A 113,240-nucleotide genomic window follows, 5' to 3' on the forward strand; every position below is an offset into this window, starting at 1 on the left:
GCAGCTGGTCGAGACGATCCGCCTGCATTCGGATCTCGACCGCCGCGGCGCCCGCGCCCGCGCCATAGCGCTTCTCAAGCAGGTCGGCATTCCCGGCGCCGAAGAGCGGGTCGACCACTACCCGCACCAGTTCTCGGGCGGGATGCGCCAGCGGGTGGTGATCGCGCTCGCGCTCGCGGGCAACCCCTCGCTGATCATCGCCGACGAGCCGACGACGGCGCTCGACGTCTCGATCCAGGCGCAGATCACCGCGCTGCTGCGGCGGCTGTGCAAGGAGCAGGGGGCGGGCGTGATGCTGGTCACCCATGACATGGGCGTCATCGCCGAAACGGCGGACCGCGTCGCGGTCATGTACGCCGGTCGCGTGGTCGAGATCGGCGCGGTGGACGAGGTGCTGCGCGCGCCGCGCCATCCCTACACGCAGGGCCTGATGGGCTCGATCCCCGCGCTGGGGGCCCGGGTCGAACGGCTGGCGCAGATCGACGGCGCGATGCCGCGGCTGCACGCGATCCCCGAGGGCTGCGCCTTCAACCCGCGCTGCCCCGCCGCCGGCCCGCGCTGCCGCCGCGAGCGGCCCGACCTCGGCCCGGAGGGGGCGGCCTGCTTCCTCGCCCAAGCAGGAGACGTCGCATGAGAAACACCGCCAACGCGCTCGAGGTCGATGCCCTGTCGCGCGAGTTCGACGTCTCGGACCCCTGGCTGAACCGGGTGATCGAGCGCAAGCCAAGGCGCATCCTGCGCGCGGTGCAGGATGTCAGCTTCATCGTCCCACGCGGGCGCACGCTGGCACTGGTGGGGGAGTCGGGCTGCGGCAAGTCGACCGTGGCGCGGCTGGTCACCGGGCTTCACGCGCCCACCGGCGGCGCCGTGGTCTTCGGCCCCGGCCGCGACGGCAAGCCCCTGGCCGCGCAGATGATCTTCCAGGACCCGCATGCCAGCCTCAACCCGCGCTGGCGCGTGGGCGAGATCATCGCCGAGCCGATCCGCGCGTTCCGCCTGCGAGGCTCCGAGCCCGCGATCCAGGCCCGGGTGGCCGAGCTTCTGGTGACGGTCGGCCTGTCGCCCGAGGATGGTGCGCGCTTTCCGCATGAATTCTCGGGCGGGCAGCGGCAGCGGATCTCGATCGCGCGGGCGCTGGCGTCGGAACCCGAGTTCCTCGTCTGCGACGAGCCGACCTCGGCGCTCGACGTCTCGGTGCAGGCGCAGATCCTGAACCTGATGCGGTGGCTGCAGGACGAGCTGGGGCTGACCTACCTGTTCATCAGCCACGACCTGTCGGTGGTGCGCCACATGGCCGACCGGATCGCGGTCATGTATCTTGGCCGCATCGTCGAGGAGGCCGAGACCGAGGCGCTGTTCGCCGATCCGCAGCATCCCTACACCCGCCTGCTGCTGGGCACGATCCCGGATCTTGCCAATCCGCAGCGCGATCGGGTCCCGGCGGCGGGCGAGCCGCCGAGCCCGCTGTCCCCGCCGCCCGGCTGCGCCTTCCACACCCGCTGCCCGCGCGCTTCGGCGCTGTGCGAGGGCGCGCGGCCCGAGGTGCGGGCCCGCGACGGCGGCGGCAGCATCGCCTGCCACCACGCCTGAGCGACGACGCTCAGGCCGCGAAACGGCCGGGCCGGAACGGCTCGAACAGGGGATGGCGCAGGCCAAGCGCCATCTCCTCGGCCAGAAGTTCGCCCGCGATCAGCCCCAGCGTCGCGCCGCTGTGCGAGAAGGCGACAAAGCAGCCGGGCAGCGCGGCCAGCGCGCCGAAGACCGGCTCGCCGCCGCCCGGGATCGGCTTCGGCCCCATGTGCACGGCCCTGACCGCCAGCGCGGGCGCCCCCGTCATCACCCGGCGCGCCTCGTCGATCAGGCCGGCGACGGTCGAGGGCAGCGCCTCGTACCGACCGTCGGGATGCACGACGACCTCTTCCTCGGACCAGCCGGAATCGAGGTAGTAGGCCCCGCCCGGCGTGGGGCGGATCGCGACGCGCGGCGTGTTCAGCACCGTGGCCAGCGGGTGCGCCAGCGGCTCGGTCTCGACCAGAAGCGCGATCGGGCTGTCGTCGCCGATCGGGATGCCCTGCGCCGCGGCCATCGCCGGCACCGCGGGACCGGTCGCGACCAGCACCGCATCGGCGCCGAGGCGCCGGCCATCGGCACAGCGCGCGCCGGTGCAGCGCCCGGCCTCGACCAGCGGCTCGGCCGCACCGGCATCGGTGACGATCGTGCCGCCGGCGGCGGTGATCTCGGCCGCGAGCAGCCCGATCAGCGCGGGCAGGTCGACCCAGCCCTCGTTCGGGTTCAGGATCGCGCCGGCGCCGGTCACGGTGCCCGCCTCGACGCCCGCGATCCGCGTGCCGACCTCGGGCGCCGACAGCAGCTCGGCCGGATAGCCGATCTCGCGTTCGTGGCGGAACACCGCGGCGATCTCGTTGGTGTCGTCCTCGGCATCCCAAGTCAGGCCGCCACAGAACCGCAGCCAGTCCGCGCCGGGATGGCGGTCGGCCAGCACGCGGTAGCGCTCGATCCCGGCCTGGCGCAGCCGGTGGTAGGGCATCGACCGGCGGCGGGACGAATTCAGCCAGGCCAGCGAGCGGCCCGAGGCGCCATTCGCGAGCGGCCCGTCGTTGACCAGGGTCACCGCGACGCCCATGCGGGCGAGATGCGCGGCGGTCGAGACCCCGAAGATGCCGCCACCGATCACGAGAGCGGTGGAGATGAGGGGGGAGGGGGACTGCATGCCTTGGGTCCTGTCGTGCAAGGGAAGGGGACGGCTGCGTCAGAGGACTTCGGCGAAGAACCTGCGCAGGCGGTCGGTCTTGGGGGTGTCGAACAGTTCGGACGGGGGCCCGGCCTCGACGATGCGGCCCTCGTCCATGAAGACGATCTGGTCGGCGACCTGGCGGGCAAAGCCCATCTCGTGCGTGACGACGACCATGGTCATCCCGCGCCGGCCAAGATCGGCCATCAGCGTCAGCACGCCCTTCACCAGCTCGGGGTCCAGCGCCGAGGTGACCTCGTCGAACAGCACCACCTCGGGGTCCATCGCCAGCGCCCGCGCGATCGCGACCCGCTGCTGCTGGCCGCCCGAGAGGTTCGAGGGCCGGTGGTCGCCGCGGCCGCCAAGCCCGACATCGGCCAGCCGCGCCTCGGCGATGGCGCGGGCCTCGGCGCGCGGCAGGCCCTTGATGCGGGTCAGCGACAGCATGACGTTGTCGCGCGCGCTGTGGTCCGGGAACAGGTTGAAGTGCTGGAACACCATGCCGACCCGCGCCCGCAGCCGCTCGGGCTTCATCGCGCGGATGTCGGTGCCGTCGATCAGCACCTCGCCCGCATTCATCTCGACCAGGCGGTTGAGGCTGCGCAGCAGCGTCGACTTGCCCGAACCCGAGGGCCCGATGATGCAGGTGACGGTGCCCTTCGGCACCTCGAGGTCGATGCCGCGCAGCACCTCGAGGTTGCCGTAGCTCAGGCGCAGGCCGCGGATCGACAGGCTGCCGCCAGCGAACCGCTCGGCGCCGCGGGGGGCCGGCGCCGCGCCAAGCGCCTCGACCTCGTCAAGCCCGCTGACCGGCGTGATCGTCGCCAGCCGGCGCCCGGTGCGCAGGCGGTGGTCGATGAAGTTCACGAGATGCGTCAGCGGCACGGTTATCACGAGGTAGAAGATCCCCGCCAGCAGCAGCGGCGAGAGGTTGCCGGTGACCACGGCGGCATCCTGGCCCACGCGGAAGATCTCGCGCTCCGAGGCCAGGAGGCCGAGGAAGTATATCAGGCTCGAGTCCTTCACGTTCGAGATGAACTGGTTGACCAGCGCCGGCAGCACCCGCCGGATGCCCTGCGGCACCACGATCAGCCGCATGCCCTGGCCATAGCTCATCGACAGCGCGCGGCAGGCCTCCATCTGGCCCGCGGGCACCGCCTGGATCCCGGCCCGGAAGATCTCGCCAATGTAGGCCCCCGCGATCAGGCTGAGCGCGAGGATGCCCAGCGGATAGGGCGAGGGCCCGAAGATCTGCCGCCCGATGCCGGCAAAGCCCTGCCCGATCAGCAGGATGGTGACGATCGCGGGCAGGCCGCGGAAGATGTCGGTGTAGACCCGCGCCGGGACCCGGATCCAGGCCGTGCGCGAGATGCCCATCACCGCCAGCGCGATGCCGATCACGGTTCCGAGCAGCGTCGAGGCCGCCGCGAGGATCAGGGTGTTCTTCAGCCCTGTCGACAGCATGATCGGCAGGATCTCGGCCATGGCGTCCCAGTCGAGGAACGTCCGCTGTAGGTTTTCCAACCACATGAAAAGGCACTCCCGGGGGGCGCGCTCGCGTGCCCTGGTCTTGTGGGGCGGGTCGCCGCGCGGGCCGGTGCCGGCGGCGGGCGACCCGGGATCGGGGATCAGCCGTTGGTCGGCAGGTACTGCTTGGGCATCGGCGAGCCGGGAAACCACTTCTGGTAGAGATCACGCCAGGTGCCGTCCTCCATCGCCTCGTGCAGCGCCTTGTTCAGCGCCTCGCGCAGGGCGACGTTGCCCGGCTTGACCGCGAAGCCCGCCGGCGCGTCGAACGAGGGGATGTTGACCTTGATCGACAGCCCGTAGCGCTCGCCATAGGTCTTGGCCGCCTCGTAATCGAGGAAATGCGCGTCGATGGTGCCGTTGTTCAGCGCCGCGACCCCGGTGTTGTTGTCGGGGAACTGCACGATGTCGGTGTCGGTGAAGGTCTTCTTGGCATACATCTCCTGCAGCGTGCCCTGCACGACGCCCAGCCGCTTGCCCGCGAGGGTCGCGGTGTCGTCGGTGATCGCGTCCTCCTTCGACAGCACCGAAAGATAGCCCGCGAGATAGCCGTCCGAGAAGTCGACGACCTCTTCGCGCTGGGCGGTGATGCCGATGGCGGCGGCGGCGATGTCGAAACGGCCGTTCGCCACCGAGGGCAGCAGCGCCGCGAATTCCTGGCCGGTGAACAGGATCTTGTCCTCGGGGATGCCGATCCGGCCCAGCACGTTGCGCAGGAATTCGACGTCGAAGCCCGAAAACTCGCCCGCGGCGGTGGTGAAGGCATAGGGCTTGGCATCGCCGAGCGAGCCGACGCTGACGGTGCCGGGGTCGATGAGGTTGTAGGGGTTGTCCTGCGCCGGCGCCGGGCCGGCGAGGGTCAGGGCAGCCAGCGCGCCGGCGAGGGGCGCGGCCAGTCGGGCGATCAGGCCTTGGGGCATGGGTCTCTCCACTGTTGGGTGCGGTCCGACGGGGCTGGCCCCGGCGCAGCCGATCTCATTCTTGTTGTTGATACCGGTGTCATATCTAATGAGACCGGTATCAGTAGCGGCATCGTGCATGTATGTTTTGAGTCGCGTCAAGCATGTCGCTATGCAGGTCGGATCGGGGACGGGGACGAAGCCACGAAAATGGGCAGCAGGAAAAGCTCGGTCACGGTCGCGGATGTCGCCCGGGCCGCGAAGGTGTCGAAGGCGACGGCGGCCCGGGTGCTGGGCGGCTATGGCATCGCGGGCGAGGCCAGCCGCGCGGCGGTGCTCGCGGCGGCCGAGGCGTTGGGATACCGGCCGAACGAGCTTGCGCGCTCGATGAGCACCGGGCGCAGCGGGCTGGTCGGCGTGGTGGTGGGTGACATCGAGAACGCCTTCTTCGCGCAGGCGGTGCGCGGGATCAGCGACCGGCTGCGGTCGGCGGATCTGAACCTGATCATCAGCAATTCCAGCGAGGACCTGCGCGAGGAGGTCGAGATGGTCTCGGTTCTGCTGCGCCAGCGGGTCGCGGGGATGATCGTGGCGCCGACCGACATGGACCAGGTCGATCACCTGCGCGCGGCGATGGCGGCGGGCACGGCGCTGGTCACGCTCGACCGCTGGGTGCCGGGCCTGGGGGCCGACGCCGTCTGCGGCACGGATCGCGCCAGCGCGGCGGCGGTGCTGGCGCGGCTGCAGGCGGCGGGGCATCGGCGCGTGGCCTATGTCACCGCCGTGCCGCTGCGGCCGGGTCAGGCCTTCGCGCCCGCGCAGGTGGGCATCGCGGCGGTGCGCGAGCGGATCGAGGGGTTCCTGTCGGCCACGGCCGCGGCGGGGGTCGAGGGGGCGGCGGACCTGGTCTTTCCCGGCGCGACCGGCGAGCCCGAGGTCGAGCGCATCGTCGCCCGCCTTCTCGCCAGCCGGCCGCGGATCACGGCGGTCATGGCCTCGGACAGCCTCGTGGGCGCGCGGATCTTCCGGGCGCTGACCCAGCGGGGGCTGGCACTGCCGCGCGACATGTCGCTGGTGTCCTGGTTCGATGCCGACTGGACCAGCGTCACGCGCCCGCAGATCTCGGTGGTCGACCAGCCGACCTACCGCTTCGGCGCGCGCGCGGCCGAGCGGCTGATCGCGCGCATCGGCGGCGACGGCGCGCCACCCCGGCGCCACGAGATCGCGACGCCGCTGATCGAGCGCGGCACGATCGGGCCGCCGCCCGCGGACTGATTGTCCGCGACGACCGGCCTAGAGACAGGCCGGCGCAAGATGCCGGCGCACCGCGTCCTCGAGGCTTAGCGCGGCAAGGTGCGAGGTGCGCGGGTTGTCGGGCAGGGGGCGGTTCTCGACCGAAAAGCGCATCTCGCCGAAGGCGCCCGAGGCCACGATCTCGTGCCGGTTCAGGCTGGCGGCCGGGTCGGCGACCAGCTCGACCTCGGTCGCGTCGAACCCGGTGCCCGCCAGCGCGATCGCCGCGGCGACATTGGCATTCTTCGGAAACCGCGCCGCCGCCTCGCGCGCGGTGCCGCGGAAGAAGACCTGCGCCGCGTCCAGCGCGCCGAGGTCGCACAGCGTTTCCGCCGGCGATCCCCGCCAGGCGCCGGGCGGCTTGATGCCGCGGTAGGTCACCCGGTCGAGGCCGGCGAGCGCCGCCGCGCGCAGAAGGTCGAGCGCGCCGACGGCCCCGGCGACGACCGACAGCGACGCACCCCCGGCAGAGGCGGCGGCGGCCAGATCGCGGCGCAGCGCGTCATCGGTCAGCGCCCCGGCGGAGACCAGCACCACCGCCAGCCCCGCCCGCAGCAGCGCCGGCACGTGGTCGCGCACCGCCCCGTGGCCGGCGCATTCCACGACCAGCGCCGGGGCGCTTGCCGCCAGCGCCGCGGCGTCGGTGACCACCGCGATACCGGCAGGCGGCCGGTTCGGGCTGCCGGGGCGCAGCAGGCAGGCCGTGATCCGCGGCCCTGCGGGGGCGCGCGCCGTCCCGCCCTCCAGCGCGGCGTGCAGCGACCGGGCCATCGCGCCCCAGCCGATCACCGCGATGCCCGCCGTCATGACGTCACCGGCTGCAGCGCGGCCAGCACGGGCAGCATGTCGTCGAGCGAGGCGCAGGGGATCGCGCCGGTCGCGCGGATCTCGGCGGTCACATCGACGGGCAGGCCGCTGTTGGAGTCGCGCGGGATCTCGTTCAGCAGCCCCCCGATCATCACCGGGGTCGCCAGGCCCCGCCGCGACAGCTCGGCGCGGACCGCGCGGGCATAGCCCAGCCCGACGCCGTTGTAGGTGCTGACCGCGATCGCGTCGGCGCCGGTCTCGACGGCGCGCGCGACCAGCGTCTCGGCGTCGATGGCGACGCCGGCCTCGGTCACCTCGGCGCCGATGCCCTGAAGCGCGCGGCGCACGAGGTAGGCGCCATGCTCGTGCACGTCGGTCGTGCCGATCGCGACCCGCAGCCCCGGCGCGCGGCAGGGTTGGCGCGCGGCCCAGTCGCGGGCCATGTGGTCCAGCTCCTCGGCCCAGTCGGCGGGCTGCAGCGGGCGGCGCGTCTCGCCCTGCAGCGGCCCGAGCCCCCAGAGCCGCTCCATCCGCCGTGCGCCGAGCCGCCGGATCGCCAGCATCAGCGCCGCGGGGTCGGCGGTATCGACGCCAAGCCCGGCAAGGCCCGACAGGGCCGCCGCGGCGAAGCGGCGCGCGCCGGCGATCAGCCGGTCGGCCACGGCGTCGATCGCCGCGGTATCGACCAGCGCCGCCTGCGCCGGCGCATGGGCGGCCAGCCGCGCGGCGAAGAGCTGGGCATCGAGGATCTCGTCCACGTCGGGGATGCGCTGGTTCTCGGTCACCGGGATCGGCGTGACCGCGTGGCCGCTGGCGTGGCGCCCGAGCGCGATGAGGTCGGCCAGCAGGTAGTTCGACAGGCTCGCGTAATTCGCCGCGGGTTCGGCGCGGTAGGCGACGGTGTTGCCGTAGATCATCGTGCCGGGCGTGTCGGTCAGGCGCGCGAGCGCGGCGTGGAAGGCCGTGCGGGTCATCGGGTTGGTGTAGTGGTGGCCAAAGCAGAACGACGCGCGGGCGCCGATCAGGTCCTCGACGATGTGCTTCTCGATCAGCACCATCCCCAGCGCCGAGGTGACGTCGAGAAAAAGCCCCGCGAAGCCGTCGTCGATGTTGGAATGCACCAGCACCGTCGCCGGCTGCGCCGCGATCAGGCCCAGCGCGCGCAGCGTGGCGCAGGTGGTGGCGACGTCGTCATCCCAGTACGGCAGGCGGAAGGTGAAATACTGCCCGAGGTTGCCGATCGCCGTCGCCCCGGCGGCGATCGCGGCGCGGGTGTTGTGCAGCGCGCCGGGCAGGCCCAGCATGAAGTCGCCGAAATGCGCCGCCGCGGGCGTGGCGTGGGTGATGCGGGCGAAATCCTCGGGCCCCTCCAGCACGATGCCGGTACCGCGGGTCGCCCCGCGCCGCCGGTCGGGCGGATAGCCCATGGTCCAGTCCAGCGTCACGCCGAACCGGTCGATCCGCACGCCGCGCCGCGCGGTTTCGTCGACCAGCCGCGCCATCGCCTCGGTGGTGCGGGCGGTGCTGCGAAAGCCGATATGGGCATGCTGCATGATCCGGCCGGTCGCGGCGGTGCGGGTCTTGTAGGCGGCCTCGCTCGTCACGCCCTGCTCGTGCAGGAACGGGCAGGGGCCAAGCGTCCAGTCGCGCGCCATCGCCCGGCCCTCGGCCAGCAGCGCGGCCCCCGGCGGTAGCGCGGGATCGGTCAGCGGGGGCAGGGGCGCGGTCATGGAACCTCGGGCGCGGGAGGACGGCCCCGGCAGCTTGGCGCGTCGGCGACCCCGGGGGCAAGGGGGCGGCGAGACTATTCGATCGGGGAATTTTCTGCGGCCGTCTTCGTATTGATGCCTATATTCCCGTGTGCCCCGCGCTGCCCTAGCGTGAGTCCCGACACTTCAAGGGGACGATCATGGGCGCGCTCGACGGAATCCGGGTTCTCAGCTTCAACCACTTCCTGTCCGGCCCCGCCGCGGCACAGCATCTGGGCGATCTTGGCGCCGACGTGATCACCGTCGAGCCGCTGAACGGCGCTTTCCAGCGCAACTGGGCCGTGGGCAACCGCTTCGTCGACGACATCTCGGTCAATCACATCACCACCGGGCGCAACAAGCGCTCGATCGCGGTCGACCTGAAATCGCCCGAGGGCATCGCCGCGGTGAAGCGGCTGATCGCCACCGCCGATGTGGTGATGGAGAACTTCCGTCCCGGCACGCTCGACAAGCTTGGCCTGTCCGAGGCCGAGATGCGCGCGGTGAACCCGCGCATCATCATCGCCGCGACCACCGGCTACGGCGCCGACGGCCCCTATGCCAAGCGTCCCGGCCAGGACGTGCTGCTGCAGGCGATGGCCGGCCTTGCCGCGCATACCGGCAGCATGGAGTCGGGCCCGGTGGCCGTGGGCTCGGTCCCGATCGACCACCATGCGGCGGCGCTGACCGTGGCGGGGATCATCGCGGCGCTGTTCGAGCGCGAGCGCACCGGGGTCGCGCGGCGGGTCGAGGTCAACATGCTGCAGGCCGCGATGGACCTGCAGGGCGAATCGATCACCGCCTGGATGAACGGCGCCGAACGCTCGGGCCCGCGCGGGCGCGAGGGGATGGCCAACTGGTTCAGCCCGGCCCCCTACGGCATCTACGCCACCACCGACGGCCACGTCATGATCTCGATGTCGAAGCCCGTGGATCTGGCGCAGGCGCTGGACCTGCCGGAATTCGCCGCCTTCACCGAGAAGGACGGTTTCGACCGCCGGGGCGAGGTCAGCGCCAAGGTGCGCGAAGGCATGGCGCGGCTTTCCACCGACGAGGCGGTGGCCAAGCTCTCGGCCGTGGGCGTCTGGCACGAGGTGGTGCGCGACTACGACGGGCTGCGCGACAACCCGCAGGTCCAGCACCTGAAGGCCTTCACCGAACTTTCGACTGCGCAGGGCAGCCCGATGGTCATGCTCTCGCACCCGGTGCGCTACGACGGCGAGACCCCCGCGATCCGCCGCGCCCCCCCGGCGCTTGGCGCGCAAACCCGCGAGGTGCTGGGCGAGGCGGGCTTCTCGGACACCGAGATCGAGGCGCTGATCGCTTCTGGCGCGGTGGTCGAAACCAACAAGATGCGCAGCTGAGCGCGCGCGACAGGACAGGCAGGCAGACGATGGATTTCGCGATCTCCGACGAGATGAAGATGGTCACCGAGGCGGTCGGCCGCTTCGTGCGCGAGAAGGTGCAGCCGCTGGAGCAGGCGACCGAGGAGGCGGCGAAGATCCCGCCCGAGGCGCTGGCCAAGGTCCGCGGCGAGGCGCTCGACCTCGGGTTCTACGCGCTCAACATGAGCGAGGCGGTCGGCGGTGGCGGTCTGGGCGTTCTGGACATGTGCCTGGTCGAGGAGCAGCTGGGCCAGACCTCCGACGCGCTGATCCGGCGGATCTTCGGGCAGGTCTACCCGATGCTCGAGGCGTTCAAGGGTCCGCTGCGCGACAAGTACCTGTACCCGACCGTGAAGGGCGAGAAGATCTGCGCGATGGCGATCACCGAGCCGGGCGCAGGCTCGGACGCGGCGGCGATCAAGACCAACGCGCGTCTCGAGGGCGACGAATGGGTGCTGAACGGCACCAAGCACTTCATCTCGGACGGCGACATCGCCGACTACGTCATCGTCATGGCGGTGACCGACAACGAGAAGCGCGCCCGCGGCGGGATCACGCTGCTGATCGTCGACAAGGGCATGCCGGGCTTCACCGTCGCGCGCAACCAGCCGATGATGGGCCACCGCGGCTATGGCCATGCCGAGCTGACCTTCGACGACGTGCGCATCCCGAAGGACCAGATCCTGGGCGAGGTCGGCGAGGGCTTCCGGGTGATGATGGCCAACGTGGGCGGCATCCGCCTGGGCCATATCGGCGCGCGTGCCGTGGGCATGGCGTCCCGCGTGGTCGAGCTGATGCGCCAGCACGCCGCGACCCGCCAACAGTTCGGCCAGCCGATCGGCGATTTCCAGATGGTCCAGCAGATGATCGCCGACAGCGCCATGGAGATCTTCGCGACCCGGATGATGGTGCTGAACACCGCCTGGGAGATCGATCAGGGCATGGACCCGCGCGACAAGGTCTCGATGGTCAAGGTGCAGGCCTCCGAGATGCTCGGCCGCGTCGCCGACCGCGGCATCCAGGTCTTCGGCGGCTACGGCTTCAGCAAGGAGCTGCCGCTGGAACGCATCTATCGCGACGCGCGCGTGACCCGGATCTACGACGGCACCTCGGAAGTCCACCGCATGCTGATCGCCCGGTCGGTGATCAAGCGCGGCCTGCACCTGTGACCCTTTCGGAGACCCTCCCCATGACCCTCTCGCGTCCCGAAACCGGGCAATCCGTCACCTTCCGCAAGACCATGAGCGTGGCGGAACAGGGCTTCTTCACCGGCATCTCGGGCAACCTCGGCGGACTTTACGTCGACCGCAGGCAGGCGCAGGCTCAGGGCCTGGCCGACATGGCGGTGTTCGAGCTGGCCGCGGGTGCGCTGTTCACCACCGCGCTCGCGCGCCTCGCCGGTCCCGGCTGGCGGATCGAGGCGATCTCGTACCGCTTCGCCCGCGCGATCGTGCTGGGCGAGACCGTCGCCGCCACCGCCACCGTCGCCCATACCAACGGCACGCTGACCTGCCTGCTGTCCGGCATGATCGGCGAGGACGAGGTGATCGCGGGCGAGGCGCGGATGGCCCCGGTGCGGGTCGCCGAAGATGTATGACATCCGCGCCATCGACGCGCTGAACGTCGGCGACCGGGTCAGCGTCTCGAAGACGGTGACCGAGTCCGACGGCGCGATGTACATCGCCGCGACCGGCGACTTCGGCCCGGTGCATGTCGACGAGGACTATGCCTCGGGCACCCGCTTCGGCGAGCGGCTGGCGCCCGGCATCCTCGTCGCGGGCATCTGCACCTCGGTCCTGACCGCGGAACTGGTCGGCACGCTGGGCGTGTCGATCCGCGACAGCTTCTGGTTCACCGGCGCCGTGCGCTACGGCGACACGATCACCTTCGACATCTGGATCTCGTCCAAGGACGAAGAGAATCGGACCGTCGACTGGCAGGCCTCGGCCCGCAACGAAGAGGGCGTCGAGGTGCTGAAGGCCGACGCCACGCTGAAATTCCCCCGCAAGAAAGTGACGACATGACCCTGACCGGCAAGGACCTTCGTGGCATCACCGTGGCCACCGTGCTGCCCTTCGACGAGGCCGGGGCCATCGACTGGGACGGCTACGCGGCCGTTCTGGACCACTGCGCCAGGCCCGAGACCACCGATTGCGTCTTCGTCAACGGCCATGCCGGCGAGGGCACGGCGCTGAGCGATGCCGAGCGCATCGAGGTGATCCGCCGCACCCGCGACCAGATCGGTGCGGGCCGCCCGCTGCTGGCGGGCATCATCCCGACCGGCATTCCGGACGCGCTGCGCCAGGCCGAGATCGCGCGCGAGGCCGGCGCCGATGTCGCGGTGATCTTCCCGGCCGAGGCGCTGGGGGGTGGCAACGCCTCGACCAAGGCCGCGGTGCGGATGTTCGAGCAGCTGGCGCGCGACGTGCAGATGCCGCTGTCGCACTTCCAGTTCCCGATCGCGTCCGGCTTCGGCCTGTCGACCGAGGTCATCGCCGAGGTCGCGCAGATCCCGGAAGTGATCGCGATCAAGGAAGGCTCGGCCACGCTTCTCGCCTATGACGAGAACCGCCGCGCGGTGAAGGCCGCCGCGCCGGACACCGCCATCCTGCCGTCGAACTTCCACTGGTTCTTCGCGCAGGTGGCGCTTGGCGGCGACGGCATCCTGTCGGGCCTCGCGAGCCTCGTGCCGGGGCTGCTGGCCGACCTGTGGCAGGCGTCCGAGGCGATGGACCTGGCGGCGATGCGGGCGGCGAACGACCGGCTTTACCCGGTGGTGCGCGCGATCTACGGGCCGGCGCCGGTGATCGACATGCACACGCGGATGAAGGACGGGCTGGTCGCGATGGGCGTGATCAGGAACGCGACCCCGCGCCTGCCGCTGCTGCCGCAGTCCCCGGCGATCCGCGACGGCGTCGTCAAGGCGCTGCGCGACGCGCAGGTGCTGTGATGGCGGGCGCGGGCGGGCTTTACGCCGCGACGATCTGCCCGATGACGCCCGATGGCGCGCTGGACCGCGCAAGCCTCGAGCGTCACTTCGAGACCGTGCTGTCCGATCCCGGGCAGGCGGGGCTTTTGCTGAACGGGCACGCGGGCGAGGGGATTCACCTGTCCCGCGCCGAACAGGCCGAGGTCGTCACCATCGCCCGCGCCGTCGCCGGCCCCCGCCGGATCCTTGCGGCAGTGTCGAACGAAAGCACGGCCGTCGCCGTGGCCGATGCCCGCGCGGCGCTGGAGGCCGGGGCGGATGCGATCATGGTCTTCGCGCCCTTCTCCTGGGCGCTGGGGGCCGATCCGCGCGCGATCGTCACCCATCACCGGATGCTGGCCGAGCAGACCGGCGCACCGATCTACCTGTTCCAGGGATCGGTCGGGGCGGGGCGCACGGCCTATGCCCCCGACGTCCTGCGCCGGTTGCTGGAGATCGAGGCGGTCGCGGGCATCAAGGAAGGCAGCTGGGAGACCAAGGCCTACGAGACCACCCGCCGGATCGCGCGCGAGATGCGCCCCGACGTGGCGGTCATGGCCTCGGGCGACGAACACCTGTTCCCCTGTTTCGTCATCGGCTCGGACGGCTCGGCCGTCAGCCTTGCCGCGGTGATCCCCGAGCTGATCACCGCGCTCGACACCCATGTCCGCGGCGGCCGCTTCGAGGCGGCGCGCGAGATCCACGTGGCGCTTTTCGACTACGCCCGCCTCGTCTACGGCGCGCCGGGGCATCTGGCCGCGGCCCGTCTCAAGGTGTGCCTGGCCGAGCTTGGCCGCATTGCCTCGCCCGCCTGCCGCGCGCCGACCCCCGCGATCGAGCGCGCGGAAATCGACCTTCTGATGGCGGCACTCCGCCCCTGCCTGGACCTGATCCGATGACCCAGACCCACATCGTCTTCGTCGACATCGACCCCGAACACGAGGCCGCCTTCGACGCATGGTACGTCGACACCCACATCCCCGACATCCTCGCCTGCCCGGGCTGGCTGGAGGCACGGCGCGAGAAATGCCTTGAAGGCGGGCCGCGCCACGTCGCCATCTACACGATCACCGGGCCGGAAGCCTATGAAACGCCCGAGTTCCACGCTATCAAGGGCTTCGGCCCGTTCAGCGACAAGGTGCGCAACTTCACCCGCATCCGGCTGACGCAAAGCCAGGGCTAGGACCGCCCCATGCGGTCCGTCGGAGGACCGGTCGGGACCATGCTCAATCTCAGACAGCTCGAAATCCTGCGCGCCGTGGTCCAGTTCCGCACCACCGTGGGCGCGGCCGAGCATCTGGGCATGTCGCAGCCCTCGATCTCGAACACCATCCGCCACATCGAGACGGTGCTGGGCTTCCCGCTGTTCGAGCGCGTGTCGAACCGGCTGCAGCCGACCGAGGAGGCGATGATCCTGCTGCAGGAATCCGAACCGCTGTTCATGCTGCGCGACGCGGTGAACCAGCGGGCGGCGGACCTGCGGATGGGCCGGATCGGGCGGGTCCGGGTCGCGGCGACCGCCGAGGTCAGCGAGGGCGTGCTGCCGCGCGTCATCGCCGACTACGCGACCGAGCATCCGCGGATCCGCATCTCGCTCGAGACGCACCTGCTGTCGCCGGTGCTGCAGATGGTCGAGAACGGCGTGGCGGACGTGGCCTTCGTGCTCTCGCCGCTCGACCGTCAGGCGCTGCAATACGAACATATCGACGAGCTGCGGGCCGTGGTGCTGTGCGACGCGGGCGATCCGCTGGCGCGGCTCGACACGGTGACGCCGCGCGATCTTGCCGACCGGCCGCTGGTGGGGCCGCAGGTCGCCAACCGCATCGGCCTGCTGTTCGCCGACAGCTTTCGCGCCTCGGGGCTGGAATACCAGCCGGTGATCGAGACGCGGTTCATGAACGCAGCCGCCCGCATCGCCCGCGACGGCTGGGGCGTCGCGCTGGTCGACGAGCTGTCGGCCTTCTCGGCGATGCGCCCCGGCATGGTCGTGCGCCCCTACGACGCGCGATTCAGCTTCGAGCTGGCGGCGGCGACGCCGCGGGCCAAGACCACCTCGCGCCAGACCCGCCGCTTCATCGAGGCGTTCCGCCAGCGGTCGGCCCTGCGGCTGGCCGAAGTGCGTGCCGCGACCCTGCGCACGGGGCGCGATCAGGACCAGCCCGGCGACTAGGCGCCTTCGGCGTGGCCGGCCCGCAGCCCGGCGATCAGTGCCGCGCCGCCCTGCACGATCAGGTTGGTCTCGTTCGTCGCCACCAGCGCCGTCGCCCCCAGCGCCAGCGCATGGCTGCCGACCAGTGCCGGCGGCAGGCCCATCGCGCCGAACCCCTTGCCATGGGCCCGCGCCGCCGCCGCGATCCGCGCGAAGGCCGCGCGGACATCGGGATGGTCCAGCTGGCCGCGCCGCCCCAACCCGTCGGCAAGGTCGTTCGAGCCGATGATCAGCATGTCGATCCCGTCGACCGCCGCGATCGCCTCGACCGCCGAAAGACCCTCGGCGCTTTCGATCATGGCGATCACCTGCGTGCCGGCCTCGGCGCCCTGGCACAGCACGTCGGCGGGCAGCACCCGGTAGTCGAGCCCCGGCAGCGGCCCCGGCAGCGACCGCGCGCCGCGCGGCGCGAAGCGGCAGATCCGGGCGATGTGGCGCGCCTGTTCGACCGTGTCGACATGCGGCACCACCACCGCCGACGCGCCGCAGTCGAGCACCCGCGCGATGTCGCCCGAGCCCGGCCCGGTGACCCGGCCCCAGACCGGCAGCCCGGCCGCGATCCCCGCCGCCGCCGCCTGCCCGAGGTCGGAGATCCCGAGCGGACCGTGCTCCATGTCGATCACGAGGAAGTCGAATCCCGCCCCGCGCGCCAGCAGGACCGCCTCGGCGCGGCCCAGCAGGCAGCAGGCGAGGCCCAGAGGCGGCAGCGCCGTCTTCACTGCCTGCACATTATTTGACGTGTCGCTCATTCCGCCGCCTATTCCGTGTTCGACCGATTTCGGGCCCGTCCGAAGCCTAGCGTGAAAAATCCAAGAATATTCGTTCGAAGTGCGGATCGAATAGTGGGTATCAGTTTCTTTATAGTCGTGCGTCTTCATCGGGTCCCGGCAACCGATAACCTGTCGCAAAGGCGATGCCGGATCCCCGACGATCCGGACACCGCCCGAGCGAAGGAGACCAACCCATGCCGGGGCGGAAGACCGACGGCGGCGACAGGGCCGCACCCAGATCCCCGATCCTGACGATCCCGTGCCTGGCGCTGCGGGCGCTGCGCCGGCTGGTCGATGGCGTGGCGCTGCTGCTGATCGCCTACATGGCCTGCGCGATCCTCGCGCAGATCGTGGGGCGCTATTTCTTCAACTACTCGATCGCCTGGAGCGAGGAGACCGCGACCTTCGCGCAGATCTGGCTGACGCTTCTGGGCGCGGGCATCGCGATGCGCCACAACCAGCATGTCGGGGTCGACGTGCTGGTGCGCAGGTTGCCTGTATGGGTGCAGCGGCTCTGCGGTGGCGCGGGCTTCGTGATGGGGGTGTGGTTCCTGGCGACGGTCGTCGTCGGCTCGCTGGCCATGGTCGCGATCGGCTTCATCGTGAAGTCGCCGGCGCTGCGGCTGCCGATGGCGGTGCCCTACACCGCGCTGCCGGTCGGCTTCGGCTATTTCCTGCTGGAATTCGTGCTCGCGACGCTGCCGCGGGTGATCCATCCCGAACGCGCGGCGGCCGAGGCGGACGAGACGGAGACCGCGGCATGATCTGGGCGGCGGGCGGCTTTCTTGTGCTGTTGGTCGCGGGCACGCCGATCGTGCTCGCGCTCGGGATCGCGGCGCTGCTGGCGATCGAGCTGACGACCACGGCGCCGATCTCGATCGTGGCGCAGCGCGTCTATGGCGGGATCTCCTCGTTCACGCTGATGGCGATCCCCTTCTTCGTCGCCTCGGGCCTGCTGATGGAGGCGGGCGGCATCGCCCGGCGCTTCGTCAACCTGGCGGGGGCGCTGGTGGGCTGGATCACCGGCTCGCTCTACCTCGTGTCGATCGTCACCGGCACCGGACTCGCGGCGATCTCCGGCTCGGGCTCGGCCGACACGGCGGCGATCAGCGCGGTGATGACGCCCGAGATGCGCCGGCGGCGCTATGACATCGACCTGGCGGCGGCGGTGATCGCGGCCTCGGGCTCGCTTGCCTCGATCATCCCGCCCTCGATCGTGATGATCGTGATCGCGGTCACGGCGAACCAGTCGATCGGGGCGATGTTCCTGGGCGGCATCCTGCCCGGCATCCTCGTCGCGGGCTCGATGATGGTCGGCTGCTGGCTGCACGCGCGCCGCGGCGGCGAGGCCTATCGCGACACCGCGGGCTTCAGCCTTGGCCGGCTCTGGGCCGGGCTGAAGGACGCGGGGCCGGGGCTGCTGGTGCCGGTGGTGATCATCGGCGGCATCGTCGGCGGCATCTTCACCGCGACCGAGGCGGCCTGCGTCGCCCTGTTCGTCACCCTGTTCGTGACGCTGGTGATCTACCGCGAGATCACGCCCGCCGACCTGCCGCGGATCTTCCTGCGCGCGATCAGCCTGTCGGCCACGGTGCTGATCATCATCTCGACCGCCGCCGTCTTCACCTGGATCATCGCGACGCAGGGGTTCCCGGCGATGCTGCGCGACTGGCTGACCGGCATCACCGACAGCCCCTGGGTGTTCCTGCTGATCGTGAACCTGCTGCTTTTGGTGATCGGCATGTTCATGGAAAGCATCTCGGCCGTGCTGATCCTGCTGCCGATCCTGCTGCCGATCGCGCAGGGCTACGGCATCGACCCGGTGCAGTTCGGCATCGTCACCGCGCTGAACCTGTCGATCGGCCTGATCACGCCGCCCTACGGCATCTGTCTCTACGTCGCCTCCTCGGTCGCCGGGCGGCGGATCGAGCAGGTCTCGCGGCGGATCTGGCTGCCGCTGGGCTGCATGCTGCTGGTGCTGCTTCTGGTGACCTACGTTCCCACGATCTCGCTCTGGCTGCCCTCGGTGCTGCTGTGAGCCCGTCCCTTCCACCCTCGTCAACGACGCACAAGAAAGTCAAAGACATGTCCAACAGAACCCTGCTTCTCGCCTCGGCGCTCGCCTCGGTGCTCGCGCTGCCGGCCCTCGCCGCCGACTACACCTTCAAGGTCGCCCACACCAACGCCGCGGGCGAGGTGCAGGACAAGGGCCTGCAGAAGATGAAGGAACTGCTCGAGGCCAAGACCGACGGCGCGGCCACGCTGGATATCTATCCGGGCGGCCAGCTCGGGGACGAGCAGCAGACGGTGGAAAGCGTCATGCTCGGCTCGCTCGACATGGGCATGACCTCGAACGCGATGCTCTCGAACTATGTCGAGGACTTCAAGGTCTTCGACCTGCCGTTCCTGTTCCCCTCGATCACCGGCCTCGGCGACAAGATCGACGCGAACTGGGACATGATGGAGGCCTCGGCCAACGGCGCGGGCTTCGAGCTGATCACCGTCTTCTCGTCGGGTCTGCGGCACCTGATGACCACCAAGCCCGTCAACAGCATCGAGGATCTGGCGGGAATGAAGATCCGCACGATGCAGAACCCGGTGCATGTCGAAGCCTTCCGTGCCTATGGCGCCAACCCGACGCCGATGTCGTATTCCGAGCTTTACGGCGCGCTGCAGTCGGGCGTCGTCGACGGGGCCGAGGGCGCGGCCACCGGCTATGACGGCATGAAGTTCTGGGAGGTCGCCCCCGATTTCGCCCCAGTCGGCTGGCTGAACATGACCGCCCCGGTGACGATGCAGAAGGCCACCTTCGACGCGCTGCCCGAGAAGATCCAGACCGCCCTGCTCGAGGCCGGCTCGGAAGCCGCGAGCTGGCAGCGCCAGTACGTGGTCGACCAGGAAACGCCGCTGCTGGAAGGCTTCAAGGCGCATGGCGTGACCATCACCCATCCCGACCCGGCCCCGTTCATCGAGGCGTCGAAGCCGCTCTACGACAGCGCGCTGACCACCGACGGCCAGAAGGCGCTGTTCAAGGCCCTGACCGCCAACTGATCCGCTCTTCCTTCCCGCGGCGGCGTTCTCTCCCGCCGTCGCGGGCCTTTTGCCGATGAAGGTGTCCGCCATGCTCGACCTCGCGATCCGCAATGCCGAAATCTGCACCGCCGCCGACCGCTACCGCGCCGAGATCGGCATCCGCGGCGGACGGATCGTCTCGATCTCCGAGGATGTCGGTCCGGCGACCGAAGAGATCGACGCCGCCGGCCTGCTCGTGCTGCCGGGCGGGATCGACGCGCATGTCCACCTTGCCCAGCCGCAGGGGGGCGGCGTGGTCATGGCCGACGGCTTCGAGAGCGGCACGCGCTCTGCCGCCGCCGGCGGCACGACGACGGTGATGCCCTTCGCGCTGCAGCAGCGCGGCCAGTCGCTGCGCGATGTGGTCGAGGCCTATCACGCCGAGGCCGAGGGCAAGTGCCATGTCGACACCTCGTTCCACCTGATCATCACCGACCCGACCCCCGCGGTGCTGGGGCAGGAACTGCCGGCGCTGGTCAAGGCGGGCTACACCTCGTTCAAGGTCTTCATGACCTACGACGACATGGTGCTGAACGACGCCGAGCTGCTTGAGGTTTTCGACGTCGCCCGGCGCGAGCGTGCGATGGTCATGGTCCATGCCGAGGGCTATGACGCGATCAAGTACATGGCCCGACGGCTGGAAGAGGCGGGCAGGACCGCGCCCTACTACCATGCCGAAAGCCGCCCCCAGTCGGTCGAGCGCGAGGCGACGCACCGCGCGATCAGCCATGCCGAGCTGACCGACGTGCCGATCACCATCGTCCACGTGTCGGGTCGCGACCCGATGGAACAGATCCAGTGGGCCAAGCGGCGCGGCCTGAACGTCCATGCCGAGACCTGCCCGCAGTACATCGCGCTGACCGCCGAGGACCTCAAGGGCCTGAACATGGACTTCGAGGGCGCGAAATACGTCTGCTCGCCGCCGCCGCGGGACACCGACAGCCAGAAGGCGATCTGGGAAGGGCTGCGCGACGGCACCTTCGACCTGTTCTCGTCCGACCACTGCCCGTTCCGCTTCGAGGACCCGGCCGGCAAGGACGTGCCCGGCGCGCGCACTTCGTTCCGCTGGGTGCCGAACGGCATCCCCGGCATCGAGACGCGGCTGCCGATCCTGTTCTCGGAAGGCGTCGGCAAGGGCCGGATCAGCCTCGAGCGGTTCGTGGCGCTGACGGCCACCAACCCGGCCAAGCTTTTCGGTCTTTCGCCGCGCAAGGGGTCGATCACCGTCGGCGGCGACGCGGACCTGACGCTGTGGGACCCCGCGCGCAAGGTCACGATCAGCCACGCGATCCTGCACGACGCCTGCGACTACACCCCCTACGAGGGGATGGAGGTCACCGGCTGGCCGGTGCGCACGATCCTGCGCGGGCAGACCGTCGCGCTCGAGAACGAGGTCACCGGCACGCCGGGGCAGGGGGTCTATCTCGACCGCGGGACCAGCCGCGCCTTCGGCTAGCGCTCGGGCGCGATCCGCGACACGAGGTCCTCCATCATCGCGGCGTTCTGCATCCGCAGGATCGCCTCGGCGGCGGTGGCGTCGTGGCGGCGCAGCGCGTCGATCAGCATCCCCATCTCGTCCGCCATGATCCGCCGCCGCCCGATGCCGTAGCCATAGCCCGAGCGGAAGGCGAAGATCGCGTCCCAGCCGCGCAGGAACACGCGCAGCGCCTCGCGGTTGCCGCCGAACTCGACGAGCCGCGCGTTGAACCGTCGGTTGGTCTCGATCGCGGCGATGTCCTCGTGCGCGGCGATCTGGCGGCGATAGTCGGCGGCCAGCCCCTCCAGCTCGCGGATCCGCTCCAGCGTCAGGGTGGCCATGCCGCGGCGCATGGCCGAGATCCGCAGGTCCGTGTTCAGCTCGAACAGGTCGGTGATGTAGGCGCGGTCGAGCTGGCGCACGGTGGCGCCGCGGTTGGGCTCGATCTCGACCAGCCCCTCGCCCTCCAGCTTCCGCAGCGCCTCGCGCATCGGCATCGTCGAGAAGCCGAGCCGTTTGGCCAGATCGGCCGTCTTCAACCGCTCGCCGGGCCGGATCCGGCCCGACAGGATGTCCTCGCGGATCAGGCGCGTGGCCTGGTCCACCGAGTTCTGCGCGGTCTCGAGCGACAGCTCCCCTGCCATCAGGCGGCCTTCTGGATCAGCGAGACATGCTCGGCGTCGATCACCACCGTGCCATCGGCCCGGATCAGGCGCACGGCCTCGGTGATCACGCCCGCCGTGCCCTTCGAGGTCTCGCGCTTGGCGGTGAAGTCCATTTCCACGTGCACCACGTCGCCCGCGACGATCGGCTTGAGGAATTTCACCTTGTCCCAGCCCAGCGACGCGATCGAAGTCTCTTCGTAAAGCCGAAGCTCGGTCTTCAGGCCCTCCATCAGCGACAGCCCGTAAAGGCCGTGCGCAATGATGCCGCTGAACCCCTTGCGGCGGGCATAGGCGTCATCCGTGTGCAGCGGGTGATGGTCGCGGGTCAGGCGGCAGAAATCGGCGATGTCGGCCACGGTGATCTCGTGGCTGTCGGTCGCATAGCGCTTGCCGATCTCGACGTCTTCATAGGTCAGGTTCATGCGTAGGCCTTCTGCACCTGGCGCGCGATGATCATGCGCTGGATCTGGTTGGTGCCTTCATAGATCTGGCTGAGGCGCACGTCACGGAACAGACGCTCGATCCGGAACTCGCGCGAATATCCGTTGCCGCCGTGGATCTGCAGTGCATTCGAAATGTGCACCTGCGCCATGTCGGTGGTGAAGAGCTTGGCCTGCGCCGCTTCCAGCGCGATCGGGTGCCCCGCGTCGTAAAGCTTGGCCGCGTTGTGGATCAGCAGGCGCGCGGCCGCGATGTCCTTGGCCATGTCGGCGATCATGAACTGCACGGCCTGGTGCTGGAAGATCGGCTTGCCGAACTGCTTGCGGTCATTGGAATACGCGATCGCGTCCTCCATCGCCGCCTGCGCCATGCCAAGCGCCATCGACGACATCATCAGCCGCGAGAAGTTGAAGTTCTCCATCGCCATCTTGAAGGCGCCATGCTCGGGCCCGATGCGATTCGTCACCGGCACCCGCACGTCGTCGAAGCTGATCATGCATTCCGACAGGCCGTGCATGCCCAGCAGCTGTTCCGACTTGCCGCGGATCACGCCGGGGCGGTCGGTCTCGACGAGGATGCACGAGATGCCCTTGGCGCCGGCCTCGGGATCGGTCTTGGCGAAGACCATGATCACGTCGGCGACCTGGCCGAAGGTGACCCAGGCCTTGGTGCCCTTGATCACGTAGTCGTCGCCGTCGCGGCGCGCGGTGGTGGTCATCGCCGCGACGTCCGAGCCGTGGTCGGGCTCGGTCACCGCGGTGGCGGGAATCGTGCGGCCCTCGAGGATGCCGGGGATCAGCGCCTTGTGCTGTTCGGTGCCGTGGTGATCGAGGAACAGCGCCGCCTCGACCGGGATCGCGAAGGCGTTCCCGACCGCGCCAGAGCCGCGCGCGATCTCTTCCATCACGATGCAGGCGGCCATGGCGTCAAGGCCGACGCCGCCCGCCTCCTCGGGCAGGGCGACGCCGAAAAGACCCTGTTCCGCCAGCGCTTCGTAGATGTCGCGCGGGAAGACGTCGTCACGGTCGATGCGGGCGGCGGCGGGGGCGACCACGTCGTCCGAGAGCCGGCGCGCGGTTTCGCGCACCATGCGCTGCTCTTCGGTATAGAACTGATCCAATGTGATCTCCGTTGGTCTGAATGCGGTCGGATTTGATCTTGGACTACACGGGGCCGCGGCCTTGGGTCAAGCCGAGGCCAGGCCGGCGTGGAACGCATCCGAGGGGTCGCGGTCCAGGAAATAGACGATGACGTCCTTGGGGGTGGCGCCATAGGCCGCGACGACTCCGTCGGTGATCGATCGTGCGGCCGCGGCCTTGGCCTCTTGCGGTCGCGGGAAGGCGTGGACTTTTACAAAAATGCGGAAGTTTTCAGCGTCAGCGCCATGTTTTCCGGCATGTCCGTAGCTATAGTCGGGGGCGGAGAAATAATAGCAGGTCACGATTTCCGGCTTGATCGCGAAGGCTGCGCAGAGCCCGTCGGTCATGCTGCGGGTCGCAAGCGCCCGTGTTTCTTGGCTCGCGTCGCGGTCGATGACTTCGATGAAGGGCATGGGAGGTGCTCCTGTTGGGGGGATGGTCGCCGCCCGTTTTCCGAGCCGTCGCGTTGACTCATTATCTGATCAGATCGAAGGTCAGTGCAAGGAATTTGGATCGGCTCAAACGGCAGGGCCGGAAAGGACCACGGATGATCTTCAGGGGCAGCTACACCGTCTGCGTCACCCCGTTCGACGCGGCGGGCAACGTCGACCTGGCGGCGCTTGGCGACTATGTCGACTGGCAGATCGCCGAGGGCGTGCACGGGCTGATCCCGCTCGGCTCGACCGGCGAATTCCTGTCGCTGACCCGTGACGAGCGTGCGGCCGTGGCCGAGACGGTCATCTCGCGCGCCGCCGGGCGGGTGCCGGTGCTGATCGGCACCGCCGCCGAATGGACCGACGAGGCTGTCGAGATCAGCCGCGAGGCCGAGAGCCTTGGCGCCGACGGCGTGATGCTGGTCCCGCCCTACTACTCCTCGCCGACCGAGGAGGAGCTGGTGGTGCACTTCACCAGGGTCGCCGAGGCGCTGTCGATCCCGGTCATGCTGTACAACAACCCGTTCACGGCGAATGTCGACCTGACCGCGAAGCTGGTCGGGCGGCTGTCGGAAGTGGACAACATCAGCTACATCAAGGACACGTCGAAGAACGTGCACCGGGTGACCGAGCTGCTCGAGGCCTGCCAGGGCCGGATGACGGTCTTCGCGGGCTATTACCCGTGGGAAAGCTATCTGGCCGGGGCCGAGGGCTATTCCTCGGTGATGTCGAACATCGCGCCGAAGCTGTCGGCCGAGACCTTCGATCGCACCGTCGACGGCTCGGGCGAGGGGCGCGCGCTCTACGTCAAAAGCCTGCCGCTGATCAACGCGCTGGCGGGCGATCTCTACGTTTCGGCGACCAAGGCCGCGATGGCGATGATCGGCCGGCCGATGGGTGCCCCCCGCGCGCCGCGCCTGCCGCTTCCGGCCGCGAAGGCGGCCGAACTGAAGACCATCCTTGACCAACTCGGGCTCTCGGCGGAGGCCTGAACCCGGTCCACCGGGTCAAGATACCGCCCCAACAGGAAGACGAACCAGGGAAGACCAATGAAACACACCCATCTCGCCCTCTGCCTGGCACTGGCCGCCGGCACCGTCGCCGCCCCCGCCTTCGCGCAGGAAATCACGCTCAAGGCCAGCCACAACGCCAACGCGACCGAGCCCTATGGCGTCGGCATGCGCAAGATGGCCGACATCCTGAAGGAGAAGTCGGGCGGCAAGGCCACGATCGAGGTCTTCGACAACGCCACGCTCGGCGACGAGATGGAAAGCATCCAGGGCACCCAGATCGGCACCGTCGACATCGCGGTGACCGCGAACGAGACGCTGGCGAACTTCGTGCCCGACCTGACGGTCTTCTCGCTGCCCTTCCTGTTCCAGGACGCGGCGCAGATGGACCGCGCGCTGTCGGACAAGGCCGTCCTGGACGAGATGGGCACCGCGCTGGACGCGCAGGGCTTCCACCTGCTTGCCGTCTTCTCGGCCGGCACGCGCCACATCATGACCGGCAAGCCGATCGAGTCGATGGCCGACATGGCGGGCCTGAAGATCCGCACCATGCAGAACCCCGCGCATGTCGACACCTTCACCGCCTTCGGCGCCAACCCGACCCCGCTGGCCTATACCGAGCTTTACGGCGCGCTCGAGACCGGTGTCGTCGACGGGGCCGAGGCCGCCAACACCAACTTCTACGCGCAGAAGTTCTACGAGGTCGCGCCGGACTGGGCGATGGTCGGCTGGCTGGAACTGGTCGCGCCGGTGATCATGGGCAAGGCCGCCTACGAGGCGCTGCCCGATGACGTGAAGACCGCCCTCAACGAGGCCGGGATGGAAGCGGGCAAGTTCCAGCGCAAGGCCTATGCCGACAGCGACAACGCCCGCGTGGCCGACATCGAGAAGGCCGGCGTGACCATCACCCGCCCCGACACCACCCCGTTCCGCGAAGCCGCGAAGCCGATCTATGACAAGTACGTGGTCAGCGACGAGCAGAAGAAGATCTTCGAGCTGATCAAGTCGGTCAAGTAAGCCACAGCGGGTCGCGCGATCCCTCTCCGCGCGCGATCCGACGGGGCCGGTCCTCCCCCCGGGCCCCCTTGCCGGCCGCGGCCCCCTCCGCCGCGGCCGGCCAAGCTGACAGGATAGCCAATGGTCGCCCTTCTCGAACGCCTCTGCCTGCTGCTGCGCCGCCTCGTCTCGGGGGTGGTGATCGTGCTCTTCGCGGTGATGATGATCGCCGTGCTCGCGCAGGTCGGCGGGCGATACGTCTTCGGCTACTCGATCGCGCAGGCGGCCGAGATCGCCACCTTCAGCCAGATCTGGCTGGTGCTGCTGGGATCGGGCGTGGCGCTGGCGCGGGGCCAGCACGTCGCGATCGACATGGTGCCCGCCGCGCTGCCGCGGCCGCTGGCGCGGGTCGCGCTTGTGGCGATCGCCGTGGTCATCGCCACCTTCCTGGCCGTGCTGGCCTGGGGCGCGCTGCCGCTGATCCGGATGGGCGCCTTCCAGACCTCGCCCGCGCTACGCATTCCGATGCGCGACGTCTATCTCTGCCTGCCCGTCGGTGCCGGCTACATGGCGCTGGAGCTGATCCTGTCCGTGATCCGGCGCTGGGACGACCCGTTCCCGCCCCCCGAAGTCGAGGCCGAGGAGATCGCCTGATGACCGTCATCGCCCTAGGCTTCTTCGGCCTGCTGCTGCTTGGCGTGCCCGTGGTCTTCGTGCTGGGCGCCTCGGCGGTGCTGGCGCTGGTCACGACCACCAACGTGCCCGTCGCCATCGTCAGCCAGCGCGTCTTCGCGGGCCTGAACTCGTTCACGCTGATGGCGATCCCGTTCTTCGTCTTCGCCGGTGTGATCATGGACGCGGGCGGCATCTCGCGCCGCATCGTCGATTTCGCCTCGGCCCTGATCGGCTGGGTCGTGGGGTCGCTCTACCAGGTGTCCTGCGTCGCCGCGGCGGGCCTGGCCGCGATCTCGGGCTCGGGCTCGGCCGACACCGCCGCGATCTCGGCGATCATGCAGCCGCAGCTGCGCCGCCGGGGCTATGACGTCGACTTCGGCGCCGGGCTCATCGCCTGCGCAGGCTCGCTCGCGCAGGTGATCCCGCCGTCGCTGACGATGGTGATCATCGCGGTCGTGTCGAACGTCTCGATCTCGGCGCTGTTCGTCGCGGGCATCGTGCCGGGGCTGATGTGCATCGTGATGCTGATGCTGGTCGCCTATTTCACCGCGCGCCGCGGCGGCGAGACCTACCGCGACGCCGAGCCCTTCACCATGGCGCGCCTCGGCCGCACCGCCGTCGCCGCGCTGCCCGCGGCCGGCATGCCCTTCGTCATCCTCGGCGGCATCCTGGGCGGCGTCTTCACCCCCACCGAGGCCGCGGCGGTCGCGGGCTTCTACGGACTGCTCGTCGGCATGTTCGTCTACCGCGATCTCAAGCCCGCCATGCTGCCCGGGCTGATCCTGCGCTCGGCTTCGATCGCGGCTTCGGTCATGCTGATCATCGGCACGGCGGCGGTGTTCTCGTGGCTGATCGCCAATGCCAACGTGCCGCGGATGCTGGGCGAATGGATCACCGGCGTCTCGACCAGCAAGCTGATCTTCCTCATCATCGCCAACGTGCTGTTCCTGTTCGTCGGCATGTTCATGGAGACGATCGCGGCGATCCTGATCATCGTGCCCGTGCTGGCGCCGATCGCGGCGCAGATGGGGGTGGACCCGATCCACTTCTCGCTGCTGGTGATCATGAACTGCGCCATCGGGACCGTCACTCCGCCCTATGGCGTGTCGCTCTTCGTGGCCTCCAGCGTCGCGGGCCGCCCGGTGCTGAAGGTCGCGCGCAAGCTTGGCTGGCCGCTCGCGGGGCTGTTTGCGATGCAGATCGCCGTCACCTTCATCCCGGCCCTGTCGCTGACCCTTCCGCGGCTCTTCGGCCTCATCGACTGACCAAGGACAACCATGCTGAAAATCACCATCGCCGGCACCGTCTTCGACGCCAGGTTCGAAGAGGAGAAGGCCCCGAAGACCGTCGCCGCCTTCCGCGCGCAGCTGCCCTACCGCAGCAAGGTCGTGCACGTCCGCTGGAGCGGCGAGGGAGTCTGGATCCCGCTGGGCGAGACCGACTTCGGCGTGCGCTATGAGAACCACACCAGCTTCCCCGCGCCGGGGCAGTTCGTCCTGTATCCGGGCGGCATTTCCGAGACCGAGATCCTGCTGGCCTACGGCGGGGTGCACTTCGCCTCGAAGATGGGCCAGCTTGCCGGCAACCACTTCATCACCCTGACCTCCAATCTGGACAAGCTGGCCGAAATCGGGCCCAAGGTGCTGTGGGACGGCGCGCAGGAGATCCTCTTCGAAGAGGTCTGAGCGGCGGCAGGAACGGGTGCGGGCGATGACGGATGCGATGACCTTCGGCGCGCGGCTGCGCGCGCTTGCCGCCGCGCGCGGCGAGGCCGAGGCGGTGCGCTTCCTGCCCGCGGCCGGCCCCGAGGTCGCGATCTCGTGGCGCGCGCTCGACGGCATGGTCGACGGCTTCGCGCGCGCGCTGGCCGATCGCGGCGTGGGGCAGGGCGATGTCGTGGCCTTCGCGCTGGGCAACATCCCCGCGCATCTGGCGCTGGCGCTGGCGATCTGGCGGCTGGGCGCCACGACCATGGTCCTCGACCCGGCGATCCCGGCCGCGCGGGCGGCGGCGATGAAGGCGCGCAGCGGCGCCCGGCTGGTGGTGGGCGCGCGCGAAGACTGCGGCGACATCACCCTTGCCGCGCTGGAGGACCTTGCGGCGGCGCTGCCGCCGGCGCCGGTCGCCGACCGGGTCTCGTGCCCGGGCAAGATCGTGCTGTCGGGGGGATCCACGGGCCTGCCGAAGATGATGGCCGATGCGCGCCCCTTCACCCGGGTGCCCGGCGCCAGCTGGGGCCGGGTCGCGCCGCGCCTGGGGTTCCGCGCCGACCAGGTGCAGCTCGTCTGCGGGGCGATGTCGCACAACGCACCTTTCACCTGGGCGCAGAACGGGCTGTTCGAGGGCAACCGGCTGGTGCTGATGGAGCGGTTCGACGCCATCGCCGCGCTGCAGGCGATCGACCGCCACCGCATCGGCTTCGCAATGCTGGTGCCGACGATGATGGTGCGCATGGCCGACGCCTTGCCCGCGAGCGGCGCGACCCTTGCAAGCCTGCATGCGCTCTATCACACCGGGGCGCCCTGCGCGGGCTGGCTGAAGCAGGCCTGGATCGACATCCTCGGTCCCGCGCGGGTGACCGAGATGTACGGCTCGGGCGAGAACACCGGCCAGACCACGATCACCGGCACCGAATGGCTGTCGCATCGCGGCTCGGTCGGGCAGGGGTTCGAGACGGCGATCCGGATCTACGGCCCCGACCGCCGGCTGCTGCCCGCGGGCGAGACCGGCGAGATCTTCATGCGTCCCGACGACACCGGCGGGCGCAGCGACTACATCGGCCCCGACGCCCCGCGCCCCGAGCGCGACGCCGACGGGTTCCAGAGCATCGGTGACCTCGGCTGGCTGGATGACGAGGGGTTCCTCTACCTCGGCGGGCGGCGCGACGACGTGGTCAACAGCGGCGGCGTGAAGCTGCATCCCGAGACGGTCGAGGCGGTGCTGCTGGCGCATCCCGACGTGGCCGATGCCGTCGCCTACGGGATCGAGGACCGCGACTGGGGCGAGCGGCTGGTGGCGGGCGTGGTGGCCAAGCCCGGGCGCGCGCCGGACGGCGAGAGCCTGCGCGCCTTCTGCGCCGGGCGGCTGGCCGCGCACGAGGTGCCCAAGCAGATCCGGCTGCTGAAGACGCTGCCGCGCGACGGCTTCGGCAAGATCCGCCGCAAGGACCTGCGCGCGGCCCACATGGCCTGACGCTCAGCCCAGCCGCGGGAAGTCCTGCGAGGGGACGTATTCGTCACCCGCCAGCTCGGGCGTGTCATAGGCCCGAAGCCGCGCGAACTGCGCCGCGACATCCTCGCGGAAGACGGCGGCGGCGATCGCCTGCCCAAGGCGCTTGGCGCCGACGCTGACCGCCGGGATGTCCCCCGAGACCTTGCCCTGGCTCAGCATCGCCGCGTCGTTGAAGCAGTGGATCCGTGCCAAGGCCGGGCAGCTGCCCGGCACGCGCTCTCGGAAGCTGAAGTCGGGCGCCAGATAGGGCGACTGGCCGAAGCTGCCCTCCCTGGGCAGGTCGGCGGGAAAATCGGGCCGGTCGGCCCAGTTCAGCACATGCGGGGCGATCGCGGCAAGTTCGGCCCGGTCGGCGAAGTCGTTGCGAAAGCCCGTGCCCGCGATCACGAAATCGGTGGCCATGGCGCCGCGCGTGGTGTCCAGCCGCAGGCGATCGCCCGCGACCTCGGCCCCAAGCACCGCGCAGCCGAGGTGGAAATGGGCATTGGCATGGGACGAGACCCGGCGCACCGAATGGCTGGGGGGCGGCACCTGCTCGCGCGCGGCATAGCCGTGGATCGCCAGTTTCCAGTCGTCGGACAGCTGGCCAAGCCCCAGCTCGGTCCCCGGGCTGCCGATGCCGGTCAGCTTGTTCACCGCCGGGATCGTCGCGCGCCGGATCAGCAGGTCGACCCGCGCCGCCCCGGCCTCGAGCGCGGTGGCCGCGTTGTCGACCGCCGAGGCGCCGGCGCCGATCACCGCGACGGCGCGGCCCTTCAGCGCGGCGAAGTCGATGGCATCGGCGCTGTGCGCCCAGAAGCGGCGGTCGATGCCGGCCAGCGCCGCTGGCACGGCGCCGCCGCCAAGGCCCGAGCGTCCGGTGGCCAGCACGACGCGGCGGGCGCGGACGACCTCGGTTCCGGCGGGGCCCTGCAGCGTCACCGCCAGCAGGTCGCCCGCGCCGCGCAGGTCGGTCATCCGGGTGTCGTTGCGCACCGGCAGCCGCAACACCCGGCGGTACCAGCGCAGGTAGTCCATCCACTGACCCTTGGGGATCTTGCCAAGCGCCTCCCAAGCGGCGGTGCCCCATTGCGCGGTGAACCAGGCGCGGAAGGTCAGCGCCGGCAGCCCGAGCGCCGGGCCGGTCAGCCCCTTCGGCGACCGCAGCGTCCGCATCCGCGCGAAGGTCTCCCAAGGGCCTTCGAAGCCCTCGGGCGCGGCATCCACGGCAAGGCTCGAGTCGATCCCGAGAAACCGCAGCTCGGCCAGCGCGGCCAGGCCGCACATGCCCGCGCCGATCACCAGTACGTCGGTGACGCCCGCGCGCGCCGGTACCCAGGGGGCGGCCGGCAGGTTCAGGCAGGCGAGATCCTCGGCCAGCCGTGCCTCCAGCGCCGTCAGGCTCATGCGCTGCGTCTCTCGTCGGCGCGGTGGCGGAACCGGGCCGTGGCGGGATCGCAGGCATAGTCCGCGGCCCGCGTCTCGGCCTCGCGCGCGAGGCTGGCGACGCCGTCGAGGATGCGCGCGACCTCGTCCTCGGAATGCAGCCAGGACAGGTTCAGCCGGACCCAGCCGGGCTTTTCCATCTCGTGCCCGTCCGACAGGCGCGAGAACAGCGCGTCCGAGCCCGCTTCGTCGATGCCCAGAAGCTGGTGCGCATAGGGCCCGGCACAGGCGCAGCCGCCGCGGACCTGGATGCCGTGCAGGTCGCTCAGCATCCGGGTGAACAGCTGGTGATGCACGAGGCCGGTCCGGCCGCGGACGCGGAACGACAGGATCGGCAGCGCCTCGCCGCCCGAGCGGTCGAGCAGGTCGATCTCAGGCACGTCCTTCCAGGCCGCGAGCGCCCGGGCGCGCAGCGCCTCGTCGATGGTGCCGATGCGCGCGGCGCCGACCGCGTCCTTGACCAGCATGACCAGTGCGGCCCGGATGTCGCCCACGACGTTCGGCGTGCCGCCCTCTTCCCGCGCCTCGACCCGGGCCGAGTAGTTGTGCCGCCAGGGCGAGACGAAGGTGACGGTGCCGCCGCCCGGCGCGGTCGGCGTCGCGCGCTGCACGAGGCTGTCGCGCACCACCGCCACGCCCGAGGCGCCGGGCCCGCCGGGGAACTTGTGGGTCGAGAACACGATCGCGTCCTTGGCCGCGTCGGGCGCGGGCGCCATGTCCATCGGCAGGTAGGGGCCGCCGCCGGCATAGTCCCAGATCGCCAGCGCGCCATGCGCCTTGAGAAGCCGCGTCACCGGGTCGGGATCGGTCAGGATGCCGGTCACGTTCGACGCGGCCGAGAAGCTGCCGACGACCAGGTCCGCCGTCAGCCCGTCGAGCAGGCCCGCGAGATGGTCAAGATCGATGCCCCCGCGCCGGCCGGCCCGCGCCACCAGGATCTCGGCCCCGCTCTCGCGCCAGGGCAGGATGTTCGAGTGATGCTCGTAAGGGCCGTGGATCACCACCACCCGCTCGCCCGCGCGCACCCGCTCCTCGATCCGCAGCAGCCGCGCGATGCGGTTGAGACCCGCCGTCGCGCCCGAGCCCGCGAAGATGACGTGGCCGTCGGGACCGGCGTTGACCAGCCGCGCGATGGTGGCCCGGGCCTCCTCTCGCATCCGCGTCATCGCCTCGCCGCAGGCCGAGGCCTCGGTATGGCTGTTGGCGTACCAGGGCAGCACCTCGGTCGCGACGAAGTCCTCGACCTGGCGCAGCGCCCGGCCCGAGGCGACATAGTCGGCATATAGCAGCGCCTTGGTGCCATAGGGCGTCTCGAAGGCCATGTCGCGGCCGATGAGCCCATCGCGCAGGTGCTCGAGGATGTCGGGGCGGTCCAGTGCGGCGCGGAAGCGGATCAGGGGGGTCATGGGGCGGGCTCCGGGTGTGTCAGGCGGCGACGGTCATCTTCTCGATCCCGTATAGCCTGTCGGCCACCACCAGCGCGATCACGGCAAGCGCCAGTTGCAGGGTCGAAAGCGCCGCGATCGAGGGGTCGAACTGGTGTTCCATGTAGGCCAGCATCACCACCGGCAGGGTGTTGGTCTGGGCCGAGCCGAAGAAGTAGCTGACCGGCAGGTTGTCGAACGAGGTCAGGAACGAGAACAGCGACCCCGCGGCGATGCCGGGGCGGATCAGCGGCAGCGTCACCTCGCGGAAGGTGGTGAAGCGCGAGGCGCCGAGGATCTGCGCGGCCTCCTCGTAGGCGGGCGGGACGGCGCGGTAGACCGCGGCGCAGGTGCGCACGACATAGGGCAGGCAGATCACCGTGTGAACGACCGCGAGCGACAGGAACGAGACGCCGAACCCCAGCCAGGACAGGAAGAAGAGCGAGGCGAAGCCGATCACGATCATCGGCATCGACAGCGGCGAGAGCAGGAAGGTGGTGATCGCCATCGCCCAGCCCGAGCGTGCCCGCGCGAGGTAGAGCGCGGCGGGGATCCCGAGCAGGCACGACAGCACCGTCGCCACCACCGCCAGCTTCAGGCTGACCCAGAGCGAGTCGAGGAAGGGCTGGTATTCGAAGATCCGCGCGAACCATTGCAGCGACCAGCCGGGGATCGGGAAGGCGGCATAGCCCGCCGAGGTGAACGAGATCACCACGACCACGGCGATCGGCAGGATCATGAAGACGAAGAAGGCTATGGTGAACAGCCACAGCGCGATGTCGCTCAGCCGCATGTCAGACCCCCTGGCGCCGCACGAGGCGCAGCTGCAGCCACAGGCACGCGAGCGCGATCACGAGAAGCACCGTGCTCATCGTCGAGGCGAGCGCGAAGTCGCGGGTGGTGTTGAACTGCTGGTAGATCAGCAGCGGCAGCGTCTGGAACCCGCCGCCCAGCAGCACCAGCGTCACGAACGAGCCGTTGGCGATCATGAACACCAGGATCGCGCCGGTGCCGATGCCGTCGGTGGTCAGGGGCAGCGTGACCTCGAGGAAGGTGCGGAACCGCGACGCGCCAAGCATCAGCGCGCCCTCCTCCAGCCGCCGGTCGACCCCCTGCAGCACCGAGGCGATCGACAGCACCGCGAAGGGCACCAGCACATGCACCAGCGCCGCGATCGCGAGGCCGGGCGTGTTCAGCCAGCGCAGCGGCGCGTCGAGCAGGCCGAGGTCGGTGACCAGCCACTGGTTCACCAGCCCCCGGCGCGCGAACAGCACCTGCCAGCCGAAGGTGCGCATGATGATCGAGGTCAGCAGCGGCGCGATCAGCAGGAACACGATCAGCCCCGACAGCCGGCCGGCCTTGCGCACCAGCACATAGGCCACCGGATAGGCGATCACGACCGAGACCGCCGTGACCACGGCGGACAGGATCACCGTCTCGGCGATGACGCCGAGATAGAACCGGTCGGTCAGGAACGCGCCGTAGCGCGAGAGGGTGAAGCCGCCGTCCTCGGCGATGAACGAGCGCGCCGAGTTGTCGACGAGCGGCATCACGAAGAACACCGCAAGGAAGATCAGCGCCGGCGCGAGCAGAAGCGCGCGGCGCAGCGCGGCGGACATCGGGGCCTGTGCGGAAGCCTGGTCGGGCATGGCGCCTCTCGGGGTCACTCTCGGATGTTGGTGTCCCCGCCGGCGGACCGGCGGGGACGGGGATCACATGCCGATCTCGCGGTTCCAGCGGTCGACCCAGTCGGCGCGCACCCGAGCGATGTCGGCATAGGGCGGCAGCTTGGCCTCGGACAGCGGGGTCACCCGCGCGGCCAGCTTCTCGCTGTACTGCACCTGCGTGTTGGTGACGCCATAGTTCAGGATCTCGGCGAACTTGGCCTGGTTGCCGGCGTCCAGCACCTCGTTGAGGTAGTCCCAGGCAAGGTCGGAGGCGTGCTTGGGCTTCTGGATCGCGACGGCGGTCATCGCGCCGCCTTCCGACGGGTTGATGAAGTCGATCCAGTCGACGCCCTCGTCGACGTGGTTCCAGGTGCGGCCGTCGAAATAGATCCCCAGATCCGCCTCGCCCGAGGAGAGGTGGTTGAAGAAGTCGTTCGGGCCGGCCCAGAACACGAGGTTGTCCTTCATCTTGGCCATCGCCTCGAAGAAGGGGTCGGTGTTCTCGACATCGCCGCCCAGCGCGTTGTTCAGCGCCCAGAGGAAGAAGACCGTCGTCGGCCCGTACTGGATCGAGGGGACCGAGGCGACGAACTCGCCCGCTGCCACGCGCTCGACGAAGTCGGCGAAGCTGCGCGGCGGGTCGGCCACGACCTGCTTGTTGTAGGTGATGCCGCCGACGCCGTAGTCGAAATAGGTGCCCTTGCCGAGGCAGGCGTCGGTGAATTCCTGCGGGATATGCGCGAGGTTGGGCAGCTTCTCGACGGTGAAGTCGTCCATCAGCCCGCTTTCGGCCGCCAGAACCGCGAGGTCGGGCGACATGATCAGCACGTCAAGCGGCGGCGCCTCGGGATTGGCCTCGACCTGCGCCAGCCACTGCGCCGGACCGCCGAGCGAGACGGTCGCCGTCGCGCCGGTCTTGGCCTCGAACGGGGCGACGAAGCAATCGCGCACGGCCTGTTCCCAGACCCCGCCATAGGCGGTGACGTTCAGGGTCTTGCCCTGCGCGCGCAGCGGCAGCCCGCTCAGGCCCAGAAGCCCGGTCGCGGCCATGCCGGTGCCGATGAAGTTGCGTCGGTTCAGTTTCATGGGTGTCTCTCCGTCGGTTTGGGGCGCCGGTTGCCGGTTCTGGTTCAGATGTCGTTCAGGCAGGCCTCGAGCCGCCGCAGCGCGGTCTCGCGCTGGGTGTCGCTCGCGGGGTTGCGCGGGAAGCTGGTGGGCAGGTCCGCCAGCACCGTCTCGAAGATCTCGCGCCGGCGGCCGAGACGGCGCGACAGCGGCAGGCGCAGCAGGCCCGCGTTCAGCCGGTCCATCAGCGCGGGGGCGAAGATCGCGTCCCAGCTGTCTCGCTCGGGGCCGAAGACGGTGCCCGCATTGGTCGCGGCGCCGGCGCGCAGGCCGGCGGTCTCCTGCGGGTCGATCCGGCCGTCGCGGATCGCGACGCCGTAGCTGCGCCTTGCGGCCTCGGGCGTGACGAAGCCGGCCTCGACATCGGCCAGCACCGCTGCGGGGTCGCGCCGCATCGGCTCGCCCCAGCCGCCCGCGCCGGGGGTGCGGAAGGTGACGATGTCGCCGGCCTTGACCTCGAGCACGTCGATCTTGCCCAGCCGGTGCTCGCGCGGCTGGCCTTCGTTGATCACCAGCGATCCGGGCTGGCCGGGCTGGCCGCCCGACTGGCCCCAGGGACGGAACATCAGCCGTTCCATCCCGCGGCCCAGCACGTGCGAGCCGTCGGTCAGCACGCGGAACGACAGCTCCATCCCGCAGCCACCGCGCCACTGCCCGGCGCCGCCGGAATCGGGCCGCAGCGCGTAGCTGATCACCTCGACCCCGAGTTCGGCCTCGACCGTCTCGACCGGGTTGTTGGCAAGGTTCGAGATCCCGCTGTCGCGGCCGTCGACGCCGTCATGGCCGTGGCGCGCCCCGGTGCCGCCGATCAGCGGCTCGATCACCTGCACCACGCGGCCGCCGGCGGCCCTGGGCTCGCTCATCACGATCGGGATCACGGTGCCCGAGGCCGCGGCGGGCAGCACATGCGGCAGCGCAAGGCCGAAGGCGCCGTTCAGGATGTCGTTGACCCGGATCGCCGCGGCATGGCGCACGCCGGTCGCCGCCGGCTCTTCGGGGTTCACGAGCGAGCCGAGCGGCGTGGTGATCGACAGCGGGCGCAGGAGGCCCGCGTTCAGCGGTGCCGAGCGGTCGAGCGTCTGCACCAGCGCCAGCATCCGCAGCGTGAGCCAGGCGTGCGGCCGCCCGCACGAGGGGATGTTCATCGCCGTCGCGACCTGCGGATCGGTGCCGGTGAAATCCAGATGCACCTTCCCGTCGGCGATCTCGACCGCGACCGACAGGCGCACGGGCAGGCGGCTTGCGGCGTCGTCGTCGAGATAGTCCGAGAAGACATAGCGCCCCTCGGGCACCTGGCGCAGCACCGCCTCGGCCTTGCCGGCCGCATAGGCCATCAGCGCGTCCTGCGCCGCGGCCAGTTCGGCCGCGCCGTGCTGGCCCAGCATCTGCGCGACGCGCCGCCGGCCGGTGGCGAGCGAGGCCAGCATCGCGCGGATGTCGCCCATGTTCGCCTCGGGCGTGCGCGAGTTGGCATCGAGGAACAGCTTCACCTCGGGCGACATCTCGCCCCGGCGCATCAGCTTGACCGGCGGGATCCGCAGCCCCTCCTGGAAGATCTCGGTGTTCAGCGGCGAGATCGACGAGGGCACGCGCCCGCCCACGTCCGAGCAGTGAACGAAGCACCAGCCGTAGGCGACGATGCGGTCGCCGTCGAAATACGGCTCGATCATGTGCAGGTCGGGCAGGTGGGTGGCGAGGCCGGTCGAGCGGTAGGGGTCGTTGGTCAGGATCACGTCGCCGGGTTCCAGCCGGCCCTGCGTCGCCTCGACCGCCTCGATCGTGGGCAGGCATTCGAGGCCGACGAAGCCCGACACGCCGATCGAGCGCGGATAGGCGAAGAACCGGCCGTCGAGCCCGGCGAGCGCGCAGGCGAAATCGGCGGTCTCCTTGACGTAGAGGGTCCGGCCGGTGCGCTGCAGCGTCAGGCACATCTCTTCGGTGACCGAGGCGAACTTGTTGCCCAGGATCTCCAGCAGAACGGGGTCGAGGCTGCTCATGCCGGGGTCCTTTCGATGATCAGGTTTCCCTGCGCGTCGACGCTGGCGGCCCAGCCGGGCAGGATCACGGTGGTGGTCTCGGGCTGCTCGACGACCGCGGGGCCGGGCAGGACCGCGCCCGCGCCAAGCCGTGCGCGGTCGTAGACCGCCGCGTCGCACCAGGCGCCGCGGTGGAACATCGGGCGGCGGGTGCGCACCGGCGCGCCCTCGCCGGTGGCGCTGTCGGGGGCGAGCGGCTGGCCCGCGCCGATCATCGCCAGCCGGATCGTTCCGATCTCGACCGGGGCGGCGGTGTCGCGGAAGCCGTAGATCCGCTCGTGCTCGCGGTGGAACGCCTCGGCCCAGGCGGCGGCGTCGTCGCCCGCGTCCAGCGCGACGCGCAGCTCGTAGGCCTGGCCGGCATAGCGCATGTCGGCCGAGCGTTCGGCCCGGCGGTCGGCGATCTCGGGCAGCTCGTCGTCCAGCCAGGCCTCGCCCTCGGCCTGCAGCGCGGCGAAGGTGGCGCCGGCCTGCGCGGCGGTGGCCGCGTCCAGCTCGACCCGCAGCGAGCGCACGAAGTCGCGCCGCAGGTCCGCACCCGCCGCCCCCATCGCGCAATAGGCGCCCGCGGCCTGGGGCACGAGGATGCGCGCGATGCCGATCTCTTCGGCCAGCAGGTTGGCATGGGTCGGCCCGGCGCCGCCGAAGGGCAAGAGCACGAAGTCGCGCGGATCGAGCCCGCGTTCGGCCATGGTGCGGAACAGCGAACCCGCCATGCCGGCCGATGCGACGGCCAGCGCGCCCTCGGCCAGCCGCGCCGCGCTGTCGGCGCCGGTCAGGCCGATGCGGGTGGCCACGCCCTCGAGCGCCGCGATCGCCGCGTCGCCGTCGAGCGGCAGGCTGCCGCCGCCGAAATTCGCCGGGTCGATGAAGCCGCAGGCGATGAAGCAGTCGGTGACCGCGGGTTCAAGCCCGCCGCGGCCGTACGAGACCGGCCCGGGATGCGCGCCCGCGCTGTGCGGCCCGACCTTCAGCACGCCCTGCGCGTCGGCCCAGACGATCGAGCCGCCGCCGGCGCCGATCGCGTTCACGTCGACCACCGGCAGCACCAGCGGCAGCCCGCCGATGTCGGTGCGGGTGGCGATGCCCGCCGTGCCCTCGGTCGCGACCGCCATGTCCGACGAGGTGCCGCCCATGTCGAAGGTGATGATGCTGTCCATGCCGGACTGACCGGCCTGCCGCACCGCCGCCATCACGCCCGAGGCCGGGCCCGACAGGATCGTCTCGACCGGCCGCGCGATCGCCGAGCCCACTGACAGCGAGCCGCCGTTCGACGCGGTGACCAGCAGCGGCGCCGTGACGCCGATGCGCGCGAGGCCCGCGGTCAGCCGCGCGAAATAGGCATCCATCAGCGGCTGGATATAGGCGTTGAGGCAGGCGACCAGCGTGCGTTCGTATTCGCGGATCTCGGGCCAGATCGTGGCGGCGGAGGAGATCGACAGGCCGGCGACGCGGGCCGAGAGATCGGCGGCGATGCCGCCCTCGGCCTCGGGGTTGGCATAGCCGTTGATCAGCATCAGCGCCGCCGCGTCCAGCCCCAGCGCCGCGATCTCGGCCGCGACGCGGTCAAGCTCGGCGGCGTCGGGCGCGCGGGTCAGCCGGCCGTCGCGGTCGAAGCGGGCGTCGATCTCGATCACCCGGGCCCGGGGCACCAGCGGCACTTCCTTCTGCGCGTGCAGATCGAAGGACGACGGCATCCGGCAGCGCGCGATTTCGAGGATGTCGCGATAGCCGCGGGTGACGACAAGCCCGATCTTCGCGCCGCGGCGCTGGATGATCGCGTTCAGGCCGATCGTCGTGCCGTGCATCAGCCCGCCGACATCCGAGGGCTGCATCCCCTCGCGCGCGAGGAACCTGGCCAGCCCCTCGATCAGCGCCCGCGACGGGTCGTCGGGGGTCGAGGGTTCCTTGAACAGCGCCACCCGCCCGGTCACGGCATCGGCCATGACGAAATCGGTGAAGGTGCCGCCGACGTCGATGCCGATCCGCAGCCGGCCCGTGGAGGCGATGTCTTTCATGGTCTTACTCCTGGGCGCCATCGACGGTGACGCCGTGGTCGACGGGCCAGCCGACGGCGACGTGCTCGCCGATGGCGAGGCTGGTCTGCCCCAGCGCGGTATCGGCCTGGCGATAGGCGGTGATCTCGGTGCCCGATCCATCGAGCGCGATGCGATAGGCGGCATACTGGCCCCGGAACGAGGCGGCGACGATCCGGCCCGACAGCCCCTGCGGCAGCGCCGCGGCGGCGGGACCGAGCACCACGCGCTCGGGACGGACCGACAGCGTGGCCGCGGTGCCGGCAGCGACCGGCGAAGGCAGCGGCAGCGCGCCGATCGCGGTCTGCAGCCGGCCATCGGATCCCGCCGTGCCCGCGAACAGGTTCGATGTGCCAAGGAAGGTCGCGACGAAGGCCGATGTGGGGCGGTCGTAGATCTCGTTCGGCGCGCCCAGCTGCAGGATGCGCCCGCCCTGCATCACGGCGATCCGGTCCGACATCGACATCGCCTCCTCCTGGTCGTGGGTGACCAGAAGCGCCGTGATGCCAAGGCGTTGCTGCATGTCGCGGATCTCGAACTGCATCTCTTCGCGCAGGCTCTTGTCCAGCGCGCCCAGCGGTTCGTCCAGCAGCAGCACCCGCGGGTTCACCACCAGCGCGCGCGCCAGCGCCACGCGCTGCTGCTGGCCGCCGGACAGCTGCGCGGGGTACATGTCGGCGCGGCCCGCCAGCTGCACCATGTCCAGCATCCGGTGCACTTCCTCGGCCTGGCGCTGCTTCGACGCGCCGGCCATCCGCAGCCCGAAGGCCACGTTCTCGGCCACCGTGCGGTGCGGAAACAGCGAATAGCTCTGGAACACCATCCCCAGTCCGCGCCGGTTCGGCGCCAGCCGCGTCACGTCCTCGCCGCCGATGGTGATGCGGCCGCTGTCGGGCGTCTCGAAGCCCGCGACCATGCGCAGCGTCGTCGTCTTGCCGCAGCCCGAGGGGCCGAGCAGCGACACCAGCGCCCCCGGCTCGACGGCAAGGTCGAGGTCGTCCACGGCCATCAGCGCGCCGAACCTCTTGCGGATCGCGGACAGAATCAGGGCGGAAGGGGCGTCGGACATGCGGACTCCAGTCGTCTTCCCCGCCACGATTGTAGCGCTACAATAATTTGTAAAGCGCCAATTCATCTATGCCCTGCGCGCTTGCCAATCGCGCGCAGGCGCCGCAGGTTTCAGGCGAGCGAGAGAGACAGGATGCCAAACGACCCGCAGGCCCCGCCCAAGAGGCTGACGATGCAGGACATCGCCGTCGCGGCGGGCGTCTCGCCGATGACCGTTTCCAACTGCTTTCGCTATCCCGACCGGGTGCGCGAGGCGACACGGCTGGCGGTGATGCAGGTCGCGGCCGAGCTTGGATACGTGCCCAACATGTCGGCAGGGCTGCTCGCGGCGGGCAGCAGCCGGGTGATCGGGGCGGTGCTGCCGTCGATGCGCAACTCGTCGTTCTACAACTACACCTGCGGCCTCGGGCGGGCGGCAGCCGCGCACGGGTTCGAGCTGATCACGATGATCGCCGAGACCGGCGAGGAGGAGCTTTCGGCGGTGCAGACGCTGCTGGGCCTGCGCGTCGCGGGGATCGCGCTGGTCGCGGGCGAGCACGAGCCGGGGCTGCGGCGGCTGCTGGATAGGTCGGGCACGCCGGTGGTGGAAAGCTGGGGCGGCGAGGGCGCGATCGGGCGCGGCGTCGGCTATGACGTCGGCGCGGCGAGCCGGGCGCTGACCCGCCACCTGATCGCGCAGGGGCGCCGCCGGATCGGCTTCGTGCAGGTCGCGGTCGGCGGCTCGCAACGCTACGCGATGCGGCTGCCCGCGTTCCGGCAGGAGATGTTCGCGGCCGGCCTGCCCGACTCGCTGGTGCTGACGGTGCGCGCGGCCGACGGCTTCGGCTCGGGCGCGCAGATCCTCAACGAGTTCCTCGCGCTCGAGCCGCGGCTGGACGCGATCCTGTGCCCGACCGACATCGTCGCGGCCGGCGCGGTCTTCGAATGCCAGCGGCGCGGCCTGTCGGTGCCGGGCGACATCGCGGTCGCCGGGTGGGGCGACTATGACATCGGCCGGCAGCTGACGCCGCCGCTGACCACGATCGCGCCCTTCGCCGATGCGATCGGGCGCGAGGCGGTGTCGGTGCTGATGGGAGGGCAGGCCCACGACGACGGGCCGGTCGAGACGCCCTTCGCGCTCGAGATCCGCGAAAGCGCCTAGGGGGCGGGGAAGAGGTCGGGGGCGGTCAACCCGGCCGCGAAGGCCTGCGCCACGTGCGAGCGCGCGCGGCGCGCGGGCTCGAGCAGATAGAGACTGCGCCGCAGCGCCAGATCGGCGATCGGCCGAAACCGGATCGCCGGATCCCCGAACAGCCCCACCGCGCGCTCGGGCAGCAACGCCACCCCGAGACCCGCGCGGATCAGGCACAGCTGCGCGATGGTCGACTGCGTCTCCAGCGCGCCGGCCTTCAGCGCGGCGGGGATCGCATCGCAGCCGTCGATCAGCCGCCGCGTGCCCGCGCCCGCATCCAGCGCGATCACCTCGGCCGGGTCGATCATCGAAAGCCGGACCTCGGGGGCGCCCGCCAGCGGATGCGCGGCGTGGCACGCCAGTCCCACCGGGTCGCTGTCCAGCAGCCGCTGGCACAGGTCGGGCGTCTGCCGCGCGGGCCCCGCCACGGCAAGGTCGAGCGCGCCCTCGATCACCATCTCGGCCAGCCGCTCGCCGACGTCGTCGCGCAGCCGGCAGCGGATCGCGGGATGGGCGGCGCGGAACCGCGAAAGGGCAGGGCCGACCAGCCCCGTGATCGCCGAGGGCGCCGCCCCGACCGCAAGCTCGCCCTGCGCAAGTCCGCCCGCGGCCCGCGCCTGCCGGATCGCGCGGTCGATCCCCTCGACGAGCGGCGCGGTCTCGGTCAGGAAGGCAAGCCCCAGAGGCGTCGGCTGCGCCGGCCGCTGCGCCCGGTCGAGCAGCGGCGCGCCAAGCGCCACCTCGACCTGGCGCACGGTTTCCGTCAGCGCCGAGGGCACCACCCCCAGCTCGGCCGCCGCGCGCGCAAAGCTTCCGCCGGCCCAGACCGCGTGCAGCGCCCGCAGGTGGCGAAGGTTGATGTTCAGGTTTTCCGAATTCAGCTTCATTTAATTCCGTTTCTACGAAGCGTCCGGCCGTGCTTCAAGGGTCACCGACGACCACGACGACGGCTGGGGGCTGCGGGCATGACCGATCAGAAGGCGATCACCGGGCTGGCGGCGCTGCCGCAGGCGCTGCGCGCGGCAGGCTTCCGGGGCGAGATCGAGGCTCACCGCGCCCTGCGCGCCGCGATGTCGACGGACAATTCCGTCTACCGGATCCTGCCCGACCTGATCGTCGCCCCGCGCGACGGCGAGGACATGGTGCGGCTGATGGCGCTGATGGCGCGGCCCGAATTCGCCGGCGTGCCCCTGACCGCGCGTGGCGGCGGCACCGGGACCAACGGGCAAAGCCTCAACCGCGGCGTGATCCTCGACACGCGGCGGCACATGAACCGGGTGCTGGCGGTCGACGCGGCCGCGGGCTGGGCCGAGGTCGAGCCGGGCTGCGTGCTCGACGACCTGAACGAACGGCTCGCGCCCAGCGGCTGGTTCTTCGCGCCCGAAACCTCGACCTCGACGCGCTGCACGATCGGGGGAATGGTGTCGACCGATGCCTCGGGCAAGGGCTCGCGGATCTATGGCAAGACCTCGGACAACATCCTCGGGCTCGAGATCGCGCGCCCCGAGGGGCTGCTGTCGAGCTTTGCCCCGGCGCCGGGCTGGGCCGGCCCGATGCTGGCCGCGGCCGAGACGGCGGCGCGGGGCGGGCGGGCGGCCTTCATCGCCAACACGCCGCGGCTGAACCGCCGCTACACCGGCTACGACCTCGAACGCGCCTGCCCCGAGGGCGGCGGGTTCGAGTGGTGGCGGCTGTTCCTGGGTGCCGAGGGCACGCTGGGACCGATCGCGCGCATCCGGGTGAAGCTGCGCCGGATCGAGCCGGAGAAGCGGCTGCTGGTCGTGGGCTTCGACAGCTTCGGTGCGGCGCTTGCGGCGGCGACGCCGCTGATGGCCGCCGATCCCACCGCGGTCGAGGTGATGGACGAACGCGTGCAGGCCCTGGCCGAGGAGGCGGGCATCCTGACCCGCCTGCCGCAAAGCCTGCAGGCGATCCCCGGCCAGCGCATCGCCTATGTCTTCGTCGAGTTCAACGGCGACGACGCCGCCACGCTCGACGCCCGCGTCGCGCAGGCACGGGCGATCCTTGGGGGTCTGCCCGGCGCGGGCAGCCAGCACCTTGCCGCCGACCGGGCCGAGATCCGCGCCCTCTGGGCGATCCGCTCGGCCGGGGTCGGCCTTTTGGGCAAGGTCGATGGCCGCGCGCGCCCGGTGGCCTTCGTCGAGGATTGCGTGGTCCCGCCCGAGGCGCTGCCCGCCTTCCTGTCGGATTTCCTCGCGCTGCTCACGCGGTTCGGCATCGGTTTCGGCATCTACGGCCATGTCGATGTCGGCTGCCTGCACATCCGCCCCGCGCTCGACATCGATGCCGAGGCCGACCGCCAGCGTCTGGTCGATGTCTCGGACGGCGTGTTCGCGCTGACGCGCAAGCATGGCGGCATCTTCTGGGGCGAGCACGGCAAGGGCGTGCGCGGCGCCTATCTGCGCGGCTGGATCGGGGAAGAGGCCTATGGCGCGCTTCAGGGCGTCAAGGCCGCGTTCGACCCGGCCAACCGGTTCAATCCCGGCAAGCTCGTCGGTCCCGAGGGGGGGATCATGGGCATCGCCACCACGCCTTTCCGCCCCTTCAACGCGCCCGAGGGCGACGCCCTGACGCGCGCCTTCCGGTGCAACGGCAATGCCCAGTGCCTGAGCTATGCGGCCAGCACGCCGATGTGCCCCTCGTTCAAGGCGACGGCAGACCTGCGCCACAGCCCCAAGGGCCGGGCCGACGCGCTGCGCGACTGGCACGGCGCCAAGGCCGCGGGCACCGCGGACCGCGCGATGGAGGACGACCTGCTCGAGGCGCTCGACGGCTGCCTCGGGTGCAAGGCCTGCGCCTCGAGCTGCCCGGTGCAGGTCGACATCCCGACGATGCGCGCCGCCGCCCTGTCCGAGATCTATCGCACCCGCGCCCGGCCGCTCGCCGATCGCGCGGCGATCCTGGCGGAACGGTTCAGCCCCGTGCTGCTGCGCCTGGCGCCCGCGCTGCGCCCGGTCTGGCCGCTGGCGGCGCGGATCGGGGCGCGGCTGACCGCAACGGTCGACCTGCCCGCGCGGCTGGCGCCCGCGATCCCCGCGCGGCTGCGGCTGCGCGGCCCGCTGCCGGAGCGCGGCGTGATCCTGGTGCAGGATTGGTTCACCGCGCTCTTCGATGCCGAGCTGCTGGCCGACGCGGTCGCCGGGTTCGAGGCGCTGGGATATGCGCCGCGCGTGCTGGAAATGCGCCCCGCCGGCAAGGCCGCGCAGGCGGCCGGCGATGCCGCGGGGTTCGACCGGCTTGCCCGGCCGCTGGCCGCGGCGCTGGCGCGGGCCGCGGCGACCGGCGCGCCGATGATCGGGCTGGACCCGGCCTTCGTGATGCAGCTGCGCCAGGACTATCCCAAGGCCGGGATTTCCCTGCCCGAGGTCCTGCTGCCGCAGGAGTTCCTGGCGCGCGAGGCGAAGGCCGGCCGGATCAGCGCCCGCGCGGGCGGGGACGTGGCACCGCTGCGGGTGCTGTCGCACTGCACCGAGGCGACGGCGCGGCCCGCCGGTGCGGCGGAATGGGTCGAGGTCTGCGCCGCCATAGGTCTGAAGGCCGAGACGCCCGCCACCGGCTGCTGCGGCATGGCGGGCCTCTACGGTCACCAAGCCCGGCACCAGCAGGTGTCGCGCCGGCTTTACGACATGTCCTGGGCGGCGCCGGTGGCCGATCCGCGCCCGTTGGCCGCGACCGGTTTCTCCTGCCGCTGCCAGTCCGAGCGGCTGGGAGACCGGCCGCTGCGCCATCCGCTGGGCCTGATCGCCGAGGCGCTGTCGCCTAGGCCGACACCCGGCGATAGCTGAGCCCGCGCGCCAGCCAGCAGCCCACCGTCAGCCCCTGCGGCGTGCCGTCCGCGGCGCGCCGCACGCTGACCGTCCAATCCCCGGGCGCCGGCGCGTCGACCGAGCGCAGGACCGGCATCACCCAGGTGTCGCGCCCCACGGCGTGCAGCCGCTCGGGCTGGGCGGTGCCGAAATGGCCGCTGGCCACGGCATGGGTCGCGCCGTCGCGGGTCTCGATCCTCAGCCAGGCGTCCAGCTCGTCCCAGTGATAGAGACCGTCGATGGCGCCCCCCGGGCCGGGCGCGACCGGCTCGGCCAGAAGGTCGAGGTTCTCGCCCGGCCGGACCATGCGCAGGCCCTCGCCCTCGGGGGTGATCCGCAGGCCGTCGCCCGTGCCATCGGCGCGCAGCGGGTCCGGTCCGGTGGCAAAGCGCAGCGTCTGGCCCTGAAGCGCGGGATCGACCCGGATCAGCAGGCCGCTCGTCGGATCGCGCCAGACACCCGCGACCGGGCCCGGGCGCCCCGGGGCCGGCGCGGGCGTGCCCAGCGCGGCGCCGATCAGCCGGTTGGCCGCGCCATGGGCATCGGCCTCGTGGTTGAAGATCACCACGGCCGACAGCCGCGCCTCGGCCACATGCATCCGATAGGCGCGGAAGCCGCGCAGCGCGCCGCCATGGCCGGTCGCGGCCTGGCCGCCCGGCAGCCGTTCATGGGCAAGGCCGAAGCCATAGCTGGCCGGCGCTCCGTTCGAGAACACAGGCGGCGCCGAGATCCGGCGATACAGGCCGGTTTCATCGTCGCGGGTCGCGTCGATGAAGCATTCCCACGCCAGCATGTCGTCGATCGAGGCGGTGATGCCCGCGTCGCCCTTCCAGTAGAGCCTGTTCACGACCGGCACATGGCCGCGTTCGGGGCTGCCTTCATAGCCGGTGACGCCCGGCGGCGGCACGGCGGTGTCGGGCGAGATCCGCGCCCCCGCCATGCCGGCCGGCCCGAATAGCGTCGCGTCGTAGATCTCGGCCAGGTCGCGCCCGGTCTCGTCCTGCAGGATGTCGGCGGCGATGCGGAAGTTCTGGTTGCAGTAGGAATACGAGGTCCCGGGCGCGAAATGCCCGGTCCGCATCCGGCCGTAGACCGCCGGCCCGTCCGAGCGGCGGAACTCGCCCTCGGGCAGGGCGCCCAGCAGCGGCGCCAGCGCCCAGTAGTCGCGCAGGCCCGACTGGTTCGCCATCATCTGCCGCAGGCCGGGCCGCGCGCCGCCCATCAGCGGCAAGTGATCGGCAAGGCGGTGCTCCATCGTCTCGGGCTCGAGATGGGCGAGGAAGGCCGCGCAGGTGAACTGCTTCGAGATCGAGCAGATCGGCAGCGCCGTCGCCGTCGTCATCGCCACCGCGCCCGCCACCGTGGCATGACCCCAGGCCCGGGCGGCGACGACGCGCCCCTCGTGCACGATCCCCGCGACGCCGCCCGGCCCGGGATAAAGATCGGGAAGCCGGTCGAGCTGGGCGAGGGCTGCGTCGAGATCTGGTGTCATGCGGGTCTCCTTCGGCGGGACCGAAGCACCCGGGCGCGGGCAATGCAACCGGCGCGGCCTTGTCCTTGCCGGCGAAAACGGGTCTTTGTGCAGAAAACCCGCGCCCCGAGGCCCGATGCACCCCCGCGACCGCCATGCCCGCATCGTCGAGATGCTCGACCGCTCCGGCTCGGTCAGCGTCGAGACGCTGGCCGTCACGCTCGACGCCTCGCGCGAGACGATCCGGCGCGATCTCGCGGCGCTTGACCGGCAGGGGCTGGCGCGCAAGGTCCATGGCGGCGCCCGCCGGCTGGAGCTGATCCCGACCGAGATCGATTTCGACGCGCGGATGACCGAGAACGTCCCCGAGAAGCGCCGCATCGCGCAGGCGGCGGCGAAGCTGTTCAAGCATGGCGACGCGCTGTTCATGGATGCGGGGTCGACGACAATCTTCTTCTCGGAACACCTCGCGCAGCTGTCGGGCCTGACGGTGATCACCAACTGCATGGGGGCGATCCGCCACCTGAGCGGTTCGGGCGCGCGGATCTTCCTTCTGGGCGGGGAATACGAGGAGGCGGGGCAGGAGACGCTCGGCCCGCTGACCGAGGCCGACCTGCGCCGGTTCCGGGCAGAGCACGTGGTCCTGACCGTGGGTGCGCTGCACGAAGGCGCGATCATGGACTACGACCTGCGCGAAGCCTCGCTCGCGCGGGCGATGCTGGCGCAGGCGCGCACGCTGACCGTGCTGGCCGACCACGCCAAGTTCGACCGCCCCGCGGTGTTCGAGGTCGCGCCGCTGTCGCGCGTCGACCGGCTGGTGACGGACCGTGCGCCGCCGCCGCACCTGCGCGAGGCGCTGCGCGCCGCCGGGGTCGAGGTGATCATCGCCTGACGGCGCCTGCCGCGTCCTGCCGCCCGGCCCGTCGAATCTCTGCCCGCGCGATGGCGATCGTGACCGAAACCACGGACATCCTGTGCCGAGTTTTGCGGCACAATCGCAGTCGGTCACAATCGGACCGGATAATCGGTCATCAAGTGACCGTACGGTCATTGATCTGACCGGCGAAACGCTGTTCGGTCTTGCCAGCGGCGGGCGCGGGACCTCTAGTCTTTGGCCACGGCCGCGCCGGGCCGGTTCCAAGAGCGAGAGACTGTCTTCGATGTCCCATCTTCCGAATTCGCTGCAGGGCCGCGACCTGCGCTACCTGCTGCACCCGGTCACCAACGCCCGCGCCCATGAACGCAACGGCCCGCTGGTCATCGCGCGGGGCGAGGGGATCTATGTCTTCGACGACGCCGGCAAGGACTACATCGAGGGTCTGGCCGGGCTGTGGAGCGTGGGCCTCGGCTTTTCCGAGCAGCGCCTGATCGACGCGGCCAAGCGGCAGCTGGACGTGCTGCCCTACATGCACCTCTTCGCGTCGAAGTCGCAGCAGCCGGCGATCGAACTTGCCGAGAAGCTGGTCAAGATGACGCCCGAGGGGCTGGACCGGGTGCACTTCACCAACTCGGGGTCGGAGGCCAACGACACCGTCGTCAAGATGGTGTGGTTCTACAACAACGCCATCGGCCGTCCCGAGAAGAAGAAGTTCATCTCGCGCGTGAAGGGCTACCACGGCATCACCATCGCCGCGGGCTCGCTGACCGGCATCCCGGCCAACCACAAGGGCTTCGACCTGCCGCTGGACTTCGTGCGCCATGTCAGCACGCCGCACTTCTATCGCTTCGCCAAGGACGGCGAGACCGAGGAGCAGTTCTCGGACCGGCTGGCGGCCGAACTGGAAGAGATGATCCTGGCCGAGGGCCCCGAGACGGTCGCGGCCTTCATCGGCGAGCCGCTGATGGGGGCGGGCGGCGTGCTGCCGCCGCCGGCCGGCTACTGGGCCAAGATCCAGGCGGTCTGCCGCAAGTACGACGTGCTGATCGTCGCCGACGAGGTCATCAACGGCTTCGGCCGCACCGGCGAGATGTTCGCCTGCGAAACCTACGGCATCCGGCCCGACCTGCTCGTCCTGTCCAAGCAGATCACCTCGTCCTATCAGCCGCTGGCCGCGATCGTGTTCAGCGACAAGATCTATCAGGGCATCGCCGACGGGTCCGAGACGCTGGGCACCTTCGGTCATGGCTACACCACCTCGGGCCACCCGGTGGCGACGGCGGTCGGGCTTGAGAACCTGAAGATCATCGAGGAGCGCAACCTTGTCGAGAACGCGCGCCGCATGGGCAAGATCATGCGCGACGGGCTGGCGAAATACGCCGATCACCCCTGCGTCGGCGAAGTCCGCGGCGAGGGCCTGATCGCCGCGATCGAATTCGTGCAGGACAAGGCGACCAAGGCGCCGTTCGAGCCCGCGGGCAAGGCGGCGCAGGCCGTCGCCGCGGCGGCGCAGGCCAATGGCCTGATCCTGCGCGCGATCGGTGACGCGGTCTGCTTCTGCCCGCCGATGATCATCACCGAAGCCGAGATGACCGAGCTTCTTTCGCGCTTCGAGCGCGCCATGGCCGAGGCCTTCGAACCGGCGGCGTGACGGACCCGGGCCCGGGGGCGCAGATGCCCCCGGGTGCCCCCCGGGTGACCCCCGCGGCGCCCCCAGATGGGTGCGGCATTGCCCACCGCCCATGAATCCTGCGCCTGTCGCAGGATTTTTTTTGTTTCTGATCATTGTATTAGCTCAATACAATTTATCACCCATAAAGAAATTTTTGATTGGACCTGGCCCGGCTTCGCGGGTTCCATGCTGGGCGAAGACGGATGCAGATCCGCAGAAATCCCCCAACAGTCCCGAGGTATCCATGACCGATTTCGACGTCTCGCTGTCCCGCCGCACCCTTCTGGTGGGGCTTGGTGCCGGCATGGCCGCGCTTGCGCTTCCCGGAGCGGTCCGTGCCCAGGCGGCCGGCGGCACGCTGCGGTTCGGCCTGTCGACCTTCCCGCCCAGCCTCAAGCCGTTCGACAACACCGGCGGCGCCGCGAACACGGTCAAGCTGTCGATCTTCCGCGGGCTGATGGGGTATGACGGTCAGGGCAACCTGATCCCCGAGGTCGCCGAAAGCTTCGAATGGGAGGGCGACACCGTCATCACCTTCAAGCTGCGCGACAACGCGGTGTTCCACAACGGCGACCCGGTGACGGCGGCCGACGTGATCTATTCCTTCGGAGAGATCGTCAAGGAAGGCTCGACCGCCTTCCTCAAGGCCGACCTCGCGGTGATCGACAAGATCGAGGCGGTCGACGACAAGACCGTGAAGATGACGCTGAAAACGCCCAACGCGGTCTTCCTGTCGCTGCTGGCCAACTACTGCTCGCCGGTCGTCTCGGCCAAGTCGACCGAGGCCGAGGTCATCGGCTGCGGCCCGTTCCAGCTGAAGGGCCAGGAGAAGGGCGTCTATATCGAGGTCGAGAAGTTCGCCGACTTCTACGGCGAGGGCCAGCCCGGCACCGACGGCATCCGCTTCACCGCCTATGCCGACGAGAACCTGCGCTACTCGGCGCTCGAGGCCGGCGATGTCGATGTCATCGAATACCTGCCCTGGACGCAGTTCGACACGGTCGAGGCGTCGGACACGCTGAAGATCTCGACCACCTCGGGCCCGTTCATGTTCCTGCTGTTCAACGTGGCCAAGGAAGGCCCGCTGCAGAACCCCAAGGTGCGCCAGGCGATCGGCTACGCGATCGAGCGACAGGACGTCGTCGACGCCGCCTTCGCCGGCCGCGGCGTGCCGCTGTTCGGCCTGCCCAACCCGCAGGGCTCGACCATCGCGCTGTCGGACCCGGCGGCGGAATACAGCTTCGACCCCGAGAAGGCCAAGGCGCTGCTGGCCGAGGCCGGCTATCCGAACGGCTTCGACTGCCGCCTGCTCGCCACCGCGACCTATGGCATGCACCAGGACACCGCCTCGGTCGTGCAGGCCTATCTGGGCATGATCGGGATCAACGTCACGCTCGATCTGCCCGACTGGGGCAGCCGGGTGACGATGGGCACGAACGGGCAATACGACATCGCCGTGCACGGCACCTCGGGCACGTTCAACGACCCCGACGCGCTGTTCTCGCTGCTTTACTCGGGCAACCCGTCCTACCTGCAGTCCTACGGCTTCAAGAGCGAGCGCATCGACGGCCTGCTGACCAAGGGCCGGGCCGAGATGGACCCGGAGAAGCGCAAGGCGATCTACCAGGAGCTCTACACCGCCTATTACGAAGAGGTGCCGCAGGTGCCGCTGAACTGGCGCACCCAGGCCTTCGGCATGTCGAAGAAGGTCGAAGGCTTCGGCACGCTGCCGGGCTTCCTGAACGGGTCGAGCGGGTTCGTCCTGGACGAAGCCAAGCTGGTCTGAGGCGAAGCGCATGACCGGTTTCCTCCTGCGGCGCGTCGCGGGCGCGGTGGCGATGCTGTTCGTCGTCGGCACGATCGTCTTCTCCCTTCTGGCGATCGTGCCGGGCGATCCGGCTGAACTGCTGCTCTCCACCGGCGGCGGCGTCGCGACGCCGGAGGCCATCGCCAACCTGCGCGCCCAGATGGGGCTCGACCAGCCCGTGGGCGCGCAGTACCTGACCTTCCTGCTCGACAGCCTGCGGCTGAACTTCGGCACCTCGATCATCGACGGCTCGTCGATCGCGGCCAACATCGCGCTGCGGCTGCCCCGCACGCTCGAGATCATCGGCGTCGGCACCGTGCTGGCACTTCTGGTCGCGATCCCGGCGGGCACGGCCGCGGGCTTGCGGGCGGGCGGCTGGTTCGACGTCACCGCCTCGGGGGTGAACGCGCTTCTGACCTCGGTGCCGGGCTTCGTCGTCGGCACGCTGTTCATCTACCTCTTCGCGCAGACGCTGGGCTGGCTGCCGGCGGGCGGCTATGTCGCCTTCGCCCAGGACCCGGTGGGGCATCTGCACATGCTGATCCTGCCCTCGGTCACCGTGGGCCTGCACCTGGCGACCATCGTCTTCCGGATGACTCGCGCCAGCGTCCTCGAGATGCGCGGCCACGACTGGGTGCGCACCGCGATCGCCAAGGGCCTGGCCCGCCGGCTTGTCGTGCGCCGCCACGTGCTGAAGAACGCGCTGGGCCCGGTGATCACCGTCGTGGGCATGCAGCTCGGGATCCTGCTCGGCTCCACCGTCCTGGTCGAGTTCGTCTACAACTGGCCGGGCCTCTCGGGCCTGCTGGTCAGCGCGGTCGAGCAGCGCGACTACCCGACGGTGCGCGCGGTGATCCTGACCGTCGCCGCCATCTTCATCGCCATCAACCTGGTGATCGACATTCTCTATTCGCTGATCGACCCGAGGATCCGCCTGCAATGACCCTCGTCTCGCGCTTCCCCAAGAAGATGATCCTGCCCACGGCGCTGCTGGCCGCGCTGATCATCATTCCCTTCGCCGCACCGCTGATCACCGGCGCCGATCCGGTGCAGATCTCGGTCCGCAACCGCCTGGCGGCGCCGAGCGCCGAGCACTGGCTGGGCCAGGACGAGTTCGGCCGCGACCGGCTTGCCCGCGTGCTCTACGGCGGGCAGGTGTCGCTGATGGTGGCCTTCATCGCCACCTCGATCGCCTGCGTCGTCGGCACGCTCTTCGGCCTGATCGGCGCCTATTTCCGCGGCCCGTTCCAGTTCGTGACGACGAAGCTCTCCGACGTGGTGCTGTGCTTCCCGCCGATCCTGCTCGCGCTTCTGGTGGTCACGCTCTTCGGGCCGGGCACCGGCACGCTGGTCTCGGTGCTGTCGATCCTCTACTTTCCGGCCTTCGCCCGGATCGCCTTTTCCGAGGCGCTGCGCGTCTCGGCGCTGGACTTCGTCGAGGCGTCGCGCGCGCTGGGCACCCCGTCGCGCCGGATCGTGTTCAACACCATCCTGCCCAACATCGCGGGCCCGGTGTCGGTGCAGTACTCGCTGACCGCCGCCGCCGCGATCACGATCGAAAGCGGGCTGTCGTTCCTCGGGCTCGGGGTCGTGCCGCCCGCGCCCAGCTGGGGCCAGATGATCCGGGGCGCGCGCCAGTTCATGAACCAGGACCCGATGGGCATCATCGTGCCCTGCGTGGCGCTGACGCTGACGATCTACGCGATCAACTTCTTCTGCGACCGGCTGCGCGACACGCTTGACCCCAAGGGCAATGCCGGCGGCAAGGACGCGACCTCGGTCCCCTCGAGCGACGGCACCGCCATCGCCGCCGCGCCCGAGACCGTGGCCGAGATCCGCAACCTGCGGCTGGAGATCCCGCGCCCGGCCGGACCGGTCCCGGTGATCGAGGAGGTCAGCCTGACCCTGCGCGCCAACCAGTGCACCGCGCTGGTGGGCGAAAGCGGATCGGGCAAGTCGCTGTCCTCGCTCGCGCTCATGGGTCTGCTGCCGAACGCGATCCGGCAGGCCGGCGGCAGCCTGTCGCTGCGCCGCAAGTCGGGCGAGATGGTCGACCTTGGCCGCCTCGGCGCCAGGGATCTGGAGGACCTGCGCGGCAACGACGTCGCGATGATCTTCCAGGAGCCGATGACCTCGCTGAACCCGGTGCACAAGGTCGGCGCGCAGATGGTCGAGGCGATCCTCGCGCATCGCAAGATGACGGGGGACGAGGCGCGGGCGCTCGCGATCCGTCTTCTGACGCTTGTCGGCATCAACGAGCCGCAGCGCCGCTTCGACGGCTACCCGCACGAGATGTCGGGGGGCATGCGCCAGCGGGTGATGATCGCGATGGCGCTGACCTGCGAGCCGCGGCTTCTGATCTGCGACGAGCCGACGACGGCGCTCGACGTCACGATCCAGGCCGAGATCATCGAGCTTCTGCAGCGCCTGCGCCATGAATACGCCGAAGGCCTGAGCCTGCTGTTCATCAGCCACAACCTCGGTGTCGTGGCAGAGATCGCGGATCGCGTCGCGGTGATGTACGCCGGCCAGGTGGTCGAGGAAGGCCCCGCCTCCGAGGTGCTGACCGCGCCGCGCCACCCCTATACCCGGGCGCTGCTGCACTCGATGCCCTCGTCGCACGACACGCTGCACTCGGCCCGCGGCGACCGGCTGCAGGCCGTCGACGGCGCGCCGCCGCTGCCGGAACGCCGCCCCTCGGGCTGCAGCTTCCGCGACCGCTGCCCGATCGCGACCGAAGCCTGCGCGGCGACGCGCCCGGCGCTGACCGCCCTCGCCGGGGCCGACCACCAGGTGCGCTGCCACTATGCCCACGACCCTGCGAAGGAGGCCGCGTGATGGTGCCGATCCTCGAGGTCCACGACCTGAACAAGCACTACCCGGTCGGCCGCAGCGGCCTGTTCGGCAAGAAGCGGATGCAGGTGCTGCGCGACGTGTCGCTGCGGGTCGATCCGGGCGAGGTCCTGGGGCTGGTGGGTGAATCCGGCTCGGGCAAGAGCACGATCGGCAAGGCGGTGCTGCGCCTGATCGACAGCCAGAGCGGGGGCATGACCTTCATGGGCGAGGATCTGAACACGATCCCGCCAGAGCGCCTGCGCGCGCTGCGCAAGGACATGCAGATCATCTTCCAGGACCCCTACGCCAGCCTCGATCCGCGCAAGACGATCCGCGCGACGCTGTCCGAGCCGCTGGACACCCACGGCCTGCACACCGGTCCCGCGCGCGAGCCGCGGCTGCTGGAGCTGATGGGGATGGTCGGGCTGAACCCCGCCTTCCTCGACCGCCGGCCGCATGAATTCTCGGGCGGGCAGCGCCAGCGCATCGGCATCGCCCGCGCGCTGGCCGTCGAGCCGAAGTTCATCGTCTGCGACGAGGCGGTCTCGGCGCTCGACGTGTCGATCCAGGCGCAGGTGCTGAACCTGCTGGCCGACCTGCGCCAGAGCCAGGGGATCTCGTTGCTGTTCATCAGCCACGACCTCTCGGTGGTCCGCTTCATCTCGGACCGGATCATGGTGCTGTACCTTGGCCGGGTGATGGAGGTCGGCCCCGCCGACGCCGTCCATTTCGCGCCCCGCCACCCCTATACCGCGGCGCTGGTCTCGGCCGAGCCGAGCCTCAAGCACGAAAGCCGCCGGATCCGGCTGGAGGGTGACATCCCCTCGCCGCTGGATCCGCCCTCGGGCTGCGTGTTCCGCACCCGCTGCCCCTATGCGCTGCCGGCCTGTGCCGCGGCCGTCCCCGACCTGCGGCCCGCCGGCGATGGCCGGATGACCGCCTGCATCCGCGATGACATCCTTCAAGAGACTGCACATGACTGACAAACTGAAGATGGCCGAACTGACGAGCGAGGAAGCCCGCCAGTACCTCAACAAGGACGCCGTGATCCTGCTGCCGATGGGCTCGCTGGAAGATCAGGGCACCCATGCGCCGATGGGCGACTACCTCGGCGCCGAATGCGTGGCGCTCGACATCGCGCGCGCCGCCCGGGCCGAGGGCGTTGCGACCTTCGTCGCCCCCCCGATCCCCTTCGGCGGCTCGGACTACTTCGGCTCGTCGCATGGCGGGATCGCGATCAGCCAGCCGACGCTGACCGCGCTCATCGACGACATGATCGCGAGCCTCGCGCGCCACGGCCTGACCAAGGTGCTGATCATCAACGGTCACGGCGGCAACGTCACCGCGATCAACGAGGTCACGCAGAAATACCGCAAGTCGCACGGCATGCTCGTGTTCTCGATGTATCTCTGGCAGATCTCGTACGAGCTGCTGAAGGACATCCTCGGCCCCGAGAAGGCCGCGGCCTCGTCCGGCCACGGCGGCGACCCGCTGACCTCGATCGGCCTGCACTACTATCCCGACATTCTGCGCATGGACCTGAAGCAGGCGCCGCCGAAGGGGCAGAAGTTCATGGGCATGGATGTCGCGGGCTTCGCCGCGATCAAATACGAGGGCGCGCGCATCACCGGCCCGATCGAGGCGCTGGAAACCGCGCCGCACGGCACCTGGGGCGGCGACCCGGTCAATTGCTCGGCCGAGACCGGCAAGGCGCTGTCGGACCGGCTGGTCAAGATCGGCGCGGGGTTCATCCGCGACCACGTCTCGAAGGGCTTCGGCGCCTGAGCCCTAGCCGGGCTGGAAGCTGACGAACCGGGGGTGGGCGGTCGCCCATTCCTCGGCCGCCTGCCGGGCGAGCGCGAAGATCTTTTCGGTCTGCTGGCGCCGCGCCCGGTTCTGGTGCACGCACCGGGTGTCGAGCGGCGCAAGCTGCACGGTGGTCGGGATCTCGATCAGCATGCCCGTCGCGATCTCGCGCTCCACGGCCGCCAGCGGGATCGCCGACGCGCCATAGCCCGCGCGGACCATGTCGCAGATCATGCCCAGCGAATTCGCCGTGTGGCGCGCGTTCGGGCGGCGGCGGGTCTCTTCGACCATCTCCGCCACCGGCCGGAACAGCGGCGAGGTGTGGGGATAGAAGATCAGCGGCAGTGACCGGATCTCGTCCGGGGTCAGCGGCCGCGTGACCTCGCCGGCCACGTCGGGCCGCGCGACCCAGCCCACCCGGTAGGTCACCGAGAAGCTCTCGCTGATCTGCGGAAGCCCCGCCTCGCCGGTGACGAAGGCCATGTCCAGCGCCCCGGTCCGCACCTGCTGGCGCAGCTCGACATTCGAGCCGGAGTGGAAGTCGACAAGGCCGATCTCGGGGTCGTCGAGCAGCTTGCGCCGCAGCGTCGTGGCCCAGGTCTTCGTCACCATGCCCACCGTTCCGACAGTATAACGCCTTTTTTGCTTGTTCTTTAGGCGCGACGTCATCGCCTCGGAAAGATTGAGGAATGTCTCGGCGTATTCCGCGACCTCGTAGCCCTGTTCGGTCAGCGTGAACTCGGCCGCCCGGCGGTCGATCAGCGGCACGCCCAGGCTGTCCTCCAATCCTGAAATCCTTGCAGAAACGGCAGGTTGCGTAAGGCCGATATGGTCCGCGACCCGTTGGTAGCTTTTCAGCCGCGTCAGCCAGTAGAAGGCTTCCATCTGCTTGAGGTTCATTCGCATCCTCCTGCGGGACCTGCCCGAAAACGCTCGGGCACCTTATAAATTTCTTCTATGGGCTGGACCAGTATTTTTGCTTTGCCTCCCCGGACGACTCCCGGTCACATGCCCGGGACACTGCCTGCCGAGGATTGAAATGAGCGTCGCGATCTACCTGCCCAACGAAAGCAAGATCCAGGACTGGTGCGGTATGCTGGGGGATCTGATGCCGGATTGGCAGTTCCACGCCCTACAATCCGTGCCCGACCCGGACGAGGTGAAGTACTGCGTCGTCTGGCGCCCCGAGACCGGCAGCATGAAGCGCTTCCCCAACCTGCGCGCCATCGTCTCGATCGGGGCGGGCATCGACCACGTGCTGGCCGACCGGGACCTGCCCGACGTGCCGATCATCCGCACGATCGGCACCGACCTGACGCAACGGATGAAGGAATACGTCGCGCTGCACGTGCTGCGCCACCACCGCGGCATGCCCGAGATCCAGGCCGCGCAGGCCCGCGCCGAATGGACGCCGATCGTCGTGCCGCCGGCCACGCGCCGCCGCGTCGGCGTGATGGGGCTGGGCAACCTGGGCGCCGAGGCCGCGAAGCTGCTGGCGGCGATCGGGTTCGAGACCGTCGGCTGGTCGCGCTCGGGCCGCACGGTCGAGGGCGTGAAGACCTATGCCGGCGCGCAGGAATTCGGCGCCTTCCTCGAAGGCACCGAGATCCTCGTGAACCTGCTGCCGCTGACCGACGAGACCCGCGGCATCCTCAATGCCGACACCTTCAACCGCCTCAAGCGCGGTGCCTGCGTGATCAACGCCGCCCGTGGGCCCCACATGGTCGATGACGACCTGCTGGGCGCGCTGGCCTCGGGCCAGATCGCGGCCGCGACGCTCGACGTCTTCCACATCGAGCCGCTGCCGTCCGACCACCCGTTCTGGGGCCACCCCCAGATCACCGTCACGCCGCACATCGCCTCGATGATCGATGCCGCGACCGGCAGCCGGATCATCGCCAAGAACCTGCGCACCTTCGAGGAAGCCGGCACCGTCGCCGACCTTGCGGACGCCACCCGCGGCTACTGACCGCGACCGAACCGGGGCGGCACCGCCGACCCCGGAACCCAACAAGACCAACAGGAGACATCAGGGATGAAGACCACCTTCTCGGTGCTGGCGCTGGTCGCCGGCCTGTCGACGGCTGCCCATGCGCAGGACCTGACGGGCGAAATCACGCTTGGCGCCTACACCGGCGTCTTCCAGGACGAATACACCAAGGCGGTGATCGCGCCCTTCGAGGCCGCGCACCCGGGCGTCAAGGTCAACTATGCCTCTGACCGCGCCTCGTCGGGCCTGCTGGGCCAGCTGCGCGCCCAGGCGTCGGACCCGCAGATGGACGTCGTCCTGTTCGACGTCTCGACCGCGCTGATCGGCAACAAGGAAGGCCTGCTGTCGCCGATCACCACCGAGGAGGTGCCGAACCTCGCGGATCTGGCGCCCGAGGCGATCGTGCAGGAGGGCTATGGTCCGGCCGTGACCTTCGACCACGAGGTCATGGTCTACAACACCGAGGCGGTCAAGACCGCGCCGACCTCGCTCGAGGTCCTCTGGGACCCGACCTACAAGGGCAAGATCGCTGCGACCTCGATGCCCTCGATCCTCGGCACCGGCCTGATGATCATGACCTCGAAGATGCTGGGCGAGGACTATACCCAGTCGGTCGAGAAGTCGGTGGCCAAGCTGGCAGAACTTGCCCCCTCGGTGCAGACCTTCGATCCCAAGCCCGACAGCTACACGCTGGTGCTGAACGGCACCGTCGACATCTCCACCGGCTGGAACGCCCGCGCGCAGTACTACTTCGACCAGTCGAACGGCAAGCAGGGCGTCGTGACCCCGGCCGAGGGCACGATCCTGCAGAAGAACACGATCAACCTCGTCGCGAACGCGAAGAACCCCGAGCTGGCCAAGGCCTTCATCAACTACGCCCTCTCGCCCGAGGCGCAGACCGCCTTCACCAACGCGATGTACTACTCGCCCACCAACACCAAGGCGACGCCGTCGGAAGAGGCGCTCAAGCGCACGCTGTTCGGCAAGCTCGACACCACCCTGCCGCTGGACTGGGGCTGGGTCGCGACCCAGAACGACCGCTGGAACGCGATGTGGAAGCGCGAAATCATCTCGGCGGGCAACTGAGGCGATGGCGCTCGACACCACGACGACGGGGGCGCCTGGCGGCGCCCCGACCGCCCACATCCGCATCGAGGGGCTGACCTTCGACTACGGCGGCGCACGCCCCGCGGTCGACGCGCTGTCCTTCGAGATCCGCAAGGGCGAGTTCATCGGCGTGCTCGGCCCCTCGGGCTGCGGCAAGTCGACCACGCTGCGGATGGTCGCGGGGCTGCTCGCGCCGACCTCGGGCGCCATCCTGATCGGCGGCCGCGACATCGTCGCCGCCCCGCCGTGGGAACGCAACCTGGGCCTCGTGTTCCAGTCCTACGCGCTGTTCCCGCACATGACCGTGGCCGAGAACGTCGCCTTCGGCCTGAAGCTGCGCAAGATCGGCAAGGAAGAGGTCCGCGCCCGCGTCGCCGAGGCGCTGCGCGCCGTGCGGCTCGAGGCCTTCGGCGAACGCCGCCCGGCGGAACTGTCCGGCGGCCAGCAGCAGCGCGTGGCGATCGCCCGCGCCATCGTCATCGAACCCGAGATCCTGCTTCTGGACGAGCCGCTGTCGAACCTCGACGCGCGCCTGCGCGACGAGATGCGGTTCGAGCTGCGCGACATCCAGACCCGCACCGGCATCACCACGCTGTTCGTGACCCACGACCAGCAGGAGGCGCTGACGATGTGCGACCGCATCGTCGTGATGAACGGCGGCCGGCTGGAACAGATCGGCACGCCCGCCGACATCTACGACCGCCCCGCGACGCCGTTCGTGGCGAATTTCATCGGCCGCGCGAACACGATGTCCACCCGCCTGTCGGGCGCGGGCGTCACGATCGACGGCCAGCCGCTGCCGCAGCCCGAGGCGCTGCCCGCGGGCCTGCGCGAGGGCGCCGAGACGCTGACCGTGGTGCGCCCGCACATGATCCGCCTGCTGCCCGACGGCCCGCTGCGCGCCAGGGTGCTGCGCCGGGTCTTCGTCGGCTCGATGATCGAGGTCGAGCTGGAGCTGGCCGGCGGCCAGCGCCTGATCGCCGACCTGCGCCCGGGCGATCCCGATGACGCGCTGGCCGAGGTCGGGCGCGAGGTCGCGCTGGACTGGCGCGGGTCCGACATGCGGGTGTTCCCGGCATGACCGGTTTCGCCGCGCCCGGAACCGGCACCCGCCTGACGCCCTGGCTCCTGCTGGCCCCGGTGCTGGCGGTGCTGGCGGTGACCTTCGTCGCACCGATGGTCTGGCTGTTCCGCATGTCGCTGAACATCTCGGACTACGGCGCGATCATTCCCGCGCTCAGCCCCGCGACATATGTCTCGATCCTGTCGGACGGCTACTACCTCGACCTGCTGGGCCGCACGCTGGAACTGTCGATCACCTGTTCGCTGGTCGCGCTGGCGCTGGCCTATCCCGTGGCGCTGTACCTGTCGCGCATGACCTCGCGCTGGCGCACGATCCTGACCGTGCTGGCCGCGGCGCCGCTGCTGGTCTCGGCGGTGGTGCGCAGCTTCGGCTGGATGGTGATGCTGGGCCACAACGGCGTCGTGAACTCGCTGCTCCTGAGCCTTGGGCTGATCTCCGAGCCGCTGCAGATGGTGAACAACTACCTCGGCGTGGTCATCGGCCTGTCCGAGGCGATCATGCCCTTCATGTTCCTGACCATCACCGCCGGGCTCGGGCGGCTTGATCCGCGGCTGGACGAGGCCGCGATGTCGCTGGGCGCCAAGCCGCACGAGGTGTTCTTCAAGATCACCCTCCCGCTGTCGGTCCCCGCGATCGTGGCCGCGCTGACCATCGGCTTCGTGCTGTCGATCTCGTCCTACGTCACGCCGTCGCTGCTGGGGGGCGGGCGCGTCTTCCTGCTCGCGACCGAGGTCTACGACCTCGCGCTCGAGACGCTCGACTGGCCGACGGCCGCCGCGCTCGCCTTCCTGATGCTGGCGCTGTTCTTCCTCGCGATGCTGGCCACGGGCCTGGCGCTGCGGCTGCTGACGAAGGTGCGCTGATGACCCGGTTCCTGTCGATCCTGGCCCGGACCTGGGTCTATGCGGTCTTCACCGCGATCTTCCTGCCGCTGCTGCTGATCTTCGTCACCTCGTTCAGCGCCGATGCCTACCTGTCGTTCCCGCCCTCGGGCTGGAGCACGAAGTGGTATGCCGAAGTGCTGGGCAACCGCGGCTTCATGGTCGGGCTGAAGAACTCGGCGATCATCGCGGTGATCGTGGCCTTCCTGTCGCTCGCGCTCGGGCTGCCCGCGGCCTATGCGCTGGTGCGGCTGGAATTCCCGGGCCGCCGCGTGATCCAGAGCCTGATCCTCGCGCCGCTGGTGCTGCCGGCGATGATGCTGGGCCTTGGCATCCTGATGGTCTTCACCCCGGCCGGGCTGGTCGCGACCTTCCCGGGCCTCGTGCTCGCGCATCTGGTGATGACGCTGCCGTTCTCGGTGCGGATCCTGCAGACCAGCCTCGCCAACCTCGGCACCGATGTCGAGCAGGCGGCGATGACGCTGGGCGCGACCCCGGTGCAGACCTTCCTGCAGATCACCCTGCCGCGGCTGGTGCCGGGGATCGTCGCCTCGTCGGCGATCGCCGCGATCATGTCCTTCGACGAGATCGTGCTGTCGCTGTTCCTCGTCGGGCCGCGGCTGTCGACCCTGCCGGTCGCGATCTATCGCCATGTCGAGGATCGCACCGACCCGATGGTCGCGGTGCTCGCCGTCCTGCTGATCGCCGTCTCGCTGGGCGTCGTGCTGCTGATCGAGCGCACCGTCGGCTTCACCAAGGCCTTTGGCCGCTAACCCCCGGAAGATACCATGACCTACAAGATCAACCCGATGCCCGAACAGATCGCGGCCGCCGACCTGGAGCTGCTGGCCCAGTGCGAGACCGCGACCATGGGCCACTGGCGCCAGTTCGGCTTTCTCAGCCGCCAGATCCAGCCGCTGATCCCGCGCCGCCGCGTGGTCGGCACCGCGGTGACCATCGCGATCCCGGGCCCGGATTCCACCCTGCTGCACCACCTGCTGTCGCTGATCCGTCCGGGCGACTTCGTCATCGTCGACCGCCTGCACGATGACCGCTTCGCCTGCTGGGGCGGCGGCGTGACCGTCGGCGCCAAGGCCGCCGGTGCCGTCGGCGCCGTGGTCGACGGCCCCTGCACCGACCTCGAGGAGATCGAGGCCTCGGACTTCCCGATGTGGTGCAAGGGCATCTCGCCGATCACGACCCGGCTTTACGACCTCGGCGGGGCGATCAACGTTCCTGTCTCCTGCGGCAACACCGTGGTAATGCCGGGCGACGCCGTGCTGGCCGACGAGTCGGGCGTGCTGGTCCTGCCGCGCGACGAGGTCCGCTCGGAAGCCGAGAAGGCGATCCAGATCCAGACCCGCGGCAAGGGCCGCGAGGCGCAGGTGCGCGACGGCCTGGCCAAGCTCGGTGACCTGTCGGGCGCCACCGAGAAGGTGATGGCAAAGCTCGCCTGAGCCGCCGGCCCCCCCCCGGGGGGGCCGCAAAGACGCAAGGATAAGACGATGACCCTTCCCTTCACCTGCGACAAGCAACCGGCGAGCGGCACGGGCGGCGTGGTGGTCACCAACCACCCGCTGGGCACCGCCGCCGGCGCCGAGATGCTGGCCGCGGGCGGCAATGCCGTCGATGCCGCGGTCGCGGCGCTGCTGACGCTGACCGTGGTCGAGCCGATGATGGTCGGCATCTGCGGGGGAGGGTTGTCGCACCTGCGGCTGGCCGATGGCACCAGCGTCGTCTTCGACGCGCTGTCCTCGGCCGCCGGCGCGATGCATCCCGGGATCTATGAACCGATCTCGGAAGAGCCGTCCAGGTACATGGATGCCAAGGACCGCCGCAACCTCGTCGGCGCGTCCTCGGTCGCGGTGCCGGGCAACCTGCGCGGCTGGTGCGACATGCAGGCGAAGTACGGCAAGCTGCCCTTCGCCGACGTGGTCGAGCCGGCGATCCGCGCGGCCGAGCGCGGCTTCACCGTGACCCATTACCTCGCCGGTGCGATCAACGAGTTTGCCGACGACCTGCTGGCGGACCCGGCGATGGCGGCGATCATCGCCCCGGGCGGCAAGCTGCTCGCCCCGGGCGACCGCATGGTCATGACCGACTATGCCAAAAGCCTGCGGCTGATCCAGGCCGAGGGGGCAGAGGCGCTTTACGGCGGCGCACTGGGCGCGGCGCTGGTCGAGCGGCTCGCGACCGGGGGGCCGGACGCGGGCTATATCGCGATCGAGGACCTGACCGGCTATCGCGCGATCGAGCGCGCACCGATCACCGGCACCTACCGCGGCTACGAGGTCATCGGCCCGCCGCCGCCCGCGTCGTCGGGGGTGCACATCCCCCAGATGCTGAACATGCTCGAAGGCTTCGACGTGAAGGGCATGGGCTTCGGCTCGCCCCAGAGCCTGCACCTGCTGGCCGAGGTGATCCGCCTCGCCTTCGTCGACCGCCGCGCTTATTCCGGCGACCCGGCCTTCGTCGACGTCCCGGTCGAGCGGCTGACCTCGAAGGCCTACGGCGCCAACTGCGCGGGCCGGATCCGCGACGCGGGCGGCCTGACCGCCGCGGACCCCGGCCGCGAGAGCGCCGACACCACCCATGTCACGGTTGCCGACAAGGACGGCAACATCGTCACCGCGACGCACACGATCAACGGGCTGTTCGGCGCGCGCTTCGTCGTGCCGGGCACAGGCATCATTCCCAACAACTACATGTCGAACTTCGACCCGCGCCCGGGCAAGGCGCTGTCGGTCGTGCCCGGCAAGCGGGTGCCGACCTCGATGGCGCCGATGATCGTGATGCGCGACGGCCAGCCGGTCTGGGCGCTGGGGATGCCGGGCGGCCTGAGGATCTTCCCCTCGATCCTGCAGGGCATCGTCAACCTCATCGACCATGGCATGAGCGTGCAGGAGGCGGTCGAGGCGCCGCGGATCTGGACCCAGGGCCAGGAGGTCGAGATCGAGAAGGCCTATGCGCCGCAGAAGGCCGCGCTCGAGGCGATGGGTCACGAGGTGCGGGTGATGCCGCACATCGGCGGCGGCATGAACGCGATCGCGTTCGGCGAGACGATGACCGGCGCCGCCTGCTGGCGCGCCGACGGCACGGTCGCCGCGCTGGGCGGTGGTCTTGCCAAGCCCGGGGTGCGGTTCTGGCCCGACCGGGCGCCGCCGGACGGCCCCGCGGCCAAGGGCTGACAGCTTCCTGACCCGGCCGCCGAAGGGCGGCCGGCTTTTTTTGCGGGATCAGGCCGGCGCCAGCGCCGCCGCGCGCGCGGCGCGCTGGATCTCGGGGTCGGGGTCCAGCCCGGCGGCCAGCAGACGGCGCGTGTAGTCCTGCCGCGGTGCCTCGAAGATCTGGCGCACGGTGCCGTTCTCGACCACGCGGCCCTTCTGCATGACCATGACGTGGTCGGCGAAGTCGCGCACCACCGGCAGGTCGTGGGCGATGAAGATGAAGGCGATCCCCAGCTCGCGCCGCAGCTTGTCGAGCAGCGCGATCACCTGCGCCTGGATCGACACGTCCAGCGCCGACACGGCCTCGTCGCAGATGATCAGGTCGGGCTCGAGCGCGAGCGCGCGGGCGATGGCGATCCGCTGCCGCTGCCCGCCCGAGAACTGGTGCGGATAGCGGTCGGCATGTTCGGGCTGCAGGCCCACCTGGGCCAGAAGCTCCTCGACCCGGCCGCGCCAGCGGGGCCGGGGCAGGATGTCGCGGTGGATTGCCCAGGCCTCGGAGATGATCCCGAAGACCGACATCCGCGGGTTCAGCGACTGCGTCGGATCCTGGAACACCATCTGGATCTCGCGCCGCAGGCCGAACAGCTGCGGCCGCGGCATCGAGATCAGGTCGCGGCCCTTCCAGAACGCCTGCCCGCTGTCGGCCTCTGTCAGCCGCAGGATGCACCGCGCCGAGGTCGACTTGCCCGAGCCGCTCTCGCCCACGATCGCCAGCGTCTCGCCGCGGCGCAGGGTGAAGGAGACGTCGTCGAGCGCCTTGAACGCACCGAAGGTCTTGCACAGGTTGCGCACCTGCAGGATCTCGTCCGCGGTTTCCTCGGGCTCGTTCATCGCGCCGCGGCCCGGGGCGGCCGAAATCAGCTTCTTCGTGTAGGGGTGCTTCGGCGCATGGTAGACCTGCGTCGGCGTGCCCTGTTCCACGATCTCGCCCGCGTTCATCACCACGACGCGGTCGGCGATCTCGGCCACGACGCCCAGGTCGTGGGTGATCAGCAGCAGGCCCATCCCCATCTCGCGCTGAAGCTCGCGCAGCAGCTCCAGCACCTCGAACTGCACCGTGACGTCGAGCGCGGTGGTCGGCTCGTCGGCGATGACGATGTCGGGCTTCATCACCAGCGCCATCGCGATCATGATCCGCTGCCGCTGCCCGCCAGAGAATTCGTGCGGGTACTTGCCCATCGCCACCTCGGGCTCGGGCAGGCCGACGCGCGTCAGCAGCTCGAGCGCGCGGGCCTTGGCGGCGGCAGGGGCAAGGCCGTGCACGCGCCCGGCCTCGGCCAGCTGCCAGCCGACGGTATAGACCGGGTTCAGGTGCCCGAGCGGGTCCTGGAAGATCATCGCGATGCGCCGGCCGTTGATCTCGCGCCGGTCCTCGGGACGCAGGGTCAGCAGGTCGCGGCCCTCGAACAGCACCGCGCCGCTGGTGATCTCGCCCGGGGGCATGTCGATCAGGTTCATGATCGCCGAGGCCGAAACCGACTTGCCCGAGCCGGACTCGCCCAGGATCGCGAGCGTCTCGCCGCGGTCGAGATGCCAGCTGATGCCGCGCACCGCGTTCACGATGCCGCCCGCGGTGTGGAACCGGACCGACAGGTTGCGCACTTCGAGAAGATGGTCAGCCACGGGTCTTGCCTCCGACTTCAAGCCGCCAGCGCTGCGTGGGGTCGAGCGCCACGCGCATCCAGGACGACAGCAGGTTGAGCGACATGGTGGTCAGGATGATCGCGAGGCCGGGCCAGAACGCGAGCCACCAGGCGGTGTTCATGTACTGCTTGCCCTGCGCGACCATCAGGCCCCAGGTGATCTCGGGCGGCTGGATGCCGATCCCGAGGAACGAGAGCGAGCTTTCGGCCAGCATCACGAAGGCGAAGTCCAGCGTCGCGATCGTGACCAGCGTTGGGACCACCATCGGCAGGATGTGGCGGAACATGATCCGCGCCCGCGAGGCGCCCATCACCTCGGCCGCCTCGACGAACATGCGTTGGCGGATCTCCAGCACCTCGGCGCGGGTGGTGCGCAGGTAGACCGGGATCCGGGTGATCGCCAGCACCAAGACAAGGTTCCCCACCGAGGGCTGCAGCATGTAAAGCACCACGACCGCCAGCAGCAGCGACGGGAAGGACATGATCACGTCGGCAAGCCGCATGATCACCGTGCCGACCCGCTTGGAGCTGTAGCCGGCCACGAGCCCCAGCAGCGCCCCGATCGCCGACGAGCCGAGCACGGCACCGGCCGCGATCAGCAGCGTGTTCTGCGCGGCGACAAGGATGCGCGGCAGGATCGGCCGGCCCAGCGCATCGGCGCCCAGCACCCCCAGCCACCCCGCGTCCAGCGTGAAGGGCGGGGCGTTGCGGGCGCGCAGGTTCTGCTTCTGGGCCGCGGCCTCGAACAGCATCGGCCCGAAGATGGCGGCAAGGATCATCAGGATCAGGAAGATCACCGCGAGCGTCGCGAACTTGTCGCGCCACAGCATCGACAGCACCCGCGGCAGGGGCCCCTTGGGCTTCGGCGCCCGGGCGACGGGGGTATCGGTCAGGCTGTTGGTCATCGTCATGGCCTCAGGTCCGGATCCGGGGATCAAGCAGCGCATAGGCCGCGTCGATCAGCAGGTTCATCAGGAAGATGGCGACGGCGGTCACCATGATCGCGGCAAGGATCACGTTGAAGTCGCGGTTCAGGATGGAATCGATCATCAGCTTGCCGACGCCGGGGAAGCCGAAGATCGTCTCGACGATGACGGCGCCGTTCAGCATCGCCGCCGCCTGGTCGCCGATCACGGTGATCACCGGCAGCATCGCGTTGCGCAGCGTGTGCACGAAGATGATCGCGCGGTTGTTCACGCCCTTGGCGCGCGCGGTCTTGACGTAGAGCGAGCCGAAGGACTGCAGCATCGAGCCGCGCACGATCTGCAGGATCAGGCCGAAGGGGCGGATGAACAGCACCGCGATCGGCAGGATCCAGTGCCAGGCCGTGCCGGTGCCCGAGGTCGGCACCCAGCCGAGGTTCACCGCGAACAGGATCATCGCGACGATGGCGATCCAGAAGTCGGGGGCCGAGGCGCCGATCAGCGACAGGACCGAGACCGCGCGGTCGAAGAGCCCGCCGGGCCGGAACGCCGCGAGCGCGCCGATGACGATGGCGCAGAGGCTGACCAGCACGATGGTGATGACCGCCAGTTGCAGCGTCCAGGTGAAGGCCTCGAACACCACGGTGATCGCGGGGCGCGCCTGGGTCAGGGACTGGCCGAAGTCGAGGTGCACCACGTCCCAGACGTAGCGACCGAACTGCACGAGGACGGGGTCGTTCAGCCCGTGCAGCTCGCGGAAGTTGGCGATCATCTCGGGGGTGGCGTCGACCGGCAGGAACAGCGTCGCCGGGTCGCCCGTCAGCCGGGTGAGGAAGAACACGAGCACGAGGAGCGCGACCAGCGAGAACAGGCTGGACACGATCCGGCTGGAGACGTTCGACATTCGGGGCTCCTCCCTTGGTCTGCCGGCCATGGCCTGCCGGTCGTCCGGAATCGATCTTGACGGCGGCGGGCCGGCGCGCTGTCCCGCGCGCCGGCCCGGGTGTCAGGCGGGGATCACTTGAAGGCGATCTCGGACAGTTGCAGCTGCGCGTTGGTGGCGATGGTCGGCGTGAAGCTGATGCGCGAGCCGACGCGGGCGTAGGTCACCATGTGGAACAGCGGCACGTCGGCGACGACCTCGTCGTGGACATAGGCGATCAGCTCCTGCCACAGCTTGGTGCGCTCGTCGCCGGTGGCGGCGGTGGCCTTGGCGATCAGCTCGTCGGCCTTCGGGTCCGAGATGCCGGACTGGCGCCCCTCGCTGTCGTACTTGAAGTACATGGTGAAGACCGGGTCGCCGCGGCTGTTGTCATGCTGCACGGCCAGCGCATAGGGCGGGCGGCCATCCTTGAACGGCTTGTTGTAGATCTCCTCGACCTGGGCGACCTCCATCATCTGGACGTTCACGGTGAAGCCCACGTCCTGCAGCATCTGCGCCATCGCCTCGACGGTCTCGAGCACGTTGGGGAACAGGTTCGACCGGCCCACCAGCTGGATCGGCGTGTCGATGGCGACGCCGTCGGCCTTGGCCTCTTCCAGCAGGGCCTTGGCCTTTTCGGGATCGAAGGGCCAGGGCTGCACGTCGGGGTTCGCGCCCAGCGTCGTCGGCGGCACCAGCGCCGCGGCCTTCACGGTGCCCTCGGGCAGCAGCGTGCCGATGAAGGCGTCGCGGTCGATGGCGATGTTCATCGCCTCGCGCACCCGCCGGTCGGTGAAGGGCGCCACCGCGCTGTCGATGCGCAGGTAGAGGGTTTCCGAGTTCAGGTAGGACACGTCGGTGTCCGGGTCGGTCGCGTCGATGGCCGAGATCGAGGGCGCCAGATCGGCCTCGCCCTGCGCCACCATCGCCGCGGCGACGGCCGGGTCGGTGCGGAATTCGTAGGTCGCCTTGCTGACGGCCGGGGCATCGCCCCAGTAATCGTCGCGCCGGCTCAGCACGATGTTCTGGCCGGGGTTCCACTCGGCCAGCGCATAGGGCCCGGTGCCGATCGGATCGCGGACGAATTCCATTGGCGTCTCGGACGGCACGATGGTGACCAGCGACAGCATCAGGGGAAGGATCGGCTGCGGCGGATCGGCGGTGATGTCGATCGTCTGCGGATCGACGACCGCGAAGCTCAGCTTGGTGTCGCCGAAATAGCGCGGCGTCTCGCAGGTCAGCTGGCTCGACATCGCGCGTTCGAAGGAATGCTGCACGTCGCTCGCGTCGAAGGTCGACCCGTCCGAGAAGGTGACGCCGTCGCGCAGGTGGAAGCGCCAGGTGCCCGGCGCGGTCTCTTCCCAGGACGTCGCCAGCCGCGGCATCACGCCGGTGCCGTTGCGGACGTCGAATTCGGTGAGCGTCTCGCTCACGTTCTGCAGGATGATCCGGCCGATGTTCGACCGGGTCGCCATGCAGGGCTCCATGAGATCGACATTCTCGCCCAGCACGATGGTGACCTCGCCATCGGCGGCCTGCGCGAGCGCGGGCAGCGGGGCGGCCACCAGTGCCGCCAGCGCGACGAGACCGAGTTTGCGTTGCATCTGATCCTCCCTGATCAAAATCCTGCACGGCACCGCCCCGCCGCCTGCAGGCGGCATGGGATCGGGTCTCTGCAGGGAAGCGGGCCGGTTCACCGCGGGCCCTTGGCCCTTGGTCCTCCTCGCCGGTCCGCTCCCCGGGCCGTCTGGCGACCAGAGTGCCTAGAGCCGCGCCAACTTGTCAACTGTTCCTTTCGAAAATGACAATATGCTGATCTTAGAGCGCCAATTAAGAAAATAATATCATACCTATCAATGATATACGGAAATCCCTTCACTGAGCGATCTTTCGTCAACTTGACAAGTTTCTGGCGCCGACGCCAGTCTGCCGGCGTCGAAGGAGCGCGGAGGAGGATCCGAATGACACCCCAGCAGATCGCGGAACGCATGACCGGCCGGATCGAGACCGGCCCCGGGGGAATCGGCACCGCCTTCCTGCCCTCGCCGATGGTGCAGAACCACGCGGCCTTCCTGGCCTGGCTGCCGGACGGGCGGCTGGCCTGCGCCTGGTTCGGCGGCAGCCTCGAGGGAAAGTCCGACATCTCGAGCCACATCGCCACGCTGGCACCCGGGGCAGCGGGCTGGTCGGCCGCCTCGCGCGTGAGCGACGACCCCGCGCGGTCCGAGCAAAACCCGGTGCTGTTTGTCGAACCCGATACCGGCCGGCTGCGCCTGTTCCACACCGCCCAGGTCGCGGGGAACCAGGACACCAGCCTCGTGCGCAGCCGCCTGCTGGACGCGGGCGTCGAGCCGGTCGGCTCGGGCCTGCCCGAAGCGCTGCCGCTGCCCGCGGGCACCTTCGTGCGCGCGCCGGTCGTGGTGCGCGAGGACGGGGCCTGGCTCTTGCCGCTGTTCCTGTGCCACCAGCGCCCGGGGGAACGCTGGACCGGCGCGCACGACACCGCCGCCGTGGCGATCACCGGGGATCGCGGCGCCAGCTGGCGCGTCGTCGACGTGCCCGGGTCGCTGGGCTGCGTGCACATGTCGATCGTGGCGCTGGAGCAGGGGCGGATGGTCGCCTTCTATCGCCGCCGGCAGGCCGATTTCGTCTGGCGCGCCGAAAGTGCCGACGGCGGCGAAAGCTGGCAGGTCACCGGCGCGACCGACGTGCCCAACAACAACTCGTCGATCGGGGTGATCCGCCTTCGCGACGGCCGCATCGCGATGATCTGCAATCCGGTCAACGCGACGATGTTCGCCGACCGCCGCGCCTCGCTTTACGACGAGCTGGAAGAAGGCGACGACCGCCCCGACGCCAGCACCGCGGGTGGCATCCAGCCGATCTGGGGCGTGCCGCGGGCGCCGATGGCGATCGCGGTCTCCTCGGACGAGGGGCACAGCTTCCCGCTGATCCGGGTGATCGAGGAGGGTCCGGGAACCTGCACCTCGAACAATTCCGAGGACGGGCGCAACCGCGAGCTGTCCTATCCGGTGCTGATCGAGGCCGCGGACGGCACGATCCACTGCGCCTACACGGCGCATCGCCGCGCGATCAAGCACGTCCGGCTGCCGCCCGGCTGGCTCGACGCCTGAAACGCTTGAGGACCCCGGGGGCCAGCCCGGGGCCCTCATCCGTAGCCGTCCGTCAGGCCGGGACGGTGACCTCGTAGGCGCGGCGGTAGATGGCCAGGATGTCCTCGACCGACAGGTCGCGCGGGTTCCAGTCCAGCAGGCGCCGGATCGCATGCGCCTCGGCCGCCATCGCCGGCAGGTCGCTTTCGGGCACGCCATGCGCGGCCAGCGACATGTCGAGCCCGAGCCCCCGGCAAAAGCCCATCGCGCCCTCGAACACCGCGGCGTCGCTGGTGCCCTCGAAGCCGAGCGCCTTGCACACCAGCGCGGTCTTCTCGGGCGCGGCGGCGCGGTTCGCGGCCAGAACATGCGGGAAGATCAGGGCGTTGGCGATGCCGTGCGCGATCTTGTGCCGCGTGCCCAGCGGGTACGAGATCGCATGCCCCGCCGTGGTGTTGACCGGGCCAAGGCAGACCCCGCCGTAGAAGGCGGCAAGCGACAGGCCCGCGCGCGCCTCGATATCGGCGCCGTTGGCGACGGCGCGGGGCAGGAACCGGCCGACAAGCCGCGTGCCCTCCAGCGCGTAGGCGTCGATGATCGGATGCGCGCGTTTCGAGGTGAAGGCCTCGACGCAATGCGCCATCGCGTCGACCCCGGTCGCGGCGGTGACGAAGGCGGGGACCGAGGCGGTCAGGTGCGGGTCGATGAAGGCGGCATCGGCCAGCATCTGCCGGCTTTCGGTCGCGACCTTGTTCATCGTCGCGGGATCGGTGATCAGCGCACGGGTGCCGACCTCGCTGCCGGTGCCGGCGGTCGTGGGCACCTGCACCAGCGCGATGCGCCGCCGCGGCGCGCGGTTCGGCCCCGAGATGTCCGACAGCTGCAACCCGCTGCCGACCAGCACCGCGACCAGCTTGGCCAGATCCATCGCCGAGCCGCCGCCGAAACCGATGATCGCGTCCGGGCCCGCGGCCTCGGCCGCCGCCACGGCGGCCATCAGGTTCGTCAGATCGGGCTCGGGCATCACCTCGGCAAAGGCGGGCACGGCGCCCAGGCCCAGCGCGTCGAGCCGCGACCCGTTGAACGCGTCGGCGATGACGAAGGGCCGGGCGATGCCCTCGGCCGCTAGCCAGTCGGGCAGGGCGGCCAGCGCGCCCTTGCCGAACTTGACCACCGGCGGGCGTTGCATCTCCAGCGCAGAATCGAGCGTCGGCATGGCTGTCCTCCCAGATTTGCCAGGTTTCCGCGGCGCCGCGCCGCCGGGGCGGCCGAAACGGCGGAAAACAGGGCCGTTCCTGCTGCGGATCAGCCCCTCTCTGGCCCGAGTAAGACAGACTTGTCAGATTTGTCAATTCATCACATCCCGCCGGCATGCCGAAACTGACCACGACCCGCCGACATGGAATGGCGGGCGAAAAGTCCTTTTCTGGCTGAGAAAATTTCGAATTTTCCTTACGCCATTCGACCAGAAAATCCTGCACGGAATGCGTTGGCGCAGCTGACAACTCGCTGGAAACGGTGCCGCAGGCGGCTCGATTCCTCGACCGCGTTGACAAGTTCACCTGATCGGGCGATGGTCATCGGGCGACCGGGCCGCGACGCGCCCCGTGCCGGCCGCGGGGAGGAGGGCGCCACCCCCGGGAGACCCCATGAGCCAGCGCGAAGTCTTCGTCGCCCTCGTCACCTGCTTCAACGATGACGAGACCATCAATTACGACGCCACGCTCGCGCAGATCCGCCGCCAGGTCGCCGCGGGCAACAACATCATGTGCGCCGGCACGAACGGCGATTTCAGCGCCCTGACCTTCGACGAGAAGGTCGAACTGACGACCCGCGTCGCCGCCGAGGTGAAGGGCCGCGCCAAGATCATCGTCAACGCCGGCATGCCGGCCACCTTCGAGACGGTGAAGCTGGCCCGCGCCTTCGACCGCATCGGCGTCGACGGCATCGCGGTGATCACGCCGTTCTTCATCGCCTGCACGCAGGACGGGCTGGTGCGCCACTTCTCGACCGTGGCCGACGCGGTCTCGACGCCGGTCTACCTCTACGACATCCCCGCCCGCACCCAGAACCACATCGAGCCGGCGACGGCCGCACGGCTTGCCGCGCATGGCAACATCGCCGGGATCAAGGATTCGGGCGGCGCGCAGGAGACGCTCGAGGACTATCTCGCCATCGCGCGCGAGGCCGAGGGGTTCGACGTCTATTCCGGCCCCGACCACCTGGTGCTCTGGGCGTTCGAGAACGGCGCCAAGGGCGCGATCTCGGGTCTTGGCAACGTCATGCCCGAGGTCGTCGCCGGCATCGCGCGGGCGTTCAACGCGGGCGACATGGCCGCGGCGCGCGGCTTCCAGGACACCTTCGGCGCCTTCCGCAAGGATCTCTACGGGCTTGGCTATCCGCCGGCGCTGGTGAAGCGGGCGCTGTGGGTGATGGACAATTCCGTCGGCGCCAGCCGCCAGCCGGCGCTGCTGCCCGACGCGGCCCAGGATGCCAAGATCGCCGAGATCCTGCGCAAGTACGACCTGATGGGCACCGTGCCGGCATGACGGCGCGCTACGACGCGGCCAGCCTGCGCGCCGCGGCCGGAGAGCTGTTCACCGCCGCCGGGCTTGACGCCGACAAGGCCGCCACGGTCGCGCACTGGCTGGTCGAGGGCGACCTGATGGGCCATGACACCCACGGCCTCGCGCTGGCGCCCGGATACCTGCAAAGCCTTGCCGACGGGGTGATGGCGCGCCGCGGCCGCCCCGAGGTGATCTCGGACCGCCCCGCGGCGGTGTGCTGGCGCGGCAAGCGGCTGCCCGGCGCCTGGCTCGCGGCCGAGGCGATGCGGCTCGCGGTGGCCCGCGCGCGCGAGGCCGGGACCTGCACCGTCACCGTCGGCGACAGCCACCACATCGGCGCGCTGGCGGTCTACCTGCCGATCGCGACCGGGGCGGGGATGATGGCCTCGATCACCTCCTCCTCGCCCTCGGGCGCGCAGGTCGCCCCCTTCGGCGGACGCGTCGGGCTGTACACGCCCGACCCGGTCGCGCATGGCATCCCGACGCCCGGCGAACCGGTGCTGATCGACATCTCGGCCTCGATCACCACCGTGAACATGGCCCAGCGCAAGATCCGCGCGGGCGAGCATTACGATGCCGACTGGCTGATGGATGCCGAGGGGCGCCCGGCCCGCGACCCCGCCGTGCTGGCCGCGGGCGGCACGCTGATGCCGACCGGCGGGCTCGACCACGGGCAGAAGGGCTATGGCATGGCGCTTCAGGCCGAGGCGGTGACGCAGGGGCTGGCCGGCTGGGGCCGGGCGGACGCGCCCGGGGGCACCTGCGCCGCCTTCACCGTGCAGGTCTGGGACCCCGAGGCCTTCGGCGGTCGCGCCGCCTTCCTGCGCCAGACCGGCTGGCTGGCCGATGCCTGCCGTGCCACCCCGCCGCGACCGGGGGTCAAGTCCGTGCGCCTGCCGGGCGAGCGGGCGCTGGCGCGGCGCCGGCAGGGGCTGGCCGAGGGCGTGGCGCTGCATCCCTCGATCCTGCCCGCGCTCGCACCCCATGCCGAGCGGCTGGGCGTCGATCTGCCCGGCCCGCTCGCCGGCTGACCGCGACCGGGCCGGCGCTCACATCCGCAGATCGACGAAGCCGCCGCCGAACAGCCGGCTGCGCGAACTTTCGATATGGGCGCGCATCGCCTCGCGCGCCTCGGCGGCCTTGCCGTCCCGGATCGCGGCGTGGATCGCGCTGTGCTCGGTCAGCACCCGCTCGAGCGCCTTGGCGCCGTCCGACATCAGCGACTGGCCGTGCAGCTTCATGCCGACGTTGATGTGTTCGCGCAGCGCGCGCATCGCGGCCTCGTAGTAATGGTTGTTGGCCGCCTTCGCGACGGCGATGTGGAAGGCGAAATCGGCATCCTCGCGATGCTGGTGCGAGCCGGTCGCCGCCTCCATCAGCCGCAGCGCCGCCGCGATCTCCTCAAGCGCCGCCTCGTTGCGCCGCCCCGCCGCCAGCCCCGCCGCATCGACCTCGAGCGTCAGGCGGAACTCGTAGCAGCGCTGGATGTCGGCGATGGTCTCGACCTTGGCGAAACCCAGGCCAGTCTGGCGCGCGGGCTGGCGGACATAGCTGCCAGCGCCCTGCCGCGAATAGACCAGACCCTCTTCGCGCAGGCGTTCCAGCGCGCTGCGCAGGATCGGGCGCGAGACGCCCAGTTCCTCGGCCAGGACCGTCTCGGCCGGCAGCTTCTGCTGCGCCGGGTAGTCGCCGTTGACGATCCGGCTGTAAAGCTGGTGATAGATCCGGTCGGCGAGCGTCGGGCGCATGCGTAATCTCTCCTGCGTCACGTCGTGGCTCCGACGGGCAGGCTGGTCCCGGCGCTGCCGCTGTCCTTCCTAACCATCGCGACGAGCCGCCGCAAACTGTCCACGTCGCCAAAGCCGCCGGACTTGGTCAGGATCGCCAGCGGCCTGTCGCCCAGGCGGGCGAAGGCCAGGGGCACACCGGGCAGGATGTCGCCCGCCAGGTGCAGGCGGTCGATCGCCAGCTCGGCCAGCAGCGCGTCCGCGGTCTCGCCTCCGCAGGCGAGAAGCGTCGCGGGCGGCGCCGCCCGCAGCCGCGCGGCGACCCCGCGAGCGAAACGGCTGCCGGCGACCGGCGCCGGGCAGGGCGTTGCGCCGGCGGTCATCTGCACCAGCGTCACCGCGCCGCCGGCATCCTCGGGCGCCACCGCGCCGTCGGGCGCGGGCTCGGCCACGATCCCGTCCAGCGCCGCGACCTGCGCCAGCGTGATCGGGTCGCGCGACCCGATCGCCATCCGGAACGGGGCGGCCAGCCGGGGCGCAGGGGCCGTGGCGGCCCCGCCGATCCGCCGTGCCAGCGCCTGCGACAGGCCGCGCGCCCCCACCATCAGCCGGTCCCCGAGCGGCCCGGCCGCGAGCGCTGCATCCAGGTCGGCATCCGTGGCGCAATCGGGCGCGACGATGTTGAGCGGCGCGAACCGCGGCGCGACCGGGATCGGCCGGTCGACGCCGCGACCGTCCACCGCGCCCGCGGCCACGACGCGGCCAAGCTCGGGGATCGCGGGCAGCACCAGCAGGCGCTCGCGCCCCGCCCGCCGCGCCAGCAGCGCGGTCTCGATCGCCAGATGTCCCTTGAGGCGCGAGTCGACCTTCTTCATCACCAGCGCCGGCAGCCCGGGCAGCGCGTCCAGCACCGCCGCGACCTTCTGCGCCGCCGCCTCGGGCGTGCCGTCGCGCGACCCGGTGCTGATCGCCAGCACCTCGACCGCCGGATCGACCGTCACCGGCCCCGCGACGCGGCGCAGCACCTCGGTGCGCAGCCCCGCCATCGCGAAGGGCGCGGCGCTGTCCAGCGCGCCGGTCAGGTCGTCTGCAACGATCATCAGCTTCATGGCGGATCCTCCCGGGCAAATCGTGCGCGAGCGTCGTAAAGATGTAAAGTCAAGACGCGACGGCGGAACGGGAATTTCCGCAGCAGACCGCGCCAAATCCCGAAATAACAGGGATTGCCTGCGGTGATGGCCCGCACGATGGCGGTTGACAACTTGTTCTGACTCGGGTCTTCAATGGACCCGTCACAGGAGGAGATGCAGATGACTGAACGTCCCCCGATCGCGATCACCATGGGCGATCCGTCCGGCGTCGGCGCCGAGGTGACGGTGAAGGCGCTGGCCGATCTGCCGCCCGAGGCGCGCGCAGGCTTCGTCGTGATCGGCGACCGCGACACGCTCGAGCGCGCCCGCGCCGCCTGCGGTGTCACTCTCGATTTCCACGATTTCGGCGCCACCGGGCGTGCCGGATCGCTCGCCATCGACCATATCGAGGTCGCGGGCCTGCCGGGCCGGTTCGGCGTGCTCGACCCCGCCTGCGGCGAGGCATGCTTCCGCTATATCGAGCGCGCGGTGCGACTGTCGCAATCCGGCGCCGCCGCCGGCATCGTCACCGCGCCAATCAACAAGGAGGCGCTCAATGCCGCCGGCCACCACTATGACGGCCATACCGGCATGCTCGCGCATCTCACCGGCTCCAAGTCCTCGTGGATGCTGCTCGCCTCCGAACGGCTGAAGGTGATCCACGTCTCGACCCATGTCTCGCTCGCCACCGCGATCACCCGCGCCACGCCAGAGCGCGTGCTGGCGACGATCCGCACCGGGCACGAGCATCTCAAGCGCATGGGCTATGAAAACCCGCGCATCGCCGTCGCCGGCATCAACCCGCACTGCGGCGAGAACGGCCTGTTCGGCACCGAGGATGACGACGCGATCCGTCCGGGCGTCGAACGGGCGCAGGCCGAGGGCATCAACGTCACCGGCCCGATCTCGGCCGACACGGTCTATTACCGCGCCTATTCCGGCGCCTTCGACCTCGTGATCGCGCAGTACCATGACCAGGGCCACATCCCGATCAAGCTGGTGGCGTTCGACAGCGCGGTGAACGTCTCGCTGGGCCTGCCGATCGACCGCACCTCGGTCGATCACGGCACCGCCTTCGACATTGCCGGCAAGGGGCTGGCCAAGCACGTCAACATGCTGTCGGCGCTCGATTACGCGGCGCGGCTCGCGGCGAACCGCAAGGCCGCCGTGCCGGCCTGAGCCGCGGCCTAGCCCGCGCGCATCGCCGCCCAGGCGGCGGCGATCGCCTCGGGCCGGTCGACATGGCCGATCAGCACGACGCGGTTGTCATCCGCGGCCACCCCCTCGGGCAAAAGCTCGGGCGGCTGCACATGGCCCGACACCGCCTGCAGCAGCAGCCGCCCCCGCGGCGTCGCCACCACGCCCTTGGCACGGAAGATCGATTGTCCATGCCGGTGCAGCAGCGCCGAGAGGAACAGGCCGAAGGCGGTCCAGTCGCCGGTATCGCCCGGCCCGTCGCCCAGCGGCAGCACGACCGAGACGATCTCGCGCTCGTCGGCCCCGAGCGCCGGCGCAGGGCCGGGCGGCGGCAGATCGGGCAGGGGCATCGCCGCACCGAAGCTGGCGGCCGTGACCGGCGCCGCGGGGGCAAGCCTGCGCACCATCGCCAGCGTGTCCGCCAGCGCCTGCGGCGCCGCGGCGTCGAGACGGCTGATCACCACCTCGTGCGCGGCCTCCAGCTGCCGGCGCGCCAGCGGATCGCCGGCAAGCCGCGCCGCGCCCTCGGCGCCGTCGACCACGACCGTGATGGCCTCGATCCGCAGGTGCCGCGACAGCACCGGGTCGACGAGGATCGCGCCCGCGATCGCCGCGGGCTGGGCGATGCCGCTGGTCTCGAGGATCAGCGTGCCGCTTGCGGCGCTAGCGTCGCCGGCGCGGGTGCGGTCGTTGCAGATGGCGCGCAGGGTCCCGATCAGCGCCTCGCGCCGGGTGCAGCAGGCGCAGCCGCCCGCCACGACATGCAGCGCCGCCGCGCGGTGCAGCAGCCGGCCATCGACCGGCACCGCCCCCATCTCGTTCAGCACCACGACCGGCGGGGTGGGGTGATCATGCAGGTGATGGCGCAGCCAGGTCGACTTTCCCGCGCCCAGAAACCCGCCAAGGATGCGCAGGCCCAGCCGCCCATCGCCCTCGCCCGCCCCGCTCATGCCGCGGCCAGCGGATCGTAGGGCACGCGCCAGCGCTCGAGCGCCAGCCAGACCTCGTCAAGCGTGCGGCAGATCGCGCGGGCGCCGTCGGGCCGGGCCAGCACCAGCTCGGGCGAGACCATCGAGGCCGTGACCCCGATCCGCCAGGGCGCGAGCGCGGCCGCCAGCAGCCGCGCGCGCGCCTGGCGGCGGGCGATGCGCTCGGGCGCGGTGGTGTCGGCGGCATCGGCCCAGTGCCCGGCAAGGGTCGGATAGCCGCATCCGGAACACATGGCGCGCCTCCCGCCCGGTCAGATCACCTCGGGCCGCGCGGCGCCCTCGAACGGGAAGCGGGCGCGGAAATCCTCGGCGATCTTCTCGAAGGTGGTCCATTCCACGCCGGAATGGGTGTTGATGTGCTCGATCAGCCGCTCGAGCATCATCAGCACCTGCGGGCGCCCGGCGACGTCGGGGTGGATGGTGAAGCAGAAGGTGGCATAGTCCATCTCGCGGTAGACCCAGTCGAACTGCGCCTTCCACATGTCCTCAATGTCGCGCGGATTGACGAAGCCGTGGCTGTTGGGCGAGGCCTTGATGAACATCATCGGCGGCAGGTCGTCGACATACCAGTTGGCGCCGATGTCCACGAGGTCGATCTCGCGCCCGTGCACCATCGGCTTCATCCAGTGGCTGGCGGACTGGGTGTAGTCGATCGTGGTCCAGCTGTCGCCCTCGCGCGCGTAGAACGGCACGAAGTCGCGGTAGCCCTGGCTGTGATCGTAGGTGAAGCCGTATTTCTTCAGCAGCGGGATGGTGTTTTGTGACATCTCCCACCAAGGCGCGACATAGCCGCGCGGCTTCTGGCCCGACAGGCCCTCGATCAGTTCGATCGACTTGGCCAGCACGTCCTCTTCCTGCTGCGCGGTCATCGCGATCGGGTTCTCGTGCAGATAGCCGTGCGCGCCGATCTCGTGGCCGTCCTTCAGGATCATCTCCATCTCGCGCGGGAAGCTTTCCAGCGAATGGCCCGGGATGAAGAAGGTGTTGGTCATGCCATAGCGCTTGAACAGGCGCAGCAGGCGCGGCACGCCGACCTCGGTCGCGAAGACCCCGCGCTGGATGTCCGACGGGCTGTCGCCGCCGCCATAGGACCCGATCCAGCCGGCAACCGAGTCGATGTCGATCCCGAACGAGCACTTGATGGTCTTCATGCGTCTTCCCTGGCGATGGAGTCGTTTTGACGAAGCCTAGGGGCGACAACCGCCGCGCGCCAATAGATTAATGCTTTCCGCGCCATAACCCGCGCTTCAGCCGTCGCGCGCGGCCAGGGCCAGCGCCTCGGCGATGCGTTCGTAATCGCCCGCGACCAGGCCGCTGCCCATGCGGATCGCCGACACCTGCCGCAGGCTGTGGCGCTGGCCGGGGCCGACGGCGATGTTTCGCGCGGCCAGCGTCACCATCGCGAAGCTCTCCGAGGCGACGGGCACCCAGGCCGACAGCCCGGTGCCGAACCCGTGGTCGAGCCCCGCCGCCCGCCCGGCCGCCTCGAGCGCGGCGTTGCGCGCGGCATAGGTCTCGCGCGCGGTGACGACGATGTCGCGCGTCGCGGGATCGCGCAGCAGCCAGGCGGCGGCCCCCTGCAGGATCCGGCTGGTCCAGCCCGAGGAGAAGCTGCGATAGGCCTTCACCTGCGCGACGATGTCGGCCGGGCCCGACAGCACCGCCAGCCGCAGGTCCGGCCCCAGCGTCTTGGCGAAGGACAGCACGTGAATCACCCGGTCGGGAAAGCGCGCGCCCAGCGACTGCGGCGGCACCGCAGCCAGGTCGCCCAGGCCGTCATCCTCCAGCACCAGCGTGTCGGTGTCCGCGAGAAGCTCGCCAAGCGCCGCCATCCGCGCCGGCGACAGCGTGCGCCCGGTGACCGAGTTCAGCCGCGGCTGGTACAGGAACAGCACCGGGCGCTGCGCCAGCGCCGCGGCAAGCGCGCCGGGCAGCGGCCCCTCGTCGTCGCAGGCCACCGGCAGGATGATCGCGCCGATGTTCTCGAGGATGTCGAGATGGCGGATCGCGGTCGGATCCTCGACCGCGACCCGCGCCCCGGTCAGCGACAGCGCCTGCAGCACGGTATAGACGGCACTGTAGCCGCCGTTGGTGGCCAGCATCGCCTCGGGCGCAGAGGGCCAGGTCGGCGCCAGCGCCTCGGCCAGCTCGGGCAGGATCGGCTCGCGGACATAGCTGTTCAGCCCCGCCGCGCCCGCGCCATGCGCCAGCGCCGCGGCCAGCGGCGGCAGCAGCGCCCGGTCCGGCACCGCCAGCGACAGGTCGAGCGCGCCCGCGCCGAAGTTGCCGATGCTCGCGAACCGCGTCGGCGCCGTCATCGTGCGCTCGCCCGTCACCCACATGCCGCTGCGGCCCCGCCCCGACAGGATCCCCAGCCGGCGCAGGTCCGTCCAGGCGGCCGAGACCGTGGCCGGGCTCACCCCCAGCTCCAGCGCCAGGTCGCGCACCGGCGGCAGTCGGGTGCCCACCGGCAGGGCGCCCGCACGAATCAAGGCCCGGGTTTCCAGCGACAGGCCGATGGCGGAACGGTCGCCTATTTTTTCGGCAAACCAGGCGGCGGTGATCGGTTCAGGCATGGTCCCTCGGCGCTATAAATGTTCAGTATCGTAATAACGTTTGGATGGTCAATTCTGATCATTCTACGACGGGCCCCGGAATGTTCAGCGAAAGCAGTTGCCCATGACCCTCACCCTCCGCCTCGCCCTGCGCGACTGGGACTACATGACCCCGCTGGTCCTCGGCGAGGTCACCTCGGACCGGCTGAAGGTCGAGGTCGACCGCGTCGGCACGCTGGTCGGCCACATCGGCCGCGACCCCGACCACGACGCCGCCGAGATGTCGTTCAGCCGCTACACGCAGATGCGGCTCGACGGCGATGACAGCGTCACCGGCATCCCGAACTTCATCATGCGCGGCTTCCGCAACCGCTGCGTCATCACCCGCACCGACGGCCCGACCTCGTTCGCGGCGCTGAAGGGCGCACGGATCGGCGTCACCGGCTGGCGTGATTCCGGCAACACCTGGACCCGCGCCGTGGTCGCCCGCGACGGGGTGGGGGTCGAGGATGCCTTCTGGTACGCGGGCCGCCTGACCGAGGCGCATCCCGTGACCGACCGCCTCGACGGCTTCGGCCGCCCCGGCCGGATCGAGGCCTGCCCGGGCGAGCGCCCGATGGTCGAACTGCTGAAGGAAGGCTTCCTCGACGCCGTCTTCACCCCCTTCATGCCGGCGGGCTTCTTCGCCCCGGACAGCGGCATGCGCCAGGTGCAGCAGGACTTCCGCGCCGCCGAGAAGGCCTATCTCGACGAGGTTGGCTATGTCCCCGGCATGCACCTGATCGGCATCAAGTCCGAGATCGTCGAGGCGCACCCCTGGGTGATGGAGGAGCTCTCGGCGATGATCGACCGCTCGCAGCTGATCTGGGACGAGAAGCGGCAGAAATACGCGGAGACCACTCCGTGGATGTTCGACGAGTTGCGCCGGTGCAAGCAGGACCTGCCGGCAGGTTGGACGGACAGCGGCCTGGCCGCCAACGAGAAGATGATCAACGACTTCGCCCGAGAACTGCACGTTCAGGGCATCGCCCCCCGGCAGCTGAGCGTGGCGGACCTGTTCCCGCGCTTCGTCTGACCCATTCTGACAGGACATACCCCATGAAGACCTTCGCATCCCTTCTTCTGGCCGGCACCGTGCTGGCGACCGGCGCCCTGGCCCAGGACGCGGCGCCCGAGATCAGGATGGACCAGGCGCTGCACGACCGCCTGCCCGAGGCGGTGAAGACCGCGGGCAAGATGATCTCGGTCAACAACGGCTCGTTCCCTCCCTACGAGATCGTCGAGGGGGACCACATGACCGGCGCCTCGGCCGACCTGACCGACGCGCTGGAAAAGCTGCTGGGTGTCGAGATCGAGCATGAGACGGTGGGCGGCCTGCCGGCGCTGCTGACCGGGGTGAACTCGGGCCGCTACCAGTTCGCCTTCGGCCCGATCGGCGACTTCAAGTCGCGCGAGGAAGCCAACGACTTCGTCGACTGGGTGCAGGAATACGTGGTCTTCGCGGTGAAGGCGGGCAACCCCAAGGGCATCGTCTCGCTCGACACCGCCTGCGGCACCCGGATCTCGGTCATGGCCGGCGGCTCGGCCGAGCGGGTGATCAACGCGCAAAGCGACAAGTGCGTCGCCGATGGCAAGGACGCGGTGACGGTGCAGTCCTACACCGACCAGCCCTCGTCGATCCTCGCCGTGCGCTCGAACCGCGCCGATGCCTTCTTCTCGTCGCAGGCGCCGCTGACCTATTTCGTCAGCCAGGCCAACGGCCAGCTGGAACTGAGCGGCGTCGGTGAGAAGAACGGCTTCGACAGCCTCTATCAGGGTGCGGTCGTTCCGAAGGGATCGGACCTGGGCCCGGTCCTGCTTGACGCGATCAAAGAGCTGCAGGCCAACGGCACCTATGCCGCGATCATGAAGAAATGGGGCCTCGAGAACAACATGCTCGCGCAGCCGGGCATCAACCTCGGCGGGGTGATCCCGAAATGAGCGAGGCCCTGCGCCAGACCCCGTCGCCTTCGGGCGGCGGGGAGTTCCGTGACGTGGCCGGCGCGCATGTGCCGTTCCCGGTCACCAGGCTGGTGCTCTGGGCGGTCGTGCTGCTGATCGCGGCCGACTTCGCCTGGATCTGCGCCAACAATCCGAACTTCGGCTGGCCGGTCATCGGCGCGTATTTCTTCGACCGCGAAGTCATCCGCGGCCTCGGCACCTCGCTGGGGCTGACCGTCGTCGGCATGGTGCTGGGCACGGCGATCGGCCTGCTGGTCGCGGTGATGAAGATGTCCGACAACCGGCTGTCGCAGACGCTCGCCGGTCTCTACGTCTGGTTCTTCCGCGGCACGCCGCTGCTGGTGCAGCTGATCTTCTGGTACAACATGTCGACGCTGTTCCCGACGCTGTCGATCGGGCTGCCCTTCGGCCCCTCGATCGGCGGCTGGGACACCAACAGCGTCATCACGCCCCTGACCGCCGCCGTCCTCGGCCTTGCGCTGAACGAGGCCGCCTACATGGCCGAGATCATCCGCGGGGGCCTGCTGTCGGTCGATCGCGGCCAGGCGGAAACCGCCTCGGCCTTCGGCATGACCCGTGGCCGCGCCCTGCGCCGGATCGTGATCCCGCAGGCGATGCGCTCGATCGTGCCGCCGACCGGCAACCAGCTGATCTCGATGGTCAAGGCGACCTCGCTCGTCTCGGTCATCGCGATGTCGGACCTGCTCTATGCCGTGCAGTCGATCTACAACCGCACGTTCGAGATCGTGCCGATGCTGCTGGTCGCGGTGTTCTGGTACCTGATCATCACCTCGGTGCTAAACCTCGGCCAGGGCTGGATCGAACGCTATTACGGCCGCAGCGACCGCCGCAACCGCACCGTCCAGCCGGCAGGAGATGTCTGATGGAAGCCATCGTTCGGGCCCGCAACGTCCACAAGGCCTATGACGACCTACAGGTGCTCAAGGGCATCGACCTCGACGTGACCCCGGGCGAGGTCGTGGTGATCCTCGGCCCCTCGGGGTCGGGCAAGTCGACCTTCCTGCGCTGCATCAACCACCTGGAAGAGATCCAGAAGGGGGCGATCGTCGTCGACGGCCAGCAGATCGGCTATCAGCTGAAGGGCGACCGGCTGGTCAGGCTGTCGCCGAACGGCGTGGCGAAACAGCGCCGCGGCATCGGCATGGTGTTCCAGAGCTTCAACCTCTACCCGCACATGACCGTGCTGCAGAACATCATCGAGGCGCCGGTGGGCATCCACGGCGAGCCGAAGGCCGCTGCCGTCGCCCATGCGCGCGAGCTTCTCAACCGCGTGGGCCTGACGGACAAGGAAAACGCCTATCCCCGCCAGCTTTCCGGCGGACAGCAGCAGCGGGTGGCGATCGCCCGCGCGCTCGCCGTGCGCCCCAAGCTGATGCTGTTCGACGAACCGACCTCGGCGCTGGACCCCGAACTGGTGGGCGAGGTGCTCGCCACCATGAAGGACCTGGCGAAACAGGGGCTGACGATGATCGTCGTCACCCACGAGATCGGCTTTGCCCGCGAGGCCGCGGACCGGGTGGTGTTCATGGACGGCGGCGTGATCGTCGAACAGGGCACGCCCGAAGAGGTGCTGGTCACCCCCCGGCATCCCCGCACCCAGAGCTTCCTCGCGCGCTTCATCTGACATCCCGGGCCGCGCCCTGCGCGGCCCGTCCCTTTTCAGGCCCTCCGGCCGCCAGGACTGACCATGCCCAAAGACAATGCCTTCGCCCGGGTCGAGGATTTCGAGGCGAAGAAGGACGCGCTGACCGCGATCCGTCGTCACCTGCACCAGCACCCCGAACTGTCGCACTACGAGGCCGAGACGGCGGCATACGTCGCCGCCAGGCTTGAGGCCTGGGGCTACGAGGTCACCCGCAACGTCGGCGGACACGGGGTCGTCGCGCGGATGACCGTGGGCACCGGCAGCGGCAGCATCGCGATCCGCGCCGACATGGACGCGCTGCCGATCACCGAGGCGACCGGCGCCGCCCATGCCTCGAAGACACCGGGCGTCATGCATGCCTGCGGCCATGACGGGCACACCACCGTGCTTCTGGGCGCGGCCGAGCATCTCGCGGCCACCCGCCGCTTCGACGGCACCGTCACGCTGATCTTCCAGCCGGCCGAGGAATCCGCCAAGGATTCCGGCGCGCTGCGGATGATCGCCGACGGGCTGTTCGAGCGCTTTCCCTTCGACGTGATCTACGGCCTGCACAACCATCCCGGCGCGCCCGAGGGCACGATCCTGACCCGCCCGGGCCCGATGATGGCCGCCGGCGACACCGCCTTCATCACCGTGCACGGCAAGGGCGGCCACGCCTCGCGGCCGCACCTGACGGTGGACCCGGTCGTGGTGGCCTGCCAGATCGTCGTCGCGCTGCAGACGGTGGTATCGCGCAGCGTCGACCCGACCAAAGCCGCCGTGGTGACCACCGGCACGATCCACGCCGGCGAGGCGGTCAACGTCATCCCTGCCACCGCGACATTCGCCCTGTCGATCCGCAGCTTCGAGCCCGAGGTTCGCGCACTGCTGAAAGAGCGGATCACGCGGCTGACGACCTCGGTCGCCGAGGGCTTCGGCGCCAGCGTCGAGATCACCTATGACGCGGGCTACCCGGTCGTGTGCAACACCGAGGCCGAGAACGCCTTCGCGACCGAGGTCGCGCGCGAGCTGGTCGGCGCCGACAGGGTGCAGACCTGCCCGCTGATCCCGGGCTCCGAGGATTTCGCCTTCTACCTCGCGCACAAGCCGGGCGCCTTCCTGCGGCTGGGCAACGGGCTGGCCTCGGCGATGCTGCACAGCCCCGGCTACGACTTCGCCGACGACAGCCTGACCACCGGCGCCGCGCTCTGGGCCCGGCTGGTGGAACGCTACCTGCGCTGATCCCGCGCCGGGGTTGTTGCGACCGGCCCACGCACCCGCGCTTATTTCCCGCCGCCTCTGGTGGCGGGCGGCCGGGCACCCTACCTCGGGCGCAAAGCGGGAGGACGAATGCGCAAGATCGACCTGCCCGAGCGTGCCGGCTGGCGCGCCCGGGCCGAGGAGCTGGGGTTCACCTTCGCCGACATGCACGGCGAACCCTACTGGGACGAAAGCTCCGCCTACGAATTCAGCCTCGACGAGATCGAGGGCGGGATCGAGGATCCCGCCACCGCGCTGCACGCCATGGTCCGCGAGGCCGTGGCCGAGGTGGTGTCGAACGACGGGTTGATGGCCCGGCTGGGCATCCCCGAGGCGCATCGCGGCCTTGTCGCCGACAGCTGGCACCGGGGCGAGCCCGAGATCTATGGCCGCTTCGATCTGGCCTGGGACGGCACCGGCGACGCCAAGCTTCTGGAATACAACGCCGACACGCCGACCTCGCTGTACGAAAGCGCCTCGTTCCAGTGGTCCTGGCTCGAGGACCAGATCGCCGCGGGCGTGCTGCCCGAGGGCGCCGACCAGTTCAACGGTCTTCACGAGGCGCTGGTCGAGCGCTTCCGCGGCCTGTTCGCGCCCGACACCGACCTGCACTTCACCGCCGTCGGCGGCAATCCCGAGGATTATGCCACCGTCGAATGCATGGGCTGGGCCGCGCGCGAGGCGGGCCTTGGCGCGCATTACTGCGACCTGGAAAAGATCGGCCTGTCGGACGAGGGGCAGTTCCTCGATGACCAGGACCGGGTGATCGGCACGCTGTTCAAGCTCTACCCCTGGGAGGACCTGCTGCGCGACGACTATGCGCGCCACCTCGCCACCGCCAACTGCCAAATGCTGGAGCCGGCGTGGAAGGCGGTCGTGTCGAACAAGGGCCTGCTGCCGATCCTGTGGCGGATGTTCGAGGGCCACCCCAACCTGCTGCCCGCGTTCTTCGCCGACGAGGTGGTGCTGAACGGCCCCGCCGTGAAGCGGGCCGAGGCGGCGCTGGCGCGCGGCATGGTCGAAAAGCCGCTGTTCTCGCGCGAGGGGGCCGGCATCCGCATCGTCGAGAACGGGCAGGAGACCGAGGCATCGCCCGACGGCGGCTATGGCGGGCATCCCCGCATCGTGCAGGCCTATCACCCGCTGCCGGTGATGGACGGCTTCCGCCCGGTGCTGGGCGCCTGGGTCGTCGGCGAGGCCTGCGTCGGCCTCGGCATCCGCGAGGATCGCGGCCGCATCACCCAGGATCTTTCGCGCTTCAAGCCGCATTACATCAGATGACAGACGGGAGACCCGAGATGACCCGATCCGCCCCCCGCGCCGAAACCGCCGCCGCCACCCCCCCGGTCCGGCGCAAGCGGTCGCGCGCCGTCGCGCTGTCGATCCTGGGGGCTACGGCCTTCGCGCTCGCCGGCTGCCGTGACGAGACCGTCGAGGCAGAGGCCTTCCCCGATCTCGCCTCGTGCAAGGCCGCAGCCGAGGCGGGGGGCGTGATCTCGTCCTCGGACTGCGAGACCGCCTTTGCCGAGGCGCAGGCGCTGCATGCCGAGGCGGCGCCGCGCTATGAAAGCCAGCAGCTTTGCGAGGAAGAGCACGGCGTGGGCAACTGCGGCTCGGAACAGCAGGCGACCGGATCCGGTGGCGGGTCGATCTTCATGCCGCTGATCGCGGGCTACCTGATCGGCTCGATGCTGGGCGGGAACCGGGGGATGGCGGCGGCGCAACCGCTCTATCGCACGCCCGACGGGCGCTTCACCAATGCCTCGGGCACCACGGCCTATTCGTCGAACACCGGCCGCGGCCAGCTGGCGAGCAGCCAGTTCGCCCGGCCCGCCGCGACGGCGGGCAAGCCGCCGATGACGCGCGCGGCGCTGGCCTCGCGCGGCGGCTTCGGCGCCACCGGCGGATCGCGCGGCGCCTTCGGCGGCTGAGGTCGCGCCGGTGCGGCGGGCCGCAGCCGCGCCCCCGGCGGGGCGAGACCGGGCCGCAGCCGCGCGAAGCTGATCAGGGGAACCACCCGGCTGTTCCGACCGGGGCGCTCAGAGGCCGGGGCTCGACACCGTGAAATGCAGCCGCGAATGGTCGGTCAGGTACCGCGCGGTGTAGTATTCGACGATCTGCCCGGCCGGGTTCTGCGCGACGCTTTCGATCCCGAGCACCGAGGTGCCCGGGGCCACCTCGAGCAGCGCGGCCTCGTCGGCCGGGATCGACACGGCCTCGATCCAGCGGTCGGCCTTGGCCAGCCGCACGCCGTACTGGCGCCCGACCGTGTCGTAAAGCGACCGGTTCTCCATCGTCACGTCCTGCAGGCCCGGCACCAGTGCCTCGAGCATCGCCCAGCGCACGATCATCCGCGGATGCCCTTCGACCGACAGCACCCGGTCGATGCAGACGAGCGCCGTGTCCTCGGAGATCCGCATCAGCTTGGCGATGCGCGGGGTGGGCAGCGCCACCTCCTGGCGCAGGACCCGGCGGGTGACGGCCTTGCGCCGCTCGGCCAGCTCGCCGCTGAAGCCGATGGTGGTGCCGACGAAATCCTGTTCGTCCCGGCGCCCGGCGACGAAGGCGCCCTTGCCCTGCAGCCGGTAGATCAGCCGTTCGTGCACCATCTGCGACATGGCCTCGCGCACCACCGTGCGCGAGACGTTGAAGCGTTCGCACAGCTCGGCCTCGGACGGCAGGCGGGCATGTTCCTGCAGGCCGTCCTGCTGGATCAGCGCGGTGAGCGAGGCCTTGACCTGCGCCCAGAGCGGGGCCGAGACCTCGCGGCGCGTCGGCTTCAGCCGCCGCCCCAGCGCCTCGTCGAACGTCACCGCCCCCGTCGCTTCGCGTCCACCCTGCACCCGCTGCTCCCTGGATCTGCCACCCGCCGGCGGCCTGGCCCGCATCCCGTCATGCGATAGTCATCAGATGGCGTGTCCGCAACAAATTGGAAGTGCTGCCTTGTTCTTCCGCCCGCCGGCTGTCGTCCCAGCCGAGCGCATCGCCCGCAATCGCGGCAAGCCGCGCGAGCGCGCCTTCGGGCAGGTCACCCTCGAAACCGATCAGCGTGCGGCGCAGCACGATGTCTTCCAGCCGCGCCACCCGCTCGTCGCGGCAGATCAGCCCGATCTCGGCGGCGGAATAGTCGGTGAGCGGGCCGGGCGCCTGCGGGCCGGCTTCCGCGGCGGCCACCGCGCGGGCGCGGCTGCCATAACGCGCGGTCAGCGCCGCGGCGCGCTGCTCGGGCAGCTGCGCGTCGCGGGCGACCTGACGCGCCCAGCTTTCGCGGGCGGCCGGCGCGAAGGGCAGGCCCTGCGCCCCGCCGATGGCCAGCGCCTCGGTGGTGCGCTGGCGCTTGCGGCCCAGCCGCTGCAGCACCGCGTCAGCGATCTGTTCGGCGCAGACGCGATAGGTGGTCCACTTCCCGCCCACGAGCGTCAGCAGGTCGAAGGGGCGCTCGGGCGTCGGGGCGAATTCGACCAGCTTGTGGTCGCGGCTGATCGCGCCGGTCGCGGCCACGTCCTGACGCGGCAGCGGGCGGACGCCGGCGAAGGCGAAGACCACGTCGGACCTGTGCAGCCGGAAGCCGGGCAGGATCGGGCGCAGCACCTCGAACAGATAGTCGATCTCGGCCTCGGTGCATTGGCGGTCGCCGGGGTCGTCGGCGCGGATGTCGGTGGTGCCCAGCAGCAGCCGGTCGCCCTCCATCCGGTAGATCAGGCAGGCGCGGTGATCGTCGGTCTCGAAATACAGCATCTTGTCGCCAAGCGCCGCGGCGATGTCGGCGCGCCGGATCACGAGGTGCGAGCCGCGGGTGCCGCCCATCAGCGGCGCGTTGAAGCCGAAGCCGCCCTGCACCTCGTCCACCCAGGCACCGGTCGCGTTGACGACGATGCGCGGGGCGATCTCGAACCGCTCGCCGGTGATCTGGCAGGTCAGCGTGATCCGGCCGCCGGTCTGCGCGCCGGCCCTGAGGTAGTTCAGCGCCATCGCCTTCGGGCAGTCGGCCTCGGCATCGGCCACAAGCTCCATCACCAGCCGCTCCGGGTGGGTGATGCGGGCGTCGTGGTATTCGGCCACCGCGCGGATGTCGGGGGCAAGGCCCGTGACCTCGCCGCGCGCCTGCCGGGCGGTCAGCAGGCGGTGGCCGGGCATGGTCTGGTGCGCCGTGCCGAACCGGTCGTACAGCATCAGCCCGATCTTCACCGGCACCGCGCCCTTGCGTCCCGGCGTGCGCCGCAGCTTGAGGAACCGCAGCACCGCCCCCGCCGTGCCGCCCAGCCAGCTGCGCAGGGGCACCCAGCAGGGCTGGGGATGGACGACGTGGCAGGCGTTCTTGAGAAGCAGGTTGCGTTCGGTCAGCGACTCGCGCACCAGCGCGGCCTCGCCGGTTTCGAGATAGCGCAGGCCGCCATGGATCAGCCGCGACGGCGCCGAACTGGTGCCCGAGGCGAAATCCCCCGCCTCGACCAGCAGCGCCGGCACGCCCTGGGCGGCCAGGTCGCGGTAGGTGCCGACCCCGTTGATGCCGCCGCCGATGATCAGCACCGGTGGCACGTCACCGGTGCGCAGCTGCGCGATCAGCTCCTCGCGTGAGCGCATGTCAGTCCTCCCCAGCCCGTCCGGCCATCCCTTGGCAAAGAGTGCTGCGGGGGACCAGATTCGGCAACTGGTAATTACAAGTTGGAAATCGGCCATGCTTTCTGCGGCTGCGAGTGCCGCTTTCTGCACTTGCATGGTAGATTTATGTAGCACTTTCCGCTGATTGTCGCCCTGTGATTGATTTCTTGACAGAATGTGGCGATCGGCTAGCCTCAACTTATCACTACAAGTTGGCGTGCCGAGGGAGGAGAGACTCGGGGCCCGACGACAGGGGGGACATATGGCAGACTGTGTGATCGGCATCGACGCCGGTGGCACCATGACGAAGGCTGCGCTGTTCGATCTGCAGGGGCGAGAGCTTGCCTGCGCACGGCGCAAGAACGTCATGGAGTTTCCGGCCCCGGGCCATACCGAACGCGATCCCGACCGCATGTGGCAGGCCGCCGCCGCCGCGATCCAGGAAGTGCTGGAGATCTCGGGCACCGCGCCCGGCGATGTCGTCGCGATCAGCTGTGCGGGCTACGGCAGCGGGCTTTACCTCGTGGATGCCGAGGGGGCGGTGGTCCGTCCGGGGATCGTCTCGACCGACAGCCGCGGCATGGGCCTGGTGACCGAGTGGTACCGCTCGGGCCTTGCGCACCGGATCGAGCCGATGATCCAGCAGCGGATCTGGCCGGGCCAGTCGCTGGTGCTGCTGGCGTGGCTGCAGCGCGAAGAGCCGCAGGTGATGGCGCGGGCCGACCGGGTGCTGTTCTGCAAGGACTTCCTGCGGCTGCGGCTGTGCGGCGACCGGTCGACCGATCCGACCGACGGCGGCATCGCCGGGCTCATCGACGTGACCACGGGGCAGTATTCGACCGAGGCGCTGCGGCTCGCGGGGCTCGAGGGCTGGATCCCGAAGCTGCCGCGGATCGGTCCCGCCGAAGAGATCGTCGGCCGGGTCACGGCCGAGGCCGCGGCGCAGACCGGCTTGCTGGAGGGCACGCCGGTCGTGCGCGGCGTGGTCGACGTGACGGCCGCCGCGCTGGCCTCGGGCGTGACCGAGGCCCGGCAGATGAGCATCGTCGCGGGCACGTTCAGCATCAACTCGACCCTGCATGCCGAGCCGCGCCTGAGCCTTGCGCCCTTCCTGCAGATGCCCTTCCCGCTGGGCGGCTATCTTGCGACCGAGGGCGCCGCGACTTCGGCCAGCAACCTGGAATGGCTGGTGAAGAACATCCTGACCCAGGGCGGCACTCCGCCGGCGGGGCTGGCCAACGACATCTACGAGACCGTGAACACCGCCGTCAGCCGCCGCGTGGGCCACCCGCGCGAGGCGCTGTTCTTCCCCTATCTCTTCGGCGGCCCCGAAGGTGCGCCGGCCGGGCTTCTGGGGATGACCGCGGACTATGATTTCGACGACATCATGCTGGCCGTGTTCGAGGGGATCGTCTTCGCCCACAAGGTCGACATCGATCGCCTGCTGTCGGGCAACGACGCGGCGCGGCCCAGGGTGATCCGCCTCGCGGGCGGTGCCGCCCGCAGCGAGATCTGGTCGGGCATGTTCGCCGACATCCTCGGCCTGCCGGTCGAGGTGCCCGAGGCGTCCGAGCTGGGCGCGCTGGGCGTCGCGATCTGCGCCGCGCGCGGCATCGGCGCCTATTCGACGCTGAACGCCGCGATCAAGGCCATGGCGCGGGTGTCGCGCCGGCACGAGGTGCAGCGCGCGCGCGGCGCCCCGCACCGGGCGAAATACGACCGCTACCTGGCGGTCAGCCACGCGCTGGCCGGGGCCTGGGCCGCGCCGCCGCCGGGCACGGGAGGTCTTCATGCTTGAGCTGCGCGGCGCCGGGCGGCGCGTGAAGGGACAGGTGCACCTGCATCCCACGGATCTGACCCTGCAGCGCGCGACGATGAACGTGCTTCTGGGGCCGACGCTGGCGGGGAAGACCTCGCTCATGCGGATGATGGCGGGGCTCGACGTGCCGACCGAGGGGCGGATCCTGTGGGACGGGCAGGACGTGACCGGCCGGCGGGTGCAGGACCGGCAGGTGGCGATGGTCTACCAGCAGTTCATCAACTACCCGGCGATGACGGTCTACGACAACATCGCCTCGCCGCTCAGGATCATGGGCAAGGACCGGGCCGAGATCGACCGCGCGGTCCGCGCCACCTGCGAGATGCTGAAGCTGACGCCGATGCTGGAGCGCAAGCCGCTGGAGCTGTCGGGCGGGCAGCAGCAGCGCTGCGCGCTGGCGCGGGCGCTGGTGAAGGGGGCGGGGCTGGTGCTGCTGGACGAGCCGCTCGCCAACCTGGACTACAAGCTGCGCGAAGAACTTCGCGCCGAGATCCCAAGGATCTTCGAGGCGTCCGGCGCGATCTTCGTCTACGCCACGACCGAGCCCGAAGAGGCGCTGCTGCTGGGCGGCAACACCGCGACCCTGTGGGAGGGCCGCGTCACCCAGTTCGGTCCGACCACGGACGTCTACCGCCAGCCGCAGGACACGGTGACCGCGCGCGTCTTCAGCGATCCGCCGATGAACTTTACCCGCTGCACCAAGCGCGGCAATCGCGTCAGCTTCGGCGCGGACGGGGCGGGGTTCGGCGCCACGGGGCGCTTCGCGGCCCTGCCGGACGGCGCGTACCTGGCCGGGTTCCGCGCCAACCACCTGCACCTGGGGCAGGGCGGCGCCCTGTCCTTCCCCTGCCGCGTGGCCGTGACCGAGATCACCGGCTCGGCCAGCTTCCTGCACCTGCGCTATGGCGCGGACCGCTGGGTCGGGCTGGTCGAGGGGGTGCAGAACCTCGCGCCAGAGACGCAGGTGACGGTCTCGCTCGACCCGGCGCATGTCTACCTGTTCGCGCCCTCGGGCGCGCTGGCGGCGCAGGCCGCCTATGCGGCAGCGGCCTGAGGGGGGGACGACACATGGCAAGGATCACGCTCTCGAACCTGGCGCACAGCTACATCTCGCATCCGCGGGGCGAGCAGGACTTCGCGCTGAAGACCATGGACTACGTCTGGGACGACGGCGGCGCCTATGCGCTGCTGGGCGCCTCGGGCTGCGGCAAGACCACGCTTCTCAACATCATCTCCGGCCTCAGGCGCCCCAGCCAGGGCCGGGTGCTGTTCGGCGACCAGGACGTGACCGATGCGCCGACGGCCGAGCGCAACATCGCCCAGGTGTTCCAGTTCCCCGTCGTCTACGACACGATGACCGTGCGCGAGAACCTGGCCTTTCCGCTGCGCAACCGCGGGATGGACGCGGCCTATGTGCGGGCGCGCGTCGACCAGATCGCGCGGATGATCGGGATGGAGGCCAATCTCGGCCGCCGCGCGCGGGGGCTGACGGCGGATGCCAAGCAGAAGATCAGCCTGGGCCGCGGGATGGTGCGCGAGGACGTGAACGCGATCCTCTTCGACGAGCCGCTGACGGTGATCGATCCGCACATGAAATGGGAGCTGCGCACCCAGCTGAAGCAGCTGCACCGCGAATTCCGCCACACGATGATCTACGTGACCCACGACCAGACCGAGGCGATGACCTTCGCCGACAAGGTCGTGGTGATGCACGACGGCCGCGTGGTCCAGATCGGCACGCCCGAAGAGCTGTTCCTGGCGCCGGCGCATACCTTCGTGGGCTATTTCATCGGTTCGCCGGGGATGAACCTGATCGAGGCCGCGGTGACGGGCGACCGCGCCCGGATCGGGTCGTGGGAGATCCCGCTGGGAGCGGTCTACCGGCTGGAGCCCGGGACCGTGCAGCTTGGCATCCGGCCGGAATTCGTGACCCTGGCCGAGGCTGGCGGACTGCCGGTCACGATCCGCCGGGTCGAGGATGTCGGCCGGCACCGGATCGTGCGCGCCGTTGTGGAGACCGGGGCCGAGATCGCGGCGCTGCTGCCCGAGGGGGCGCCGCTCGCCGCCGGGCAGACCCGGGCGGTCTTCGATCCCGCCCGCATCTGCATCTACCGCGACGACTGGCGCGCGGCGCCGGTCTCGGCACAGGCCGCGCAGGCCGAACGGAGGTTCGCCTGATGGAGAAGACCCAGAACAACAAGGCCTGGCTTCTGGTGCTGCCGGTGCTGGTGCTCGTGGCCTTCTCGGCGGTGATCCCGCTGATGACGGTGGTCAACTACGCCTTCAACGACACCTTCGGCGACAACCAATTCTTCTGGGCCGGCTTCGAATGGTTCGAGGAGGTGCTGCATTCCAGCCGGATGCATTCCGCGCTGTGGCGCCAACTGATGTTCTCGGGCATCATCCTTGCCATCGAGATCCCGCTTGGCATCGCCATCGCGCTGACCCTGCCCAAGCGCGGCGTCTGGGCCAGCACCTGCCTCGTGCTGCTGGCGCTGCCGCTGCTGATCCCGTGGAACGTGGTCGGCACCATCTGGCAGGTCTTCGCGCGCATCGACATCGGCCTGATGGGCGCCTCGCTCGCGGCGATGGGGATCCCGTTCAACATCGGCCAGTCGCCGCTGCATGCCTGGATCGTCGTCGTCGTCATGGACGTCTGGCACTGGACATCGCTCGTCGTGCTGCTGTGCTATGCGGGCCTGCAGTCGATCCCCGAGGCCTATTACCAGGCCGGCCGCATCGACCAGGCCAGCCGCTGGTCGGTCTTCCGCTACATCGAACTGCCGAAGATGAAGGGCGTGCTGCTGATCGCGGTGCTGCTGCGGTTCATGGACAGCTTCATGATCTACACCGAGCCCTTCGTCGTCACCGGCGGCGGCCCGGGATCGGCCACCACCTTCCTGTCGATCGACCTGGTGAAGATGGCGATCGGACAGTTCGACCTCGGCCCCGCCGCCGCGTTCTCGCTGATGTATTTCCTGGTGATCCTGCTGGTCAGCTGGGTGTTCTACACCGTCATGACCACGCTCGACAAAGAGGAGGATTTCGAATGACCGCCGCCTCCATCGGCGCGATGGCCGGATCCGCCGCGCGCAGGCGGACCAGGGGCCGCGCGGGCCTGCGCACTTACGTCTCGCGCACCGTGCTGATCGCCTACCTGCTGTTCCTGCTGATCCCGATCTACTGGCTCGTGAACATGAGCTTCAAGGGCAACTACGAGATCATGGGGACGGTGAACCTGATCCCGGCGGAGCCGACGCTCGAGAACTACGCCAAGATCTTCGGCGACAGCACCTGGTACATGGGCTACGTCAACTCGCTGATCTACGTGGTGATGAACACCGTGATCTCGATCTGTGCCGCGCTGCCCGCCGCCTATGCCTTCAGCCGCTACAGCTTCATGGGCGACAAGCACCTGTTCTTCTGGCTGCTGACGAACCGCATGGCGCCCCCGGCCGTCTTCGCGCTGCCGTTCTTCCAGCTCTATTCCTCGGTCGGGCTGTTCGACACCCACATCGCGGTGGCGCTGGCGCACTGCCTGTTCAACGTGCCGCTGGCGGTCTGGATCCTCGAGGGGTTCATGCGCGGCGTGCCGCGCGAGATCGACGAGACCGCCTATATCGACGGCTACAGCTTCCCGCGGTTCTTCCTCAAGATCTTCCTGCCGCTGATCGCGAGCGGGGTCGGGGTCGCGGCCTTCTTCTGCTTCATGTTCTCCTGGGTGGACCTGCTGATCAGCCGCACGCTGACCTCGGTCGACGTCAAGACCATCGGGGTCGCGATGACGCGGACCTCCTCGGCCACGGGGCTCGATTACGGGACGCTCGCCGCGGCGGGGGTGCTGACCATCATCCCCGGCGCGCTCGTGATCTGGTTCGTGCGCAACTACATCGCCAAGGGCTTCGCCCTGGGCCGGGTGTGAGGGGGCGAAGATGACCGCTGCACGCTGGACCACGATCTACCTGACCACCGGTGCGGCGATGCTCGCCGTGCTGGGCGGCCTGATCGCCGCCACGCCGCGCCCCGGCGGCCGGTTCGACTGGCTCGCCCCGATGATCGACGGCGGCTGGATGGCCTGGACCTTCCCGGTCGCGCTGTTCTTCTGGAGCATCGCCTGCCTGCTGATCCTCTTCACCCTGCTCGCGATCCGCCATCCCGAAGCGCCGCGGCTTGGCGTGCTGCGGATCGAGACCACGCGCGGCGATCGGCTGTTCATCAGCCTTCTCGGCTCGGCCTTCCTGTGCCTTGGCTGGCTATTCTTCTTCGGCGCGCCGCTCTGGGGCGCGCTGGCTCTCTGCCTCGTCTATGCCGCGGCGGTCTTCCGCTGGGTCTAGCCGGGATAGACCCGATGTCCGGCCCGAATGGAGGCGGGCCGGACCCCGGGCCGACGTGACGACCAAAAACCAATTGGGAGGAAGCAATGAAACTTCGTCTGATGACGAGTGCGATGGCGCTTGCGCTCACGGCACTCGGCGCTCCGGCCTGGGCGGACATGGAGGCGGCCAAGGCCTTCCTGGATGCCGAGATCGGCGATCTGTCGACGCTGTCGCGTGCGGATCAGGAGGCCGAGATGCAGTGGTTCGTCGACGCCGCCAAGCCCTATGCGGGGATGGAGATCAAGGTGGTGTCCGAAACCATCGCGACCCATGAATACGAATCCAAGGTGCTGGCCCCCGCCTTCACCGCGATCACCGGCATCAAGCTGACCCACGACCTGATCGGCGAGGGCGACGTGGTCGAGAAGCTGCAGACCCAGATGCAGTCGGGCGAGAACATCTATGACGCCTACATCAACGACAGCGACCTGATCGGCACCCACTGGCGCTATCAGCAGGCGCGCAACCTGACCGAATGGATGGAGACCGACGGCAAGGCGGTGACCAACCCCGGCCTCGACCTCGAGGATTTCGTCGGCATCAAGTTCACCACCGGGCCGGACGGCAAGCTGTACCAGCTGCCCGACCAGCAGTTCGCCAACCTCTACTGGTTCCGCAACGACTGGTTCAGCGACGAGAAGACCAAGGCCGATTTCCAGGCCAAGTACGGCTATGAGCTGGGCGTGCCGCTGAACTGGTCCGCCTACGAGGACATCGCCGAGTTCTTCACCGGCCGCGACATGAGCTACATGGACGGGCCGGCCAAGGTCTATGGCAACATGGACTATGGCAAGAAGGACCCGAGCCTTGGCTGGCGCTACACCGACGCCTGGATGTCGATGGCGGGCATGGGCGACGTGGGCGAACCCAACGGCCTGCCGGTCGACGAATGGGGCATCCGCGTCAACGAGCAGTCGCAGCCGGTCGGGTCCTGCGTGGCGCGCGGCGGGGCGACCAACGATGCGGCGGCGGTCTACGCGATCGAGAAGGCGATCGACTGGCTGCACAAGTACTCGCCCCCCGCGGCGATGGGGATGACCTTCTCCGAGGCCGGCCCGGTGCCCGCGCAGGGCGACGTGGCCCAGCAGATGTTCTGGTACACCGTCTTCACCGCCGACATGGTCAAGCCCGGCACCGCGGTGATGAACGCGGACGGCACCCCGAAGTGGCGGATGGCGCCCAGCCCGCACGGCGCCTACTGGAAGGACGGCATGAAGGTCGGCTACCAGGACGCAGGCTCCTGGACGCTGATGAAGTCGACCCCGGTCGACCGCGCGCAGGCCGCCTGGCTTTACGCGCAGTTCGTCACCTCGAAGACCGTGGACGTGAAGAAAAGCCACACCGGCCTGACCTTCATCCGCGAAAGCACGATCAACCACGACAGCTTCACCAAGCGCGCGCCGATGCTGGGCGGCCTAGTCGAGTTCTACCGCTCGCCCGCCCGCCTGCAATGGTCGCCCACCGGCACCAACATCCCGGACTATCCGAAGCTGGCGCAGCTGTGGTGGCAGAACATCGGCGATGCGCTCTCGGGCGAGAAGAGCGCGCAGGAAGCCCTCGATGGCCTCTGCGCCGAGCAGGAGAAGGTCCTGGCGCGGCTCGAACGGGCCGGGGTGCAGGGCGATCTCGGCCCGAAACTGAACGAGGAGAAGGATCCGCAGGAATGGCTCGACGCGCCCGGCGCCCCGGTCGCCAAGCTCGATAACGAGGATCCGGCCCCCGAGACCATTCCCTACGACCAGCTGATCAAGTCCTGGCAGCAGGGCTGATCCAACCCCCGGGCCGATGCGCAAGGCGTCGGCCCGACCCAACCCCGACCGCCGCGCATGCCAGGCGCCGGTCCCGCGATGCAGGAGTATGACGATGGACGGCCCGCTTTCCGCAAACCAGCCGCTGACCGAGACCAAACCCCATATCGGCGACATGCTGGCCGAGATGCTGGCGCAGTCGGGCGTGGAATACGTGTTCGGCATGCCCGGCGGGCAGACCACGGCCCTGCACGACGGCATCTCGCGCCGCACCGACCGCATCCGCCACATCCTGATGCGCGACGAACGCAATGCCGCCTATGCCGCCGATGCCTATGCGCGGCTGACCGGCAAGCCCGGCATCTGCGACGTGACCGTGGGCCCCGGCGCGAACCTGCTGCCCGCGGGCTTCCTCGAGGCGCTGAACGCCTCGATCCCGATGATCGGCATCATCGGAGAGCTGCCGCTCGACTGGATGCCGCTGAAGGAGAAGGGCATCGCGAGCCAAGGCTTCGACCAGCTGTCGTTCTTCCAGTCCTGCTCGAAAGAGGCGTTCCTCGTGCCCTCGGTCGCGGCCCTGCCGGAACTGGTGCGCACCGCCTTCCGCATCGCCACCGCGCCCCGGCCCGGCCCCGTCGCGCTCATCATCCCGCATGACATCTTCGACGCCGACTGGGATCCGCAGGCGATGCCGGTGCGGGTCGATGACCGCACGCGCCGGATGCCCTACCTGCGTTCCGCCGCGCCGGTCAGCGCGATCAGGGACGCGGCGGCGCTGATCAGGAAGGCCAAGCGCCCGGCGCTCGTCTGCGGCGGCGGCGTCCACGGCTCGGACGCGGCGGCCGAGGTGACCGCCTTCGCCGACCGTCTGGGCGGGCTGGTCGTGACCTCGCTCTCGGGCAAGGGGTCGGTCCCCGAAACCCGCGCCTATGCCGCGGGCGTGCTGAACCCGCTGGGCTCCGAGGCGGCGATCGAGCTGATCCAGGAGGCCGACCTGATCATCTGGTGCGGCTCCAAGGTCAGCCAGAACACCGGCATGAACTGGACGCTGCCCAAGCCGGACCAGGCAACAATCACCATCGATTTCGACCCGCTCGAACATGGCCGCACCTTCCGCCCGACCGTCCCGCTGCTGGGCGACGTGCGCGAGGTGATCACCGCGCTCGACGCGGCGCTCGGCGACAGCCGGGCCGGCACGCTGCCCGACTGGGACGCGCGCATCGCCGAGGTGAAGGCGCGCTGCGAGGCGTCGAAACTGGCCGAGACCTCGTCGGACCAGGTGCCGATCCTGCCGCCGCGGATCATGGTCGAGATCGCGAAGCGGCTGGGCAAGGACGATGTCGTCGTCTCCGACGCCTCGTTCTCGGCGGGCTGGATCTCGGGCTACATCCCGGCCGAGCAGACCCGGCGACAGTTCGTCTTCGCGCGCGGGCAGGGGGGGCTTGGCTATTCCGTCCCCGGCGCGATCGGCGCGGCGGCGGTGGCCCCCGAGGGCGCGCGGGTCGTGACCGTGGCCGGCGACGGCGCGTTCTCCTACACGATCGGCGAACTGGCGACGCAGGCGCAGTACAACCAGCGCATCGTCAACGTGGTGATCAACAACGGCAAGCTTGGCTGGATCCAGCTTTGGCAGGAGATCTTCTTCAAGAACGTCCAGTCCGCGGAGCTGGAAAGCCAGAGCGTCGTTCCGGGATATGCCGCGGCGGCACGCGGCATGGGGCTGAAGGGGATCTATGTCGACAAGCCCGACCAGATCGCCGCGGCGCTGGACGAGGCCTTCGCCCATGACGGCCCCTCGGTGGTCGAGGTGCGCATCGACGACCGGGCGACCCCGATCCATTCCTTCAAGCGCCGCATGCGCGACACCAGCGAAAAGGCGCGGCCGCGGCCCGGCACCGTCTACAAGCTGCGCGACTGGAAGGTCTCGCCCGACCTGTGACCGGGGATCGCACCGGGCGGCCGGTGCTCGGGCGCGGGGCAAACCGGCCGCGATCGGGGGTGGGTTTGGGTCTGCCGAAGACCGCCGCCGCCCCCGTACGCGGGGGCCGGCGGCAGCCGGATGGGGCAGGGGGCCCGGGCGGCCCCCCGCGCCGGGTCAGGCGATCTCGACCAGCTCGACGTCGAAGGTCAGCGCCTTGCCTGCCAGCGGATGGTTCGCGTCCAGCACCACCTCGGTGTCGCTGACGCTGGCCACGACCACGTCCAGCGCCTGGCCGTCCTGGGTGCGCACCTGCAGCCGGGTCCCGGGGTCGGTCGGGATGTGATCGGGCACGCCCGCACGGTCCACGGCCTGCATCCGCTCGGGGTGATGCTCGCCATAGGCCTCGGCGGCCTCGACGCGCACGGTGCGCCGCTCGCCGACGGCGATGCCCTGCAGCCCGGCCTCGAGACCGGGGATGATCTGGCCCGCGCCCAGCTGGAAGCTCAGCGGCTCGCGGCCTTCCGAACTGTCGAAGACCGAACCGTCGTCCAGCGTGCCCTTGTAGTGCAGATGCAGCGTGTCGCCCGGCTTTGCCTGGGTCATGTCGGATGTCCTTTCGGGGAGGTTCGTGACTTTGCCGAGGCCGCGCGGCGCGCGGGTTGCTCGGTCGCTCGCCCCAAAGCTGGCGATTCAGACCCGGAATGTAAACCGTGGGGGGCGGATTTCCGCCCACCCCCCGGCGTCACCCCGCGATGCCGGCGCGCAGGCGGCCCCCCAACCCGCGCTCAGCGCCGCCCGCGCTCGGCGGCGAGGCCGAGGAAGGTGCCCCCGACGATCAGCGCCGCGCCCGCAAGCGTCGCCGCCGTCACCGGCTCGGCCATGATCGCGGCGGCGAGGGCAAGGCCGAACAGCGGCTCGGTCCCCATCAGGAACGCCACCCGCGTCGGGTTGCTGCGGCGCAGGGCGGCGTTCTGGACGTAGAAGGCCGCGATCGTACAGAACAGCGACAGGAAGGCGATCGCGGCCCAGCCGCCGGGCGCGGTGCCGGGCGACAGGCCGGCCGGGCCGGCATGGCCGAGGATCAGCCCCAGCGCGATCGCCGCGACCGTCGCCGCCTGCACCGCCGTCAGCGCCGCGGGCCCCAGCGCGCGCCCCGCCATCACGCGCGCCGTGGCGACGACCATCACCGCGCGCAGCCCCGCGGCAAGCAGCACCAGCAGGTCGCCCGGACCCAGCGCCCCGGCGGCGCCCGACAGCACCGCCACGCCCGCGACGGCGGCAAGCCCGCCCGCAAGGACGCCGCGCGGCGGCAGCCGGCCGCGCAGCCCGAAATCGAGGACCGGCGTGAAGATCGTGCACAGCGAGATCACCAGCGCCGCGTTGCCGGCGCTGGTCAGGCCGACGCCCGCCGTCTCGGCCAGCAGGATCGCGCCGAGGATCGCGCCGAGCGCCGCCCCGGCCCGCAGGTCGGCGCGCGCCGCCGCCGCCAGCTCGCGCCGCGCGATCCAGCCCATCACCGCCGCGGTCAGCGCGAAGCGCCAGAACACCAGCGCCAGCACCGGCATGTGGGCCAGCGCGCCCTTGGCCACCGGGTAGCTCGCCCCCCAGACCAGCGCCACCCCCAGCACCGCCAGTTCCGCCGCCAGCGCGGCGCGCCGCATCGTCAGTCCACCCGTCATCATCTTGCCATCCCCGCAGCCGGTATCGGGCCGGGATTAGGGCAGGGGGCGGGGCAGGCTATAGAACGAAAGCGCGGTGGCCCGCGGGGGCGCGACGGGGATCAGCCGCGGGCGCAGGCGGCGGGGGTGGCGCCGACGATGGCGCGGAAGTGGCGCCCCATGTGGCTCTGGTCGGCAAAGCCCGCCTCGGCGGCGGCGGCGGCGGGCGCGACGCCCGCGCGCAGCAGCCGCTTCACATGCGCGATGCGCGCCTGCAGGTGCCAGGCATGCGGTGGCAGGCCGGTCACGCGGCGGAACGCCTCGATCGTCTGGCGCCGCCCGAGGCCGGTCACGCCGCACAGCTCGGCCAGCGAGACGTCCTCGTCCAGCCGCGCCCCCAGGTAGTCCACGGCATCGGCGATCCGCCCGTCCGCGCCCGATCCGCGGCCATCAGGCCGGGGCCCGTCGGGATCCGGCGCCAGCCCGGCCAGCAGCAGCCGCATCAGCGCGACCAGCGCCTCGTCGCGCACCAGCGCCTCGGGCGCGTCGTGCAGACGGGCGTGCAGCGCGGCGAAGCGGTGCCCCAGCGCCGGCTGCGCGTGGAAGGCGGCGCCGAAATCAAGCGTGCCGCGCGGCGCCCGCCCGGTGATGTCGGCGACCAGCTCGCGCAGCCCGGCCTCGGGGATGTAGAGCATGCGCTGGCGCCAGCCGCCCTCGTCACCGGCGCCGCCGTGGTGCACGTCGCCCGGGCGCATGGTGACGACCGAGCCGCCGGGCACGCGGTGCATCTCGCCCCGGCACCAGACCGCATGGACCCCGCCCTCGATCACGCCGAAGAGGTAGTCGTCATGGGCATGGGGCTTGAAGCTCTGGCTGAGATAGCGCGCCTGCAGCGTCTCGATCCCGAACAGCTCGGGCCGGCTGCGCAGGCTTGCGGTATCGCGCGGACGCGGCTGTGGCACCGGCGGCTCCCTCGGGGTTCATCCCCTGCATAGGCCCGCGGCCGGGCCGCGGTCAACGGCCGCGCCAGCGAAACCGGCCTACCGCGTAGGGGTCCGGGTCGATCGCGGGCGGGCGGCCCCCGATCAGGTCGGCCAGCAGCGCCGCCGTGGCCGGCCCGGCATTCAGCCCGACATGGCCGTGACCAAAAGCATGGAACACCCCGGCTGCGCGCGCGGGGCCGATCACCGGCAGCCCGTCGGGCGTCGACGGGCGGTTGCCCTGCCACCGCTGCAGCCCCTCGGCCGGGATCTCCAGCCCGGGATAGGTGTCGCGCAGGTGGCCCAGCAGCACCTCGGCGCGCGCCCAGTTCGGCGCGGCGTCGGCGCGCGACAGCTCGACCTGTCCCGCGGCGCGCAGGCAGCCCGCGGTCATCGTGTTGGCCATCCGCCCGTCGCTGGGCATCACCGGCCGGCGCAGGGTGACACCCGCGCCCGGGATCGCCAAGTGATAGCCGCGCTCGGCCTCGAGCGGCACGCGGTCGCCGGCCCGGCGGGCCAGCGCGGCGCCGCCGATGCCGGTCGCGATCACCGCCCGGTCGCAGGGCAGGGGCCCGGCATCGGTGAGCAGCGCCCCGAGCCGCCCCCCGGACATGTCGAAGCCGGTGGCGCGGGCCCGGCGCAGCACCGCGCCCGCCGCGCAGGCCCGCGCGACGATCGCGGCGACATAGGCGCCGGGGTCGGTACAATGCGCCCCGCTCTCGAGCAGGATGCCGAAGCCATAGCGCGGCGACAGCGCCGGCTCGGCCGTCCGCAGCGCCTCGCCCTCCAGCTCGCGCCAGACAAGCCCATGGTCGCGGCGCAGGGACCAGGACCGCGCCTCGGCCGCGAAGGCGGCCCGGTCGGGATAGGCATAAAGCAGCCCGTCGCGCCGGATGAGACCGGGCGCGCCGATCTCGGCCGCAAGCGCCGCATGCCGCGCGGGCCCGTCCTGCAGCAGCGCGTGCAGCGCCGCCACCGTGCGCCGTGCCCTTGGCATCGTCGCGTTCGCCCACAGGAAGCGGCACAGCCAGGGCAGAAGCCGGGGCAGCGAGGCCGGCGCGATCGTCAGCGGCCCGGTCGGGTCCGACAGGTAGCCCGGCACCTGGCGCCAGAGCCCCGGCATCGCCATCGGGATGATCGAGGCGGGCGAGATGAAGGCACCATTGCCGAAGCTTGCCGCCTGTTCGCCGCCGGGGACCGCCGCCTCGACCAGCGTCACCTCGTGGCCGCGCCGCACCAGTTCATGCGCGGCGCAGGCGCCGATGATCCCCGCGCCGACGACGGCGATGCGCAGGCGCTCCGGGGCAGTGTCCATCGGCGGGCGGTCCTTCGAGATGTCCGGCCGTCGGGCCGCCGGCACGGGGCCCCGCGCGTCGCGGGGTAGGGGCATCCCGACATGATGGGGCATGGCGCGCGTGCCGCCAAGCCGGATCGCGCCCCGCTCGCGGGTCGACCGGAGCCCGGCGGCCTGCTGCGGAGGCCTGCCCGATTTGCTGGCAAACGGCGCGCCCGGTCGCGCGTTTCGTCCTCTTGCTGCCCATTTATGATGCATAGCGCCGCGACATTCGACAAAAGCGCCATTGCGCAGCCCCGCGCGACCTGACCCGCCACCTGCCGGCTTGCACTGGCATACGGGTGGCATACCAGTGGCACACAGAATGGAATCGAGACGATGACCGAGCCGGAACAGACCCTCACCCAAGGCGCCGTGGACGCGATCATGGAGATGATCCGCAGCGGCCAGCTTGCCCAGGGCGAGATCGTCAGCGAGCGCACGCTCGCCGACCAGCTCGGCCTGTCGCGCACCCCGGTGCGCGAGGCGATCGGCCGGCTCGAGGGGCGCAACTTCGTGCGCCGCGTCGGCCGGACGCTGATGGTGACGGGTGTCGCGCTGAAGGACCTTCTCGACGTGCTGGGCGTGCGCCGCGTGCTCGAGGCCGAGGCCGCGCGCATCGCGGCCCTGCGGATGAAGCCCGACGAGGTCGCCGCGCTGCGCGACCGGGTGCTGGGCCTGACCGACGCCCTGCACACCGAAGCGAGCCAGCACTGGGACATCGACGAGGAGCTGCACATGGGCCTGGCCCGCGCCTCGGGCAACCGGATGATGGAGCGGATGATCCACGACTGCCGGCTGCGCACCCGCATGTTCGGCATGGAGCGGATCCCCGAGCGCTTCGCCGCCGGCAAGATCGAGCACCTGGCGATCCTGGACGCGGTCGCGGCCCGCGACAGCGCCACCGCCGCCACCCTGATGAGCGACCATATCGACAACGCGCGCGCCGCGATCGTGCGCAGCCTGACCGGCGAGGACCTTCCGTGAGTTTCGAGACCCTGAACAAAGCCACCGGCGTCTACGTGATCGCCCCGACGCCCTTCCTGCCCGACGGTGCGCTGGACCTCGCGAGCCTGGACCGGATGGTCGACTTTTACGCGGCCGCGGGCGCGACCGGCCTGACGATCCTGGGCATGATGGGCGAGGCGCAGAAGCTGACCCAGGCCGAATCCGTGACGGTGACCGAACGCGTGATGGCGCGCGCAGGCCGCCTGCCGGTCGTGGTCGGCGTTTCGGCCCCCGGCCTCGCCGCGGTGCGCGAACTCGGGCTGCGCGCGATGGACATGGGCGCGGCGGGCGTGATGATCACGCCGCCGTCGGTCACGCGCACCGACGACCAGGTCTTCGGCTACTTCGCCCAGGCGACCGAGGCGCTGGGGGCCGACGTGCCGGTGGTGCTGCAGGACTTCCCGCTGGCGACCGGGGTGCAGATCTCGAACGGGGTGCTGGGCCGGGTCATCGAGGCGATGCCCTCGATCGCGATGCTCAAGCACGAGGACTGGCCCGGCCTGGCCAAGATCGCCGCGCTGCGTGCCGCCGAAGCCGCGGGCCGGCGGCGGATCTCGATCCTGACCGGCAACGGCGGGCTGTTCCTGCCCGAGGAGATGGCGCGCGGCGCCGATGGCGCGATGACCGGCTTCTCGTTCCCCGAGATGATGGTCGGCGTCGCCCGGCTGATGACCGAGGGCCGGATCGAGGCGGCGCAGGACCTGTTCGACGCCTACCTTCCGTTCGTGCGTTACGAAAGCCAGCCCGGCCTGGGCCTCGCGATCCGCAAGCAGGTGCTGGCCCGGCGCGGCGTCATCGCCCACGCCACGCTGCGCAAGCCGGGCCCCGGCCTCTCGGCTGCCGACATGGCCGACATCGACCGCCTGCTCGCCCGCCAGGAGCGGCGGCTGGCCGCGATCGCCCAGCCTCTCGAAACCGCCTGAGGAGCCCTCCGATGACCCACAAACGCCTGCTCTACATCGGCAACGGCACCAAGTTCCAGTCGCTCGCCCGTCTCGACGAGCGCTTCGAGGGCTGGGGCCTGACGCTCGACCGCTACCACGCCTTCGCGGGCGAGTTCCCCGAGACGCTGGACGGCTATGACGGCATCTTCCTGTCGGGCAGCCCGCATGGCGCCTACGAGGACATTCCCTTCATCAACCGCGAGCATGACCTGATCCGCGAGGCCGCGGACAAGGGCATCCCGATGCTGGGGATCTGCTTCGGCAGCCAGATCCTCGCCTCGGCGCTGTGCGGCCGCAACCAGGTGTTCCGCCGCGACTTCTGCGAGATCGGCTACAAGGACCTGCCGACGACCGAGGCGGTGCAGACCGACCCGATCGCCAAGGACCTTGGCGACAGCGTCAACATGTTCGTGTGGCACAACGACGAGGTGCGCGCCGCGCATCCCGACATGGTGATCCTCGCCTATTCCGACATCTGCCCGAACCACGTCTGGCGCTTCCGCGATCAGCCGGTCTGGGGCATCCAGGGCCACCCCGAAGTCACCGCCGAGCAGGCGCCGCTGTGGTTCGAGGAGAACCGCGCGCGCATGACGCTCGACGGTGCGGACGTCGAGGTGCTGAAGGCCACCGCGCACGAGGCCGCCGAGTCGAAGACCATGATCTCGAACTTCGTCGAGCTGGTGAAGCACGGCTGAGACCAGCCTCCGCATCCGTCGGAGGAGAAACCAAGCCCACCCTCTCCCCCCTTCCACCTCCCAACAGGGATCTGTCACGATGAAAAAGACCTTCACGGCCCTTGTCGCGGCGACCGCGATGATCGCCGCTCCGCTTGCGGCCTCGGCCGAGGACATGGTGTTCGCCAGCTGGGGCGGCGCCTACCAGGAAGCGATCAAGAAAGCCTGGATCACCCCCTTCACCGCCGAGACCGGCGTCGAGGTGATCGAGGATACCGAACCGCAGGTCGCGCGCATCCGCGGCATGGTCGACACCGGCAACGTCGAATGGGACGTGGTCACCGGCGGCGGCTCGACCCTGATGCAGGGCGTGAACTTCGGCCTGTTCGAGAAGATCACCGACGACATGGTCGACCAGTCGGACGTGCTGCCCGAAGCGCGGTCGGACTATGGCGTCCCGTCCGAGATCTTCTCGACCGTGATCGGCTATTCCAAGGAAGCCTTCCCCGACGGCGGCCCGAAGACCTTCGCCGACTTCTGGGACACCAAGAAATTCCCGGGCAAGCGCACGCTGCCCGACAAGCCCTCGACCGTGCTCGAGGCCGCGCTGCTGGCCGACGGCGTCGCGCCGGGCGACATCTACAAGACGCTGTCGACCGAAGAGGGCCTCAAGCGCGCGCTCGACAAGGTGGCGGAGCTGAAGCCCGAGGTTTCGGTCTGGTGGTCCTCGGGCGCGCAGCCGGTGCAGGCGATCGGCTCGGGCGAGGTCGTGATGGCGCTTGGCTGGAACGGCCGCTTCCAGGCCGGCATCGACGAGGGCCTGCCGATCGAGATGAGCTGGGATGAGAGCATCGCCCAGGTCGGCTACTTCATGCTCGTGAAGGGCGCGCCGAACCGCGAGGCCGGGATCAAGTTCCTGAACTGGATCACCAAGCCCGAGCATCAGGCCGAATTCTCGAAATACGTCGCCTACGGCCCCACCACGCCGAAGTCGCTGCCGATGATCGACGCCGAGCGCACCGCGCGCCTGCCCTCGACCGACGAGCGCCTGTCGCACGCCGTGTTCTCGGACATCGCGTTCTGGGCCCAGCACGCCACCGAAGTGGCCGAGAAGTACACCGCGATGATGCAGAACTGAGGGCCTTTCAGGCGGCGGGCGCTCCCCTGTCCCGCCGCCTGGTCCTCGACGCCGCGGTCCCGACCTCTCCCCGAGGACCGCGGCGCTTTTCTCCCCAGATCACCCCTTCCATACCGACGAGGCCAAGATGGTCCAGACCGCATACTGGTTCGAGAAACCCGAGTTCGAGGCACGCCTTGCCCGCGTGCAGAAGGCGCTGCAGGACAAGGGCCAGGACGCGCTGCTGGCCTTCCTGCCCGAGACGGTCACCTGGCTGACCGGCTTCTTCACCCGTGCCTATTCCAGCTTCCAGTTCGCGATCATCCCGGCGAACGGCAAGCCCACGCTGTTCTGCCGTGACGTCGAGGAATACTATCTCGACAGCACCTGCATCTACACCGACCGCGCGATGTGGACCGACAGCGACGACAAGATCGCCGTCGCCGTCGAGACGATCCGCTCGCGCCTGGGCGCCAGCCCGAAGATCGCCGTCGAGATGGCCGCCTGGCCGCTGTCGGTCGCCCGCTACGAGGGGATCAGGGCCGGCCTGCCGGGCGCGGTCTGGACCGACGAGAGCCAGCTTGTCTCGACCATGCGCCTGATCAAGTCTCCCGCCGAGATCGCCTATCAGCGCCGCGCCGCCAAGGCGGCCGAGGCCGGCATGCAGGCCGCGATCGACAGCGCCGGCGTCGGCGTGACCGAGCGCGAGATGGCCGCCGAGATCTGCGCCGCGATGATCCGCGCAGGTTCTGACCTGCCCGGCCCCGGCGTCATGTCCTCGGGCGAGCGCGCCTTCCACCTGCACGGCGGCTATTCGGACCGGGTGCTGGAACATGGCGACATCGTCCAGATCGAGACCACGCCGAACGTGCGCCACTACCATGCCCGCTTCATGCGCCCGATCCGGGTGGCCGAGGCCAGCGACGAGGACCACCGCGTCGTCGAGACCCTGATCCGCATCCAGGACGAGGCGATCGCCTCCGTCGCGCCGGGCGTGAAGGCCACGGTTCCCGACGCGATCTACCGCGAGGGCGTGCTGTCGGCCGGCCTGCGCGAGACCTACACCAACAAGACCTTCTACTCGGTGGGCCTGCTGCTGGCGCCGAACGGCGGCGAGCCCATGGAGGCCGAGCCGCAGGCGACCTGGTCGTTCCAGCCCGGCATGACCTTCCACACCTACGTGCTGGCCCGGGGTTTCGGCATGTCCGAGACGATCACCATCACCGAAACCGGGATCGAGCGGCTGACGAGCTTCCCGCGCCAGCTGTTCATCGCCTGACCGACCGGAGCCGCCGATGACCGCGACCCGCCCCCTTCGCACGCCTCCGCCCGCGCGACCCGCGCGCACGGGCCTTCTGCCCTGGGGCCTCAGCGCGCCGCTGGTGGTGCTGCTGGCGGTGCTGTTCATCTGGCCGGTGCTTCTGCTGATGGGCCTGAGCTTCGGCGAGGACGGCTTCACCCTCGAGCATTACCGCCGGCTGCTCGAGGTGCCGCTCTATCGCCGGGTGCTGGGCAACACCTTCCTGATCGCGGCGATGGTGACGGTGCTGTGCGTCGCCTTCAGCTATCCGGTCGCCTACCTGCTGGCGACGGTGGGCGAGCGGACCCGCAAGATCCTGTTCGTGATGGTGCTGCTGCCGTTCTGGACCTCGGCGCTGGTGCGCACCGCGGCCTGGATCGTCATCCTGCAGCGCAACGGCATCCTGAACTCGGTCCTGCAGTCCTCGGGCCTGACCGACGACCCGATCGCCTTCGTCTACAACCTGTCGGGCGTGCTGATCGGCATGACCCACGTGCTGATGCCCTTCGTGGTGCTGCCGCTCTATGCCGCGTTCCGCGCCATCGACGCCTCGCTGGTTCTGGCGGCGCAAAGCCTCGGCGCCTCGGCGCTGTCGGTCGCGCGCCGGGTGATCCTGCCGCTGACCGCGCCCGGGGTGATCGCCGGTGCGACGATCGTGTTCATGAACGCGATCGGCTACTACATCACGCCGGCCCTGATGGGCGGCCCCGGGCAGACGCTGATCTCGATGCTGATCACGCAAAACATCAACGTCGACCTGAACTGGGGCTTGGCCGCGGCGCTGTCGGTGGTGCTGCTGGTCTCGACGCTGGTGATCTTCGCGGCCTTCCAGCGCGCCTTCGGCCTTGACCGGCTGTTCGCCGGCGGCGGCGGGCGCGGTGCGGCGCAGCCCTTCGGCCTGCAGGGCCGGCGCAGCGGCGGCGGCTGGATCGCGGCGGCGGTCGGGCTTGTCGTGCTCGCCCTCCTCGTGGCGCCGATCGTGCTGGTGTTCCCGATGGCGGCCTCGAACTCGCCCTACCTTCAGTTCCCGCCGCCCAGCTACTCGCTGCGCTGGTTCGCGAACTTCTTCGACGATCCGAAATGGATCCGTTCGATCTGGAACTCGCTCAAGGCGGCCTCGGTGGCGGTGCCGCTCTCGGTCGCGATCGGCACCGCCGCCGCGATCGGCACCAGCCGGCTGCCCGCGCGCCTGCGCCCGTGGATGGAGACGATCTTCGTGCTGCCGATGGTGGTGCCGGTCATCCTGCTGGGCGTCGGGCTTTACTACATGCTGTCGCCGCTTGGCGTGCTGGGCAGCCCCTACACGCTGGGCCTGGCGCAGACCGCGCTGTGCGCTCCCTACGTCTTCATCACCGTGCGCGCCGCGCTCAAGGGCTTCGACCCGTCGCTGGAACTGGCGGCGATGAACCTTGGCGCCGGCTGGGGCACGATGTTCCGCCGCATCATGCTGCCCGCGATCGCGCCGGGCATCGCGGCGGGCGCGATCTTCGCCTTCATCCAAAGCTTCGACGACGTCGTGCTTGCGCTCTTCCTCACCAACGTCCGCTCGCGCACGCTGCCGCGGGCCATGTACGAAGGCGTCGCGCACGAGATCGACCCGACGATCAACGCGGCCTCGGCCCTGATCATCCTGTTCACGATCCTCGTGCTCGCGCTCAACCTCATCTTCACGCGGAGGACCCGCAATGCCTGACGCCCTGATCGGCAAGGCCGTCTCGATCCGCGGCCTGTGGAAAAGCTATGGCCCGCAACCTGTGCTGCACGGGCTCGACCTCGATGTCGCGGCGGGCGAATTCTGCACGCTGCTCGGCGCCTCGGGCTCGGGCAAGACGACGATGCTCAAGGTCATCGCCGGCTTCGAGACGACCGATGACGGCGCCATCGCCATCGACGGGCGCGACATCGCCCGGGTGCCGGTCGCCAAGCGCAACATCGGCATGGTGTTCCAGAACTACGCGCTGTTCCCGCACATGAGCGTGCGGCGCAACGTGTCCTTCGGGCTGGAGATGCGCGGGCTGCCGAAGGACGAGATCACCCGCCGCACCGGCCAGGCGCTGGAACTGGTCGAGCTTGGCCCCTTCGCCGAACGCCTGCCCGGCGCGCTCTCGGGCGGGCAGCAGCAGCGCGTGGCGCTGGCGCGCGCGCTGGTGATCAATCCCGACATCCTCCTGATGGATGAACCGCTGGGCGCGCTGGACAAGAACCTGCGCCAGTCGATCCAGCTGCAGCTGAAGGCGCTGCACCGCGAACTGGGCGTGACGATCCTTTACGTCACCCACGACCAGGAAGAGGCGCTGCACCTGTCGGACCGGATCGTGGTGATGGACAAGGGCCGCATCGCGCAGAACGGCACGCCCGAAGAGCTTTACAACGCCCCCGCCAGCCCCTTCGTCGCGGGCTTCCTCGGCGAATGCAACTTCGTCGACGGCCCGGCCGGCCCCTGGGCCGTGCGTCCCGAGAAGCTGCGCCCCGGCCCCGCCGGCGCCGGCCAGCGCGAGATCCAGGCCGAGGTCGAGACGGTGATCTTCCTGGGCGCCGCGACCAAGATCGTCGCGCGCGGCCCGGGCGGGCAGATCACCTCGGTCGTGACCAGCGGCCCCGCCGCCGCCCGCCCCGAGATCGGCAGCCGCATTGCCTTCCACGCCGACGAGGCCGACATACTGACCTGGCCCGCCGCCTGAGCGCGCGGGCCCGAACGCCTGAAACGGAGACCCAGATGGATCTGCAACTCACCGGCCGCCGCGCGCTGGTCCTCGCCTCGTCCCGCGGCCTCGGCCTCGGCGTCGCCACCGCCCTCGTGGCCGAGGGCGCGCATGTGCTGCTGACCGGCCGCGACGCCGACCGCCTTGCCGCCGCTGCCGCCGACCTGACCGCCCGTGGCCCGGGCCGCGCCGATTGGACCGCCTGCGACCTGGGCGCCGAGGGCGCGGTCGAAACGCTGGTGGCCGCGGTCGCGGACAAGCTTGGCGGCATCGACATCCTGGTGAACAACTCGGGCGGCCCGGCGCCGGGACCGGTGCACGCGAGCCAGCCCGAGAGCTGGCGCAAGGGCTTCGAGTCGATGATCGCCCCGATCGTCGCGCTGACCCATGCGCTGGTGCCGCAGATGCGCGCGCAGGGGTGGGGCCGGGTGCTGACGCTGGCCTCGTCCGGGGTCGCGCAGCCGATCCCGAACCTCGGGATCTCGAACAGCCTGCGCGCCGCGCTGCAGGGCTGGTCGAAGACGCTCGCGACCGAGGTCGCGGCCGATGGCGTCACCGCCAACCTGCTGCTGCCCGGCCGCATCCACACCGATCGCGTCGACGAGCTTGACGCCGCCGCCGCCGCCCGCACCGGCAAGACGCCGGCCGAGGTCGCGACCGCCTCGCGCGCGACGATCCCCGCCGGGCGCTATGGCCGCGTCGAGGAATTCGCCGCCGTCGCGGCCTTCCTGTGCTCGGGTCCGGCCAGCTATGTCACCGGCACCTCGGTGCGCTGCGACGGCGGCATGATCCGCGGGGTCTGACCCCGCCCGCCCGCGCCCGCGCCGCCGGTCACGCGCTGTCCGGTGGCAGCCCCAGTTCGGTCACGCTGTCCATCGCGGTGCGCAGCGCGGCCATGAAGCTTGCCAGCAGCTGCGACTGCGGGATGCCGCGGCGGGTGAACATCATGCAGCGCACGGTGCAGTCCTGCGTCAGCGGCCGCACCACCAGCCCCGCACGCCCGTGCAGCCCGGCCGCGCCCGGCGCCTGGCCCAGGTAGGGATGCGCCGACCAGGGATCGACGATGGCGATCCCCATCCCGCTTGCGACCATCGCTGCCGCCGTCTGGCAATACCGCGCCTCGAGCTGCGGATGATAGGTCACGCGCGCGGCCTCGAACACGCCCGCGACCAGCCGGCCCAGGTAGCTTTCCTGGTCGATGCCGATGAAGGTCTCGCCGGTCAGGTCGCCGGGCTCGATCGCGGCCCGCTCTGCCAGCCGGTGGTCGCCGGGCATCAGCACGACCATCCGCCCCGTGCGCAGCTCCTCGGTGGTGACGCTGGGGATCCGCCCCGGCGCCAGCCCCACGC

Annotated in this window: 103 protein-coding genes (2 of these 103 only partly in view); 64 read left to right on the plus strand and 39 right to left on the minus strand. The window is 70.2% G+C overall.

The window, feature by feature from the left end:
* Together V8J39_RS16400 and V8J39_RS16405 are read left to right on the plus strand one after the other, a co-directional pair.
* Positions 1-634, plus strand: the 3' portion of a protein-coding gene (locus tag V8J39_RS16400; RefSeq protein WP_336462022.1) for an ABC transporter ATP-binding protein. It extends 350 nt beyond the left edge of the window; the window shows 634 of its 984 coding nt (coding positions 351-984); the start codon falls outside the window, past its left edge; it ends in the stop codon at positions 632-634.
* Positions 631-1,590, plus strand: a complete 960-nt coding sequence (locus tag V8J39_RS16405) for an ABC transporter ATP-binding protein (RefSeq protein WP_336462023.1) — start codon at positions 631-633, stop codon at positions 1,588-1,590. Before V8J39_RS16400 ends, V8J39_RS16405 begins: the two co-directional genes overlap by 4 nt.
* 10 nt (positions 1,591-1,600) lie before the next feature.
* Here the strand turns inward: V8J39_RS16405 and V8J39_RS16410 are convergent, their stop codons facing one another.
* The 3 genes from V8J39_RS16410 to V8J39_RS16420 form a co-directional block, all read right to left on the minus strand.
* A complete protein-coding gene (locus V8J39_RS16410) occupies positions 1,601-2,731 on the minus strand; it encodes an NAD(P)/FAD-dependent oxidoreductase (protein ID WP_336462024.1) in 1,131 nt (376 codons plus the stop codon).
* A gap of 39 nt (positions 2,732-2,770) precedes the next feature.
* Positions 2,771-4,282 carry an amino acid ABC transporter permease/ATP-binding protein gene (locus V8J39_RS16415; RefSeq protein ID WP_336462025.1) on the minus strand — a complete coding sequence of 504 codons (1,512 nt, stop codon included), beginning with the start codon at positions 4,280-4,282 and terminating at the stop codon, positions 2,771-2,773.
* Positions 4,283-4,380: 98 nt separating this feature from the next.
* A complete protein-coding gene (locus V8J39_RS16420; RefSeq protein ID WP_336462026.1) occupies positions 4,381-5,199 on the minus strand; it encodes an ABC transporter substrate-binding protein in 819 nt (272 codons plus the stop codon).
* Between the two features lie 189 nt (positions 5,200-5,388).
* Between V8J39_RS16420 and V8J39_RS16425 the strand changes: the two genes are divergently transcribed.
* Entirely contained in the window at positions 5,389-6,453 is a 1,065-nt protein-coding gene (locus V8J39_RS16425; protein ID WP_336462027.1) for a LacI family DNA-binding transcriptional regulator, read from the plus strand.
* A gap of 18 nt (positions 6,454-6,471) precedes the next feature.
* Here V8J39_RS16425 and V8J39_RS16430 read toward each other — a convergent pair whose 3' ends face one another.
* Positions 6,472-7,278 carry an aspartate dehydrogenase gene (locus tag V8J39_RS16430; protein WP_336462028.1) on the minus strand — a complete coding sequence of 269 codons (807 nt, stop codon included), beginning with the start codon at positions 7,276-7,278 and terminating at the stop codon, positions 6,472-6,474.
* On the minus strand, positions 7,275-9,008 hold the full coding sequence (locus tag V8J39_RS16435) for a cobalamin-dependent protein (protein ID WP_336462029.1): 1,734 nt from the start codon (positions 9,006-9,008) through the stop codon (positions 7,275-7,277). Before V8J39_RS16435 ends, V8J39_RS16430 begins: the two co-directional genes overlap by 4 nt.
* A gap of 179 nt (positions 9,009-9,187) precedes the next feature.
* Here V8J39_RS16435 and V8J39_RS16440 point away from each other — a divergent pair, with 179 nt between their 5' ends.
* The 8 genes from V8J39_RS16440 to V8J39_RS16475 are packed head-to-tail and all read left to right on the plus strand — an operon-like array spanning position 9,188 to position 15,549.
* Positions 9,188-10,390, plus strand: coding sequence for a CaiB/BaiF CoA transferase family protein (locus V8J39_RS16440; RefSeq protein ID WP_336462030.1), 1,203 nt, complete (start codon positions 9,188-9,190; stop codon positions 10,388-10,390).
* A 29-nt stretch (positions 10,391-10,419) separates the two neighbouring features.
* The gene (locus V8J39_RS16445; protein ID WP_336462031.1) at positions 10,420-11,580 is read left to right on the plus strand and encodes an acyl-CoA dehydrogenase family protein; all 1,161 of its coding nucleotides are present in this window, start codon (positions 10,420-10,422) and stop codon (positions 11,578-11,580) included.
* Positions 11,581-11,600: 20 nt separating this feature from the next.
* Complete coding sequence (locus V8J39_RS16450; protein WP_336462032.1) at positions 11,601-12,008, plus strand: hypothetical protein; 408 nt, start codon at positions 11,601-11,603, stop codon at positions 12,006-12,008.
* Positions 12,001-12,435: a MaoC family dehydratase gene (locus V8J39_RS16455; protein ID WP_336462033.1), complete on the plus strand. Its 435-nt coding sequence runs from the start codon at positions 12,001-12,003 to the stop codon at positions 12,433-12,435. The genes V8J39_RS16450 and V8J39_RS16455 overlap by 8 nt, the downstream gene beginning before the upstream one ends.
* A complete protein-coding gene (locus tag V8J39_RS16460) occupies positions 12,432-13,361 on the plus strand; it encodes a dihydrodipicolinate synthase family protein (RefSeq protein ID WP_336462034.1) in 930 nt (309 codons plus the stop codon). Before V8J39_RS16455 ends, V8J39_RS16460 begins: the two co-directional genes overlap by 4 nt.
* A complete protein-coding gene (locus V8J39_RS16465) occupies positions 13,361-14,278 on the plus strand; it encodes a dihydrodipicolinate synthase family protein (RefSeq protein ID WP_336462035.1) in 918 nt (305 codons plus the stop codon). The genes V8J39_RS16460 and V8J39_RS16465 overlap by 1 nt, the downstream gene beginning before the upstream one ends.
* Entirely contained in the window at positions 14,275-14,562 is a 288-nt protein-coding gene (locus tag V8J39_RS16470) for a hypothetical protein (protein WP_336462036.1), read from the plus strand. Before V8J39_RS16465 ends, V8J39_RS16470 begins: the two co-directional genes overlap by 4 nt.
* A 39-nt stretch (positions 14,563-14,601) precedes the next feature.
* The gene (locus V8J39_RS16475) at positions 14,602-15,549 is read left to right on the plus strand and encodes a LysR family transcriptional regulator (RefSeq protein WP_336462037.1); all 948 of its coding nucleotides are present in this window, start codon (positions 14,602-14,604) and stop codon (positions 15,547-15,549) included.
* On the opposite strand, the gene V8J39_RS16480 is transcribed toward V8J39_RS16475, so the two are convergent.
* Positions 15,546-16,337, minus strand: coding sequence for an HpcH/HpaI aldolase family protein (locus tag V8J39_RS16480; protein ID WP_336462038.1), 792 nt, complete (start codon positions 16,335-16,337; stop codon positions 15,546-15,548). The two genes, V8J39_RS16475 and V8J39_RS16480, sit on opposite strands and share 4 nt — an antisense overlap.
* 215 nt (positions 16,338-16,552) lie before the next feature.
* On the opposite strand from V8J39_RS16480, the gene V8J39_RS16485 reads away from it, so the two are divergent.
* From V8J39_RS16485 to hydA, 4 genes are all read left to right on the plus strand, one after another.
* Complete coding sequence (locus V8J39_RS16485) at positions 16,553-17,122, plus strand: TRAP transporter small permease (protein WP_336462039.1); 570 nt, start codon at positions 16,553-16,555, stop codon at positions 17,120-17,122.
* On the plus strand, positions 17,119-18,396 hold the full coding sequence (locus V8J39_RS16490; protein ID WP_336462040.1) for a TRAP transporter large permease: 1,278 nt from the start codon (positions 17,119-17,121) through the stop codon (positions 18,394-18,396). Before V8J39_RS16485 ends, V8J39_RS16490 begins: the two co-directional genes overlap by 4 nt.
* 47 nt (positions 18,397-18,443) lie before the next feature.
* Positions 18,444-19,409 (plus strand): TRAP transporter substrate-binding protein, encoded by a 966-nt coding sequence (locus V8J39_RS16495; RefSeq protein ID WP_336462041.1) that lies wholly within the window; start codon positions 18,444-18,446, stop codon positions 19,407-19,409.
* Positions 19,410-19,479: 70 nt separating this feature from the next.
* Positions 19,480-20,886: a dihydropyrimidinase gene (gene hydA / locus V8J39_RS16500; protein WP_336462161.1), complete on the plus strand. Its 1,407-nt coding sequence runs from the start codon at positions 19,480-19,482 to the stop codon at positions 20,884-20,886.
* Here hydA and V8J39_RS16505 read toward each other — a convergent pair.
* The 4 genes from V8J39_RS16505 to V8J39_RS16520 form a co-directional block, all read right to left on the minus strand.
* Complete coding sequence (locus V8J39_RS16505) at positions 20,883-21,551, minus strand: GntR family transcriptional regulator (RefSeq protein ID WP_336462042.1); 669 nt, start codon at positions 21,549-21,551, stop codon at positions 20,883-20,885. The genes hydA and V8J39_RS16505 overlap by 4 nt on opposite strands.
* Entirely contained in the window at positions 21,551-21,994 is a 444-nt protein-coding gene (locus V8J39_RS16510) for a MaoC family dehydratase (RefSeq protein ID WP_336462043.1), read from the minus strand. Before V8J39_RS16510 ends, V8J39_RS16505 begins: the two co-directional genes overlap by 1 nt.
* Positions 21,991-23,133: an acyl-CoA dehydrogenase family protein gene (locus V8J39_RS16515; protein ID WP_336462044.1), complete on the minus strand. Its 1,143-nt coding sequence runs from the start codon at positions 23,131-23,133 to the stop codon at positions 21,991-21,993. The genes V8J39_RS16510 and V8J39_RS16515 overlap by 4 nt, the downstream gene beginning before the upstream one ends.
* Positions 23,134-23,199: 66 nt before the next feature.
* Positions 23,200-23,565: a tautomerase family protein gene (locus V8J39_RS16520; RefSeq protein ID WP_336462045.1), complete on the minus strand. Its 366-nt coding sequence runs from the start codon at positions 23,563-23,565 to the stop codon at positions 23,200-23,202.
* A gap of 134 nt (positions 23,566-23,699) precedes the next feature.
* Here V8J39_RS16520 and V8J39_RS16525 point away from each other — a divergent pair, with 134 nt between their 5' ends.
* The 6 genes from V8J39_RS16525 to V8J39_RS16550 all read left to right on the plus strand — a co-directional run bounded on the left by V8J39_RS16525 (position 23,700) and on the right by V8J39_RS16550 (position 29,459).
* On the plus strand, positions 23,700-24,578 hold the full coding sequence (locus V8J39_RS16525; RefSeq protein WP_336462046.1) for a dihydrodipicolinate synthase family protein: 879 nt from the start codon (positions 23,700-23,702) through the stop codon (positions 24,576-24,578).
* A 57-nt stretch (positions 24,579-24,635) separates the two neighbouring features.
* Positions 24,636-25,613 carry a TRAP transporter substrate-binding protein gene (locus V8J39_RS16530; RefSeq protein WP_336462047.1) on the plus strand — a complete coding sequence of 326 codons (978 nt, stop codon included), beginning with the start codon at positions 24,636-24,638 and terminating at the stop codon, positions 25,611-25,613.
* A 120-nt stretch (positions 25,614-25,733) separates the two neighbouring features.
* Positions 25,734-26,246 carry a TRAP transporter small permease gene (locus tag V8J39_RS16535; protein ID WP_336462048.1) on the plus strand — a complete coding sequence of 171 codons (513 nt, stop codon included), beginning with the start codon at positions 25,734-25,736 and terminating at the stop codon, positions 26,244-26,246.
* The gene (locus V8J39_RS16540) at positions 26,246-27,532 is read left to right on the plus strand and encodes a TRAP transporter large permease (protein ID WP_336462049.1); all 1,287 of its coding nucleotides are present in this window, start codon (positions 26,246-26,248) and stop codon (positions 27,530-27,532) included. Before V8J39_RS16535 ends, V8J39_RS16540 begins: the two co-directional genes overlap by 1 nt.
* Before the next feature lie 12 nt (positions 27,533-27,544).
* The gene (locus V8J39_RS16545; RefSeq protein WP_336462050.1) at positions 27,545-27,952 is read left to right on the plus strand and encodes a DUF3830 family protein; all 408 of its coding nucleotides are present in this window, start codon (positions 27,545-27,547) and stop codon (positions 27,950-27,952) included.
* A 25-nt stretch (positions 27,953-27,977) separates the two neighbouring features.
* On the plus strand, positions 27,978-29,459 hold the full coding sequence (locus V8J39_RS16550; RefSeq protein WP_336462051.1) for an AMP-binding protein: 1,482 nt from the start codon (positions 27,978-27,980) through the stop codon (positions 29,457-29,459).
* Between the two features lie 3 nt (positions 29,460-29,462).
* On the opposite strand, the gene V8J39_RS16555 is transcribed toward V8J39_RS16550, so the two are convergent.
* From V8J39_RS16555 to V8J39_RS16590, 8 genes are all read right to left on the minus strand, one after another.
* On the minus strand, positions 29,463-30,884 hold the full coding sequence (locus V8J39_RS16555) for an NAD(P)/FAD-dependent oxidoreductase (protein ID WP_336462052.1): 1,422 nt from the start codon (positions 30,882-30,884) through the stop codon (positions 29,463-29,465).
* Positions 30,881-32,329, minus strand: a complete 1,449-nt coding sequence (locus V8J39_RS16560) for an aminotransferase class V-fold PLP-dependent enzyme (RefSeq protein WP_336462053.1) — start codon at positions 32,327-32,329, stop codon at positions 30,881-30,883. Before V8J39_RS16560 ends, V8J39_RS16555 begins: the two co-directional genes overlap by 4 nt.
* Before the next feature lie 19 nt (positions 32,330-32,348).
* Positions 32,349-33,140, minus strand: coding sequence for an ABC transporter permease (locus tag V8J39_RS16565; RefSeq protein WP_336462054.1), 792 nt, complete (start codon positions 33,138-33,140; stop codon positions 32,349-32,351).
* Between the two features lies 1 nt (position 33,141).
* Positions 33,142-33,996 carry an ABC transporter permease gene (locus V8J39_RS16570; RefSeq protein ID WP_336462055.1) on the minus strand — a complete coding sequence of 285 codons (855 nt, stop codon included), beginning with the start codon at positions 33,994-33,996 and terminating at the stop codon, positions 33,142-33,144.
* 63 nt (positions 33,997-34,059) lie between these two features.
* Positions 34,060-35,100, minus strand: coding sequence for an ABC transporter substrate-binding protein (locus V8J39_RS16575; RefSeq protein WP_336462056.1), 1,041 nt, complete (start codon positions 35,098-35,100; stop codon positions 34,060-34,062).
* Positions 35,101-35,144: 44 nt separating this feature from the next.
* Positions 35,145-37,136 (minus strand): hydantoinase B/oxoprolinase family protein, encoded by a 1,992-nt coding sequence (locus V8J39_RS16580; protein ID WP_336462057.1) that lies wholly within the window; start codon positions 37,134-37,136, stop codon positions 35,145-35,147.
* Positions 37,133-39,193, minus strand: a complete 2,061-nt coding sequence (locus tag V8J39_RS16585) for a hydantoinase/oxoprolinase family protein (protein ID WP_336462058.1) — start codon at positions 39,191-39,193, stop codon at positions 37,133-37,135. Before V8J39_RS16585 ends, V8J39_RS16580 begins: the two co-directional genes overlap by 4 nt.
* 4 nt (positions 39,194-39,197) lie before the next feature.
* A complete protein-coding gene (locus V8J39_RS16590) occupies positions 39,198-40,280 on the minus strand; it encodes an ABC transporter ATP-binding protein (RefSeq protein ID WP_336462059.1) in 1,083 nt (360 codons plus the stop codon).
* A gap of 171 nt (positions 40,281-40,451) precedes the next feature.
* On the opposite strand from V8J39_RS16590, the gene V8J39_RS16595 reads away from it, so the two are divergent.
* Positions 40,452-41,420: a LacI family DNA-binding transcriptional regulator gene (locus V8J39_RS16595; RefSeq protein WP_336462060.1), complete on the plus strand. Its 969-nt coding sequence runs from the start codon at positions 40,452-40,454 to the stop codon at positions 41,418-41,420.
* Here the strand turns inward: V8J39_RS16595 and V8J39_RS16600 are convergent.
* Entirely contained in the window at positions 41,417-42,337 is a 921-nt protein-coding gene (locus V8J39_RS16600; protein WP_336462061.1) for a LysR family transcriptional regulator, read from the minus strand. The genes V8J39_RS16595 and V8J39_RS16600 overlap by 4 nt on opposite strands.
* A 78-nt stretch (positions 42,338-42,415) precedes the next feature.
* Here V8J39_RS16600 and V8J39_RS16605 point away from each other — a divergent pair, with 78 nt between their 5' ends.
* Complete coding sequence (locus tag V8J39_RS16605; protein ID WP_336462062.1) at positions 42,416-45,256, plus strand: FAD-binding and (Fe-S)-binding domain-containing protein; 2,841 nt, start codon at positions 42,416-42,418, stop codon at positions 45,254-45,256.
* Here V8J39_RS16605 and V8J39_RS16610 read toward each other — a convergent pair.
* Positions 45,231-46,769 (minus strand): D-aminopeptidase, encoded by a 1,539-nt coding sequence (locus tag V8J39_RS16610; RefSeq protein WP_336462063.1) that lies wholly within the window; start codon positions 46,767-46,769, stop codon positions 45,231-45,233. The genes V8J39_RS16605 and V8J39_RS16610 overlap by 26 nt on opposite strands.
* Before the next feature lie 115 nt (positions 46,770-46,884).
* Here V8J39_RS16610 and V8J39_RS16615 point away from each other — a divergent pair, with 115 nt between their 5' ends.
* The 7 genes from V8J39_RS16615 to V8J39_RS16645 all read left to right on the plus strand — a co-directional run bounded on the left by V8J39_RS16615 (position 46,885) and on the right by V8J39_RS16645 (position 55,724).
* Entirely contained in the window at positions 46,885-47,640 is a 756-nt protein-coding gene (locus tag V8J39_RS16615) for a DeoR/GlpR family DNA-binding transcription regulator (protein ID WP_336462064.1), read from the plus strand.
* A 268-nt stretch (positions 47,641-47,908) separates the two neighbouring features.
* Positions 47,909-49,276 (plus strand): aspartate aminotransferase family protein, encoded by a 1,368-nt coding sequence (locus tag V8J39_RS16620; protein ID WP_336462065.1) that lies wholly within the window; start codon positions 47,909-47,911, stop codon positions 49,274-49,276.
* 265 nt (positions 49,277-49,541) lie between these two features.
* On the plus strand, positions 49,542-51,083 hold the full coding sequence (locus V8J39_RS16625) for an ABC transporter substrate-binding protein (protein ID WP_336462066.1): 1,542 nt from the start codon (positions 49,542-49,544) through the stop codon (positions 51,081-51,083).
* A 10-nt stretch (positions 51,084-51,093) separates the two neighbouring features.
* On the plus strand, positions 51,094-52,047 hold the full coding sequence (locus V8J39_RS16630; protein ID WP_336462067.1) for an ABC transporter permease: 954 nt from the start codon (positions 51,094-51,096) through the stop codon (positions 52,045-52,047).
* Entirely contained in the window at positions 52,044-53,942 is a 1,899-nt protein-coding gene (locus V8J39_RS16635; protein ID WP_336462068.1) for a dipeptide/oligopeptide/nickel ABC transporter permease/ATP-binding protein, read from the plus strand. The genes V8J39_RS16630 and V8J39_RS16635 overlap by 4 nt, the downstream gene beginning before the upstream one ends.
* Positions 53,942-54,922 carry an ABC transporter ATP-binding protein gene (locus tag V8J39_RS16640; RefSeq protein WP_336462162.1) on the plus strand — a complete coding sequence of 327 codons (981 nt, stop codon included), beginning with the start codon at positions 53,942-53,944 and terminating at the stop codon, positions 54,920-54,922. Before V8J39_RS16635 ends, V8J39_RS16640 begins: the two co-directional genes overlap by 1 nt.
* Entirely contained in the window at positions 54,915-55,724 is an 810-nt protein-coding gene (locus V8J39_RS16645; RefSeq protein WP_336462069.1) for a creatininase family protein, read from the plus strand. Before V8J39_RS16640 ends, V8J39_RS16645 begins: the two co-directional genes overlap by 8 nt.
* Before the next feature lie 3 nt (positions 55,725-55,727).
* Here the strand turns inward: V8J39_RS16645 and V8J39_RS16650 are convergent, their stop codons facing one another.
* Positions 55,728-56,645: a LysR family transcriptional regulator gene (locus tag V8J39_RS16650; protein ID WP_336462070.1), complete on the minus strand. Its 918-nt coding sequence runs from the start codon at positions 56,643-56,645 to the stop codon at positions 55,728-55,730.
* Positions 56,646-56,784: 139 nt separating this feature from the next.
* Between V8J39_RS16650 and V8J39_RS16655 the strand changes: the two genes are divergently transcribed.
* The 7 genes from V8J39_RS16655 (at position 56,785) to ggt (ending at position 63,995) form a co-directional block, all read left to right on the plus strand.
* The gene (locus V8J39_RS16655; RefSeq protein ID WP_336462071.1) at positions 56,785-57,714 is read left to right on the plus strand and encodes a 2-hydroxyacid dehydrogenase; all 930 of its coding nucleotides are present in this window, start codon (positions 56,785-56,787) and stop codon (positions 57,712-57,714) included.
* Between the two features lie 66 nt (positions 57,715-57,780).
* The gene (locus tag V8J39_RS16660; RefSeq protein WP_336462072.1) at positions 57,781-58,821 is read left to right on the plus strand and encodes an ABC transporter substrate-binding protein; all 1,041 of its coding nucleotides are present in this window, start codon (positions 57,781-57,783) and stop codon (positions 58,819-58,821) included.
* 4 nt (positions 58,822-58,825) lie between these two features.
* The gene (locus V8J39_RS16665; protein WP_336462073.1) at positions 58,826-59,923 is read left to right on the plus strand and encodes an ABC transporter ATP-binding protein; all 1,098 of its coding nucleotides are present in this window, start codon (positions 58,826-58,828) and stop codon (positions 59,921-59,923) included.
* Positions 59,920-60,789, plus strand: coding sequence for an ABC transporter permease (locus tag V8J39_RS16670; RefSeq protein WP_336462074.1), 870 nt, complete (start codon positions 59,920-59,922; stop codon positions 60,787-60,789). Before V8J39_RS16665 ends, V8J39_RS16670 begins: the two co-directional genes overlap by 4 nt.
* On the plus strand, positions 60,789-61,580 hold the full coding sequence (locus tag V8J39_RS16675) for an ABC transporter permease (protein WP_336462075.1): 792 nt from the start codon (positions 60,789-60,791) through the stop codon (positions 61,578-61,580). The genes V8J39_RS16670 and V8J39_RS16675 overlap by 1 nt, the downstream gene beginning before the upstream one ends.
* 15 nt (positions 61,581-61,595) lie before the next feature.
* Positions 61,596-62,264, plus strand: a complete 669-nt coding sequence (locus V8J39_RS16680; RefSeq protein ID WP_336462076.1) for an RraA family protein — start codon at positions 61,596-61,598, stop codon at positions 62,262-62,264.
* A 48-nt stretch (positions 62,265-62,312) separates the two neighbouring features.
* On the plus strand, positions 62,313-63,995 hold the full coding sequence (ggt, locus tag V8J39_RS16685; protein WP_336462077.1) for a gamma-glutamyltransferase: 1,683 nt from the start codon (positions 62,313-62,315) through the stop codon (positions 63,993-63,995).
* A gap of 48 nt (positions 63,996-64,043) precedes the next feature.
* Here the strand turns inward: ggt and V8J39_RS16690 are convergent, their stop codons facing one another.
* From V8J39_RS16690 to V8J39_RS16705, 4 genes are all read right to left on the minus strand, one after another.
* The gene (locus V8J39_RS16690) at positions 64,044-65,660 is read right to left on the minus strand and encodes an ABC transporter ATP-binding protein (RefSeq protein WP_336462078.1); all 1,617 of its coding nucleotides are present in this window, start codon (positions 65,658-65,660) and stop codon (positions 64,044-64,046) included.
* On the minus strand, positions 65,653-66,591 hold the full coding sequence (locus V8J39_RS16695; RefSeq protein WP_336462079.1) for an ABC transporter permease: 939 nt from the start codon (positions 66,589-66,591) through the stop codon (positions 65,653-65,655). Before V8J39_RS16695 ends, V8J39_RS16690 begins: the two co-directional genes overlap by 8 nt.
* A gap of 4 nt (positions 66,592-66,595) precedes the next feature.
* Positions 66,596-67,507, minus strand: a complete 912-nt coding sequence (locus V8J39_RS16700; protein ID WP_336462080.1) for an ABC transporter permease — start codon at positions 67,505-67,507, stop codon at positions 66,596-66,598.
* A 113-nt stretch (positions 67,508-67,620) separates the two neighbouring features.
* Complete coding sequence (locus V8J39_RS16705) at positions 67,621-69,129, minus strand: ABC transporter substrate-binding protein (protein WP_336462081.1); 1,509 nt, start codon at positions 69,127-69,129, stop codon at positions 67,621-67,623.
* A 357-nt stretch (positions 69,130-69,486) separates the two neighbouring features.
* On the opposite strand from V8J39_RS16705, the gene V8J39_RS16710 reads away from it, so the two are divergent.
* Positions 69,487-70,659, plus strand: a complete 1,173-nt coding sequence (locus tag V8J39_RS16710) for a sialidase family protein (protein ID WP_336462082.1) — start codon at positions 69,487-69,489, stop codon at positions 70,657-70,659.
* Between the two features lie 52 nt (positions 70,660-70,711).
* Here V8J39_RS16710 and V8J39_RS16715 read toward each other — a convergent pair whose 3' ends face one another.
* Positions 70,712-71,854: an iron-containing alcohol dehydrogenase gene (locus V8J39_RS16715; protein WP_336462083.1), complete on the minus strand. Its 1,143-nt coding sequence runs from the start codon at positions 71,852-71,854 to the stop codon at positions 70,712-70,714.
* A 433-nt stretch (positions 71,855-72,287) separates the two neighbouring features.
* Between V8J39_RS16715 and V8J39_RS16720 the strand changes: the two genes are divergently transcribed.
* Both V8J39_RS16720 and V8J39_RS16725 read left to right on the plus strand, forming a co-directional pair.
* Complete coding sequence (locus V8J39_RS16720) at positions 72,288-73,187, plus strand: dihydrodipicolinate synthase family protein (protein WP_336462084.1); 900 nt, start codon at positions 72,288-72,290, stop codon at positions 73,185-73,187.
* Positions 73,184-74,236, plus strand: a complete 1,053-nt coding sequence (locus tag V8J39_RS16725) for an Ldh family oxidoreductase (protein WP_336462085.1) — start codon at positions 73,184-73,186, stop codon at positions 74,234-74,236. Before V8J39_RS16720 ends, V8J39_RS16725 begins: the two co-directional genes overlap by 4 nt.
* Before the next feature lie 18 nt (positions 74,237-74,254).
* On the opposite strand, the gene V8J39_RS16730 is transcribed toward V8J39_RS16725, so the two are convergent.
* Positions 74,255-74,953: a FadR/GntR family transcriptional regulator gene (locus V8J39_RS16730; RefSeq protein ID WP_336462086.1), complete on the minus strand. Its 699-nt coding sequence runs from the start codon at positions 74,951-74,953 to the stop codon at positions 74,255-74,257.
* Between the two features lie 17 nt (positions 74,954-74,970).
* Positions 74,971-76,041 carry a four-carbon acid sugar kinase family protein gene (locus V8J39_RS16735; protein ID WP_336462087.1) on the minus strand — a complete coding sequence of 357 codons (1,071 nt, stop codon included), beginning with the start codon at positions 76,039-76,041 and terminating at the stop codon, positions 74,971-74,973.
* 201 nt (positions 76,042-76,242) lie between these two features.
* On the opposite strand from V8J39_RS16735, the gene pdxA reads away from it, so the two are divergent.
* Positions 76,243-77,241 carry a 4-hydroxythreonine-4-phosphate dehydrogenase PdxA gene (gene pdxA / locus V8J39_RS16740; protein ID WP_336462088.1) on the plus strand — a complete coding sequence of 333 codons (999 nt, stop codon included), beginning with the start codon at positions 76,243-76,245 and terminating at the stop codon, positions 77,239-77,241.
* Between the two features lie 8 nt (positions 77,242-77,249).
* On the opposite strand, the gene V8J39_RS16745 is transcribed toward pdxA, so the two are convergent.
* The 4 genes from V8J39_RS16745 to V8J39_RS16760 form a co-directional block, all read right to left on the minus strand.
* A complete protein-coding gene (locus tag V8J39_RS16745) occupies positions 77,250-78,209 on the minus strand; it encodes a CobW family GTP-binding protein (RefSeq protein WP_336462089.1) in 960 nt (319 codons plus the stop codon).
* Complete coding sequence (locus V8J39_RS16750; protein WP_336462090.1) at positions 78,206-78,481, minus strand: hypothetical protein; 276 nt, start codon at positions 78,479-78,481, stop codon at positions 78,206-78,208. The genes V8J39_RS16745 and V8J39_RS16750 overlap by 4 nt, the downstream gene beginning before the upstream one ends.
* Positions 78,482-78,499: 18 nt before the next feature.
* Positions 78,500-79,399, minus strand: coding sequence for a polysaccharide deacetylase family protein (locus tag V8J39_RS16755; RefSeq protein ID WP_336462091.1), 900 nt, complete (start codon positions 79,397-79,399; stop codon positions 78,500-78,502).
* 96 nt (positions 79,400-79,495) lie between these two features.
* Positions 79,496-80,824 (minus strand): PLP-dependent aminotransferase family protein, encoded by a 1,329-nt coding sequence (locus V8J39_RS16760; protein WP_336462092.1) that lies wholly within the window; start codon positions 80,822-80,824, stop codon positions 79,496-79,498.
* A 103-nt stretch (positions 80,825-80,927) separates the two neighbouring features.
* Here V8J39_RS16760 and V8J39_RS16765 point away from each other — a divergent pair, with 103 nt between their 5' ends.
* The 7 genes from V8J39_RS16765 (at position 80,928) to V8J39_RS16795 (ending at position 87,640) form a co-directional block, all read left to right on the plus strand.
* Positions 80,928-81,878, plus strand: a complete 951-nt coding sequence (locus tag V8J39_RS16765; protein WP_336462093.1) for a nitrate ABC transporter substrate-binding protein — start codon at positions 80,928-80,930, stop codon at positions 81,876-81,878.
* Between the two features lie 23 nt (positions 81,879-81,901).
* Complete coding sequence (locus V8J39_RS16770) at positions 81,902-82,783, plus strand: ABC transporter substrate-binding protein (protein ID WP_336462094.1); 882 nt, start codon at positions 81,902-81,904, stop codon at positions 82,781-82,783.
* The gene (locus tag V8J39_RS16775) at positions 82,780-83,688 is read left to right on the plus strand and encodes an amino acid ABC transporter permease (protein WP_336462095.1); all 909 of its coding nucleotides are present in this window, start codon (positions 82,780-82,782) and stop codon (positions 83,686-83,688) included. Before V8J39_RS16770 ends, V8J39_RS16775 begins: the two co-directional genes overlap by 4 nt.
* Positions 83,688-84,449, plus strand: a complete 762-nt coding sequence (locus V8J39_RS16780) for an amino acid ABC transporter ATP-binding protein (RefSeq protein WP_336462096.1) — start codon at positions 83,688-83,690, stop codon at positions 84,447-84,449. Before V8J39_RS16775 ends, V8J39_RS16780 begins: the two co-directional genes overlap by 1 nt.
* 63 nt (positions 84,450-84,512) lie before the next feature.
* On the plus strand, positions 84,513-85,691 hold the full coding sequence (locus V8J39_RS16785; protein ID WP_336462097.1) for a M20 aminoacylase family protein: 1,179 nt from the start codon (positions 84,513-84,515) through the stop codon (positions 85,689-85,691).
* A 108-nt stretch (positions 85,692-85,799) separates the two neighbouring features.
* A complete protein-coding gene (locus V8J39_RS16790; protein WP_336462098.1) occupies positions 85,800-86,990 on the plus strand; it encodes a glutathionylspermidine synthase family protein in 1,191 nt (396 codons plus the stop codon).
* A 17-nt stretch (positions 86,991-87,007) separates the two neighbouring features.
* Complete coding sequence (locus V8J39_RS16795) at positions 87,008-87,640, plus strand: DUF1190 domain-containing protein (RefSeq protein ID WP_336462099.1); 633 nt, start codon at positions 87,008-87,010, stop codon at positions 87,638-87,640.
* Positions 87,641-87,748: 108 nt separating this feature from the next.
* Here V8J39_RS16795 and V8J39_RS16800 read toward each other — a convergent pair whose 3' ends face one another.
* Positions 87,749-88,552: a GntR family transcriptional regulator gene (locus V8J39_RS16800; protein ID WP_336462100.1), complete on the minus strand. Its 804-nt coding sequence runs from the start codon at positions 88,550-88,552 to the stop codon at positions 87,749-87,751.
* A gap of 49 nt (positions 88,553-88,601) precedes the next feature.
* Positions 88,602-90,293 carry a glycerol-3-phosphate dehydrogenase/oxidase gene (locus V8J39_RS16805; RefSeq protein ID WP_336462101.1) on the minus strand — a complete coding sequence of 564 codons (1,692 nt, stop codon included), beginning with the start codon at positions 90,291-90,293 and terminating at the stop codon, positions 88,602-88,604.
* 280 nt (positions 90,294-90,573) lie between these two features.
* On the opposite strand from V8J39_RS16805, the gene V8J39_RS16810 reads away from it, so the two are divergent.
* From V8J39_RS16810 to V8J39_RS16845, 8 genes are all read left to right on the plus strand, one after another.
* On the plus strand, positions 90,574-92,109 hold the full coding sequence (locus tag V8J39_RS16810) for an FGGY-family carbohydrate kinase (protein WP_336462102.1): 1,536 nt from the start codon (positions 90,574-90,576) through the stop codon (positions 92,107-92,109).
* Entirely contained in the window at positions 92,102-93,184 is a 1,083-nt protein-coding gene (locus V8J39_RS16815; RefSeq protein WP_336462103.1) for an ABC transporter ATP-binding protein, read from the plus strand. Before V8J39_RS16810 ends, V8J39_RS16815 begins: the two co-directional genes overlap by 8 nt.
* Positions 93,185-93,198: 14 nt before the next feature.
* Entirely contained in the window at positions 93,199-94,308 is a 1,110-nt protein-coding gene (locus V8J39_RS16820) for an ABC transporter ATP-binding protein (protein ID WP_336462104.1), read from the plus strand.
* Complete coding sequence (locus V8J39_RS16825; RefSeq protein WP_336462105.1) at positions 94,308-95,183, plus strand: carbohydrate ABC transporter permease; 876 nt, start codon at positions 94,308-94,310, stop codon at positions 95,181-95,183. Before V8J39_RS16820 ends, V8J39_RS16825 begins: the two co-directional genes overlap by 1 nt.
* Positions 95,180-96,052: a carbohydrate ABC transporter permease gene (locus V8J39_RS16830; RefSeq protein WP_336462106.1), complete on the plus strand. Its 873-nt coding sequence runs from the start codon at positions 95,180-95,182 to the stop codon at positions 96,050-96,052. Before V8J39_RS16825 ends, V8J39_RS16830 begins: the two co-directional genes overlap by 4 nt.
* A gap of 10 nt (positions 96,053-96,062) precedes the next feature.
* A complete protein-coding gene (locus tag V8J39_RS16835) occupies positions 96,063-96,464 on the plus strand; it encodes a DUF2160 domain-containing protein (RefSeq protein ID WP_336462107.1) in 402 nt (133 codons plus the stop codon).
* A gap of 86 nt (positions 96,465-96,550) precedes the next feature.
* Entirely contained in the window at positions 96,551-98,275 is a 1,725-nt protein-coding gene (locus V8J39_RS16840; protein WP_336462108.1) for an ABC transporter substrate-binding protein, read from the plus strand.
* A 94-nt stretch (positions 98,276-98,369) separates the two neighbouring features.
* Positions 98,370-100,193, plus strand: coding sequence for a thiamine pyrophosphate-binding protein (locus V8J39_RS16845; RefSeq protein WP_336462109.1), 1,824 nt, complete (start codon positions 98,370-98,372; stop codon positions 100,191-100,193).
* A 156-nt stretch (positions 100,194-100,349) separates the two neighbouring features.
* On the opposite strand, the gene V8J39_RS16850 is transcribed toward V8J39_RS16845, so the two are convergent.
* The 4 genes from V8J39_RS16850 to V8J39_RS16865 all read right to left on the minus strand — a co-directional run bounded on the left by V8J39_RS16850 (position 100,350) and on the right by V8J39_RS16865 (position 104,128).
* Positions 100,350-100,778 carry an FKBP-type peptidyl-prolyl cis-trans isomerase gene (locus tag V8J39_RS16850; protein WP_336462110.1) on the minus strand — a complete coding sequence of 143 codons (429 nt, stop codon included), beginning with the start codon at positions 100,776-100,778 and terminating at the stop codon, positions 100,350-100,352.
* 182 nt (positions 100,779-100,960) lie between these two features.
* Positions 100,961-101,857 carry a DMT family transporter gene (locus tag V8J39_RS16855; RefSeq protein ID WP_336462111.1) on the minus strand — a complete coding sequence of 299 codons (897 nt, stop codon included), beginning with the start codon at positions 101,855-101,857 and terminating at the stop codon, positions 100,961-100,963.
* A gap of 98 nt (positions 101,858-101,955) precedes the next feature.
* Positions 101,956-102,795, minus strand: a complete 840-nt coding sequence (locus tag V8J39_RS16860) for an AraC family transcriptional regulator (RefSeq protein ID WP_336462112.1) — start codon at positions 102,793-102,795, stop codon at positions 101,956-101,958.
* 52 nt (positions 102,796-102,847) lie between these two features.
* Positions 102,848-104,128 (minus strand): NAD(P)/FAD-dependent oxidoreductase, encoded by a 1,281-nt coding sequence (locus V8J39_RS16865; protein WP_336462113.1) that lies wholly within the window; start codon positions 104,126-104,128, stop codon positions 102,848-102,850.
* 357 nt (positions 104,129-104,485) lie between these two features.
* On the opposite strand from V8J39_RS16865, the gene V8J39_RS16870 reads away from it, so the two are divergent.
* The 8 genes from V8J39_RS16870 (at position 104,486) to V8J39_RS16905 (ending at position 112,694) form a co-directional block, all read left to right on the plus strand.
* The gene (locus V8J39_RS16870) at positions 104,486-105,133 is read left to right on the plus strand and encodes a GntR family transcriptional regulator (RefSeq protein WP_336462114.1); all 648 of its coding nucleotides are present in this window, start codon (positions 104,486-104,488) and stop codon (positions 105,131-105,133) included.
* Entirely contained in the window at positions 105,130-106,077 is a 948-nt protein-coding gene (locus tag V8J39_RS16875) for a dihydrodipicolinate synthase family protein (RefSeq protein WP_336462115.1), read from the plus strand. Before V8J39_RS16870 ends, V8J39_RS16875 begins: the two co-directional genes overlap by 4 nt.
* Positions 106,078-106,088: 11 nt before the next feature.
* Positions 106,089-106,793, plus strand: coding sequence for a type 1 glutamine amidotransferase (locus V8J39_RS16880; RefSeq protein WP_336462116.1), 705 nt, complete (start codon positions 106,089-106,091; stop codon positions 106,791-106,793).
* A gap of 79 nt (positions 106,794-106,872) precedes the next feature.
* A complete protein-coding gene (locus V8J39_RS16885) occupies positions 106,873-107,910 on the plus strand; it encodes an ABC transporter substrate-binding protein (protein ID WP_336462117.1) in 1,038 nt (345 codons plus the stop codon).
* A gap of 127 nt (positions 107,911-108,037) precedes the next feature.
* The gene (locus tag V8J39_RS16890) at positions 108,038-109,168 is read left to right on the plus strand and encodes a M24 family metallopeptidase (RefSeq protein WP_336462118.1); all 1,131 of its coding nucleotides are present in this window, start codon (positions 108,038-108,040) and stop codon (positions 109,166-109,168) included.
* A gap of 16 nt (positions 109,169-109,184) precedes the next feature.
* Complete coding sequence (locus V8J39_RS16895; protein WP_336462119.1) at positions 109,185-110,882, plus strand: ABC transporter permease subunit; 1,698 nt, start codon at positions 109,185-109,187, stop codon at positions 110,880-110,882.
* On the plus strand, positions 110,875-111,870 hold the full coding sequence (locus V8J39_RS16900) for an ABC transporter ATP-binding protein (protein ID WP_336462120.1): 996 nt from the start codon (positions 110,875-110,877) through the stop codon (positions 111,868-111,870). The genes V8J39_RS16895 and V8J39_RS16900 overlap by 8 nt, the downstream gene beginning before the upstream one ends.
* A 35-nt stretch (positions 111,871-111,905) precedes the next feature.
* Complete coding sequence (locus V8J39_RS16905; protein ID WP_336462121.1) at positions 111,906-112,694, plus strand: SDR family oxidoreductase; 789 nt, start codon at positions 111,906-111,908, stop codon at positions 112,692-112,694.
* A gap of 28 nt (positions 112,695-112,722) precedes the next feature.
* Here V8J39_RS16905 and V8J39_RS16910 read toward each other — a convergent pair whose 3' ends face one another.
* Positions 112,723-113,240 carry the 3' portion of a LysR family transcriptional regulator gene (locus tag V8J39_RS16910; RefSeq protein WP_336462122.1) on the minus strand. 457 nt of this gene lie beyond the right edge of the window, so only the last 518 of its 975 coding nucleotides appear in the window; its start codon lies off the right edge, out of view; its stop codon occupies positions 112,723-112,725.

This window comes from Frigidibacter sp. MR17.24 (assembly GCF_037095655.1).
Taxonomy (GTDB): domain Bacteria; phylum Pseudomonadota; class Alphaproteobacteria; order Rhodobacterales; family Rhodobacteraceae; genus Frigidibacter.

Bases quoted from the DNA above. Each gene is read 5' to 3' on its own strand.
- V8J39_RS16550 (WP_336462051.1), top strand. From the start codon at position 27,978: ATGACGGATGCGATGACCTTCGGCGCGCGGCTGCGCGCGCTTGCCGCC.
- V8J39_RS16725 (WP_336462085.1), top strand. From the start codon at position 73,184: ATGACGGCGCGCTACGACGCGGCCAGCCTGCGCGCCGCGGCCGGAGAG.
- V8J39_RS16505 (WP_336462042.1), bottom strand. From the start codon at position 21,551: ATGGCAGGGGAGCTGTCGCTCGAGACCGCGCAGAACTCGGTGGACCAG.
- V8J39_RS16525 (WP_336462046.1), top strand. From the start codon at position 23,700: ATGATCTTCAGGGGCAGCTACACCGTCTGCGTCACCCCGTTCGACGCG.
- V8J39_RS16570 (WP_336462055.1), bottom strand. From the start codon at position 33,996: ATGCCCGACCAGGCTTCCGCACAGGCCCCGATGTCCGCCGCGCTGCGC.
- V8J39_RS16540 (WP_336462049.1), top strand. From the start codon at position 26,246: ATGACCGTCATCGCCCTAGGCTTCTTCGGCCTGCTGCTGCTTGGCGTG.
- V8J39_RS16710 (WP_336462082.1), top strand. From the start codon at position 69,487: ATGACACCCCAGCAGATCGCGGAACGCATGACCGGCCGGATCGAGACC.
- V8J39_RS16825 (WP_336462105.1), top strand. From the start codon at position 94,308: ATGGAGAAGACCCAGAACAACAAGGCCTGGCTTCTGGTGCTGCCGGTG.
- V8J39_RS16675 (WP_336462075.1), top strand. From the start codon at position 60,789: ATGACCCGGTTCCTGTCGATCCTGGCCCGGACCTGGGTCTATGCGGTC.
- V8J39_RS16665 (WP_336462073.1), top strand. From the start codon at position 58,826: ATGGCGCTCGACACCACGACGACGGGGGCGCCTGGCGGCGCCCCGACC.
- V8J39_RS16730 (WP_336462086.1), bottom strand. From the start codon at position 74,953: ATGCGCCCGACGCTCGCCGACCGGATCTATCACCAGCTTTACAGCCGG.
- V8J39_RS16415 (WP_336462025.1), bottom strand. From the start codon at position 4,282: ATGTGGTTGGAAAACCTACAGCGGACGTTCCTCGACTGGGACGCCATG.
- V8J39_RS16405 (WP_336462023.1), top strand. From the start codon at position 631: ATGAGAAACACCGCCAACGCGCTCGAGGTCGATGCCCTGTCGCGCGAG.
- V8J39_RS16880 (WP_336462116.1), top strand. From the start codon at position 106,089: ATGACCCACAAACGCCTGCTCTACATCGGCAACGGCACCAAGTTCCAG.
- V8J39_RS16835 (WP_336462107.1), top strand. From the start codon at position 96,063: ATGACCGCTGCACGCTGGACCACGATCTACCTGACCACCGGTGCGGCG.
- V8J39_RS16440 (WP_336462030.1), top strand. From the start codon at position 9,188: ATGGGCGCGCTCGACGGAATCCGGGTTCTCAGCTTCAACCACTTCCTG.
- V8J39_RS16890 (WP_336462118.1), top strand. From the start codon at position 108,038: ATGGTCCAGACCGCATACTGGTTCGAGAAACCCGAGTTCGAGGCACGC.
- V8J39_RS16735 (WP_336462087.1), bottom strand. From the start codon at position 76,041: ATGAAGCTGATGATCGTTGCAGACGACCTGACCGGCGCGCTGGACAGC.
- V8J39_RS16785 (WP_336462097.1), top strand. From the start codon at position 84,513: ATGCCCAAAGACAATGCCTTCGCCCGGGTCGAGGATTTCGAGGCGAAG.
- V8J39_RS16445 (WP_336462031.1), top strand. From the start codon at position 10,420: ATGGATTTCGCGATCTCCGACGAGATGAAGATGGTCACCGAGGCGGTC.
- V8J39_RS16565 (WP_336462054.1), bottom strand. From the start codon at position 33,140: ATGCGGCTGAGCGACATCGCGCTGTGGCTGTTCACCATAGCCTTCTTC.
- V8J39_RS16795 (WP_336462099.1), top strand. From the start codon at position 87,008: ATGACCCGATCCGCCCCCCGCGCCGAAACCGCCGCCGCCACCCCCCCG.
- V8J39_RS16830 (WP_336462106.1), top strand. From the start codon at position 95,180: ATGACCGCCGCCTCCATCGGCGCGATGGCCGGATCCGCCGCGCGCAGG.
- V8J39_RS16885 (WP_336462117.1), top strand. From the start codon at position 106,873: ATGAAAAAGACCTTCACGGCCCTTGTCGCGGCGACCGCGATGATCGCC.
- V8J39_RS16865 (WP_336462113.1), bottom strand. From the start codon at position 104,128: ATGGACACTGCCCCGGAGCGCCTGCGCATCGCCGTCGTCGGCGCGGGG.
- V8J39_RS16850 (WP_336462110.1), bottom strand. From the start codon at position 100,778: ATGACCCAGGCAAAGCCGGGCGACACGCTGCATCTGCACTACAAGGGC.
- V8J39_RS16635 (WP_336462068.1), top strand. From the start codon at position 52,044: ATGACCCTCGTCTCGCGCTTCCCCAAGAAGATGATCCTGCCCACGGCG.
- V8J39_RS16755 (WP_336462091.1), bottom strand. From the start codon at position 79,399: ATGAAGACCATCAAGTGCTCGTTCGGGATCGACATCGACTCGGTTGCC.
- V8J39_RS16770 (WP_336462094.1), top strand. From the start codon at position 81,902: ATGAAGACCTTCGCATCCCTTCTTCTGGCCGGCACCGTGCTGGCGACC.
- V8J39_RS16680 (WP_336462076.1), top strand. From the start codon at position 61,596: ATGACCTACAAGATCAACCCGATGCCCGAACAGATCGCGGCCGCCGAC.
- V8J39_RS16660 (WP_336462072.1), top strand. From the start codon at position 57,781: ATGAAGACCACCTTCTCGGTGCTGGCGCTGGTCGCCGGCCTGTCGACG.
- V8J39_RS16815 (WP_336462103.1), top strand. From the start codon at position 92,102: ATGCTTGAGCTGCGCGGCGCCGGGCGGCGCGTGAAGGGACAGGTGCAC.
- V8J39_RS16805 (WP_336462101.1), bottom strand. From the start codon at position 90,293: ATGCGCTCACGCGAGGAGCTGATCGCGCAGCTGCGCACCGGTGACGTG.
- V8J39_RS16425 (WP_336462027.1), top strand. From the start codon at position 5,389: ATGGGCAGCAGGAAAAGCTCGGTCACGGTCGCGGATGTCGCCCGGGCC.
- V8J39_RS16855 (WP_336462111.1), bottom strand. From the start codon at position 101,857: ATGATGACGGGTGGACTGACGATGCGGCGCGCCGCGCTGGCGGCGGAA.
- V8J39_RS16900 (WP_336462120.1), top strand. From the start codon at position 110,875: ATGCCTGACGCCCTGATCGGCAAGGCCGTCTCGATCCGCGGCCTGTGG.
- V8J39_RS16470 (WP_336462036.1), top strand. From the start codon at position 14,275: ATGACCCAGACCCACATCGTCTTCGTCGACATCGACCCCGAACACGAG.
- V8J39_RS16510 (WP_336462043.1), bottom strand. From the start codon at position 21,994: ATGAACCTGACCTATGAAGACGTCGAGATCGGCAAGCGCTATGCGACC.
- V8J39_RS16870 (WP_336462114.1), top strand. From the start codon at position 104,486: ATGACCGAGCCGGAACAGACCCTCACCCAAGGCGCCGTGGACGCGATC.
- V8J39_RS16530 (WP_336462047.1), top strand. From the start codon at position 24,636: ATGAAACACACCCATCTCGCCCTCTGCCTGGCACTGGCCGCCGGCACC.
- ggt (WP_336462077.1), top strand. From the start codon at position 62,313: ATGACCCTTCCCTTCACCTGCGACAAGCAACCGGCGAGCGGCACGGGC.
- hydA (WP_336462161.1), top strand. From the start codon at position 19,480: ATGCTCGACCTCGCGATCCGCAATGCCGAAATCTGCACCGCCGCCGAC.
- V8J39_RS16575 (WP_336462056.1), bottom strand. From the start codon at position 35,100: ATGAAACTGAACCGACGCAACTTCATCGGCACCGGCATGGCCGCGACC.
- V8J39_RS16455 (WP_336462033.1), top strand. From the start codon at position 12,001: ATGTATGACATCCGCGCCATCGACGCGCTGAACGTCGGCGACCGGGTC.
- V8J39_RS16585 (WP_336462058.1), bottom strand. From the start codon at position 39,193: ATGAAAGACATCGCCTCCACGGGCCGGCTGCGGATCGGCATCGACGTC.
- V8J39_RS16490 (WP_336462040.1), top strand. From the start codon at position 17,119: ATGATCTGGGCGGCGGGCGGCTTTCTTGTGCTGTTGGTCGCGGGCACG.
- V8J39_RS16475 (WP_336462037.1), top strand. From the start codon at position 14,602: ATGCTCAATCTCAGACAGCTCGAAATCCTGCGCGCCGTGGTCCAGTTC.
- V8J39_RS16600 (WP_336462061.1), bottom strand. From the start codon at position 42,337: ATGAAGCTGAATTCGGAAAACCTGAACATCAACCTTCGCCACCTGCGG.
- V8J39_RS16670 (WP_336462074.1), top strand. From the start codon at position 59,920: ATGACCGGTTTCGCCGCGCCCGGAACCGGCACCCGCCTGACGCCCTGG.
- V8J39_RS16460 (WP_336462034.1), top strand. From the start codon at position 12,432: ATGACCCTGACCGGCAAGGACCTTCGTGGCATCACCGTGGCCACCGTG.
- V8J39_RS16810 (WP_336462102.1), top strand. From the start codon at position 90,574: ATGGCAGACTGTGTGATCGGCATCGACGCCGGTGGCACCATGACGAAG.
- V8J39_RS16495 (WP_336462041.1), top strand. From the start codon at position 18,444: ATGTCCAACAGAACCCTGCTTCTCGCCTCGGCGCTCGCCTCGGTGCTC.
- V8J39_RS16610 (WP_336462063.1), bottom strand. From the start codon at position 46,769: ATGACACCAGATCTCGACGCAGCCCTCGCCCAGCTCGACCGGCTTCCC.
- V8J39_RS16435 (WP_336462029.1), bottom strand. From the start codon at position 9,008: ATGACCGCGCCCCTGCCCCCGCTGACCGATCCCGCGCTACCGCCGGGG.
- V8J39_RS16625 (WP_336462066.1), top strand. From the start codon at position 49,542: ATGACCGATTTCGACGTCTCGCTGTCCCGCCGCACCCTTCTGGTGGGG.
- V8J39_RS16905 (WP_336462121.1), top strand. From the start codon at position 111,906: ATGGATCTGCAACTCACCGGCCGCCGCGCGCTGGTCCTCGCCTCGTCC.
- V8J39_RS16545 (WP_336462050.1), top strand. From the start codon at position 27,545: ATGCTGAAAATCACCATCGCCGGCACCGTCTTCGACGCCAGGTTCGAA.
- V8J39_RS16645 (WP_336462069.1), top strand. From the start codon at position 54,915: ATGACTGACAAACTGAAGATGGCCGAACTGACGAGCGAGGAAGCCCGC.
- V8J39_RS16555 (WP_336462052.1), bottom strand. From the start codon at position 30,884: ATGAGCCTGACGGCGCTGGAGGCACGGCTGGCCGAGGATCTCGCCTGC.
- V8J39_RS16450 (WP_336462032.1), top strand. From the start codon at position 11,601: ATGACCCTCTCGCGTCCCGAAACCGGGCAATCCGTCACCTTCCGCAAG.
- V8J39_RS16410 (WP_336462024.1), bottom strand. From the start codon at position 2,731: ATGCAGTCCCCCTCCCCCCTCATCTCCACCGCTCTCGTGATCGGTGGC.
- V8J39_RS16520 (WP_336462045.1), bottom strand. From the start codon at position 23,565: ATGCCCTTCATCGAAGTCATCGACCGCGACGCGAGCCAAGAAACACGG.
- V8J39_RS16695 (WP_336462079.1), bottom strand. From the start codon at position 66,591: ATGACGATGACCAACAGCCTGACCGATACCCCCGTCGCCCGGGCGCCG.
- V8J39_RS16430 (WP_336462028.1), bottom strand. From the start codon at position 7,278: ATGACGGCGGGCATCGCGGTGATCGGCTGGGGCGCGATGGCCCGGTCG.
- V8J39_RS16620 (WP_336462065.1), top strand. From the start codon at position 47,909: ATGTCCCATCTTCCGAATTCGCTGCAGGGCCGCGACCTGCGCTACCTG.
- V8J39_RS16485 (WP_336462039.1), top strand. From the start codon at position 16,553: ATGCCGGGGCGGAAGACCGACGGCGGCGACAGGGCCGCACCCAGATCC.
- V8J39_RS16760 (WP_336462092.1), bottom strand. From the start codon at position 80,824: ATGCCTGAACCGATCACCGCCGCCTGGTTTGCCGAAAAAATAGGCGAC.
- V8J39_RS16630 (WP_336462067.1), top strand. From the start codon at position 51,094: ATGACCGGTTTCCTCCTGCGGCGCGTCGCGGGCGCGGTGGCGATGCTG.
- V8J39_RS16605 (WP_336462062.1), top strand. From the start codon at position 42,416: ATGACCGATCAGAAGGCGATCACCGGGCTGGCGGCGCTGCCGCAGGCG.
- V8J39_RS16465 (WP_336462035.1), top strand. From the start codon at position 13,361: ATGGCGGGCGCGGGCGGGCTTTACGCCGCGACGATCTGCCCGATGACG.
- V8J39_RS16590 (WP_336462059.1), bottom strand. From the start codon at position 40,280: ATGTCCGACGCCCCTTCCGCCCTGATTCTGTCCGCGATCCGCAAGAGG.
- V8J39_RS16750 (WP_336462090.1), bottom strand. From the start codon at position 78,481: ATGTGTTCCGGATGCGGCTATCCGACCCTTGCCGGGCACTGGGCCGAT.
- V8J39_RS16840 (WP_336462108.1), top strand. From the start codon at position 96,551: ATGAAACTTCGTCTGATGACGAGTGCGATGGCGCTTGCGCTCACGGCA.
- V8J39_RS16720 (WP_336462084.1), top strand. From the start codon at position 72,288: ATGAGCCAGCGCGAAGTCTTCGTCGCCCTCGTCACCTGCTTCAACGAT.
- V8J39_RS16790 (WP_336462098.1), top strand. From the start codon at position 85,800: ATGCGCAAGATCGACCTGCCCGAGCGTGCCGGCTGGCGCGCCCGGGCC.
- V8J39_RS16820 (WP_336462104.1), top strand. From the start codon at position 93,199: ATGGCAAGGATCACGCTCTCGAACCTGGCGCACAGCTACATCTCGCAT.
- V8J39_RS16700 (WP_336462080.1), bottom strand. From the start codon at position 67,507: ATGTCGAACGTCTCCAGCCGGATCGTGTCCAGCCTGTTCTCGCTGGTC.
- V8J39_RS16845 (WP_336462109.1), top strand. From the start codon at position 98,370: ATGGACGGCCCGCTTTCCGCAAACCAGCCGCTGACCGAGACCAAACCC.
- V8J39_RS16745 (WP_336462089.1), bottom strand. From the start codon at position 78,209: ATGAGCGGGGCGGGCGAGGGCGATGGGCGGCTGGGCCTGCGCATCCTT.
- V8J39_RS16895 (WP_336462119.1), top strand. From the start codon at position 109,185: ATGACCGCGACCCGCCCCCTTCGCACGCCTCCGCCCGCGCGACCCGCG.
- V8J39_RS16650 (WP_336462070.1), bottom strand. From the start codon at position 56,645: ATGAACCTCAAGCAGATGGAAGCCTTCTACTGGCTGACGCGGCTGAAA.
- V8J39_RS16640 (WP_336462162.1), top strand. From the start codon at position 53,942: ATGGTGCCGATCCTCGAGGTCCACGACCTGAACAAGCACTACCCGGTC.
- V8J39_RS16775 (WP_336462095.1), top strand. From the start codon at position 82,780: ATGAGCGAGGCCCTGCGCCAGACCCCGTCGCCTTCGGGCGGCGGGGAG.
- V8J39_RS16420 (WP_336462026.1), bottom strand. From the start codon at position 5,199: ATGCCCCAAGGCCTGATCGCCCGACTGGCCGCGCCCCTCGCCGGCGCG.
- V8J39_RS16535 (WP_336462048.1), top strand. From the start codon at position 25,734: ATGGTCGCCCTTCTCGAACGCCTCTGCCTGCTGCTGCGCCGCCTCGTC.
- V8J39_RS16765 (WP_336462093.1), top strand. From the start codon at position 80,928: ATGACCCTCACCCTCCGCCTCGCCCTGCGCGACTGGGACTACATGACC.
- V8J39_RS16715 (WP_336462083.1), bottom strand. From the start codon at position 71,854: ATGCCGACGCTCGATTCTGCGCTGGAGATGCAACGCCCGCCGGTGGTC.
- V8J39_RS16615 (WP_336462064.1), top strand. From the start codon at position 46,885: ATGCACCCCCGCGACCGCCATGCCCGCATCGTCGAGATGCTCGACCGC.
- V8J39_RS16780 (WP_336462096.1), top strand. From the start codon at position 83,688: ATGGAAGCCATCGTTCGGGCCCGCAACGTCCACAAGGCCTATGACGAC.
- V8J39_RS16580 (WP_336462057.1), bottom strand. From the start codon at position 37,136: ATGAGCAGCCTCGACCCCGTTCTGCTGGAGATCCTGGGCAACAAGTTC.
- V8J39_RS16655 (WP_336462071.1), top strand. From the start codon at position 56,785: ATGAGCGTCGCGATCTACCTGCCCAACGAAAGCAAGATCCAGGACTGG.
- V8J39_RS16595 (WP_336462060.1), top strand. From the start codon at position 40,452: ATGCAGGACATCGCCGTCGCGGCGGGCGTCTCGCCGATGACCGTTTCC.
- V8J39_RS16560 (WP_336462053.1), bottom strand. From the start codon at position 32,329: ATGACCCCCCTGATCCGCTTCCGCGCCGCACTGGACCGCCCCGACATC.
- pdxA (WP_336462088.1), top strand. From the start codon at position 76,243: ATGACTGAACGTCCCCCGATCGCGATCACCATGGGCGATCCGTCCGGC.
- V8J39_RS16705 (WP_336462081.1), bottom strand. From the start codon at position 69,129: ATGCAACGCAAACTCGGTCTCGTCGCGCTGGCGGCACTGGTGGCCGCC.
- V8J39_RS16480 (WP_336462038.1), bottom strand. From the start codon at position 16,337: ATGAGCGACACGTCAAATAATGTGCAGGCAGTGAAGACGGCGCTGCCG.